General features: G+C 65.3%; 101 protein-coding genes and 1 pseudogene (2 of these 102 running past the window's edge). 41 read left to right on the top strand and 61 right to left on the bottom strand.

Annotated elements, in window-relative coordinates; translation table 11 throughout:
- Together ACW9UL_RS17080 and ACW9UL_RS17085 are read left to right on the top strand one after the other, a co-directional pair.
- Positions 1-212, top strand: the 3' portion of a protein-coding gene (locus ACW9UL_RS17080; protein WP_457787749.1) for a hybrid sensor histidine kinase/response regulator. It extends 3271 nt beyond the left edge of the window; 212 of the gene's 3483 nt are visible here — the last part of the coding sequence; the start codon falls outside the window, past its left edge; it ends in the stop codon at positions 210-212.
- Positions 213-387: 175 nt separating this feature from the next.
- Entirely contained in the window at positions 388-1641 is a 1254-nt protein-coding gene (locus ACW9UL_RS17085) for an MgtC/SapB family protein (RefSeq protein ID WP_122108765.1), read from the top strand.
- A gap of 14 nt (positions 1642-1655) precedes the next feature.
- On the opposite strand, the gene ACW9UL_RS17090 is transcribed toward ACW9UL_RS17085, so the two are convergent.
- The gene (locus tag ACW9UL_RS17090; RefSeq protein WP_457787750.1) at positions 1656-2468 is read right to left on the bottom strand and encodes a MerR family transcriptional regulator; all 813 of its coding nucleotides are present in this window, start codon (positions 2466-2468) and stop codon (positions 1656-1658) included.
- A 293-nt stretch (positions 2469-2761) separates the two neighbouring features.
- On the opposite strand from ACW9UL_RS17090, the gene ACW9UL_RS17095 reads away from it, so the two are divergent.
- Entirely contained in the window at positions 2762-3688 is a 927-nt protein-coding gene (locus ACW9UL_RS17095) for an alpha/beta fold hydrolase (protein ID WP_457787751.1), read from the top strand.
- A 78-nt stretch (positions 3689-3766) separates the two neighbouring features.
- Here ACW9UL_RS17095 and ACW9UL_RS17100 read toward each other — a convergent pair whose 3' ends face one another.
- From ACW9UL_RS17100 to ACW9UL_RS17115, 4 genes are all read right to left on the bottom strand, one after another.
- Positions 3767-5128, bottom strand: coding sequence for a DNA recombination protein RmuC (locus ACW9UL_RS17100; protein ID WP_457790981.1), 1362 nt, complete (start codon positions 5126-5128; stop codon positions 3767-3769).
- Between the two features lie 165 nt (positions 5129-5293).
- Positions 5294-5647 carry a tetratricopeptide repeat protein gene (locus ACW9UL_RS17105; protein WP_305955998.1) on the bottom strand — a complete coding sequence of 118 codons (354 nt, stop codon included), beginning with the start codon at positions 5645-5647 and terminating at the stop codon, positions 5294-5296.
- Positions 5648-6087: 440 nt separating this feature from the next.
- Positions 6088-6840: an RES family NAD+ phosphorylase gene (locus ACW9UL_RS17110; protein ID WP_457787752.1), complete on the bottom strand. Its 753-nt coding sequence runs from the start codon at positions 6838-6840 to the stop codon at positions 6088-6090.
- Positions 6841-7126: 286 nt separating this feature from the next.
- A complete protein-coding gene (locus tag ACW9UL_RS17115; protein ID WP_021445017.1) occupies positions 7127-7498 on the bottom strand; it encodes an XRE family transcriptional regulator in 372 nt (123 codons plus the stop codon).
- 131 nt (positions 7499-7629) lie between these two features.
- Here ACW9UL_RS17115 and ACW9UL_RS17120 point away from each other — a divergent pair, with 131 nt between their 5' ends.
- The 3 genes from ACW9UL_RS17120 to ACW9UL_RS17130 are packed head-to-tail and all read left to right on the top strand — an operon-like array spanning position 7630 to position 10740.
- Positions 7630-10194 carry an intermembrane phospholipid transport YdbH family protein gene (locus ACW9UL_RS17120; RefSeq protein ID WP_457787753.1) on the top strand — a complete coding sequence of 855 codons (2565 nt, stop codon included), beginning with the start codon at positions 7630-7632 and terminating at the stop codon, positions 10192-10194.
- Positions 10195-10198: 4 nt separating this feature from the next.
- Positions 10199-10390 (top strand): YnbE family lipoprotein, encoded by a 192-nt coding sequence (locus tag ACW9UL_RS17125; RefSeq protein ID WP_021445189.1) that lies wholly within the window; start codon positions 10199-10201, stop codon positions 10388-10390.
- A gap of 11 nt (positions 10391-10401) precedes the next feature.
- Positions 10402-10740 carry a YdbL family probable chaperone protein gene (locus ACW9UL_RS17130; RefSeq protein WP_021445190.1) on the top strand — a complete coding sequence of 113 codons (339 nt, stop codon included), beginning with the start codon at positions 10402-10404 and terminating at the stop codon, positions 10738-10740.
- Positions 10741-10810: 70 nt separating this feature from the next.
- Here ACW9UL_RS17130 and grxD read toward each other — a convergent pair whose 3' ends face one another.
- The 3 genes from grxD to ACW9UL_RS17145 all read right to left on the bottom strand — a co-directional run bounded on the left by grxD (position 10811) and on the right by ACW9UL_RS17145 (position 13923).
- Complete coding sequence (grxD, locus tag ACW9UL_RS17135; RefSeq protein WP_457787754.1) at positions 10811-11137, bottom strand: Grx4 family monothiol glutaredoxin; 327 nt, start codon at positions 11135-11137, stop codon at positions 10811-10813.
- Positions 11138-11237: 100 nt separating this feature from the next.
- Positions 11238-13346, bottom strand: coding sequence for a molybdopterin oxidoreductase family protein (locus ACW9UL_RS17140; protein WP_457787755.1), 2109 nt, complete (start codon positions 13344-13346; stop codon positions 11238-11240).
- Positions 13347-13491: 145 nt separating this feature from the next.
- Positions 13492-13923, bottom strand: coding sequence for a hypothetical protein (locus tag ACW9UL_RS17145; protein WP_021445192.1), 432 nt, complete (start codon positions 13921-13923; stop codon positions 13492-13494).
- Between the two features lie 336 nt (positions 13924-14259).
- Between ACW9UL_RS17145 and argF the strand changes: the two genes are divergently transcribed.
- Entirely contained in the window at positions 14260-15180 is a 921-nt protein-coding gene (gene argF, locus ACW9UL_RS17150; protein ID WP_397498348.1) for an ornithine carbamoyltransferase, read from the top strand.
- Positions 15177-16283: an ABC transporter ATP-binding protein gene (locus ACW9UL_RS17155; RefSeq protein ID WP_457787756.1), complete on the top strand. Its 1107-nt coding sequence runs from the start codon at positions 15177-15179 to the stop codon at positions 16281-16283. Before argF ends, ACW9UL_RS17155 begins: the two co-directional genes overlap by 4 nt.
- Positions 16284-16355: 72 nt before the next feature.
- Here ACW9UL_RS17155 and ACW9UL_RS17160 read toward each other — a convergent pair whose 3' ends face one another.
- From ACW9UL_RS17160 to ybaK, 3 genes are all read right to left on the bottom strand, one after another.
- Positions 16356-17162 carry a PhzF family protein gene (locus ACW9UL_RS17160; RefSeq protein ID WP_457787757.1) on the bottom strand — a complete coding sequence of 269 codons (807 nt, stop codon included), beginning with the start codon at positions 17160-17162 and terminating at the stop codon, positions 16356-16358.
- A 129-nt stretch (positions 17163-17291) separates the two neighbouring features.
- The gene (glpK, locus tag ACW9UL_RS17165; RefSeq protein ID WP_457787758.1) at positions 17292-18779 is read right to left on the bottom strand and encodes a glycerol kinase GlpK; all 1488 of its coding nucleotides are present in this window, start codon (positions 18777-18779) and stop codon (positions 17292-17294) included.
- Between the two features lie 51 nt (positions 18780-18830).
- The gene (gene ybaK, locus ACW9UL_RS17170) at positions 18831-19301 is read right to left on the bottom strand and encodes a Cys-tRNA(Pro) deacylase (RefSeq protein ID WP_031303518.1); all 471 of its coding nucleotides are present in this window, start codon (positions 19299-19301) and stop codon (positions 18831-18833) included.
- 97 nt (positions 19302-19398) lie between these two features.
- Here ybaK and ACW9UL_RS17175 point away from each other — a divergent pair, with 97 nt between their 5' ends.
- The 3 genes from ACW9UL_RS17175 (at position 19399) to bfr (ending at position 22524) form a co-directional block, all read left to right on the top strand.
- Entirely contained in the window at positions 19399-20157 is a 759-nt protein-coding gene (locus ACW9UL_RS17175) for a DeoR/GlpR family DNA-binding transcription regulator (protein WP_021445198.1), read from the top strand.
- Positions 20158-20279: 122 nt separating this feature from the next.
- Positions 20280-21800: a glycerol-3-phosphate dehydrogenase gene (gene glpD / locus ACW9UL_RS17180; RefSeq protein WP_457787759.1), complete on the top strand. Its 1521-nt coding sequence runs from the start codon at positions 20280-20282 to the stop codon at positions 21798-21800.
- A 253-nt stretch (positions 21801-22053) separates the two neighbouring features.
- Positions 22054-22524: a bacterioferritin gene (gene bfr / locus ACW9UL_RS17185; RefSeq protein WP_021445200.1), complete on the top strand. Its 471-nt coding sequence runs from the start codon at positions 22054-22056 to the stop codon at positions 22522-22524.
- A 267-nt stretch (positions 22525-22791) separates the two neighbouring features.
- On the opposite strand, the gene ACW9UL_RS17190 is transcribed toward bfr, so the two are convergent.
- Positions 22792-25866, bottom strand: coding sequence for an efflux RND transporter permease subunit (locus tag ACW9UL_RS17190; RefSeq protein ID WP_457787760.1), 3075 nt, complete (start codon positions 25864-25866; stop codon positions 22792-22794).
- Between the two features lie 6 nt (positions 25867-25872).
- Positions 25873-26976, bottom strand: a complete 1104-nt coding sequence (locus ACW9UL_RS17195; RefSeq protein ID WP_457787761.1) for an efflux RND transporter periplasmic adaptor subunit — start codon at positions 26974-26976, stop codon at positions 25873-25875.
- Positions 26977-27070: 94 nt separating this feature from the next.
- Here ACW9UL_RS17195 and ACW9UL_RS17200 point away from each other — a divergent pair, with 94 nt between their 5' ends.
- On the top strand, positions 27071-27706 hold the full coding sequence (locus tag ACW9UL_RS17200) for a TetR/AcrR family transcriptional regulator (protein ID WP_457787762.1): 636 nt from the start codon (positions 27071-27073) through the stop codon (positions 27704-27706).
- Between the two features lie 42 nt (positions 27707-27748).
- Here ACW9UL_RS17200 and ACW9UL_RS17205 read toward each other — a convergent pair whose 3' ends face one another.
- Positions 27749-28498 (bottom strand): class I SAM-dependent methyltransferase, encoded by a 750-nt coding sequence (locus ACW9UL_RS17205; protein WP_457790983.1) that lies wholly within the window; start codon positions 28496-28498, stop codon positions 27749-27751.
- Between the two features lie 139 nt (positions 28499-28637).
- Between ACW9UL_RS17205 and ACW9UL_RS17210 the strand changes: the two genes are divergently transcribed.
- Complete coding sequence (locus ACW9UL_RS17210) at positions 28638-29405, top strand: SPM autocatalytic domain-containing protein (RefSeq protein ID WP_457787763.1); 768 nt, start codon at positions 28638-28640, stop codon at positions 29403-29405.
- Between the two features lie 14 nt (positions 29406-29419).
- On the opposite strand, the gene ACW9UL_RS17215 is transcribed toward ACW9UL_RS17210, so the two are convergent.
- The 6 genes from ACW9UL_RS17215 to ppc form a co-directional block, all read right to left on the bottom strand.
- A complete protein-coding gene (locus ACW9UL_RS17215) occupies positions 29420-30283 on the bottom strand; it encodes a DUF72 domain-containing protein (RefSeq protein ID WP_457790985.1) in 864 nt (287 codons plus the stop codon).
- A 138-nt stretch (positions 30284-30421) separates the two neighbouring features.
- Positions 30422-30766, bottom strand: a complete 345-nt coding sequence (locus ACW9UL_RS17220; protein ID WP_021445036.1) for a hypothetical protein — start codon at positions 30764-30766, stop codon at positions 30422-30424.
- 113 nt (positions 30767-30879) lie between these two features.
- Positions 30880-31563: a tRNA (adenosine(37)-N6)-threonylcarbamoyltransferase complex dimerization subunit type 1 TsaB gene (gene tsaB / locus ACW9UL_RS17225; RefSeq protein ID WP_457787764.1), complete on the bottom strand. Its 684-nt coding sequence runs from the start codon at positions 31561-31563 to the stop codon at positions 30880-30882.
- Positions 31564-31813: 250 nt separating this feature from the next.
- Positions 31814-32599: a 5'-nucleotidase, lipoprotein e(P4) family gene (locus ACW9UL_RS17230; RefSeq protein ID WP_457787765.1), complete on the bottom strand. Its 786-nt coding sequence runs from the start codon at positions 32597-32599 to the stop codon at positions 31814-31816.
- Between the two features lie 197 nt (positions 32600-32796).
- Positions 32797-33444, bottom strand: a complete 648-nt coding sequence (gene adk / locus ACW9UL_RS17235) for an adenylate kinase (RefSeq protein ID WP_021444676.1) — start codon at positions 33442-33444, stop codon at positions 32797-32799.
- A gap of 222 nt (positions 33445-33666) precedes the next feature.
- Positions 33667-36303 (bottom strand): phosphoenolpyruvate carboxylase, encoded by a 2637-nt coding sequence (ppc, locus tag ACW9UL_RS17240; RefSeq protein ID WP_457787766.1) that lies wholly within the window; start codon positions 36301-36303, stop codon positions 33667-33669.
- A gap of 184 nt (positions 36304-36487) precedes the next feature.
- On the opposite strand from ppc, the gene ACW9UL_RS17245 reads away from it, so the two are divergent.
- Positions 36488-36832: a hypothetical protein gene (locus ACW9UL_RS17245; protein ID WP_021446420.1), complete on the top strand. Its 345-nt coding sequence runs from the start codon at positions 36488-36490 to the stop codon at positions 36830-36832.
- Between the two features lie 58 nt (positions 36833-36890).
- On the opposite strand, the gene ACW9UL_RS17250 is transcribed toward ACW9UL_RS17245, so the two are convergent.
- The 8 genes from ACW9UL_RS17250 to prfB form a co-directional block, all read right to left on the bottom strand.
- The gene (locus ACW9UL_RS17250) at positions 36891-37211 is read right to left on the bottom strand and encodes a PA3694 family proteiin (RefSeq protein ID WP_021446419.1); all 321 of its coding nucleotides are present in this window, start codon (positions 37209-37211) and stop codon (positions 36891-36893) included.
- Positions 37208-38101, bottom strand: coding sequence for an alpha/beta hydrolase (locus tag ACW9UL_RS17255; RefSeq protein WP_457787767.1), 894 nt, complete (start codon positions 38099-38101; stop codon positions 37208-37210). The genes ACW9UL_RS17250 and ACW9UL_RS17255 overlap by 4 nt, the downstream gene beginning before the upstream one ends.
- Positions 38091-38837, bottom strand: a complete 747-nt coding sequence (locus tag ACW9UL_RS17260) for a TIGR00266 family protein (protein ID WP_021446417.1) — start codon at positions 38835-38837, stop codon at positions 38091-38093. Before ACW9UL_RS17260 ends, ACW9UL_RS17255 begins: the two co-directional genes overlap by 11 nt.
- A 144-nt stretch (positions 38838-38981) precedes the next feature.
- Positions 38982-40271 (bottom strand): flavohemoglobin expression-modulating QEGLA motif protein, encoded by a 1290-nt coding sequence (locus ACW9UL_RS17265; protein WP_021446416.1) that lies wholly within the window; start codon positions 40269-40271, stop codon positions 38982-38984.
- A gap of 8 nt (positions 40272-40279) precedes the next feature.
- Positions 40280-40831 (bottom strand): hypothetical protein, encoded by a 552-nt coding sequence (locus ACW9UL_RS17270; protein ID WP_021446415.1) that lies wholly within the window; start codon positions 40829-40831, stop codon positions 40280-40282.
- 43 nt (positions 40832-40874) lie between these two features.
- Positions 40875-41588 carry a TetR/AcrR family transcriptional regulator gene (locus ACW9UL_RS17275; RefSeq protein ID WP_457787768.1) on the bottom strand — a complete coding sequence of 238 codons (714 nt, stop codon included), beginning with the start codon at positions 41586-41588 and terminating at the stop codon, positions 40875-40877.
- Between the two features lie 144 nt (positions 41589-41732).
- Positions 41733-43250, bottom strand: a complete 1518-nt coding sequence (gene lysS, locus ACW9UL_RS17280; protein WP_457787769.1) for a lysine--tRNA ligase — start codon at positions 43248-43250, stop codon at positions 41733-41735.
- Between the two features lie 46 nt (positions 43251-43296).
- Positions 43297-44392 (bottom strand): peptide chain release factor 2 gene (gene prfB / locus ACW9UL_RS17285; RefSeq protein ID WP_457787770.1). Its coding sequence is split into 2 segments (ribosomal slippage): positions 43297-44319 and positions 44321-44392, totalling 1095 coding nucleotides; the frame shifts between segments, so codons are not numbered across the junction.
- 169 nt (positions 44393-44561) lie between these two features.
- On the opposite strand from prfB, the gene ACW9UL_RS17290 reads away from it, so the two are divergent.
- On the top strand, positions 44562-46208 hold the full coding sequence (locus tag ACW9UL_RS17290) for a sensor domain-containing diguanylate cyclase (RefSeq protein WP_457787771.1): 1647 nt from the start codon (positions 44562-44564) through the stop codon (positions 46206-46208).
- On the opposite strand, the gene ACW9UL_RS17295 is transcribed toward ACW9UL_RS17290, so the two are convergent.
- From ACW9UL_RS17295 to recJ, 3 genes are all read right to left on the bottom strand, one after another.
- Positions 46198-47853, bottom strand: coding sequence for a GMC family oxidoreductase (locus ACW9UL_RS17295; RefSeq protein WP_457787772.1), 1656 nt, complete (start codon positions 47851-47853; stop codon positions 46198-46200). The two genes, ACW9UL_RS17290 and ACW9UL_RS17295, sit on opposite strands and share 11 nt — an antisense overlap.
- 104 nt (positions 47854-47957) lie before the next feature.
- Complete coding sequence (locus ACW9UL_RS17300; RefSeq protein WP_457787773.1) at positions 47958-48680, bottom strand: tellurite resistance TerB family protein; 723 nt, start codon at positions 48678-48680, stop codon at positions 47958-47960.
- A gap of 163 nt (positions 48681-48843) precedes the next feature.
- Positions 48844-50553, bottom strand: coding sequence for a single-stranded-DNA-specific exonuclease RecJ (recJ, locus tag ACW9UL_RS17305; protein WP_457787774.1), 1710 nt, complete (start codon positions 50551-50553; stop codon positions 48844-48846).
- 303 nt (positions 50554-50856) lie between these two features.
- Between recJ and pxpB the strand changes: the two genes are divergently transcribed.
- Both pxpB and ACW9UL_RS17315 read left to right on the top strand, forming a co-directional pair.
- A complete protein-coding gene (gene pxpB, locus ACW9UL_RS17310; RefSeq protein WP_457787775.1) occupies positions 50857-51561 on the top strand; it encodes a 5-oxoprolinase subunit PxpB in 705 nt (234 codons plus the stop codon).
- A complete protein-coding gene (locus ACW9UL_RS17315; RefSeq protein WP_457787776.1) occupies positions 51558-52475 on the top strand; it encodes a 5-oxoprolinase subunit C family protein in 918 nt (305 codons plus the stop codon). Before pxpB ends, ACW9UL_RS17315 begins: the two co-directional genes overlap by 4 nt.
- Before the next feature lie 22 nt (positions 52476-52497).
- Here the strand turns inward: ACW9UL_RS17315 and ACW9UL_RS17320 are convergent, their stop codons facing one another.
- Complete coding sequence (locus ACW9UL_RS17320; protein ID WP_021446137.1) at positions 52498-53040, bottom strand: YaeQ family protein; 543 nt, start codon at positions 53038-53040, stop codon at positions 52498-52500.
- A gap of 133 nt (positions 53041-53173) precedes the next feature.
- On the opposite strand from ACW9UL_RS17320, the gene ACW9UL_RS17325 reads away from it, so the two are divergent.
- Positions 53174-54373: a CaiB/BaiF CoA transferase family protein gene (locus ACW9UL_RS17325; RefSeq protein ID WP_457787777.1), complete on the top strand. Its 1200-nt coding sequence runs from the start codon at positions 53174-53176 to the stop codon at positions 54371-54373.
- Between the two features lie 4 nt (positions 54374-54377).
- Positions 54378-54629: a hypothetical protein gene (locus ACW9UL_RS17330; RefSeq protein WP_021446139.1), complete on the top strand. Its 252-nt coding sequence runs from the start codon at positions 54378-54380 to the stop codon at positions 54627-54629.
- Positions 54630-54733: 104 nt separating this feature from the next.
- On the opposite strand, the gene thrC is transcribed toward ACW9UL_RS17330, so the two are convergent.
- The 4 genes from thrC to xerD all read right to left on the bottom strand — a co-directional run bounded on the left by thrC (position 54734) and on the right by xerD (position 59323).
- Positions 54734-56143, bottom strand: coding sequence for a threonine synthase (gene thrC / locus ACW9UL_RS17335; protein WP_457787778.1), 1410 nt, complete (start codon positions 56141-56143; stop codon positions 54734-54736).
- Between the two features lie 57 nt (positions 56144-56200).
- Positions 56201-57505, bottom strand: a complete 1305-nt coding sequence (locus ACW9UL_RS17340; protein WP_397498375.1) for a homoserine dehydrogenase — start codon at positions 57503-57505, stop codon at positions 56201-56203.
- 103 nt (positions 57506-57608) lie between these two features.
- Entirely contained in the window at positions 57609-58334 is a 726-nt protein-coding gene (locus ACW9UL_RS17345; protein WP_397488024.1) for a thioredoxin fold domain-containing protein, read from the bottom strand.
- Positions 58335-58426: 92 nt separating this feature from the next.
- Positions 58427-59323, bottom strand: coding sequence for a site-specific tyrosine recombinase XerD (gene xerD / locus ACW9UL_RS17350; protein ID WP_021446143.1), 897 nt, complete (start codon positions 59321-59323; stop codon positions 58427-58429).
- Positions 59324-59531: 208 nt separating this feature from the next.
- On the opposite strand from xerD, the gene ACW9UL_RS17355 reads away from it, so the two are divergent.
- On the top strand, positions 59532-60212 hold the full coding sequence (locus ACW9UL_RS17355) for a cyclic di-GMP-binding domain-containing protein, MshE-related (protein WP_457790987.1): 681 nt from the start codon (positions 59532-59534) through the stop codon (positions 60210-60212).
- On the opposite strand, the gene ACW9UL_RS17360 is transcribed toward ACW9UL_RS17355, so the two are convergent.
- From ACW9UL_RS17360 to ffh, 6 genes are all read right to left on the bottom strand, one after another.
- Positions 60196-60633, bottom strand: a complete 438-nt coding sequence (locus ACW9UL_RS17360) for an acyl-CoA thioesterase (protein ID WP_021446145.1) — start codon at positions 60631-60633, stop codon at positions 60196-60198. The two genes, ACW9UL_RS17355 and ACW9UL_RS17360, sit on opposite strands and share 17 nt — an antisense overlap.
- Before the next feature lie 115 nt (positions 60634-60748).
- Positions 60749-61099 carry a 50S ribosomal protein L19 gene (rplS, locus tag ACW9UL_RS17365; RefSeq protein WP_106736850.1) on the bottom strand — a complete coding sequence of 117 codons (351 nt, stop codon included), beginning with the start codon at positions 61097-61099 and terminating at the stop codon, positions 60749-60751.
- 42 nt (positions 61100-61141) lie between these two features.
- Positions 61142-61885 carry a tRNA (guanosine(37)-N1)-methyltransferase TrmD gene (trmD, locus tag ACW9UL_RS17370; protein WP_021446147.1) on the bottom strand — a complete coding sequence of 248 codons (744 nt, stop codon included), beginning with the start codon at positions 61883-61885 and terminating at the stop codon, positions 61142-61144.
- 5 nt (positions 61886-61890) lie between these two features.
- The gene (gene rimM, locus ACW9UL_RS17375) at positions 61891-62427 is read right to left on the bottom strand and encodes a ribosome maturation factor RimM (RefSeq protein ID WP_457787779.1); all 537 of its coding nucleotides are present in this window, start codon (positions 62425-62427) and stop codon (positions 61891-61893) included.
- 8 nt (positions 62428-62435) lie between these two features.
- The gene (gene rpsP / locus ACW9UL_RS17380; RefSeq protein WP_003246162.1) at positions 62436-62687 is read right to left on the bottom strand and encodes a 30S ribosomal protein S16; all 252 of its coding nucleotides are present in this window, start codon (positions 62685-62687) and stop codon (positions 62436-62438) included.
- Positions 62688-62828: 141 nt separating this feature from the next.
- A complete protein-coding gene (gene ffh / locus ACW9UL_RS17385) occupies positions 62829-64205 on the bottom strand; it encodes a signal recognition particle protein (RefSeq protein WP_021446149.1) in 1377 nt (458 codons plus the stop codon).
- Positions 64206-64363: 158 nt separating this feature from the next.
- Between ffh and ACW9UL_RS17390 the strand changes: the two genes are divergently transcribed.
- Together ACW9UL_RS17390 and ACW9UL_RS17395 are read left to right on the top strand one after the other, a co-directional pair.
- Entirely contained in the window at positions 64364-65164 is an 801-nt protein-coding gene (locus tag ACW9UL_RS17390) for a cytochrome C assembly family protein (RefSeq protein ID WP_021446150.1), read from the top strand.
- Positions 65165-65174: 10 nt separating this feature from the next.
- Complete coding sequence (locus ACW9UL_RS17395; RefSeq protein ID WP_021446151.1) at positions 65175-66461, top strand: HlyC/CorC family transporter; 1287 nt, start codon at positions 65175-65177, stop codon at positions 66459-66461.
- Here ACW9UL_RS17395 and ACW9UL_RS17400 read toward each other — a convergent pair.
- Genes ACW9UL_RS17400 through ACW9UL_RS17420 form a run of 5 tightly spaced genes read right to left on the bottom strand, consistent with a single transcriptional unit; the run spans position 66433 to position 69715 of the window.
- Positions 66433-67167 (bottom strand): SGNH/GDSL hydrolase family protein, encoded by a 735-nt coding sequence (locus tag ACW9UL_RS17400; protein WP_122108807.1) that lies wholly within the window; start codon positions 67165-67167, stop codon positions 66433-66435. The genes ACW9UL_RS17395 and ACW9UL_RS17400 overlap by 29 nt on opposite strands.
- Positions 67164-68345, bottom strand: a complete 1182-nt coding sequence (purT, locus tag ACW9UL_RS17405; RefSeq protein WP_457787780.1) for a formate-dependent phosphoribosylglycinamide formyltransferase — start codon at positions 68343-68345, stop codon at positions 67164-67166. Before purT ends, ACW9UL_RS17400 begins: the two co-directional genes overlap by 4 nt.
- A 24-nt stretch (positions 68346-68369) precedes the next feature.
- The gene (locus ACW9UL_RS17410; RefSeq protein ID WP_122108809.1) at positions 68370-68570 is read right to left on the bottom strand and encodes a DUF1289 domain-containing protein; all 201 of its coding nucleotides are present in this window, start codon (positions 68568-68570) and stop codon (positions 68370-68372) included.
- Complete coding sequence (locus tag ACW9UL_RS17415) at positions 68563-69087, bottom strand: gamma carbonic anhydrase family protein (protein WP_457787781.1); 525 nt, start codon at positions 69085-69087, stop codon at positions 68563-68565. The genes ACW9UL_RS17410 and ACW9UL_RS17415 overlap by 8 nt, the downstream gene beginning before the upstream one ends.
- A 22-nt stretch (positions 69088-69109) precedes the next feature.
- Positions 69110-69715 (bottom strand): CoA pyrophosphatase, encoded by a 606-nt coding sequence (locus ACW9UL_RS17420; RefSeq protein WP_021444538.1) that lies wholly within the window; start codon positions 69713-69715, stop codon positions 69110-69112.
- A 150-nt stretch (positions 69716-69865) separates the two neighbouring features.
- On the opposite strand from ACW9UL_RS17420, the gene ACW9UL_RS17425 reads away from it, so the two are divergent.
- Together ACW9UL_RS17425 and ACW9UL_RS17430 are read left to right on the top strand one after the other, a co-directional pair.
- A complete protein-coding gene (locus ACW9UL_RS17425) occupies positions 69866-70420 on the top strand; it encodes an NUDIX hydrolase (protein WP_021444539.1) in 555 nt (184 codons plus the stop codon).
- A gap of 22 nt (positions 70421-70442) precedes the next feature.
- Positions 70443-70946, top strand: coding sequence for a L,D-transpeptidase family protein (locus ACW9UL_RS17430; protein WP_021444540.1), 504 nt, complete (start codon positions 70443-70445; stop codon positions 70944-70946).
- Positions 70947-71007: 61 nt separating this feature from the next.
- Here the strand turns inward: ACW9UL_RS17430 and ACW9UL_RS17435 are convergent, their stop codons facing one another.
- Positions 71008-71325: a YqfO family protein gene (locus tag ACW9UL_RS17435; protein ID WP_021444541.1), complete on the bottom strand. Its 318-nt coding sequence runs from the start codon at positions 71323-71325 to the stop codon at positions 71008-71010.
- A 110-nt stretch (positions 71326-71435) separates the two neighbouring features.
- On the opposite strand from ACW9UL_RS17435, the pseudogene ACW9UL_RS17440 reads away from it, so the two are divergent.
- The 4 genes and pseudogenes from ACW9UL_RS17440 to ACW9UL_RS17455 all read left to right on the top strand — a co-directional run.
- Positions 71436-71621: pseudogene (locus ACW9UL_RS17440) on the top strand (DUF6538 domain-containing protein); the annotation flags it as partial.
- Positions 71622-71786: 165 nt separating this feature from the next.
- Complete coding sequence (locus ACW9UL_RS17445) at positions 71787-72971, top strand: tyrosine-type recombinase/integrase (protein ID WP_457790989.1); 1185 nt, start codon at positions 71787-71789, stop codon at positions 72969-72971.
- Positions 72972-73299: 328 nt separating this feature from the next.
- Positions 73300-73791: a hypothetical protein gene (locus ACW9UL_RS17450; RefSeq protein WP_457787782.1), complete on the top strand. Its 492-nt coding sequence runs from the start codon at positions 73300-73302 to the stop codon at positions 73789-73791.
- Between the two features lie 103 nt (positions 73792-73894).
- Complete coding sequence (locus tag ACW9UL_RS17455; protein WP_457787783.1) at positions 73895-74434, top strand: recombinase family protein; 540 nt, start codon at positions 73895-73897, stop codon at positions 74432-74434.
- A gap of 261 nt (positions 74435-74695) precedes the next feature.
- Here the strand turns inward: ACW9UL_RS17455 and ACW9UL_RS17460 are convergent, their stop codons facing one another.
- From ACW9UL_RS17460 to purL, 4 genes are all read right to left on the bottom strand, one after another.
- Positions 74696-75580 (bottom strand): hypothetical protein, encoded by an 885-nt coding sequence (locus ACW9UL_RS17460; protein ID WP_457787784.1) that lies wholly within the window; start codon positions 75578-75580, stop codon positions 74696-74698.
- A gap of 53 nt (positions 75581-75633) precedes the next feature.
- Positions 75634-76422 (bottom strand): hypothetical protein, encoded by a 789-nt coding sequence (locus ACW9UL_RS17465; RefSeq protein WP_457787785.1) that lies wholly within the window; start codon positions 76420-76422, stop codon positions 75634-75636.
- 396 nt (positions 76423-76818) lie between these two features.
- The gene (locus tag ACW9UL_RS17470) at positions 76819-77088 is read right to left on the bottom strand and encodes a CDGSH iron-sulfur domain-containing protein (protein ID WP_457787786.1); all 270 of its coding nucleotides are present in this window, start codon (positions 77086-77088) and stop codon (positions 76819-76821) included.
- A gap of 138 nt (positions 77089-77226) precedes the next feature.
- Positions 77227-81123 (bottom strand): phosphoribosylformylglycinamidine synthase, encoded by a 3897-nt coding sequence (gene purL, locus ACW9UL_RS17475; protein WP_457787787.1) that lies wholly within the window; start codon positions 81121-81123, stop codon positions 77227-77229.
- 167 nt (positions 81124-81290) lie between these two features.
- Between purL and mltF the strand changes: the two genes are divergently transcribed.
- On the top strand, positions 81291-82757 hold the full coding sequence (gene mltF / locus ACW9UL_RS17480) for a membrane-bound lytic murein transglycosylase MltF (protein WP_031303260.1): 1467 nt from the start codon (positions 81291-81293) through the stop codon (positions 82755-82757).
- Between the two features lies 1 nt (position 82758).
- Here mltF and tadA read toward each other — a convergent pair whose 3' ends face one another.
- Positions 82759-83235 (bottom strand): tRNA adenosine(34) deaminase TadA, encoded by a 477-nt coding sequence (gene tadA, locus ACW9UL_RS17485; RefSeq protein ID WP_021444545.1) that lies wholly within the window; start codon positions 83233-83235, stop codon positions 82759-82761.
- A gap of 77 nt (positions 83236-83312) precedes the next feature.
- Positions 83313-84677: a multicopper oxidase family protein gene (locus ACW9UL_RS17490; protein WP_457787788.1), complete on the bottom strand. Its 1365-nt coding sequence runs from the start codon at positions 84675-84677 to the stop codon at positions 83313-83315.
- A gap of 808 nt (positions 84678-85485) precedes the next feature.
- Here ACW9UL_RS17490 and ACW9UL_RS17495 point away from each other — a divergent pair.
- Complete coding sequence (locus ACW9UL_RS17495; protein WP_457787789.1) at positions 85486-85755, top strand: hypothetical protein; 270 nt, start codon at positions 85486-85488, stop codon at positions 85753-85755.
- On the top strand, positions 85752-86048 hold the full coding sequence (locus ACW9UL_RS17500; protein ID WP_457787790.1) for a LasR-specific antiactivator QslA: 297 nt from the start codon (positions 85752-85754) through the stop codon (positions 86046-86048). Before ACW9UL_RS17495 ends, ACW9UL_RS17500 begins: the two co-directional genes overlap by 4 nt.
- Before the next feature lie 351 nt (positions 86049-86399).
- On the opposite strand, the gene ACW9UL_RS17505 is transcribed toward ACW9UL_RS17500, so the two are convergent.
- The 6 genes from ACW9UL_RS17505 to ACW9UL_RS17530 all read right to left on the bottom strand — a co-directional run bounded on the left by ACW9UL_RS17505 (position 86400) and on the right by ACW9UL_RS17530 (position 100115).
- Entirely contained in the window at positions 86400-87857 is a 1458-nt protein-coding gene (locus ACW9UL_RS17505) for an argonaute/piwi family protein (RefSeq protein ID WP_457787791.1), read from the bottom strand.
- A complete protein-coding gene (locus ACW9UL_RS17510) occupies positions 87854-89725 on the bottom strand; it encodes an SIR2 family protein (RefSeq protein WP_457787792.1) in 1872 nt (623 codons plus the stop codon). Before ACW9UL_RS17510 ends, ACW9UL_RS17505 begins: the two co-directional genes overlap by 4 nt.
- A gap of 77 nt (positions 89726-89802) precedes the next feature.
- Positions 89803-91803, bottom strand: coding sequence for an AAA family ATPase (locus ACW9UL_RS17515; protein WP_457787793.1), 2001 nt, complete (start codon positions 91801-91803; stop codon positions 89803-89805).
- Positions 91800-95750, bottom strand: a complete 3951-nt coding sequence (locus ACW9UL_RS17520; RefSeq protein WP_457787794.1) for an Eco57I restriction-modification methylase domain-containing protein — start codon at positions 95748-95750, stop codon at positions 91800-91802. The genes ACW9UL_RS17515 and ACW9UL_RS17520 overlap by 4 nt, the downstream gene beginning before the upstream one ends.
- Positions 95743-99057 carry a helicase-related protein gene (locus tag ACW9UL_RS17525; protein ID WP_457787795.1) on the bottom strand — a complete coding sequence of 1105 codons (3315 nt, stop codon included), beginning with the start codon at positions 99055-99057 and terminating at the stop codon, positions 95743-95745. The genes ACW9UL_RS17520 and ACW9UL_RS17525 overlap by 8 nt, the downstream gene beginning before the upstream one ends.
- A complete protein-coding gene (locus tag ACW9UL_RS17530; RefSeq protein ID WP_457787796.1) occupies positions 99054-100115 on the bottom strand; it encodes a Fic family protein in 1062 nt (353 codons plus the stop codon). Before ACW9UL_RS17530 ends, ACW9UL_RS17525 begins: the two co-directional genes overlap by 4 nt.
- 1423 nt (positions 100116-101538) lie before the next feature.
- Between ACW9UL_RS17530 and parA the strand changes: the two genes are divergently transcribed.
- From parA to ACW9UL_RS17545, 3 genes are read left to right on the top strand one after another with little or no spacing between them, the layout of a single operon-like run.
- Positions 101539-102177, top strand: coding sequence for a ParA family partition ATPase (parA, locus tag ACW9UL_RS17535; RefSeq protein WP_457787797.1), 639 nt, complete (start codon positions 101539-101541; stop codon positions 102175-102177).
- On the top strand, positions 102174-102416 hold the full coding sequence (locus tag ACW9UL_RS17540) for a hypothetical protein (RefSeq protein ID WP_457787798.1): 243 nt from the start codon (positions 102174-102176) through the stop codon (positions 102414-102416). Before parA ends, ACW9UL_RS17540 begins: the two co-directional genes overlap by 4 nt.
- Positions 102413-102757: a hypothetical protein gene (locus ACW9UL_RS17545; protein WP_457787799.1), complete on the top strand. Its 345-nt coding sequence runs from the start codon at positions 102413-102415 to the stop codon at positions 102755-102757. The genes ACW9UL_RS17540 and ACW9UL_RS17545 overlap by 4 nt, the downstream gene beginning before the upstream one ends.
- 952 nt (positions 102758-103709) lie before the next feature.
- Here the strand turns inward: ACW9UL_RS17545 and ACW9UL_RS17550 are convergent.
- On the bottom strand, positions 103710-105290 hold the full coding sequence (locus ACW9UL_RS17550) for a BCCT family transporter (RefSeq protein WP_457787800.1): 1581 nt from the start codon (positions 105288-105290) through the stop codon (positions 103710-103712).
- Between the two features lie 303 nt (positions 105291-105593).
- On the opposite strand from ACW9UL_RS17550, the gene ACW9UL_RS17555 reads away from it, so the two are divergent.
- From ACW9UL_RS17555 to ACW9UL_RS17585, 7 genes are all read left to right on the top strand, one after another.
- On the top strand, positions 105594-106184 hold the full coding sequence (locus ACW9UL_RS17555) for an amino acid synthesis family protein (protein ID WP_021445948.1): 591 nt from the start codon (positions 105594-105596) through the stop codon (positions 106182-106184).
- Between the two features lie 27 nt (positions 106185-106211).
- Positions 106212-107045 carry an alpha/beta fold hydrolase gene (locus ACW9UL_RS17560; RefSeq protein WP_021445949.1) on the top strand — a complete coding sequence of 278 codons (834 nt, stop codon included), beginning with the start codon at positions 106212-106214 and terminating at the stop codon, positions 107043-107045.
- Complete coding sequence (locus ACW9UL_RS17565) at positions 107042-108523, top strand: aldehyde dehydrogenase (protein WP_457787801.1); 1482 nt, start codon at positions 107042-107044, stop codon at positions 108521-108523. Before ACW9UL_RS17560 ends, ACW9UL_RS17565 begins: the two co-directional genes overlap by 4 nt.
- 12 nt (positions 108524-108535) lie before the next feature.
- Positions 108536-109021, top strand: a complete 486-nt coding sequence (locus tag ACW9UL_RS17570) for a flavin reductase family protein (RefSeq protein ID WP_350424482.1) — start codon at positions 108536-108538, stop codon at positions 109019-109021.
- 101 nt (positions 109022-109122) lie between these two features.
- On the top strand, positions 109123-110562 hold the full coding sequence (locus ACW9UL_RS17575) for an NAD-dependent succinate-semialdehyde dehydrogenase (RefSeq protein WP_457787802.1): 1440 nt from the start codon (positions 109123-109125) through the stop codon (positions 110560-110562).
- Between the two features lie 17 nt (positions 110563-110579).
- Positions 110580-110969 (top strand): carboxymuconolactone decarboxylase family protein, encoded by a 390-nt coding sequence (locus tag ACW9UL_RS17580; RefSeq protein ID WP_457787803.1) that lies wholly within the window; start codon positions 110580-110582, stop codon positions 110967-110969.
- A gap of 95 nt (positions 110970-111064) precedes the next feature.
- A protein-coding gene (locus ACW9UL_RS17585) for a GntR family transcriptional regulator (RefSeq protein ID WP_457787804.1) crosses the window boundary here: on the top strand, positions 111065-111249 show its start. It continues 568 nt past the right edge of the window; 185 of the gene's 753 nt are visible here — the first part of the coding sequence; it begins with the start codon at positions 111065-111067; the stop codon falls past the right edge of the window.

A 111249-nucleotide genomic window follows, 5' to 3' on the forward strand; every position in this document is an offset into this window, starting at 1 on the left:
ACCACCTCGACGAGGGCGAGACCGGCACCGAGCTGATGGCCTGGCTGCGTACGCGCCTGGGCGAGCCGGTGCCCGGCGTGGTGATCAGCGCCGACGGCCGCCCGGAGCTGGTGGCCGAGGTGCATGCCGCCGGCCTCGACTACTTGCCCAAGCCGGTCAAGCCGGCCGCCCTGCGCGCCCTGCTCAGCCGTCATCTGAGCCTGCGCGGCTAAGCGCGCGATTCGCCGCTGTGAAGCGACTTCCGCGCGCGGCGCGGATGCCATCCGGGGAGTGCCTGCCCCGGCGGCATCCGGGCTGCCTCGGGCTTGTCCGGGCCAACTGATCTGCCGCAATACCCGCCGGCGCCTGCCGACTAGACTGCCAGCATCCCCCGCCCAAGGACGCGCCATGCCCGACGAGCTGCAGACCCTGCTGAATTTCGCCAGCGCCCTGGCCGCCGGTCTGCTGATCGGCGCCGAGCGCGGCTGGCAGGAACGCCATGGCGACGACACCCGCCTGGCCGCGGGCATTCGCACCTACGGCCTGGTCGGCCTGCTCGGCGGCTTCGCCCTGCTGCTCGGCGAGCGCTTCGGCGTGCTCGCCTGGGCGGCGATCTTCCTCGGTTTCGCCGCCCTGGTGCTGACCGCCTATGCCGGCGACCTGCTGCAGCTGGGCGACCGCGGCCTGACCAGCGAGATGGCGCTGCTGATCACTTTCCTCCTCGGCAGCCTGGCCGTCGCCGACCAGGCGCCGCTGGCCGCCGCCGGCGCGGTGGCGGTGGCCTTGCTGCTGGGGCTGAAACAGGCGCTGCACGGCGCCCTGCGCCGCCTCAGCGAGGGCGAAGTGCTCGGCGCGCTGAAGCTGCTGTTCATCTCCCTGGTGCTGCTGCCGGCGCTGCCGAACCAGGGCTACGGTCCCTGGCAGGCGTTCAACCCCTACGTGATCTGGTGGATGGTGGTACTGATCGCCGCCATCGGCTTCGCCGCCTACGTGGCGATCCGCCTGGTCGGCACCCGCCACGGCCTGCTGATCACCGCCCTGCTCGGCGGCATCGTCTCGTCCACGGCGATGACCCTCACCCTCGCCCGCCTGCACGGCGAACGCCGCCTGCAGGCGCTGCTGGCCTGCGGCCTGCTGGCCACCTCGGCGCTGATGTTCCCGCGAGTGCTGCTGGAGGTCGGGCTGATCAATCCGGCGCTGCTGGCGCAGCTGTTCTGGCCGCTGACCGCCGCCGCGCTGGTCTACAGCGGCGGCGCCCTGGCGTTCTACCGCCTGGCCGGACGCGAGTCGGACGAAAGCGGCGAGCCGCCGCTGAAGAACCCCTTCGAGCTGGGCCCGGCGCTGCGCTTCGCCGCCCTGCTGCTGCTGATCCTGTTTCTGGTCGAAGGCGCGCGGCGCTGGCTGGGCGATGCCGGGGTGTATCTGGTGGCGCTGGTCTCGGGCCTGGCCGACGTCGACGCCATCACCCTGTCGCTGGCGCGCAGCGCGCAGCTGGACCTCGACCAACAGGTGGCGGTACGCGGCATCTTCCTCGCCGCGCTGAGCAACAGCCTGGTCAAGGCCGGCCTGATCGCCCTGATCGGCGGCCGCCAGCTGGCGCTGCGCACGGCGCCGGTGATGCTCGGCGGCTTGCTGGTCGGCGCGGCGCTGCTGCTGTTCTGAGCACCGGACGCCGCTCAGGGGCGCTGCAAGAACCCCTGCAACAGGCGATGCACCCGCTCGCTCAGCTCGCGGTTGGCGGCCACCGGCAGGCCGCGCGCCAGCTCCGCTTCCACCACCTGCTCGACCAGCGGGCGCAGCTGCAGCAGCTGGGCGCTGAGCGGCTCCAGCTGGTCGGCATGCGGCAGCGAGGTCTGCAGCAGCGGGTTGACCAGGTGGCCGACGATCATCTGCACGATGCCGGTGGCGACCTGCTCGACGTGGCCGCGAATCGACTCCAGCTCGCCCAGCAGCGCCGGCAGCGGGATGCCGGCGCGGTACAACTCGATCCCGGCGGCCAGCAGCCGCGGGCTGGGCACCGCCAGGTGATCGCCGGCGAACTGCAGCAGGCCGAGGGCCTGGGCGCGGTCGATCACCACGTCATCCAGATCCGCGCCGAAGATCGCCTGCAGCTCGGCGAACTCCAGGCGCCCGGGCTGCTCGGGCTCGCCCGGGCCGCGGATGGCCTGCTCCAGGCCCAGCACGTGGGCCAGGTCGCGGCCCTGAGCCCAGGCCTCGAACAGCTCGCGAATGCTGGCGATGCTGTAGCCGCGCTCGAGCAACTGGCCGATCAGTTGCAGCCGCGCCAGGTGCTCGCCGCTGTAGATGCCGACTCGCCCGCGCCGCTCGGGCGGCGGCAGCAGGCCGCGATCCTGATAGGCGCGCACGTTGCGCACGGTGGTCTGCGCCGCCTGGGCCAGCTCGTCGACCGTGTATTCGGCGACTGCCGCCGTGGCCATGGGGGCGGCGCTGCCGAGCAGGCGCTGGAAGAACAGGGAGGCTTGGGTCATGGCGCGATCATAGCCGCGCGCTTCGCCCGCCAACAACCGCGCCGGCGCCCCCAACCAAGGGCTGGACTTGCCCTGCCCGGCTCCCGCGGCAAAGTCGCGCCAGGCGCTATAACCCCTGATCTAGAGCGGCTGCAAGGCGCTCGGTAACGCCGTAACGCGGCCACCTGCCAGGCGCCGGATCGGCTAGGCAAGCGCGCAGCGGCGCTGAACAATGACGATGACATCGAGCAATGTAACCGTCACTTGCCGGAGCCTGCCATGCCCGCCTCTTCCATCCCCGCCGGATTCGCCCCATGAACGCGCCGCGGCCCCGTCACGAGCCGCCAGCGCAGCGCCTGGAGGTCCAGGGCGACGGCGTGCGCCTGCAAACCTATGCGTGGGGCCGGGCCGACGGCCCGACCCTGCTGCTGGTGCACGGCTACCCGGACAACCACGAGATCTGGCTGCCGCTGGTGCGCGAGCTGGCCGCCGAATACCGCATCGTCGCCTACGACGTGCGAGGCCATGGCGCCTCGCAGGTGCCGCGGCGCCTGCGCGACTACCGCCTGGACCGGCTGGCGAACGACCTGGAAGCGGTGATCCGCGCCGTCAGCCCGCAGCGCCCGGTGCATCTGGTGGCCCACGACTGGGGCTCGATCCAGAGCTGGGAGGCGGTCACTGAGCCGCGCATCCAGCCGCTGCTGGCCTCCTACACCAGCATCTCCGGGCCCTGCCTGGACCACGTCGGCCACTGGCTGCGCGAGCGCCTCAGCCTGCGCCGCCCGCAGGCGCTGGTGCAGGCGCTCAGGCAGCTGCTCAGCTCCTGGTATGTCGCCTTCTTCCATACCCCGTGGCTGCCGGAGCTGACTTGGCGCCTGGGCCTGGATCGCGCCTGGCCCTGGCTGCTGCGCCGCCTCGAAGGGGTGCGCGGTCTGCCGCCGAGCAGCAGCCAGCGCGGCGACGGCATGCGCGGCGTGCAGCTGTACCGCGCCAATTTCATCCGCAGCCTGCTGTGCCCGCGCGCACGCCGCACCCGGGTGCCGGTGCAACTGATAGTGCCGCTGGGCGACCGCTTCGTCCGCCCGCAGCTGTTCGACGACCTGGCGCACTGGGCGCCGCTGCTGACCCGCCGCGAGGTGCGCGGCGGCCACTGGCAGCTGCTGGCCGAGCCGAGCGCGCTGGCCAACTGGCTGCGCGAACATGTCGGCCGGCTGGAGAGCGCTCAGGGCGTCTCGAGATAGGCCGCTGGCGGCCGACGCAGCGCGAAGAAGCAAGGCCGCGGCGCGCCCTGCGGCCGTAACCTATCGCCTCGCCGCCGGCTACTCGCCCAGCTCGTCCAGCGCCGGCAGGTCGGCGGCGCGCTCCAGCAGCTCGGTAGGCAGACTCTTGCTGGCGCGGGCGCCGAGCAGCTTGAGGTTCTCCGCGCGACCGATCAGGTTGCCGCGCCCCTCCACCAGCTTGTTGCGCGCGCCGGCGTAGGCCTTGTCCAGCTGCTGCAGGCGGCTGCCCATCTCGTCCAGATCGGCGATAAAGGCGACGAACTTGTCGTACAGCTGGCCGGCGCGCTCGGCGATCTCGCGGGCGTTCTGGCCCTGGCGCTCCTGGCGCCAGAGGCTGTCGATGACGCGCAGGGTGGCCAGCAGGGTGGTCGGGCTGACGATCACCACCTGCTGCTCGAAGGCCTCCTGGAACAGATTCGGCTCGGCCTGCAACGCCGCGGCGAAGGCCGCCTCGATGGGCACGAAGAGCAGGACGAAATCCAGGCTGTGCAGGCCTTCCAGGCGCTGATAGTCCTTGCCGGACAGGCCCTTGAGGTGGCTGCGCAGCGACACCAGGTGCTGCTTGAGCGCCTGCTGACGGATCACCTCGTCGTCGGCGGCGACATATTGCTGATAGGCGCTAAGGCTGACCTTGGCGTCGACTATCACCTGCTTGTCGCCCGGCAGGCGAATCAGCACGTCGGGCTGGAAGCGCTCGCCGCCGGCGCCCTTGAGGCTGACCTGGGTCTGGTATTCGCGGCCCTTCTCCAGGCCGGCATGCTCCAGCACCCGCTCCAGCACCAGCTCGCCCCAGTTGCCCTGGGTCTTCTGGCCCTTGAGCGCGCGGGTCAGGTTGGTCGCCTCGTCGCCCAGGCGCTGGTTGAGCTGCTGCAGGCGCTCCAGCTCCTTGCCCAGGGAAAAACGCTCGCGCGCCTCCTGCTGGTAGCTCTCGTCGACGCGTTTCTCGAACGCCTGGATGCGCTCCTTGAGCGGGTCGAGCAACTGGCCGAGGCGCTGCTGGCTGCTCTCGGCGAAGCGCTGCTCGCGCTCGTCGAAGATCTTCGTCGCCAGCTCGGCGAACTGTGCGCGCAACTCGTCGCGCGCGCCCTGCAGGTCGTCCAGGCGCTGCTGCTGGTTGTCCCGCTGTTCCTGCAGCTCGGCGCTCAGCGCCGCGCACTCGGCGGTCAGCCGGCGCAGCTCGGCCTCGTTGCGCTCACGCTGCTGGTTCCAGCTCTGCGCCGCCTCGCGGGCGATCTGTCGCTCCTGCTGGAGCAATTCGTTCTCGCGGCGCAGGCCGGCCAGTTCGCTCTGCTGCTCGACCTTGATCTCGCTGACCTCGGCCAGCTCGGCGCGGCAGTCGTCGAGCTGAGCGGTCAGCCCGGCCTGGGTCAGCTGGGTATGCTCCAGACGCTCCTGCAGCAGCGCCTGCTCGCGCTCGGCGCGCGCCAGACGCCGCTGCCAGGCCCACAGCCCGGCCAGCAGGGGCAGCAGCGCAGCGGCGAACCCGAGCGCGAGGGATAACGGATCGAAAGACATAGACACTCCCTGTGGAACCGCCGGGCAGTATAACCAGCGGTGCAACCAGGGTCAGCGCGGCAGGCGTGCGAGCAGGCGCTTGGCCTCGTGGGAACCCTGGGCCGCGGCCTGCTCCAGCCAGTGACGGGCCTGCTGCGGCTCGCCGGCACCCGGCTGGCTGCACAGCCGCCCGAGCTCCAGCTGGGCGCGGCGGTCGCCGGCGCGGGCGGCCTGGCGCAGCAGTTCGAAGCCGATTCGGCGGTCGCGCGGGTTGCCGCAGTCGCGGCAGAGCAACTGGCCCAGGCGGCTTTGCGCCTGCACGCAACCCTTGCGCGCCGGCTGCTTGAGCAGGTTGCCGGCCAAACGCTTGACGCTGTGGGCATGGCCCAGGCGCGGACTGTCGAGTAGCCAGAGGGCGACGCGCATGGGCAGGCGCGAACTGACGGGAACCGTATCGAGGGACGTGGCGGATAAAGCGCGGGACATAAGACTGGGGGGGCTGGGGCAAGGGCGCGCCACTCTACTCCTTTTTTCGCCAAGGTAAAGCCTTGGCAAAAACGCCGAGCGGCGTTCTAGAGCAAGCGCTTGGGACAATCCACAGAAGCTGTGGATAACTCCGTGCACAACTTGGGCGAAAGGCGCCTCAGGCCCGATGCCATGGGCCTCGCAGACAAACTGTCGATTTTTTCACCAACGAAAAAATTGCATATTTTTCATTGACTTAAAAATCAAGCGCGGAAAATCAAGCGGTTACCGGCGATTCTGACAGTGACGTGACAGGCTGCTTCATCAATGTGCACAACTCGCTGCGGCATAACCGCGCAACGCTCTGTTTCGGGGCATCGCCAGGCGCTTGGCGCAGGGTTTCAGGCCGGTTGCGGCAGCCGTCCCTGCACCAAGAACTGCTCCCAGCGAAACAGTCGCGGCTGGTCCGGGGCCTGGGCATGCTTGAACGCCACGTACGCAGCGGTGGTTTCGCACAGCCAGGGCGTCAGGTTGCGCGGACGCGTCTCGGCGAAGGCCTGCGGCGCATAGAGCGCGACATTGCTGCCACCGTCCGGGCAACGCGCCGAACGGTACTCGAAGGCCTGTACCCCGGCCGCGCGCATCACCGCGCCCAGCTGCTGGGTCGCCCGGTAGTCGCTGGGATGAGCGAGCAGGCGCTGATGCTCGCTGAACGACGGGCGCTGCAGCTGGATGCCGCGCTCGACCCGGTAACGCGCCTCGAAGGTGGAATGCTCGGAGAGGATGCGCCCGCTGGGCGGCGGGCTGGCCATGCCGTGCCACAGCACGAAGCGGTAGTAGGCGGCCTCGGCCATGGCCGTCTCCAGACGCTGCGCGGCATAGAACAGACTCGGCTCGTGCACGCCGCCAAAACGCGAGCCCCAGCGCAGCGGCGGGTAGCGAAACGGCGTCTTCAGCAGGTAATGCAGCGGCTCGGCCGCACTCGGCAGCGGCGGCTTGCTGCTTTCCAGCAGTTCTTCGAGCAGCGCCTGCTCGGCCAGGTTGTCCACCAGCTGCAGGGTCGCCACCTGCACCTGGCTCTCCACCATGCGCAGCAGCTTGCCGCGCAACGGACGGATCTGCCGAGCGCCGTCGCAGCTGTGCCAGATATCCATGCCATCGCCCTCCCTGGTTTATGTCGTGCCTAGAACCTGTTTACGAGCTTGCGAGCTAGAGGTAAACGGTGGCGAAAACGGCCGAGAAACGTAGCGTAGCGGAGTAACAGCCGAAGGCTGACCCGCAGGGTGAGCGCAGCGAATCAAGCGGAGTTTACGCATGTAAATGAGCATTACTCGTTGCACTCGCCCTTCGGGCCGCGCTGAAGCGCGTTAGCCGCAAGCGGCTTGTCGAGACCGTTTTCAACACCGTTTAACCGACGCGCAGCAGGTCGTGAAAAGGTTCTCAGACCTTGCCGCGGATGGCGTCCAAGTACTCCACCACCCGCACCAGGCCCTGCACCTGGCTCATCTGCTGCAGCGGCACGCCGGCCAGGTGGCGGTTCTCGGTGCGCAGAAAGTGGCGCATGTCCTGCTGATTGCCGCCGAACAGGGCGAACAGCGCGCGGTAGACGCGGATCAACAGCAGCGCCAGCTCGCCGGTCTTGCTCTGCGGACGCAGGCCGCCCTGCTCGTTCCAGCGGCTGACCGCACTGCGGTGCACGCCGACGATATCGGCCAGCTCCTGCTGGGTCAGCCCCAGCTGTTCACGGGTATTGAGCAGGGCCTTGGCCAGCACCGCATCGGCGTCGGGCAGGCTGCGAGTCACTGCACTCATCGCGCATTCCTCCGTGTGTTTGTATCAATAGTAATAGTAAAAGCTGCAAATGCACAGCAACACCTACAACGGCTTGGCACTCGCCCGGGCATTGGGGTACCGTCCCGGCAGACACCGAGCAAGGAGAGAGCATGGGCCGCCGGCGCTTCTGGCTGGGCACCTGCGCCGGCGTACTGGGCGTGCTGCTGATTCTTGGCAGCTACGCCGGCTACCGCGTCCAGCGCCTGCTGAGCGAACAGGGCATCACCCTCGACTGGCAGGCACTGAGCCTGTCGCCGCGCGGCCTGCGCCTGGACGGCTTCAGCCTGCAGCAGGGCGGCGCCGCCGCCGGCCTGCAACTGCACGCCGGCCAGTTGCAGCTGGACTGGCTGGCCAGCGAGGCGCCGCGCTACCGCCTGCGCCTGCAGGATCTGCAACTGGAGTGGCAGCCGGGCCCGGCGGACGCAACCGCAGCGCCGACCGGCGACCTGCAGGCCCTGCTCGCGCGACTCGACGCCGCCCTGCCCTGGCTGCCGCGACGCCTCGAACTGCAGGCGGTGCAAGCGCAACTGCCCTGCGCCAGCGGCCGCTGCACGCTGCGCGGCGATGCCAGCGTGCAGGTACGCAGCGCCGGCCTGCAGCTGCATAGCCGGCTGCTGCACGACGCGCACCGCGCCGAACTGCAGGCCGAGCTGCAGATGCCGGCGCGCGACGTCCCGCTGCAGCTGCAGGCCGAGCTGCGGCTGGACGACCAGGCCCAGCTGCAACTGCACAGTCAGCTGCAGAGGCAGGCCGACGCCACGCGCTGGAGCGGCCGGCTGAGCATGCCGCAACTGGGCGAGGTGGCCTGGTTCGGCGACTGGCTGAGCCAGTGGCTGCTGAGCATGCCCACAGCGCTGCCGGCCACCCCGCAGCAGGCGCGCCTCGCCGCGCAGTGGCAGGTGCAACTGGCGCCCGGCCCCTGGCAACTGGACGACCTGCTCGCCGCGCCGGGCTGGCTGCGTCTCGATGCCCTGCTGCAACACCCCTGGCCGCTGCCTGCGCTGGGCCTGGTCAGCGGCGAGCTGGCGGTGGATCTGCATAACGCCGCCGGCCGCTGGCAGGCCCGCGAACTGCACGCCGACCTGCTGCTCGATCCCCAGGGAGCGCCCTGGCTGACGGCGCTGCCCGACGGACTGCGCCCGCAGCAGCTGCGCCTGCAGATCGCCCCGCGCGCGACGCCCACCAGCACGTCCGACGGCCTGGCCCTGCACGCGCAACTGCAGGGCCAGGGACCGCTGCGCCTGCAGGGCGAGGCCGATATCGAGCTGCAGCTGCAGAAGGACTGGGCGCTGACCCTGGCGCACCTGCGCCTCGATGCCGACGCCACCCAGGCCCGCCTGGCCGGCAACCGGCTCGACGACCTGCAGCTGCGGTTGCGGCTAAGCGGCCTGGCCGATGCCCAGCGCCTGGACTTCACCCTTGGCGAAGGCTCGCGAATCGCGCTCCGGCGCCTGCGCAGCGGCGAGCTCGAACTGCAGCAGCTGGGCGCCGAGCTGGGCACCCTGCGCCTGCACGGCACGCCCCAGACGCCGCAGCTCGAAGGCCCGCTGACGCTGCGCACGCAACGCCTGCAGCACCCCTGGTTGCAGGCGCAAGGCTGGCAATGGCAGGGCCAGCTGCAGGCCACGGGCGAGCGCCAGCACCTCGCCGGCAGCCTGCTGGGCGACGCCGGGTTGGGCCTGGCCCTGCAATTGGAGCGTGACGCCGCGGGCGAGCTGCGCACCGCGGCGACGCTCGAAGAACTGTTCCTGCGCGCCGGCAACCCGCTGCCGCAGCTCCTCGCCGACTGGCCGCCGCTGTTGTCGCTGGACAACGGCCGCCTGCAGGGTGAGGCGCAGCTGCGCCTGCCGCCGGGTCAGCCGCTGCAGGCGCAGCTGAGCCTCAACGCCCGGGGGCTGAGCGGCATCTACGACCGCAGCAGCTTCGCCGGCCTCGACGGCGAGCTGCGCCTGACGCTCGAGGGCGAGCACCTGGACCTGCACCTGCCGCAGTTGAGCGCGCGACAGATCGATCCCGGCATCGCCCTCGGTCCCCTGCAGCTGCAGGCCCGCTACCAGGCGACGCTGGCCCGACCGCTGGCCGGCGTGCTGAGCCAGCAGCGCGCCGAGCTCGGCATACTCGGCGGCAGCCTGAGCCTGGCGCCGCACCAATGGCGGCTGGACAGCCCCAGCCAGGTGCTGCCGCTGCGCCTGAGCGGCCTGGACCTGCAGCAGCTGTTTCGCGTCTACCCGGCCGAGGGCCTGGAAGGCAGCGGCCTGCTCGACGGCCTGATCCCCCTGCGCCTGGGCGACGGCGGCCCCAGCGTCGAGCAGGGTCTGATCGAGGCGCGCGCACCCGGCGGCCGCCTGCGCTTTCACTCACCGCGCATCCGCGCCATGGGCCAGGCCAACCCGGGGATGAAACTGGTCACCGACGCCCTGGAAGACTTCCACTACGACCTGCTAGGCAGTAGCCTCGACTATGATCAGTCCGGCACACTCAGGCTGGGCATGCGCCTGCAGGGACGCAACCCGGCCATCGAGCAGGGCCGGCCGATCCACTTCAACATCAACCTGGAAGAGGACATCCCCACCCTGCTGGCCAGCCTGCAACTGACCGCCAAGGTGAGCGAGATCATCCAGCAACGGATCCAGCAACGGATGCGCCAGCGTGTCCCCCAAGAAACCAAGGAGTAGCGCCATGCGCCTGTGCCGCTTCCTCGCAGTCCTGAGCCTGGGCCTGCTGTGCCTGGCCTGTACCCCGACGGTACAACTGGCCATGCCCAACGAGCCGATCAATATCAACCTCAACGTCAAGGTCGAACACGAGATCTACATCAAGGTGGACAAGGCCCTGGACAACGTTTTCAACGAAGACAGCGGCCTGTTCTAAGGAGAAGCCCGATGATTCGCCATATTTCGACCCTGCTGCTGGCGCTCTGCCTGAGCCTGCCGGCCTATGCGCTGAACCTCAACCAGGCCATGAGCGCCCTCGGCGCCGCCAAGGCCAGCGGCCAGCTGGGCGAGCAGCCCAACGGCTACCTCGGCGTGGTCAAGCCGGACGGCCAGGCCGAGGAGATCGCCCGCCTGATCAACCAGGCGCGCCGCGCCGAGTACCAGAAGGTGGCCAAAGACAACGGCATCGCCCTCTCCGATGTGGAAGCCATCGCCGGCAAGAAGGCCATCGACCGCACGCCCCAGGGGCAGTTCATCCAGTTGAACGGGCAGTGGCTGAAGAAGTAGCCACAGCCCAGCCGGAGCCCAAAAGCAAAGAACCCGCCGAGGCGGGTTCTTTCGTTTGCAAGCGCAGCGATCAGGCGCCGGCCTTGCTCACGGCATCCTTGATCAGGGTCTGCAGCTCGCCCTTCTCGTACATCTCGGTGAGGATGTCGCTGCCGCCGACCAGCTCGCCGGCCACCCACAGCTGCGGGAAGGTCGGCCAGTTGGCGTACTTCGGCAGGTTGGCGCGGATGTCCGGATTCTGCAGGATGTCGACGTAGGCGAACTTCTCGCCGCAGCCCATCACCACCTGCGCGGCGCGGGCGGAGAAGCCGCACTGCGGCGCGTTGGGCGAGCCTTTCATGTACAGCAGAACGGTGTTGTTGGCGATCTGCTCTTTGATGGTTTCGATGATATCCATGGGGCACCTCAGCGTAGACTTCCCGACCCCTCGGTCGGCACGGTGGCGCGATTGTAGCGAAAAGCCGAGCGCAATGCTCGGCCTTGCCACGGCATCCGGGCTACGCGGCCACCACCTCCACCGGCACGCCATTGAGCGCGGCGTTGCCGGACAGCGCATCGAGCTGGCGTTCGTCGGTCAGGTCGTTGGCGCTGGCGCCCGGCTGCTCACGGGCAATCGCCATCTGCACGCCGGGGCGGGCATGGCCCCAACCGTGCGGCAGGCTGACCACGCCGGCCATCATCTCGTCGCTGGCGGCCACCTCCACCTCGATGCTGCCGACCCGCGAGCGCACCCGCACGCGCTGGCCATCGGCCAAACCACGACTGGCCAGATCCGCCGGATTCATCAGCAACTGATGACGCGGCTTGCCCTTCACCAGGCGGTGGTAGTTGTGCATCCAGGAATTGTTGCTGCGCACGTGGCGGCGGCCGATCAGCAGCAGCTGGTCCGCCGCTGGCGGTAGCTGCGCGGCGAAGCGCGCGAGATCGCCCAGCAGCAGTTCGGGGGCGGCCTCGATGGCTTTCGATGCGGTCTTCAGCCGCTCTGCCAGGTTCGCCTGCAGCGGTCCCAGGTCGAGCCCGTGCGGATGATCGCGCAATGCGGCCAGACTGAGCTTGCGCTCGCTGCGATCGCCATAGGGGCCGAAGCGCAGGCCCATGTCGATCATCTGCTCGGGGGCCATGGTCGGTTTCAGTTCCAGAGCGTTGCGCGCAGCAAAGGCCTTGGCCAGGCCGACGAAGATTTCCCAGTCGTGCAGCGCGCCGTCCGGCTTGGCCAGGATCGCCTCGTTAAAGCGGGTGACATTGCGCACGGCGAAGACGTTGAAGGTGGTGTCGTAGTGGTCGTGCTCCAGCGGCGCGGTGGGCGGCAGGATCAGGTCGGCATGGCGGGTGGTTTCGTTGATGTAGAAGTCCACCGAGAGCATGAACTCCAGACCGTCCAGCGCCTGCTCCAGCTGGCGGCCGTTGGGCGTGGACAGCACCGGATTGCCGGCCACGGTGACCAGCGCGCGGATCTGCCCCTCGCCGGGGGTGAGCATCTCCTCGGCCAGAGCCGAGACCGGCAGCTCGCCGCCGTATTCCGGCAGGCCGGACACGCGGCTCTGCCAGCGGTTGAAATGCCCGCCAGAGGTGCTCGCCACCAGGTCCACCGCCGGCGTGGTGCAGAGCACGCCGCCGACCCGGTCGAGGTTACCGGTGACCAGGTTGATCAGTTGCACCAGCCACTGGCAGAGGGTACCGAAGGCCTGGGTGGAGACGCCCATGCGCCCGTAGCACACCGCCTTGTCGGCGGCGGCGAAATCCCGCGCCAGCTGGCGAATGGCTGCGGCCGGCACGCCGCAACGCTCGCTCATGGCCTCGGCGGTAAATTCGGCAATGGCCGCGCGCACGGACTCCAGCCCCTCCACCGGCAAGTGGCTGGCGCGGGTCAGGCCTTCCTCGAACAGGGTATTGAGCAACCCCAGCAGCAGCGCCGCGTCGCCACCGGGACGCACGAACAGGTGCTGGTCGGCGATGGCGGCGGTCTCGCTGCGCCGCGGGTCGACCACCACCAGCTTGCCGCCGCGGGCCTGGATGGCCTTCAGGCGCTTCTCCACGTCCGGCACGGTCATGATGCTGCCGTTGGAGGCCAGCGGGTTGCCGCCGAGGATCAGCATGAAGTCGGTGTGGTCGATGTCCGGAATCGGGATCAGCAGGCCGTGACCGTACATCAGGTGGCTGGTCAGGTGGTGCGGCAGCTGGTCGACCGAGGTGGCCGAATAACGGTTGCGCGTCTTCAGCAGGCCGAGGAAGTAATTGCTGTGGGTCATCAGCCCGTAGTTGTGCACGCTGGGGTTGCCCTGGTACACGGCCACGGCGTTCTGCCCGTGCTCCGCGCGGATCGCGCTGAGGCGTTCGGCGACCAGCTCGAACGCCTCGTCCCAGGCGATGGCCTGCCACTGCTCGCCGATGCGGCGCATGGGCTGGCGGATGCGGTCGGGGTCGTTCTGGATGTCCTGCAGCGCCACCGCCTTGGGGCAGATATGGCCGCGGCTGAAGCTGTCCTGGGCGTCGCCCTTGATCGAGCGGATCTGCGTGCTGCCGTCAGGCTGCGCTTCGGTTTCGATGGCGAGGCCGCAGATGGCTTCGCACAGGTGGCATGCACGGTAATGGAGGGACTTGGTCATGGCCTGGCCTCTTGTTCTGATGCGAGACGACCGGTCAGGTCGCAGACTTCGAACTATGGGCCGGGCAAGAGGACGACGCCAGCAGCGTTCGTCTCATGAATCGGCAGGCATCATGCCTGCCGATTCAGGGTCGCGACTATCCGGATCAACGGATGGCGGTCACGGTGCCCTTGTGGCCGGTCACGCTGACGTTGACGGTCTTGTACACGAAGTAATCCTCAACGTTCACTTCGTAACGCGGGGCGACGATCACGTCGGCACCCGAGGCCTTGACTGCCTTGTAGGCAGCTGCGGACTTGGCGGAAGCCACCGGGTCGAGACCCAGGGCGAAACCACCCTCGCCACCACCGTAGGTCACGCCGTCGGCGAACTGGGTATCGCCACCCAGCTTGAACACACCAAACAGGATGTTCACCGAAGATTGACCGGAGATGGGCTCGCCCACTTTCACGTCGGCCTGCAGGTTAGTCTTGACGGTACCGTTCAGCGGAACGGCCGGCTGGCTGACGTTCTGGCTGGCACAGCCAGTCAGCAGGGCGAGGGCGGAGAAAGCGGCGGCGTAGGCTACGTGTTTCATGCAAAACTCCTTTGCACATATATTCCATGGGTACCCCATTGCGGGGGCAATGCATTGCCTAGGAAAGGCGGCGGCATCCTAGGAGCGCGTCGCAGAGCGGCGCAAGCAGGGATGTCAGTTTTGTGACATCTCGCACGCAGCTTTGGGAAAAGGCTTACAAAACAGCCCTTTGTCATGGCCAGGCGGGCAATTTGCGCCTTCTCGTCATTTCCTTATAAGATCGCGCCTTCCCCCTGTTTCGTCGCACCCTGCGGCCTCCTGCCGCAAGCCTCGCTGTTTTCCCGGTTTTTGTCGCCGACGCGGGCTTGCGACCTGTAGTGAAAAAGGTAGTTAACGATGAGCGCCAGACACTTTCTCTCGATGATGGATTACACACCGGACGAACTGGTGGGGCTGATCCGCCGCGGCATCGAGCTGAAGGACCTGCGCAATCGCGGCGTGCTGTTCGAGCCGTTGAAGAACCGCGTGCTGGGCATGATCTTCGAGAAGGCCTCGACCCGCACCCGCCTGTCGTTCGAGGCCGGCATGATCCAGCTCGGCGGCCAGGCCATCTTCCTCTCGCCGCGTGATACCCAACTGGGCCGCGGCGAGCCGATCGGCGACGCCGCCATCGTCATGTCGAGCATGCTCGATGCGGTGATGATCCGCACCTTCGCCCACAGCAACCTCACCGAGTTCGCCGCCAAGTCCAGGGTGCCGGTGATCAACGGCCTGTCCGACGACCTGCACCCCTGTCAGCTGCTGGCCGACATGCAGACCTTCCTCGAGCACCGCGGCAGCATCGCCGGCAAGACCGTGGCCTGGATCGGCGATGGCAACAACATGTGCAACTCCTACATCGAGGCGGCCATGCAGTTCGACTTCCAGCTGAAAGTCGCCTGCCCCGAGGGCTACGAGCCGGACGCGCGCTTCCTCGCCCTGGCCGGCGAGCGCGTACAGGTGCTGCGCGACCCGCGCGAGGCGGTGGCCGGCGCCCATCTGGTGAGTACCGACGTGTGGGCCTCGATGGGCCAGGAGGACGAAGCGCAGCTGCGCCTGCAGCGTTTCAAGCCGTACCAGGTCAGCCGCGAGCTGCTCGACCTGGCGGCCAAGGACGTGCTGTTTATGCATTGCCTGCCGGCACACCGCGGCGAGGAGATCAGCGAGGATCTGCTCGACGACCCGCGCTCGGTGGCCTGGGATCAGGCGGAGAACCGCCTGCACGCGCAGAAGGCGCTGCTGGAACTGCTGGTCGAACCGGCGTACCACCACGCATGAGCGAGCCACTGCTGCAACTGCGCGGGCTGAACTGCGGCTACCACGCGCACAAGGTGGTGCAGGACCTGGACCTGCACCTGAACCCCGGCGACATCGGTTGCCTGCTCGGCCCCTCGGGTTGCGGCAAGACCACCACCCTGCGCGCCATCGCCGGTTTCGAGCCGGTGCTCGACGGCGAGATCGAACTGGCCGGCACGGTGATTTCCCGCGCCGGCTTCACCCTGGCGCCGGAGAAGCGCCGCATCGGCATGGTGTTCCAGGACTACGCGCTGTTCCCCCACCTGAGCGTGGCAGACAACGTCGCCTTTGGCATCCGCCAGCAGGAGGGCGCCGAACGCGTCACCGCCGAGCTGCTGGAGCTGGTCAAGCTCGGCCACCTGGCCAAGCGCTACCCCCATGAGCTGTCCGGCGGCCAGCAGCAGCGCGTGGCCCTGGCCCGCGCCCTGGCGCCGGAGCCGCAGCTGCTGCTGCTCGACGAGCCCTTCTCCAACCTCGACGGCGAGCTGCGCCGGCGCCTCAGCCATGAGGTGCGCGAGATTCTCAAGGCGCGCGGCACCAGCGCCATTCTGGTTACCCACGATCAGGAGGAAGCCTTCGCCGTCAGCGACCAGGTCGGCGTGTTCAACAAGGGCCGCCTGGAACAGTGGGACACCCCCTTCAACCTCTATCACGAGCCGTCGACGCCCTTCGTCGCCAGCTTTATCGGCCAGGGCTATTTCATCCGCGGCCAGCTGCTCGGCCCGGACACGGTGCAGACCGAACTCGGCGCCATACGCGGCAACCGCGCCTACACCTGGCCCAGCGGCAGCGCGGTGGACGTGCTGCTGCGTCCCGACGATATAGTGCCGGACCCGCAGAGTTCACTTACGGCACGTATCGTCGGCAAGACCTTCCTCGGCGCCGCCACCCTCTACCGCCTGCAACTGGCCACCGGCAGCCAGCTGGAGTCGATCTTCCCCAGCCACGCCGACCACCTGCCGGGCGACGAAGTGGGCATCCGCGTCGCCGCCGACCACCTGGTGGCCTTCCCGGCCCTGGGCAGCGTGGCGGCCCATGTGCCGCTGGGCGAGTCGGGCGGCGTGCGCCGGGTCAGCAGCAACTGATCCCGGCAACGTCCATAGGCTGTCGCGGGGCCGCCTGGGCCCTGCGCCCCAACGCCCTGCAGACGTGCCCATCTACAGAAACAGCCGGCCACTGGCGATATGCCGGGCATGGCCGGCGATCTTCACCCGCTCGCCCTCCAGCCTGCACAGCAGCTCGCCGCCACGCGCCGAGCACTGCCAGGCGCTCAGCGCGCCTCGCCCCAGACGCTCGGCCCAATAAGGCACCAGGATACAGTGGGTGGAGCCGGTGACCGGGTCCTCGTCGATGCCGATGCTCGGCGCGAAGTAGCGCGAGACGAAGTCGTGGCGCTCGCCGGGCGCGCTGATCAGCACGCCGAGGCCCGGCAGTTCGGCCAGCACCGGCAGGTTCGGGACGAAGCCGCGCACCTCGGCCTCCGAATCCAGCACCACCATCAGCTCCTGCACGCTGCCGTCGCCATTGCGCAGCGCCAGCACCTGCCGCGGCGCACGCCCCAGAGCCTGCTCCACCGCCGTCCACAACGCCTGCTCCACCGGCACGGCGCGACGCACCGGGAAATCCAGCTCCAGCAGCCGGCCCTGGCGGGTGACGCGCAGCGCCCCGGAGCGGCAGACGAACTCCAGCGCCTGGCCCGACTCCTGATACAGATCGAACAACACGCAGGCCGCCGCCAGGGTGGCATGGCCGCACAGCGGCACCTCGCTGGTCGGGGTGAACCAGCGGATATGCCAGCGCTCGCCCTCGCGCACCACGAAGGCGGTCTCGGCCAGGTTGTGCTCGGCGGCGATACGCTGCATCAGCACCTCGTCGAGCCAGGCCTCGAGGCGATAGACCATGGCCGGATTGCCGGCGAAGGGCTGTTCGGTAAAGGCGTCAACTTGATGGAATTCGAGAGGCATGCTGCATTCCTGGCCAGATGAGAGCCGCCAGCATGCCTGCGCAGGGTAAGCCGCAACAGATACAGTTCCTGTTTTCCAGATGCTCTGAGAGCATCGCGGCTGAAGCCGCTCCTACGTTCCTGGGGTGCTTCAGGGCTCGCTGCGCACCCGTTTCACCGCGTCCAGCCAGCCGGCGTAGAGGCGCTCGCGGTGCGCCTCGTTCATCCGCGGCTCGAAGCGCTGCTGGCGGTGCCAGTGGCTGGCGATGGCCTCGAGGTCGGCGTACAGCCCCAGCTGCAGGCCGGCCAGGTAGGCGACGCCGAGCGCGGTGGTCTCGGTGACCTCGGGGCGTTCGACGCCGACGCCGAGGATGTCGGCGAGAAACTGCATGACCCAGTTGTTCTCCACCATGCCGCCGTCCACGCGCAGCGCGCTGGGAGGCGCGGCGCCGTCCTGACGCATGGCCTCGAGCAGGTCGCGGGTCTGGTAGCACACCGACTGCAGGCCGGCGGTGACGATCTCCTTGATCCCGGTGTCGCGGGTCAGGCCGAAGATCGCGCCACGCGCCTTGGGGTCCCAGTAGGGCGCGCCGAGGCCGGTGAAGGCCGGCACCAGGTAGACCCCGCAGGCATCGCCGGTCTGCTCGGCCAGGGCCTCGGTATCGCGCGCGTGGCCGATCAGCTTGATGCCGTCGCGCAGCCACTGCACCGCCGCGCCGGCGACGAAGATGCTGCCCTCCACCGCGTAGGTGACCTCGCCGTTCAGGCGGTAGCCGACGGTGGTCAACAGGCGATTCTTCGACACCACCGGCGTGCTGCCGGTGTTCTGGATCATGAAGCAGCCGGTGCCGTAAGTACTCTTGACCATGCCCGGTTCGAAGCAGGCCTGGCCGATCAGCGCCGCCTGCTGGTCGCCGGCCATGCCCAGCACCGGGATGCTGGCGCCGAGCAGCTCGGCGTCGGTGTGACCGAACTCGGCGGCGCAGTCGAGCACCTCGGGCAACAGGCTGGCGGGAATGTCGAACAGGTCGAGCAGCTCCGCGTCCCACTGCTGGCTGTGGATATTGAACATCAGGGTGCGCGAGGCGTTGCTGGCGTCGGTGCGGTGCACCTTGCCGCCGCTCAGGCGCCACAGCAGGAAGCTGTCCACCGTGCCGAAACGCAGCTCGCCGCGCTCGGCCCGATCCCGCGCGCCGGGCACGTTGTCGAGCACCCAGCGCAGCTTGGTGGCGGAGAAATAGGGGTCGATCAGCAGGCCGGTCTTGGCCGCCACCATGGCCTCGTGGCCGGCGGCCTTGAGCCCGGCGCAGTAGTCGGCGGTGCGACGGTCCTGCCAGACGATGGCCGGGTGGATCGGCGTGCCGCTGACGGCGTCCCACACCAGGGTGGTCTCGCGCTGATTGGTGATGCCGATGGCGGCAATCGCATCGGGCTGCAGGCCGCTGCTGGCGATGGCCTCGCGGCAGACCTTGAGGGTGGACAGCCAGATTTCCTGGCCGTCGTGTTCGACCCAGCCGTCCTGCGGGAAATACTGCTTGAACTCCTGCTGGGCGCGCGCCACCGGCAGGCCCTGGGCGCTGAAGATGATGGCGCGGGAACTGGTGGTGCCCTGGTCGATGGCTAGCAGGTACTGGGACATGCGCGTTTCCTTGTTGTTATGCGGGTGTTGGCCGTAGGAGCCTTGTCGGTATCACTCGCGACCGATGGCGGCGAAGCTGCCCTGAGTGTGCTGCGCCAGCACCTCGGCCGCCAGCTCCACCTCCAGGCCGCGGCGGCCGGCGCTGACGAAGATGCTGGCATGCTCGCGCGCCGAACTGTCGATAAAGGTACGCAGGCGCTTCTTCTGCCCCAGCGGGCTGATACCGCCGAGCAGGTAGCCGGTCGCGCGCTGGGCCGCGGCCGGGTCGGCCATGTCGGCCTTCTTCACGCAGGCGGCCTGGGCCAGCGCCTTGAGGTCGAGGCTGCCGGCCACCGGCACCACCGCCACCAGCAGCTCACCCTTGTCGCTGGCGGCGAGCAGTGTCTTGAATACCCGGGCCGGTGGCAGATCGAGCTTCTCCGCGGCCTCCAGGCCATAGGACGGTGCCTTGGGGTCGTGCGCGTAGCTGTGCACCCGGTGTTCGGCCTTGGCCTTCTTCAACAGATCGATCGCTGGAGTCATGTTCGAATGTGAAAATAATCTGAAAAGATTGCCGTACCTTAGCCGAAATCCCTTTTCGCGGGCAGCCTATAATGGCAAGCCACCAAAGGAAGCCGCCATGAACCTGGCCCCTCGCCAACACGACATCCTCAACCTCGCCCGCGAACGCGGCTACGTCAGCATCGACGAACTGGCCCTGGCCTTCGCCGTGACCCCGCAGACCATCCGCCGCGACATCAACCAGCTGGCCGAACACGGCCTGCTGCGGCGCACCCATGGCGGCGCCGCCTGCGAGGCATCGAGCATCCACAACACCGCCTACGGCATGCGCGCCGGGCAGATGCGCGAGGAAAAGCAGCGCATCGCCGAGGCCGTGGCCGCGCACATCCCCGACCACGCCTCGCTGTTCATCAACATCGGCACCACCACCGAGGCCATCGCCCGCGAGCTGCTCGGTCACCAGGGCCTGAAGATCATCACCAACAACCTGCACGTCGCCGCCCAGCTCAGCGCCAAGGCCGACTTCGAGGTGCTGGTGGCCGGCGGCACGGTGCGCAGCGACGGCGGCATCGTCGGCCAGGCGGCGGTGGACTTCATCCAGCAGTTCAAGGTGGACTACGCCATAGTCGGCATCAGCGGCATCGACGAGGACGGTAGCCTGCTCGATTTCGACTACCAGGAAGTGCGCGTGTCCCAGGCCATCATCGACAACGCCCGCCAGGTGTTCCTCGCCGCCGATTCGAGCAAGTTCGGCCGCAACGCCGTGGTGCGCCTGGGCTCGATCGCCCTGGTCGACCGCGTGTTCACCGACTGCGCGCCGCCCGCCGCCGTGGCCCGCCTGCTGCACGAGCACAAGGTCCACCTCGACCTGGTCTGAATCCCCGCCAGCACCGTTCGGCGCGAAAGCGCGCGCCGGGCTGGCGCACCTGCGCGCATTCGACTAGCATATTTTCGAAAGTGAACATAACCACATTCGAATTCAATAGCGAGTGCCCTGCCATGCCCCACGACCCTCTCGCCAGCCCTGTCGCCGAAGTCTATGACCTCGCCGTGGTCGGCGGCGGCATCAATGGAGTGGGCATCGCCGCGGATGCGGCTGGCCGGGGCCTGGCGGTGTTCCTGTGCGAACAGGACGACCTGGCCAGCCACACCTCCTCGGCCAGCAGCAAGCTGATCCACGGCGGCCTGCGCTACCTGGAGCACCACGAATTCCGCCTGGTGCGCGAAGCCCTGGCCGAGCGCGAGGTGCTGCTGGCCAAGGCACCGCACATCGTCAAACCCATGCGCTTCGTGCTGCCGCACCGGCCGCACCTGCGCCCGGCCTGGATGATCCGCGCCGGTCTGTTCCTCTACGACCACCTGGGCAAGCGCGAGCGGCTGCCTGGCTCGCGCGGCGTGCGCTTCGGCGCCGGCAGCCCGCTCAAGGCCGAGATCGGCCGCGGCTTCGAGTACTCCGACTGCTGGGTCGACGACGCCCGCCTGGTGGTGCTCAACGCCATGGCGGCGCGCGAGCACGGCGCGCATATCCACACCCGCACCCGCTGCATCAGCGCGCGGCGCAGCAAGGGCCTGTGGCACATCCACCTGGAGCGCGCCGACGGCAGCCTGTTCTCCATCCGCAGCCGCGCCCTGGTCAACGCCGCCGGCCCCTGGGTCGCACGCTTCATCGGCGAGGACCTCAAGCAGCAGTCGCCCTACGGCATCCGCCTGATCCAGGGCAGCCATATCGTGGTGCCGCGTCTGCACGACGGCGAGCAGGCCTACATCCTGCAGAACGAGGACCGCCGCATCGTCTTCGCCATTCCCTACCTGGAGCGCTTCACCCTGATCGGCACCACCGACCGCGAATACCGGGGCGACCCGGCGCAGGTGAGCATCAGCGCCGAGGAAACCGACTACCTGCTCGCGGTGGTCAACGCCCACTTCAAGCAGCAACTGAGCCGCGCCGACGTGCTGCACAGCTTCTCCGGTGTGCGCCCGCTGTGCGACGACGAATCGGACGAGCCCTCGGCCATCACCCGCGACTACACCCTGGCGCTGGCCGGCGCGCCGGGCGAGGCACCGCTGCTGTCGGTGTTCGGCGGCAAGCTGACCACCTACCGCAAGCTGGCGGAAGCCGCGATGAACCAGCTGGCGCCGTTCTTCCCCAAGCTGGGCCCGAGCTGGACCGCCAGCGCGCCACTGCCCGGCGGCGAGCAGCTGGACAGCCAGAGCGCCCTGATCGAAGCGCTCTGCACGCGCCATGGCTGGCTGCCGACCAGTCTGGCCAGACGCTGGGCGGCCAGCTACGGCAGCCGCAGCTGGCGCCTGCTCGACGGCGTGCACAACCTCACCGACCTCGGCGAACACCTCGGCGCCGGGCTCTATGCCCGCGAGGTGGATTACCTGCGCCGCGAGGAATGGGCGCGCAGCAGCGCCGATATCCTCTGGCGGCGCAGCAAGCTCGGCCTGTTCATGACCCCGGCGCAGCAGGCCCGCCTGCAGCAGTACCTGCAACCCCATTCGGCCCACGCCGCCTGAACTTCTGCGTGCCCATGCCCCGCTCTGCGGGGCTTTTTTATGTTCCGGGGTACTCGCCCGCTTATTCGCCCAATGAGCCCGGGCCAAAGTTTTTATCGCGTCAATTCAACGACTTGGCACTTTGATGCGGAATTAAAACATTCGTATTCAGTTTTATTTTTACTTATGTTTCAAGCACTTAGGTTTGACAGGCGGCGAATTGGGGCAGAAGATTTGACGTTACCAATCTCACCGCAACACGGCAGGAGCGATCATGAAAGGCGACAAGAAGGTCATCCAACACCTGAACAAGATCCTCGGCAACGAGCTGGTGGCCATCAACCAGTACTTCCTGCACGCGCGCATGTACGAGGACTGGGGGCTGAAGAAGCTCGGCGAGCACGAGTATCACGAGTCGATCGACGAGATGAAGCACGCCGACAAGCTGATCAAGCGCATCCTGTTCCTCGAGGGCCTGCCCAACGTGCAGGACCTGGGCAAGCTGCTGATCGGCGAGAACACCAAGGAAATGCTCGAGTGCGACCTCAAGCTCGAGCACAAGGCCCACGCCGACCTCAAGGCCGGTATCGCCTACTGCGAGAGCATCGGCGACTACGCCAGCCGCGAACTGATGGAAGAAATCCTCTGCTCGGAAGAGGACCATATCGACTGGCTGGAAACCCAGCTGGGGCTGATCGAGGCGGTCGGCCTGCAGAACTACCTGCAGTCGCAAATGGACGAATAAACCCTATTGGCCAGATGAAGAACGGGAGCCAGTGGCTCCCGTTTTTTATTGCCGCTGTTCACTGGCTCAAGAAGGTCGTGGGAGGGACTTTCGGCTCGGGCATCCTGCCTTGTGATGAATGCCGCAGCCCGTAGGCGACCCCATGGATGGGGGAGGTAGGAAAAACGCCGGGAGCGTTTTCGAGAACGGGCGCGGCGCTACCCCCTGCATCCATGCAGTCGTGGCCGCGACGAGGATCGCCGCGAAAGCGCCGCCCACCCTGGAACTTCAGCGCGCCTCCTCCTCCTTGACCCGGAACCAGGCGGCGTAGAGCGCCGGCAAAAACAGCAGGGTGAGCGCCGTGGCCACCACCAGGCCGCCCATGATGGCCACCGCCATCGGCCCGAAGAACACGCTGCGCGACAGCGGGATCATCGCCAGCACCGAGGCCAGCGCGGTCAGCACTATGGGCCGGAAACGCCGCACCGTGGCCTCGATGATGGCGTGCCAGCGGTCCAGGCCGGCGGCGATGTCCTGCTCGATCTGGTCGACCAGGATCACCGAGTTGCGCATGATCATGCCGGCCAGGGCGATGGTGCCGAGCATGGCGACGAAGCCGAACGGCTGGCGGAAGATCAGCAGGAACAGGGTCACCCCGATCAGCCCCAGCGGCGCGGTGAGAAACACCATGGCCGAGCGCGAGAAGCTTTTCAGCTGCAGCATCAGCAGGGTCAGCACCACCACGATGAACAGCGGCACCCCGGCGTTCACAGATTTCTGCCCGCGCGCCGAATCCTCGACCGTGCCGCCCACGTCCAGCAGGTAGCCGTCCGGCAGCTCGGCGCGGATCGGCTCCAGGGTCGGTAGGATCTGCGCCACCAGGCTGGCCGGCTGCTCCTTGCCGTACACGTCGGCGCGCACGGTGACGTTGGGCAGGCGGTTGCGGTGCCAGATGATGCCTTCCTCGAAGCCGTACTCCAGGGTCGCCACTTGCGACAGGGCCACGCTGCGGCCGCTGTCGGTGGGCACCGCCAGGCTCGGCAGCAGGCTCAGCGACTGGCGCTCCTGCACGGTGCCGCGCAGGAGAATCTCGATCAGCTCGTTGCCTTCGCGGTACTGGCTGACGCTGGTACCCGACAGCGCGCTCTGCAGAAAGCGCGACAGCTCGGCGGTGTTGACCCCCAGGGCGCGTGCGCGCTCCTGGTCGACGTTGAGGTAGATGACCTTGCTCGGCTCCTCCCAATCCAGGTGCACGTTGACCACATGGGGGTTCTCGCGCACCTTGGCCGCCACCTGGCGCGCCAGCGCACGCACCTCGTCGATATGCTCGCCGCTGACCCGGAACTGCACCGGGTAACCCACCGGCGGGCCGTTTTCCAGGCGACTGACGCGGCTGCGCAAGCCGGGGAATTCGTCGTTCATGGTCTGGATCAGCCAGCTGCGCAGGCGCTCGCGCTCCTCGATGCTGCCCGCCAGCACCACGAACTGGGCGAAGCTGGCCGCCGGCAGTTGCTGGTCCAGCGGCAGGTAGAAGCGCGGCGAGCCGGTGCCGACGTAGGCCACGTAGTTGTCGATCCCTGGCTGCGTCTTGAGCAGCGCCTCCAGGCGCTTGACCTGGGCCTCGGTGGCGGCGAGCGAGGCGCCCTCCTCCAGCTTGATGTCGACCATCAGCTCCAGGCGTCCGGAGGCCGGGAAGAACTGCTGGGGGACGAAACGAAACAGCAGCACGGCGGCGACGAACAGGCCGAAGGTCAGCAGGATCACCGTCCTGCGCCGGCGCACGCACCATTCCACCGTGGCCCGCACGCGCCGGTAGAAGGGCGTCGCATAGGGATCGTGGCCGGCGTCGCTGCCGCCGTGCTTGGCCGCGTGCAGCTTGGCCAGGTCGGGCAGCAGCTTGTCGCCCAGGTAGGGCACGAACATCACCGCGGCGATCCACGAGGCGACCAGGGCGATCACCACCACCTGGAAGATCGAGCGGGTGTACTCGCCGGTGCCGGACTGCGCGGTGGCGATCGGCAGGAAGCCGGCGGCGGTGATCAGGGTGCCGGTGAGCATGGGGAAGGCAGTGCTGGTCCAGGCGTAGCTGGCCGCCTTGAAGCGGTCGTAGCCCTGCTCCATCTTGATCGCCATCATCTCCACCGCGATGATCGCGTCGTCCACCAGCAGGCCGAGGCCGAGCACCAGGGCGCCGAGGGAAATCTTGTGCAGGCCGATCCCCAGGTAGTACATGCTGGCGAAGGTCATCGCCAGCACCAGCGGGATCACCAGCGCCACCACCAAGCCAGTGCGCAGGCCGAGGGAGAAGAAGCTGACCAGCAGCACGATCACCAGCGCCTCGACCAGCACGCGGACGAACTCGCCGACCCCAGTCTTCACCGCCGCCGGCTGATCCGACACCTTGCGCAGCTCCATGCCCAGCGGCAGGGTCTGCTGCAGGCGGGCGAACTCGCCCTCCAAGGCCTTGCCCAGCACCAGGATGTCGCCGCCGGCCTTCATCGATACCGCCAGGCCGATGGCGTCCTCGCCCATGAAGCGCATGCGCGGCGCGGGCGGATCGTTGAAGCCGCGCTTGACCTCGGCCACGTCGCCGATGCGGAAGGTGCGGTCGCCGACGCGGATGGGGAAGTCGCGGATTTCCTCCACCGACTCGAAACGCCCGGTCACGCGCAGCTGGATGCGGTCGCTGACGGTCTCGAAGAAGCCGGCGGCGGCCACCGCGTTCTGCGCCTCCAGCGCCTGCTGCACCGCGGCCAGCGGCAGGCCGAGGGTGGCCAGCTTGGTGTTGGACAGCTCGATCCAGATCTTCTCGTCCTGCAGGCCGACCAGCTCCACCTTGCCGACGTCCTTGACCCGCTGCAGCTGCAGCTGGACGCGGTCGGCGTAGTCCTTGAGCACCGCGTAGTCGAAGCCGTTGCCGGTCAGCGCGTAGATGTTGCCGAAGGTGGTGCCGAACTCGTCGTTGAAGAACGGCCCCTGGATGCCGGCTGGCAGGGTGTGGCGGATGTCGCCGACCTTCTTGCGCACCTGGTACCACAGCTCGGGGATTTCCGAGCTGCGCATGGAATCGCGCGCCATGAAGGTCACCTGCGACTCGCCGGGGCGCGAGAAGCTGGTGATGCGGTCGTACTCGCCGGTCTCCATCAGCTTCTTCTCGATGCGCTCGGTGACCTGGCGCGACACCTCTTCGGCGCTGGCGCCCGGCCAGTTGGTGCGGATCACCATGGCCTTGAAGGTGAAGGGCGGGTCCTCGCTCTGCCCCAGCTTGGTGTAGGACAGCGCGCCGACCACGGCCAGCAGCAACATGATGTAGAGGACGATCTGGCGGTGGCGCAGCGCCCAGGCGGACAGGTTGAAGCTCATCCGGGCTTACTCCTTGGCGGCCAGTTCGACGTTGCGGTTGTCGCGATCGACCGGGCGCACCTGCTGGCCCTCGCGCAGCACCTGCACGCCGGCGGCCACCACCCAGTCGCTCGCGGCCAGGCCTTCGAGCACCGGCACGCGGTCGTCGCTATAAGCCCCGACGCGCACCAGGCGGCGCTGCACCTTGTGTTCCTTGGGCTCGACCACCCAGACGAAGGGCTGACCCTGCTCGGCGCTGAGCGCCGACAGCGGCACCGCCAGCGGCACCTCGCCGTTGCTGGCGATGAACACCCGCGCGCTCTGCCCCAGTTCGGCCGGCACCTTGCCCTCGGTGAAGGCGACGCGCGCGGCGAAGGTGCGCGACTGCGGATCGGCGGCCGGCGCCATCTCGCGGATGCGCCCGGGGAAACGCTGATCCGGCTGCGACCACAGCTCCACCTCGACCGCCTGGCCGATCCGGAAGCGCTCGAAGCCCTGCTCCGGCAGGCTGATCAGCACCTCGCGCTCGCCGTCGGCGGCCAGGGTGAACACGGTCTGCCCAGCGGCCACCACCTGCCCCACTTCCACCGCGCGACGGGCGATCACCCCGTCCTGGGAGGCGCGCAGCACGGCGTAGCCGGCCTGGTTGCGGGCCACGTCGTACTCGGCCTTGATCTGCTTGAGGCGCGCTTCGCCGGCGCGGTAGAGGTTCTCGGTGTTGTCGTACTGCGAGCGGCTGACCAGGTTGCGCGCCAGCAGGGTCTTGTAGCGATCGCGCTCGGCACGCACGGTCTGCAGGTTGGCCTCGGCGGCGGCCACCTGGGCGCGGATGGCCTCCAGCTGCAGGCGCACGTCCTGCGGGTCGAGCTCGGCCAGCGGCTGGTCCTTCTTCACCCGCGCACCGACGTCCACCAGACGCTTGGCCACCTTGCCACCGATGCGAAACGCCAGGTCCGGCTCGAAACGCGCGCGCACCTCGCCGGGGTAGCTGTCGACCAGGGCGCCGGCCGGTTGCGGCTGCACCACCATGGCCGGACGAATGGGTTGCTCGACCTGCTCGCCGTTGCCGCACGCGGACAGCAGCAGGGCAAGGGTGAGGGACGCTACAAGAGGCATGGCATGGCGGAACATGGCGAATGACCTGTGACGACGAAGGTTTGGAATATTTGTACTGGCGGGTATAGTAAAAATAGCAAACTCACCAGTCCAGTATTAAAATCCGCCGATGCCTAACAAGTTGTTACCGCCCGCCGGTCCCGGTCGCCCCAAGGACCCCGCCAAACGCCAGGCCATTCTCGAAGCGGCCAAGACTCTGTTCCTGCGCCATGGCTACGATGGCAGCAGCATGGACGCCATCGCCGCGGAAGCCGGGGTGTCCAAGCTCACGGTGTACAGCCATTTCACCGACAAGGAGAGGCTGTTCTCCGCCGCGGTGAAGGCCAAGTGCGAGGAGCAGCTGCCCGAGCTGCTGTTCGAGCTGCCGGCGGGCGTGCCGATCGAGACGGTGTTGCTGAGCATCGGCCGCGGCTTCCATGCCCTGGTCAGCAGCCGCGAATCGGTGGAGCTGCACCGCATGATGGTCAGCCTGGCCAGTCAGGATCCCAAGTTGGCGCTGATGTTCTACCAGGCCGGGCCGCAGCGCGTGCTGCAGGAGATGGCGGCGCTGCTGCGCAGGGCCAACGCCAACGGCCTGCTGCAGATCGCCGACCCGCTGGGCGCGGCCGACCAGTTCTTCAGCCTGGTCAAGGGCGGCGCGCATTTTCGCCTGCTGATCGGTTGCTGCGCCCCGCTCGAGGGCGAGGCCGCCGAGCGGCACGTGCGCGAGGCGGTGGAACTGTTCCTGCGCGCCTATCGGCGCTGAAGCCCGGGCTCCTGGGGGGCGCCGCCAGCAACCGGATGCGCCCTATGCCCCTTCCAGCTTCTTCTTCGGGTAGATGTCGTAGCGGCTGGACTTGCCCTCCAGCACGTAGCCGGGCTTCGTCCCGTCGATGGCCGGCGCCTTGCGCGGGCGCTTGACCACCACCCGGTGGCTGGCCAGCGCCAGGGCCGCCTCCAGCAGTGCCGGGGCATCCAGGTCGTCGCCCACCAGCGGGCGGAACAGGCGCATTTCCTTCTTCACCAGTGCGCTCTTGTCGCGATGGGGAAACATCGGATCGAGGTAGATCACCTGCGGCGGCTCGCCCTGCCACTGGCGCATCAGCTCGATGGCATTGCCCGTCAGCAGGTGCATGCGCGCGGCAATCGGCGCCACCTCCAGGCTCAACTCGGCACGCGCCAGGCCGTCCTCGAGCAGGGCGGCGATCAGCGGCTGACGCTCGATCAGGGTCATGCTGCAGCCCAGGCTGGCCAGGACGAAGGCATCGCGCCCCAGCCCGGCGGTGGCGTCCAGCACCCGCGGACGGATGCCAGGCTGCACGCCGACCGCCTTGGCGATCATCTGCCCGCTGCCGCCGCCGAACTGACGGCGATGGGCCGTGGCGCCCTCGACGAAGTCGACCCGCACCGGCCCCGGCGCCTTGTCGCCCAGCTCCGCCAGCTGCAGGCCGTCCGCGCCCAGTTGCAGGGCGAACTCGGCGTCGCCGCCCAGCGCCAGGCCGAGACGCGCCGCCCAGCGGGCCGCCGCCTCGGCGTAGAAAGGTTGCAGGGCATCCATGCGGATGCGGGCGCTATGCCGCTCGTCGCTCATCGGGAAAACTGCTCAAAAAACGTTCAACTGATCGACCGCGCGGCCGACAACCTCAACCAGCGGCATTCTGCCAGACCCAGCCCCCTGCGCCGCAAAGAGTTTGCCCATGTTCGACGCCCTCTCCGCCCCGCGCCCCGCCGCCAGCCCGACACGCACACCCGCCCGCGAGGACGAACTCGACGCCGGCATGCGCGAATCGCTCGACTACCAGATCCTCCGTCGCACCCTCGGCATCGCCGAACAGGACGCACTGGGCGAGGTCGCCCGCGAAATCCGCGCGGCCGCCGCCCCGCCGGCGGTCAGCGCGGCGGCGGCCACGGTCAGTCAGGCGCTGGTCGAGCAACGCAGCCTGGAGCTGAACGTCACGGCCGGCGGCCAGGCGCAGCAGACCGACCCGCTGGTGCTCGATCTGGCCGGCGACGGGTTCGCCACCAGCGGCCTGCAACGACCGCAGCGTTTCGACCTGGACGGCGACGGCCGCCAGGACTGGATCAGCGTACCCACCGGCGACGACGCCCTGCTGGCTCTGGATCGCAATGGCAACGGCCGTATCGACGACGGCCGCGAGCTGTTCGGCGACCAGCACGGCGCCGCCAACGGTTTCGCCGAACTGGCCAGGTTCGACGACAACGGCGACGACCGCATCGACACCGCCGATGCGGTGTTCGCCGACCTGCGCCTGCTGCGCTTCGACGCCGCCGGCCGCCAGCACAGCCAGAGCCTGGTCGACGCCGGGGTCGGCGCCATCAAGCTGAAGGCGCGCGACGTCAGCATCGCCCTCGGCGCCTACGACCAGATCGCCCAGCTCGGCCGCTTCGAATTCGCCGACGGCCGCAGCGGCCAGGCCGCCGATCTGCTGCTGGCCCAACGCTGAATCCGGGCTACGCGCTAGAGCAACCCCAGCTGCTCCAGCTCCGGCTCGACCTGCAAGGTCGGCAGCTCCGCCAGGCCGGGCAGGCGCAGGCGCAACTGCTCGTGGAAACGCCGTGCCAGCTGCGGCGCCAGGCGATTGTCGGCGGTGTGGACGAAGACATGGGGGCGTCGCCCCTCCTCGATCCAGGCGGCGACCTTGTCCAGCCAGGGCGTCATGAAGGGGTCGTTGGCGAGCAGCTCGGGATGGCCGATAAAACGCAGCTGCGGGCTCTGGCTGAAGGCCGTGGGGCGGGTCGGCAGGCGCGGTTTCTTGGCCTGGGCATGCAACACCGCGGGCGCCTGCGACGCGCAGCTGAACAGGGCGCGCGAGTCCAGGCAGATACGCTCGATGCCGCGCTCCAGCAGCAGGCGATTCAAGGCGCGCTCGGCCTCGCCCTTGGCGAAGAACTGTGCATGACGCACCTCGATGGCCAGCGGCCAAGCGCCCCACCACTCGACGAAGGCCGCCAGCTCGTCCAGCCGTGACGGACCGAAGCTGGCCGGCAACTGCAGCCAGTAGGGTGCGACGCGTTCGCCGAGCGGCGCCAGCAACCGACGAAAACGCTCGACCGCCTCCAGTTGCTGGCACAGGTCGTCGCCGTGGCTGATATCGCGCGGCAGCTTGGCGCAGAAACGAAAGTGCGCCGGCATCTGCTCGGCCCAGCGCGCCACGGTCTGCTCGCTGGGGCGGGCGTAGAAGGTGGTATTGCCCTCCACGGCGTTGAATACCTGGGCATAACGACTGAGGAAGTCGGCCGCTCGGGTGTCGCCGGGGTAGAGCGTGGACCGCCAGGCCGCCTCGCTCCAGGAGGGGCAGCCGAGGTAGTACGGCAACATCAGAACCTGTTTACGATCTGCTGCGCGTCGGCCCTGCTGCGTTGAAACCAGGCTCGGAATGCTCATTTACAACAGTAAACTCCGCTTCCTCGCCTGATTTCGCCTTGCATGGCTCTAGCTCGCGAGATCCTAAACACGTTCTCAGGCGTAGAGGTCGAGACCGAGCACTTGCTGCGCGTCAGCCTCGCTGGCGTAGCTGGCGGTGGCGCCGTAGCTGGCCAGCGCCTGGGCGGCGCGGTTGCTCAGCGCGGGTTGCGGGTAGCCGATATCCTGGGCGCGCGCCGGCAGGCTGTCGCCATTGCCGCTGCTGGCCTGCACCCGGCGGATCTGCGGGGTCTGTTCCAGGCCCTGGCTGCTGGCCGGGGCGGCCGGCTGCTCGCGTTGTACCTCGACCTCGCGCTGCGCCTCGCGATAGGGCGTGACCGCAGTCCCCGAACGGGGGCCGCGATCCGGCGAATAGGAAGGTAGGTAGGCGTCGATGCGCATCTACAACTGCTCGGTGGGCTCGGCTGGAAAGTAGACAATGCTGGCAATGTAGCGGCGCCCGGCGGGCTTGGCAAATACCGCAGGGCCGTCTGGCCCTGCCGGGCGACCGGGGGTCATGCCGGCGGCGCCTTGGGCGTGGCCACCTGATCGCGCAGGTAGACCGGCTGGGCCTGGTCGGCCGCCACGGCCTCGCCGCGCGCCCAGGCGAATTGCGCCAGACTCAGCAGATCCTCGGCGTGGGGCAGCAGGCTGCCGTCCATGGCCGCCGGTTTGAGCGCGATGCGCGCGGCATAGCTACCCCAGCCGGTGCCGGCGCCGAACCAGTCGCCGCTGGCGCCGCGCGGCGCCTCGGCCTGCTCCGGCGGCAGTACCGCCTCCTGGCCGAGCAGGCGCATCTCGCCGGCCTCGGCGCGGTAGCAGCCCCAGTACACCTCGTCCATGCGCGCATCGATGGCTGCCGCCACCTGGCGCGCGCCCTGCTCGCGCAGCGCGCGCTGGGCCAGCACCGCCAGGTTCGACACCGGCAGCACCGGACGCTCCAGGGCGAAGGCCAGGCCCTGGACCACGCCGATGGCGATGCGCACCCCGGTGAAGGCGCCCGGGCCGCGGCCGAAGGCGATGGCATCCAGCTGCGCGGCGGCGATGCCGGCCTCGCCCAGCAGCTGTTGGATCATCGGCAGCAGGCGCTGGGCGTGCAGGCGCGGCGCCACCTCGTAGTGGCTGAGCACGCGGCCATCGTGCAGCAGGGCAACGGAACAGGCTTCGGTGGCGGTATCCAGGGCCAGGATCGTGGTCATCGGGTTCGCATGGCTGAAGAAAAAAGAGCCGGCATTAGACCGGCTCGAGGCTTTTTTTTCCAGCACCAGGATGGTCACAGGCCGCTAGCGTGCGACCAAAGGACGCCCTTAGAGCCTGTTCAAAGGCTCGCGAGCTAGAGCAATGCAAGGCAAAAACAGGCGAGGAAGCGGAGTTTACTGGTGTAAATGAGCATTCCGAGCCTGTTTTTAACGCAGCAGGGCCGACGCACAGCAGACTTTGAACAGGTTCTTACCAGGGTTCGACCACCGGCTCGGCCTCCCAGGCCTGCAGCGGCGCCTTGGACCAGGTGCCGTAGGTTGCGTTGGGGAACACGATCCACTCGCTGCCCCATTTGCCCGCCTCGCTGGCCACGGTAGTGCGCTGCTGATCCAGCGGCGTCTTGCGAAAACGCGCGTCGAAATCGTGCAGGGTATCGCCGAGCAGCAGCACGATCTGGTGCTCGGCGCTGACGATGGCGCGCCGCTCGACCTTGGGCGGGCCGAGCAACAGCACGCTTTCTTCCGAGACCTGGGGCAGGCCGAGTTTGCTCAGGGTGGCCAGGGTGTGCTGCTTCTGCTCGTCGGCGCGGTCGGAGATATAGCGGATGGTCACGCCGAGCTGGTCGGCGTGCTGCAGGAACTGCTTGGCACCGGGGATCAGCGCGGGCGTGCCGTCGCGCTCCCAGGGCAGCCAGGTGTCCCAGGCGTCGTATTGGTGACAATTGGCCAGGTCGCGCGCCAGCAGCGCGCTGTTGTCGATCACGGTTTCGTCCAGGTCGGTGACGATGGCCAGCTTGGACGGGTCTTTCGCCGCCGCCACGGCCGCATCCAGCTTCTGCGTGGCGATATTGTAGGCCTGCAGCTGCAGCGCCTGGATTTCCGCCGACTGCTGCTGGAAACGCAGGCCCATGGCGAACTCGGCAACCGCGCACTCCTGCTTGGCTTGTGCCTTGCTGTCGGCGAACGCCACGCAACTGCCCAGCAGCGTTATGGCCAGGCCCAGCCAGATGACACCCTTTCCTGTTTTCTCGGTCATTGCACGCCCTCTCTTCCTTAGTGGTTCACGGATCGACATGCCCATGGCAAGCGCCGGGCAGCCGGAGACTAGCGTCGCCGATGGTAGAAAGGCTGACGAGCGCAGCCATGCCCGAGAGCGACCCGGACTTATCCATGCACCACAAACGACAAAGGCCCCTTGCGGGGCCTTTGTCCATGGGCAACTGGCGGGAAAAATCAGGCCAGCGCGGCCAGGGTCTTGGCGGTGATTTCCTCGACGCTGCCGACGCCCGGGATGTGGCTGTACTTCGGCGTACCGGTGGCGGCGGACAGCTGCTGGTAGAAGTCCACCAGCGGCTTGGTCTGCGAGTGGTACACGGACAGGCGATGACGCACGGTCTCTTCCTTGTCGTCTTCGCGCTGCACCAGGTCTTCGCCGCTGACGTCGTCCTTGCCGGCAACCTTCGGCGGGTTGTATTCGGTGTGGTAGACGCGGCCCGAGGCCGGGTGCACGCGGCGACCGGACAGACGCTTGACGATTTCCTCGTCGTCGACGGCGATCTCGACCACGTTGTCGATGGTCACACCGGCTTCCTTCATGGCCTCGGCCTGCGGGATGGTGCGCGGGAAGCCGTCGAACAGGAAGCCCTTGGCACAATCGGGCTGGGCGATGCGCTCCTTGACCAGGTTGATGATCAGGTCGTCGGAGACCAGGCCGCCCGCGTCCATCACGCTCTTGGCCTTCAGGCCGAGCTCGGTGCCCGCCTTGACCGCCGCGCGCAGCATGTCGCCGGTGGAGATTTGCGGAATACCGAATTTCTCGGTGATGTAGCGAGCCTGGGTACCTTTGCCGGCACCGGGCGCCCCCAGCAGAATCACGCGCATCGATGTGCTCCTCAAGATTTATGTAGAAATCGGTCGGACCGCCTCAAAGGGCCAGTCTCTTGGATGTTGTGCGGCAGCTGTGGCGGCCAAAAGGTTGATCAAGATACACAGCGCCCCCCAGGCACACAAGCCGCCGAAAGTCGGATAAAAACCCTCCTGCCGACGGCTCGGACGCCGCTGCGGACGCGCCTTGCCCGGGTGTCCGCGCAGCCGTGCGGCGGCTCAACCGGTATTGCGCAAACCGGCGGCGATACCCGCCACGCTGACCAGCAGCGCCTGCTCCAGAGGGCTCTCCGGCGCCTGTTCACGCAGCCGGCAGCGCGCCAGCAGCTCGGCCTGCAACAGGTGCAGGGGATCGAGGTAGGTGTTGCGCACGCTGATCGATTCCAGGGTCTCGGCGCTGTGCGCGAGCAGCCGCGACTGCCCGGTCAGCTCCAGCACTGCGGCGCAGGCCTGCGACAATAGGTCGCGCAACTGCGCCCCCAGCGGACGCAGCGCCGGCTCGACCAGACGCTCGTCGTACAGCGCGGCGATGCTGGCGTCGGCCTTGGCCAGCACCATCTCGAGCATGTCGATGCGGGTGCGGAAGAACGGCCAGTGCTCGCGCATGCCTTTCAGCAGCTCGCCGTCGCCGCCGGCCAGGGCCTGACCCAAGGCCTGCTCCCAGCCGAGCCAGGCCGGCAGCATCAGCCGCGTCTGGGTCCAGGCGAAGATCCACGGAATCGCCCGCAGGCTCTCCACCCCGCCCTCGCGGCGCTTGGCCGGACGGCTGCCCAGCGGCAGGCGCCCCAGCTCCTGCTCCGGGGTGGCCTGGCGGAAATACTCGACGAACTGCGGGTGCTCGCGCACCACGCCGCGGTAGGCACTCACGCCGGCGGCGGCCAGGCGATCCATCATCGCCCGCCAGCTCGGCTCGGGGGCCGGCGGCGGCAGCAGGGTGGCCTCCAGCACGGCGGCCAGGTAGAGGTTGAGGTTCTGTTCGGCGATATCCGGCAGGCCGAACTTGAAACGAATCATTTCGCCCTGCTCGGTGGTGCGGAAGCGTCCGGCCACCGAGCCCGGCGGCTGCGACAGGATCGCCGCGTGGGCCGGACCGCCGCCGCGACCGACGGTGCCGCCGCGGCCGTGGAACAGCAGCAACTCGACCTGGTGCTCGCGGCACAGGCGCACCAGCGCTTCCTGGGCGCGGTACTGGGCCCAGGCGGCGGCGGTGGTGCCGGCGTCCTTGGCCGAGTCGGAGTAGCCGATCATCACCTCCTGCGGCCCGTGCAGACGCGCGCGGTAGCCCGGCAGGCCGAGCAGGCGGTCGATCACCGGGCCGGCGTTATCCAGGTCGGCCAGGGTTTCGAACAGTGGCACCACGCGTATCGGCCGGCGCAACCCGGCCTCCTTGAGCAGCAGTTGCACCGCCAGCACGTCGGAGGCGGCGCCGGCCATCGAGATCACGTAGGAGCCCAGCGAGGCGGCCGGCGCGGCGGCCACTTCGCGGCAGGTGGCGAGCACCTCGGCGGTGTCGGCCGAGGGCCGGTAGTCGCTCGGCAGCAGCGGCCGACGGTTGTCCAGCTCGCGCTGCAAAAAGCTCAGCCGCGCCGCCTCGTCCCACTCGGCGTAGCGGCCCAGGCCCAGGTAGTCGGTGATTTCCGTGAGCGCCGCGGCATGCCGACTGGAGTCCTGGCGCACGTCCAGGCGCACCAGGAACAGGCCGAAGGTGGCCGCACGGCGCAGGCAGTCGAGCAGCGGGCCGTCGGCGATCACGCCCATGCCGCAGGCGTGCAGCGACTGGTAGCAGAGCTGCAGCGGCGCCAGCAGGTCGTGGTTGTCCTGCAGCACCGCGGCGCTCGGCGCCACTTGCGCGGCGAGCGCCTGCTGCGCCCAGCTGCGAGTCTCGCGCAGGCGTTCGCGCAGTTGCTTGAGCAGCGCCCGGTAGGGCTCGGCACTGTCGCCGACCTGGGCACGCAGCTCGGCGCTGGCCTGCTGCATGGACAGCTCGGCGGCCAGCTGGTCGACGTCGCGCAGGTACAGGTCGGCAGCCATCCAGCGCGCCAGCAACAGCACCTCGCGGGTGACCCGGGCGGTGACGTTGGGGTTGCCGTCGCGGTCGCCGCCCATCCAGGAGGCGAAGCGGATCGGCGCCGCCTCCAGCGGCAGGCGCAGGCCGGTGGCGGCCTGCAGGCTGCGGTCGGCGCGGCGCAAAAATTGCGGCACGGCCTGCCACAGCGAGTGCTCAATCACCGCGAAGCCCCACTTGGCCTCGTCCACCGGGGTCGGCCGGCTGCGGCGGATCTCCTCGGTATGCCAGGCCTCGGCGATCAGCCGCTGCAGGCGCTGGACGCTGCGCTCGCGCTCGTCCGCCAGCAGGTCGCTGTGATCCAGCGCCGCCAGCTGTGCGGCGATGGCGTCGTACTTCTGGATCAGGGTGCGCCGCGCCACCTCGGTGGGGTGGGCGGTGAGCACCAGCTCGATATCCAGGCGGCCGAGCTGACGGGCCAGCTCGTCGGGCTTCTGCCCGGCGGCGAGCAGGCGCGCCAGCAGCTCGTCGAGCACGCGCAGCTCGAACGGCTCGGGCTCGTCGCCGCGGCGCCGGCGCACGCGGTGCTGCTGCTCGGCGATATTGGCCAGGTTGAGGAACTGGTTGAAGGCCCGCGCCACCGGCAGCAGTTCGTCGTCGGCGAGGTCGCCGAGGGTGCTGGCCAACTGCTCGGCGCCGGCCGCCGAGCCGCGCCGGCCGGCCTTGGCGCCCTTGCGGATGCGCTCGATCTTGTCGAGAAACTCGGCGCCCAGCTGGGTGCTGATGGTTTGTCCGAGCAGTTCGCCGAGCAGGTGCACCTCTTCACGCAGGCGCGCATCGATTTCCGCCATATCGCCCTCTCGTTCCAAGCCGCGGCTTGCGCCACACAGGCCTCAAGAGTGCCCAGCGCGCCAACTTCTTACAAGGGCGCGACGCACGGCGCGGCGGCCGCGCGTAGTGGGTCTAGGCTTGAGATAGGCGCTTGCGGCGTCCGCCAGCCGGTCACCGCCGGCGCCGTCCATCAGGAGCCCTATCATGAAAATTCGAGAGCTGGTCAACCATTGGGAACAGAACGCCCGGGGCCGCCTGACCCCGAGTCAATACCACATCCACCTGGATATCGAAGCCGCCGCGCGCCTGGCGGCCCTGACCGAGATGTATCCCAAGCATCACGCCGAGGAACTGCTCGGCGAGCTGATCGGCGCGGCGCTGGAAGAGCTGGAGGCCAGCCTGCCCTACGTGCAGGGCAGTCAGGTGGTGGCGCAGGACGAACAGGGCGACCCGTTGTACGAGGACATCGGCCCCACCCCGCGCTTTCTCGCCCTGTCGCGCAAGTACCTGCGCGAGCTGAGCGCCCAGGCCAAGGGCGCGGCGCACTGAACGTCCGCTAGTCCGCCGGCGTGCCGCGGCAGCGGCGGTGCGCCGCCGGCGACGCGCCTTACTGCAGCGCCGGGGTGTCCTGGCCCATGCAGCGCACGGCCTGCTTCTTGTTGTCCACCAGCACGCCGGTGAGGCCCTTCTGCTGGGTGTCGAACAGCACCAGCACGCCGTCGATGCACTGCGCCACCTGGCTGGCCGGCTTCAGCGAGACCTTGTAGTCCTCGCCGGGCACGGTCTTGAGCATGGTGAAATCCGACAGCAGCAGGGCGTCCTCGGGCTTGGCCATGTGCAGGTAGCCGTAGTACCAGAGCACGCCGATGGTACCGACTATGCTGGCGATGCCGGTAAGGATCAGGGGAATGGGGTCACGTTCGGTCATTGCGGACTCTCGATTGCGGATTCGGTGGCCGGCGGCCGGCGTTCGGCGAAGGCCTGCGGGGCGCTGACGAACTCCAGCAGCAGCTGGCGCCAGACCGGCTCGGCGAAGGTTTGCACGTGTTGCCCGCGGGTCGCCTGGAAGGCGCGCGGCGGGCGCGCAGCTTGATACAACAGGCGACCATTGGCAAATGGCACCACCTCGTCGTCAGCGCTGTGCAGGATCAGCAGCGGCAGGCCTTCGAGGGCGGCGATGCCGTGGATGGCGCTGTCGCCGTCGGGGATCAGCCAGGACAGCGGCACCTGCAGCGGCCAGGTCAGCCAGGAGCGACTCAGCGCATGGCGGGCGACGCCGCGGTAGCTGGCCGGCACCCCGTCGAGCGCCAGGGCGTGCAGCGCCGCGCGGCGCTGCGGGCGTTCGCTCAGGTAGTGCACGGCCAGCGCGCCGCCCAGGCTCTGGCCGAGCAGGATCAGCGGCTTGCCCTGCACCTCGGGCGCCTGCTCCAGCCAGGCGAAGGCGGCGTCGATGTCCTGGTACACCGCCGGCAGGCTGGGCTTGCCCTCGGACAGGCCGTAACCGCGGTAATCGAGCATCAGAACCTGGTAGCCCTGGGCCGGCAGCCAGTAAGCACCGCCCAGGTGCCAGGCCAGGTTGCCGCCGTTGCCGTGCAGGTGCAGCACCGTACCCTTGACCGCCACTCCCGGCTTGGCCGGCAACCACCAGGCATGCAGGCGCGTGCCGTCGGCGGCGCTCAGGTGGATATCGCGGTACTCCAGCTCGGCCCGCGCGGGGGTGAACGGCAGCCCCGGTTCGGGATAGAACAGCAGGCCGCTGCAGCCGCTCAGCAGGCCGCTGAGCAGCCCGACCAGCAGCAGGCGCAGTTTACTTGCCACCGCCACGCACCTCTTCGCGGGCCTGGAAGGTGGCGGCGTAGACGCGCTCGGCCAGGCGCGAGAACGGCAGGCTCTGGATCCACACCGTGCCGCTGCCCTTGAGCGTGGCCAGGAGGATGCCCTCGCCGCCGAACAGCATGCTCTTCAGCCCGCCGGCCAGGGCGATGTCGTAGTCGATGCCGTCACTGAAGGCCACCAGGCAGCCGGTATCCAGGCGCAGGGTCTCGTCGTTCAGCTGCTTGCGGATCACCGTGCCGCCGGCGTGCACGAAGGCCAGGCCGTCGCCTTCGAGCTGCTGCAGGATGAAGCCCTCGCCGCCGAAGAAACCGGCGCCGATGCGCTTGTTGAAGCGGATGCCGATGCGCGTGCCGTGGGCGGCGCAGAGAAAGGCGTCCTTCTGGCAGATCAGCCGGCCGCCGACCTGGGCCAGGTCGATCGGCACCACGGTGCCCGGATAGGGCGCGGCGAAGGCGACCCGTGCCTGGGTTTTGCCGGCATTGCTGAAGTGGGTCATGAACAGCGACTCGCCGGTGAGCAGGCGCTTGCCGGCGCCCCACAGCTTGCCCAGCAGGCCGCTGGCCGAGCCGTCGCCCATGCGCGTCTCGAAGCGCACGCCCTCGGTCATGTAGTTCATCGCCCCGGCTTCGGCGATCACCGTCTCGCCGGGGTCGAGGACGATCTCCACCGACTGCGCCGAGCTGCCGAGGATTTCGTAGTCGAGTTGATGGCTGGGCATCAAGCAGCTCCTTGCAAGTAAGCCCGGCGGCAATCCGGGCGTCGGGCTGAGCGAGGTTGGGCTTCGCCGCTGCGCGCCTCAACCCAACCTGCGACCTGCCACAGCCCCGCAGGTCGGGTTGAGCGCAGCGAAACCCAACGCAAGTCAGAGGATGTTCGCGTAGTCGGCTTCGATGCGATCCAGGCTCAGGTGGTTGAGGAAGTTGGAGAAGCACATCCAGGCCGACAGCGCGTTCATGTCCTGGAACTGCGGCGGCAGGTACTTGGGTGGCCGCACCAGGCCCTCGTCCACCAGTTTGCGCAGGGTGCGCATGTCTTCCAGGGTGGTCTTGCCGCAGAACAGCAGCGGGATCTGCTCCAGCTTGCCCTTGCGCACCGCCAGCTGGATGTAGTTGTAGATCAGAATGAAACCCTTGAGGTAGGACAGGTCCTTGGTGAACGGCAGGCCGGTCGGCAAGGAGCCGCGGAACACCCGGCTGGCGTTGCTGTAGCCGCCTTCCAGGCCGTAGCCCTGCTCGCGGAAGAACTCGAACACCTCGAGAAAATCAGCGCCCTCCTCGGCCATGTGGATGGCGCGGGTGCGGTTGGTCAGCTTGCGCAGGCGCGTGGGGTAGGAGGCGAAGGCGATCACCTCCATCAGGATCGCCAGGCCCTCCTGGGTCACCGTCGACGAGGGCGGGCCCTTGGCCAGGAAGGTGCAGATCGGCTGGGCCAGGCCGTTGAGCGTGGTGCCGACGTGCACCAGGCCTTCGTGCACCTCCAGCGCCTTGACGTCGCGCTCGTTGAAGCGCGCGTCGCTGCGGATCTTGATGTAGTCGGCGCCGGCCGCGGCATCGGCGAGGATGCCGTCGGACTCGAAGACGCGGATGGTGTCGTCGCCGAACACCCCGGCCAGGCGCTGCTGCAGGATGCTCACCGCATCGGTGGCGCCGAGCAGCTTGGGCTCGTCCTCGAGGTCGCCGCGCGCGGCGATGTTGTTGAGGTAGTCCGAGAGCATCAGGCCGAGGTCGGCCAGGGTCGGGTCGCCGGCATGGAAGGCATCGGAGGCGGCGCCGTAGAGCTCCTGGCTGATCAGGCCGAAGTCCTCGGTACCACGCGCCTCGAGCATGCGGATGACCATGCGGTATTCCTTGCACATGCGCCGCATGATCTGCCCGACCGGGTTGAACTGGCCGAGCTGGCGGGTGATGTCGCGCTCGATGTTCTGAAATTCCAGCTTCTTCGCCGCGGCGTCGAAGGCCAGCGGGCGGCCCAGGTAGTAGTCGCGATCCACCGCCGGCAGGGCCTTGCCCTTGGCCTTGAGGAAGGCGTCGCGGACGCCGTCGTCCCACTTCACCGCATCGAGCACGCGAATCGGCGTCTGCGCCTCGACGATGCGGTCGCTCAGGGCACGGATGCCCAGTTGGTAGTCGTCCAGTTTCTGCTGGCTGTTCATCGCAATTCCTAGTCGCCGGCCCGCTGGTAGCGCGCCACCTCGACGAACAGATCGGCGTTGGCCGGGTCGTCGAGGTAAGCGAACACCTGGTCCAGCGAGCTGGTGATCAGCGCGCCGTCGCCTTCGGGCATGCTTACCGTCTCGCCCTCCAGCAGGCCCTTGCTCATGTCCTGGAGGATGCGCTCGGTATCCAGGTTGTATACCACCAGCTCGTTGCTGCGGGTCAGCTCGAAACCGGCGATGGCGAAGTTGGCGCCCAGGCTCTTCGGCAAGCCGGCGGACAGGTACCAGCGGCGGCCGTGGTGGGCGACGGTGAAACCGAATTCCTCGAGGCTGTCGAGGTTGTCCGGGCTGCCCTCGTAGATGCGGGCCTTGTACAGGTTGGAGCCGGCCCGACTGACCTCCAGATAGAGCTGCTCGCCCCACTCGTCCTGACGGGTCCACTCGCCCAGCAGCGGCATGGGCGCCGCCTCGTTGGCCGGAATCGGGTCCTTGAAGGTGACCAGGCAACCAGTCAACAGCAGGAAGGACAAGGCGACCACTGCGCGCCAGGCTTTCATTTCGCTCTCCTTGTGAAGACCGTTCGACCCCGTGGCCGACGGTTTACAACCCCAGAACCAGGTTCATATAGCGTTTAAGGATGGCCAGCATTCCCTCGCTGTCCAGATGCTCGACGCCGTCCAGCAGGCCCTGATACTCCATCCGCACGATGGTGGCCGTCAACAGCACGGCATCCTGCTCCGGCTGGCGCGAACCGAGCACCTCGAAGAAGTGGGTGACGCCCTGCTGGAGGATCTGCCGGTGGGCGCGCACCAGATCGCGCAGGCGCGGATTGAGCAGCGCCTCCTGCTGGAACGCCTGTTCGGCGATCAGGTGGTCGCGGCGTTCGCGCAGCTGGCGCTGCACGTACTGCACCGCCAGCGCGGCGATCTCGTCGGCCAGCTGCCGGCGCGCCGCCTCGCTGCCGTCCAGGCGCCCGACCAGATTCGCCAGCAGGCCCTGGGTACTGTCCCAGAAGGCCGCCATCTGCGCCGCGCTGCGCTCGACGAACTGGGCGAAGGTGTCGGTGATGAGGTCGTCGATGTCCTTGAAGTAGTAGGTGGTGGCCGACAGCGGCACCTGCGCCTCGGCCGCCACCGCGCGATGGCGCACGGCGCGCACGCCGTCGCGCACGATGATGCGCATGGCGGCGTCGAGAATTGCCTGGCGGCGCTGCTCGCTGCCCTGACGGCTGGCCTTGCGGCCCTGGTACTGGACGCTTTCGGCGACGGCATTGGCCGCCTGGGTGGCACTCGGTGGGACAGGCGCACGGCTCACGGCAGGTCGATCCTCTACGTTCCGGTTATGACATAGCAGAGTAATGGGTTCGGTAGACAAGCAAAAGATTGCACAGTTGCCGGCGCCAGGCAGGCGGCCCGGGCGCAACAAAAAGCCGCCCGAAGGCGGCTTGTGGCGAGAACCTCAGGCCTGCGGGCGCATGTGCGGGAAGAGGATCACGTCGCGGATCGACGGCGAGTTGGTCAGCAGCATCACCAGGCGGTCGATGCCGATGCCTTCGCCGGCGGTCGGCGGCATGCCGTACTCCAGGGCGCGGACGAAGTCGGCATCGTAGTGCATGGCCTCGTCGTCACCGGCGTCCTTGTCGGCCACCTGCTGCATAAAGCGCGCGGCCTGGTCTTCGGCGTCGTTGAGCTCGGAGTAGGCGTTGGCGATCTCGCGGCCACCGATGAACAGCTCGAAGCGGTCGGTGACGCTCGGATCGTCGTCGCTGCGACGGGCCAGCGGCGAAACCTCGAACGGATAGCGGGTGATGAAATGCGGCTGCTCCAGCTTGTGCTCGACCAGCTCCTCGAAAATCATCACCTGCAGCTTGCCCAGGCCTTCGAAGCCGAGCACCTTGGCGCCGGCCTGCTTGGCGATGGCGCGAGCCTTGTCGATGTCATTGAGGTCGGCGGCGGTGATGTCCGGGTTGTACTTGAGGATCGAGTCGAACACCGACAGGCGCACGAAGGGCTCGCCGAAGTGGAACACCTTGTCGCCGTAGGGCACGTCGGTGCTGCCGAGCACGGCCAGGGCCAGCTCGCGGAACAGCTCCTCGGTCAGGTCCATGTTGTCTTCGTAGTCGGCGTAGGCCTGGTAGAACTCGAGCATGGTGAACTCGGGGTTGTGCCGGGTGGAGACGCCTTCGTTACGGAAGTTGCGGTTGATCTCGAAGACTTTCTCAAAGCCGCCGACCACCAGCCGCTTGAGGTACAGCTCCGGGGCGATGCGCAGGAACATCTGCATGTCCAGGGCATTGTGGTGGGTCTCGAAGGGCTTGGCCGCGGCGCCGCCGGGGATGGTCTGCAGCATCGGGGTTTCCACTTCAAGGAAACCGCGCTCGCTGAGGAAGCGGCGGATATGGCCGATCACCTGCGAGCGCACGCGGAAGGTGTCGCGCACCTCCTCGTTGACGATCAGGTCGACGTAGCGCTGGCGGTAGCGCTGCTCGGTGTCGGTCAGGCCGTGGTGCTTGTCCGGCAGCGGGCGCAGCGACTTGGTCAGCAGGCGCACGTTCTGCATGTCGACGTACAGGTCGCCCTTGCCGGAACGGGCCAGGGTGCCCTCGGCGGCGATGATGTCGCCCAGGTCGAAGTGCTTGACCGCGTCCAGCTGCTCGGCCGGCAGGGTCTTGCGGTTGACGTAGACCTGCAGGCGCCCGGAGGTGTCCTGGATGACCATGAAGGCGCCGCGGTTGAGCATGATGCGCCCGGCGACCTTGACCGGAATGGCGGCCGCTTCCAGCTCTTCCTTGGTCTTCTCCGCGTACTCTTTCTGCAGCTCGGCGCACAGGCTGTCGCGGCGGAAATCGTTGGGGAAGGCATTGCCCTGCTCACGGACGGCAGCCAGCTTTTCCTTGCGCTGGGCAATCAGCTTGTTTTCTTCGTGCTGCCGTTCTTCGTGGGAGAGGCTTTGCGGGTCGAGTTGTTGGTCGCTCATGGTCGTTATCTGCCTGACGCGTAAATGCAAATGGGGTTTGGGAGGGTTACAGGCCCTGCTTGAGGCTGGCCTCGAGGTACTGGTCGAGGTCGCCATCGAGGACCTTCTGGCAGTCGCTGCGCTCGACGCCGGTCCGCAGATCCTTGATGCGCGAGTCATCGAGCACGTAGGAACGGATCTGGTGGCCCCAGCCGATGTCGGACTTGGAGTCTTCCAGGGCCTGGGACGCGGCGTTGCGCTTCATCATCTCCAGCTCGTACAACTTGGCCCGCAGCATTTTCATGGCGGTGTCCTTGTTGGCGTGCTGGGAACGCTCGTTCTGGCAGGCCACCACGGTGTTGGTCGGCACGTGGGTGATACGCACCGCCGAGTCGGTGGTGTTGACGTGCTGACCGCCGGCGCCGGAGGAGCGGTAGGTGTCGATGCGCAGGTCGGACGGGTTGATCTCGATCTCGACCTTGTCGTCGATCTCGGGCGACACGAACACCGCCGAGAACGAGGTGTGGCGACGGGCGCCGGAGTCGAACGGGCTCTTGCGCACCAGGCGGTGCACGCCGATCTCGGTACGCAGCCAGCCGAAGGCGTACTCGCCCTTGATGTGCACGGTGGCGCCCTTGATGCCGGCGACTTCGCCTTCGGACAGTTCGATGATGGTGGCGTCGAAGCCGCGCTTGTCGGCCCAGCGCAGGTACATACGCAGCAGGATATTGGCCCAGTCCTGCGCTTCCGTACCGCCGGAGCCGGCCTGGATATCCAGGTAGCAGTTGTTGGGGTCCATCTCGCCGCTGAACATGCGGCGGAATTCCAGCTTCTCGAGGATGTCGCGCAGGCGTTCGACTTCGGCGACGATATCGTTCACCGCGCCTTCGTCGTTCTCTTCGGCGGCCATTTCCAGCAGATCCTTGGAATCGGCCAGGCTGCCGGTGAGGTCGTCGATGGTCTCGACGATCTGCGCCAGCATGGCGCGCTCACGGCCCAGGTTCTGCGCGTACTCGGGGTTGTTCCAGACGCTGGCGTCTTCCAGCTCGCGGTTTACTTCGACCAGACGATCATGCTTGTGATCGTAGTCAAAGATACCCCCGAATGCTCTGGGTCCGCTCGGACAGGTCCTTGATGGCGTTGAGGATCGGATTGATTTCCATGGTAGTCGGCGCTCGCGGCAAATCGGACGGAAAAGCCGGCGATTATACCCGAGCGCATGCGCCCTGGCAGCCCATCATCGGCAACCGATCACAGCGTTCTGGATCAACGGCGCACTATACTTGGGCAACAGCCGACAGCAGTGGCCGCCCCCCCTGGAAATCCCCCGTCATGCCCGCATCGCACAGCCTGCGCAGCCGTATCGCCCTCCTTATCGCCCTCCTGGTCGGCGCCCTCAGCTGGCTGCTGGGCACCCTGATCGGCCAGTACAGCAGCGAACAACTACGCAACGAGGTCGGCCGCGACCTGGCGGAGCTGTCCTACGTCATGGTCGACCGCCTGGATCGCGACATGGCCGCCCGCGCCGCCGTGCTGCGGGTGCTGGGCAACCTGCAGGCGCTGCGCCAGCCGGACGATATCGGCGAGGTACGGCGCCTGCTCGACAGCCTGCAGCAGGAAATACCCAGCATCGCCTGGATCGGCTTCACCGACCCACAGGGCAACGTGCAGGCCTCCAGCAATGGCGTGCTGGAGGGCGCCAGCATCGCCCAGCGCCCGGTGTATCTGGAGGGTCGCCAGGGCCTGTTCATCGGTGACGTGCATGAGGCGCTGCTGCTGGCCAAGTTGCTGCCCAACCCCAGCGGCGAGGCGATGAAGTTCGTCGACATCAGCCTGCCGGTGCTGGCCGGCGACGGCGGCCTGAGCGGCGTGCTGGCCTGCCACCTGTCCTGGGGCTGGGCCGACGAGGTGCGCCAGTCGATCCTCGGGCCCATGCAGGATCGCCGCAGCGTCGAGTTCTTCGTCATCGGCCGGGACCGCGACATCCTCCTCGGCCCGCGCTCGATGATCGGCCAGCGCCTGCACCTGCCGACGCTGGACGAGCTGGCCCCGGGCAACAGCCAGTGGACGGTGCAGCAGTGGCCGGACGGCGTCGACTACCTCACCGGCCTGACCCTGAGCCAGGGCTATCACGACTACCCCGGCCTGGGCTGGACCGTGGTGGCGCGCCAGCCGCTGGAGCAGGCCTACGCCCCGGCGCGCCGCCTGTTGTTCAGTATCCTGCTGTGGGGCAGCGGCCTGGCCCTGCTGTTCGCCGTGCTCGGCTGGCTGCTCAGCGGCTATTTCATCCGTCCGCTGCGGCAGATCGCCGACGCCGCCGACCGCCTCAGTGCCGGCGAGATCACCGAGATCCCCGACCTGCGCGGCAGCCGCGAGATCGAGCAGCTGAGCCAGTCGATCCGCCACCTGGTGGAAAGCCTGACCCAGCAGCAGACCGCCCTCGGCGCCATGGAGACCCTGGCCCACCACGATGTCCTCACCGGCCTGCCCAACCGCATGGCGCTGGAGAAATTCCTGCCCCAGGCGCAGCAGCGCGCACGCCTGCAACAGGGCTGCCTGGCCCTGCTGTATCTCGACCTGGACGGTTTCAAGCCGGTCAACGACAGCTTCGGCCACGCCGCCGGCGACCACCTGCTGCGCGAAATCGCCCAGCGCCTGCGCCATTGCCTGCGCGACGGCGACATGGTGGCGCGCCTGGGCGGCGACGAGTTCCTTATGGTGCTGCAGGTGCCCGGCCAGGAGGCGCTGCAGCAGGCCAGCCTGGTCGCCGAGCGGGCCATCGCCGCGCTCGGCCAGCCGGTGCTGCTGGAAGTGGGGCGCGTCGCCATCGGCTGCAGCATCGGCGGCGCCATCTGGCCGCTGGATCACGCCGAGCTGGACGAGGCCCTGCAACTGGCCGACCAGGCGCTGTACCGGGCCAAGCAGGGCGGGCGCAATCGCGCCGAATTCCAGCGTCAGGCGGCTGCGCTCAGCCCGTAACCGCGACAACCCGAGGCGACGCGGCCAGTGCCGGCCGCCGCGCGTCCTCGGCGATCAGCGTTGCGGCCTTCTCGGCGATCATCAGCACCGGCGAGCAGGTGTTGCCGGAGACGATGCTCGGCATGATCGAGGCATCGGCGATGCGCAGCCCGGCGATGCCGTGCACGCGCAGGCGGGCGTCGACCACCGCGTCGCGGCCCTGGCCCATGGCGCAGGTGCCCACCGGATGGAAGATGGTGGTGCCGATCTCCCCCGCCGCCCGCCGCAGATCGTCCTCGCTGCGATAATCCGGCCCCGGTTTGTATTCCTGCGGACCGTAGGGCGCCAGCGCCGGGGCGGCGACGATGCGCCGGGTCAGGCGGATGGCGTCGGCCGCCACCTGCAGGTCGCGTTCGTCGCTCAGGTAGTTGGGCCGGATCGACGGCGCGACGCCGGCCTCCGCCGCGGCGATCTCGATGCGCCCGCGGCTGTGCGGACGCAGGTTGCACACCGAAGCGGTGAAGGCCGGGAAATCGTGCAACGGCTCGCCGAAACGCTCCAGCGACAGCGGCTGCACGTGGTACTGCAGGTTGGCGCGGGCCTGACCGGGATCGGATTTGGCGAAGGCGCCGAGCTGGCTGGGCGCCATCGACAATGGCCCGCTGCGCTTGAGCAGGTACTCCAGGCCCATGCCCAGCTTGCCCCAGGGGCTGGCGGCGATGCGGTTGAGGGTCTTTACGCCGTTGACCCGGTAGATCAGGCGCAGCTGCAGGTGATCCTGCAGGTTCGCGCCGACCCCGGGCAGCTCATGGCGCACGCCGATGCCCAAGCGTTCGAGCAGGGGCCTGGGGCCGATGCCCGAGCGCTGCAGCAGCGCCGGGGTGCCGACCGCGCCGGCACACAGGACGATCTCGCGACGCGCCGCCACGCCGAGCGTGCGCCCCTGCCAGCGCAGCTGCAGGGTGCGGGCCCGTCCCTCGGCCAGTTCCAGGCGCTCGACCTCGGCACCGGTCAGCACCTGCAGATTGGCGCGCTGGCGGATACCGCGCAGGAAGGCCTTGGACGCATTCCAGCGCACGCCGCGCCGCTGGTTGACCTGGAAGTAGCTGCAGCCCTCGTTGTCGCCGCCGTTGAAGTCCTCGACGCTGGCGATACCGCTCTGCGCCGCGGCTTCCCGGAAGGCCTCGAGGATCTCCCAGGACAGCCGCTGACGCTCGACCCGCCACTCGCCGGCACCGCCGTGCAGCGCGCTGGCGCCAGCGAAGTGGTTTTCCGTGCGCTTGAACAGCGGCAGCACGTCGCGCCAGGCCCAACCGGGATTGCCCGCCGCGGCCCAGGCGTCGTAGTCGGCGGCCTGGCCGCGCATGTAGATCATGCCGTTGATCGACGAGCTGCCGCCGAGCACCCGCCCGCGCGGGTACTTCAGCGCGCGACCGTGCAGGCCGGGCTCGGCCTCGGTGCTGTAGCACCAGTCGGTGCGCGGGTTGCCGATGCAGTAGAGATAGCCGACCGGAATATGGATCCAGGGGTGGTTGTCGCGCCCACCGGCCTCGATCAGCAGCACGCTGACGCCGGGGTCGGCGGACAGGCGGTTGGCCAGCAGGCAGCCGGCAGGACCGGCGCCGACGATCAGGTAGTCATAGGCATCCAGGGGCGCTGGCGACATGGGCATCCTCGCGTGTCGTTCTGGTCATTGGCCACCAGCCTAGAACAGGCCGGGGGCGAGGATGAATGATCTTTTGGTCTGATAGCCCCGCCCGGCGCCCCGACTCAGACCGCGCTCAGTTCGACCCGCACCTGGGCTTCCAGCTCGCGCTTGAGCGCCGGATCGAGCTTGAGCTGGCGGGACAATTCCTCGAGGTAGGCGCGTTCCATAAAGTGCTCCTCGTCCACCATCAGCACGCTGGCGATGTACATCTCCGCAGCCATCTCCGGTGTGGCGGCGGCGCGCGCCACCTCGGCCGGGTCGAGCGGCTTGTTCAGCTCGGTGTGCAGCCACTGCTGCAGCTCGGCGTCCTGTGCCAGCTTGCCCAGCTCCTCTTCGATCAATTGGCGCTCGCGCTGGTCGACATGACCGTCGGCCTTGGCGGCGGCCACCAGCGCCTTGAGGATGGCGCGGCTGTGCTGCTCGACCTGCGGCGCCGGCAGGCGATCCAGGGTCTGCGGCTCCACCGGCTGCGGGCCACCCTGAGCGGCCTGCTGCGCCTGCCAGTTACCGTAGGCCTTGTAGGCGATCACGCCGAGCGCGGCCAGGCCGCCATAGGTCAGCGCCTTGCCGCCCATCTTGCGCGCCTTCTTGTTACCCAGCAGCAGGCCTACCGCGCCGGCGGCCAGGGCGCCGCCACCGGCTCCGGAGAGCAGGCTGCCGAGACCGCTGCCGGAGAGCAGCCCGCCCAGGCCGCCGGCGCTGCCCTGGGTCTGACCGGAGGAGGGTTTCTGCATGGCCTGCTGGCCGGCCTTGAGCAGTTGGTCGAGCAGATTGCTGGTGTTCATCACGGGTTCTCCTGCAGGTGGGCGGCGTAGCATCCGACCCTGGCCGTGCAGGGAAATTCCGGATGTTCCAGGCGCCCGCACTGGGCGCTGGCGCCAGGAGTTTCTAGCAGAGTTCGGCGCCGCCGGCCGGCGCCTTTGGTTACAGCGGATTTCGCCCTGCCCCTCAGCGTGGGGCGATATGCGCCACCAGCAGCTGCACGCTCTCGTTGCCGCGGAACTCGTTGAGGTCGAGCTTGTAGGCCAGTTCGGCCCAGCGCAGCGTCGGGTTGGGCCAGACCTCGCGGTCGATATTGAAGGCGATGCCGTCGAGCTGCACGCTGCCGCATTCGGTCTTGAGCACCAGCTTGAGGTGACGTTCGCCGACGATGCGTTGCTGGACGATCTGGAACACGCCATGAAACAGCGGCTCGGGGAAATGCTGGCCCCAGGGCCCGGCATTGCGCAGGGCGCGGGCCAGCTCCAGGTGGAACTCGGTGGCGTCGAGCTGGCCGTCGGAGAGCAGGCGCCCGGTCAGGTCGTCCTCGCTGAGCTGGCGGCGCACCTCGGCGTCGAAGGCGGCGGCGAAGGCGCCGAAATTTTCCTGCGGCAGCGACAGGCCGGCGGCCATGGCGTGCCCGCCGAACTTGCTGATCAGCCCCGGGTGTTTGGCCGCCACGGCGTCCAGTGCATCGCGGATATGCAGCCCCGGCACCGAGCGCGCCGAGCCCTTGAGCAGGCCGTCGCCGGCATCGGCGAAGGCGATAGCCGGGCGGTGGTAACGCTCCTTCAGGCGCGAGGCGAGGATGCCGATCACCCCCTGGTGCCAGTCGGCCTCGAACAGGCACAGGCCGAACGGCATGTCCTGCAGCGGCAAGTCCTTGAGCTGGGCCAGGGCCTCGCGCTGCATGCCCTGCTCGATGGCCTTGCGGTCCTGGTTGAGCTGATCGAGCTGCACCGCCATGTCGCGGGCCAGCGCCTCGTCGTCGCACAGCAGGCATTCGATGCCCAGGCTCATGTCGTCCAGGCGCCCTGCCGCGTTCAGCCGCGGGCCGAGGATGAAGCCGAGGTCGGTGGAGGTGATGCGCCGATGGTCGCGCCCGGCGACTTCGAGGATCGCCCGCAACCCCGGCCGCGCACGCCCGGCACGAATGCGCGCCAAGCCCTGGTGCACCAGGATGCGGTTGTTGGCATCCAGCGGCACCACGTCGGCGACGCTGCCCAGGGCCACCAGGTCGAGCAGCTCGCCGAGGTTCAGCTCGGCGCGGCTGGCGAACCAGCCCAGCTCGCGCAGGCGCGCACGCAGCGCCAGCAGCACGTAGAACATCACCCCGACACCGGCCATGGCCTTGCTCGGGAACTCGCAGCCCGGCTGGTTGGGATTGACTATGGCATCGGCCGCCGGCAGCTCCGCCCCCGGCAGGTGGTGGTCGGTGACCAGCACCTTGAGCCCGGCGGCCTTGGCCGCGGCCACGCCGTCGACGCTGGAGATGCCGTTGTCCACCGTCAGCAGCAGGTCGGGCTGGCGCTGCAGCGCCACCGCGACGATTTCCGGGGTCAGGCCGTAGCCGTATTCGAAGCGGTTCGGCACCAGGTAATCGACATGCGCGGCGCCGAGCAGGCGCAGGCCGAGCACGCCGACCGAGCTGGCGGTGGCACCGTCGGCATCGAAGTCGCCGACGATGAGGATGCGCTGGCGCTGCTCCAGCGCCTCGACCAGCAACTGCACCGCCGCCTCGATGCCCTTGAGCTGCTGAAAGGGGATCAACCGCGCCAGGCCCTTGTCCAGCTCCTCGGCGGACTGCACGCCACGGGCGGCATAGAGGCGGGTCAGCAGCGGCGGCAGGTTGCCCAGGTCGGGCAGTTGCACGGGCAGCGGGCGAAGGTCGATGCGCATCAATCGGATTCCGGCATGGCGGCGCGCGCCATCGTGGGCGCAGGCAACGGGGTCAAGGCTAAGCGGCGGCGCTGGGCACGGCCCCTGCGTCCGGCCGCCCGGGCCGCGAGTCGGCAAGCATACAGCAAAGCAGCCCGGCCACGGCTTGCGAGCGGCCGCTGGCCTCTCTCAGAATGAAGGCGACCTTTCCATCCGCCGGCCCCAGGCCCAGGCAAGCCGCCAGAGGACACCGATGCACCGTCCCTTCCCCGTTGCCGAGCTCGCCGCCCACCGCCCCGTCCCGGGGATGCGGAGCCTGCGGCCATGACCCCGCGCATCGAGGTGGTCGGCATCGACTGCCTGATCCTGCGCCTGTTCGAGCGGATCGAGGAAAGCAACATGCCCTGGCTGCTGGCCGCCGGCGAACGGCTGCGCGCCGCCTTCGGCCCGGCGATGGTGGACCTGGTGCCCTCCTACACCACCCTGCTGCTGCACTACGACCTGCAGCAGCTGGACGACCGCCAGGCCCGTGCGCGGATCGCCCAGGCCTTCGAAAACCTCTCTCCGCAGGCCGATACCAACGGTCGCGAGCTGCAGATTCCGGTGTGGTACCACCCCAGCGTCGGCCCCGAGCTGGCGCTGCTCGGCCAGCGCAGCGGGCTGGGCATCGGCGGCGTGATCGAGCGCCACAGTGCACACAGCTACCAGGTGTTCGCCCTGGGTTTCGCCCCCGGCTTCGCCTTCATGGGGCTGGTCGACGAATGCCTGGCCAGCCCGCGCCTGAGCACCCCGCGCCAGCGCGTGGCGGCCGGCAGCCTGGGCATCGCCGACCGCCAGACCGCGATCTACCCGCTGGTCTCACCCGGCGGCTGGAACCTGATCGGACGCAGCCCGAGCCAACTGTTCGACCGCCGGCTGGACGGCTACAGCCTGCTGCGCCCAGGCGACCGGGTGCGTTTCGTGGCGATCGAGCGCGACGAGTTCGTGCGCCTGGGCGGCGACGACAGCCCCTTCGAGGAAACGCCATGAGCCTGTTGATCGAACGCAGCGGCGCCCTCGCCAGCCTGCAGGACGGCGGCCGCTTCGGCGTGCGCCACCTCGGCGTGACCCAGGGCGGCAGCGCCGACTGGTGCTCGCACCACTGGGCCAACTGGCTGCTGGGCAACCCGCTGGCGGCGCCGGTGGTGGAGATCGTCCTGGGTAATTTCGAGCTGCTCGCCGAGCGCGACAGCTGCCTGGCGCTGACCGGCGCCGACCTCGGCGCCAGCCTCGACGGCCAGGCGCTGGCGCCCGGGCGCAGCTTCCGCATCGGCCAGGGCCAGCGCCTGCGCTTTGCCCAGCCGCGCCAGGGCGTGCGCGCCTACCTGGCGGCGCCCGGCGGCTTTCGCGCCGAGGCGGTGCTGGGCAGTTGCGCCACGGTGCGCCGCGAAGCGCTCGGCGGCCTGCACGGCGACGGCCGCCCGCTGACGGCCAGCGACTGCCTGCAGTGGCGGGGCCCGGCGCCGGCGCCACGCGCCCTGGGTGCCGCGCAGATCGCCCGGTTCGACGGCGATGCCCTGCTGCCGGTGATCCTCGGCGCGCAGATCGGCGACTTCAGCGGGCAGAGCCTGTTCGATGCGTTCAACCTCGAATGGCGGGTCGACCAGCGCGCCGACCGCATGGGCATCCGCCTGCGCGGCCCGGTGCTGCAGTGCACGCGTCGGTCGATGGTGTCCGAGGGGGTGCCGCTGGGAGCGATCCAGGTGCCCAGCGACGGCCAGCCCATCGTCCTGCTCAACGACCGCCAGACCATCGGCGGCTACCCGCGCCTGGGCGCCCTCACCCCGCTGGCGGTGGCGCGTCTGGCGCAATGCCTGCCCGGCAGTCGGGTGCGCCTGCGGCCCATCGCCCTCGACGAGGCGCAGCGTCAGCAGCGTCGCATACTGGCGCAGTGGTGCGCCTGAGCCACCGCTCCCGCAAGCCGCCTCAGCCGCGCTCGCCGGCTAGCCACTCCAGGGGAATCTCATGCTGGCCGCGCTCGTCGGTGACGAACAGCTCGCCGTCGCTGATCATCAGGCTCCAGGACAGCGAGCGCGGCAGGTCCAGCGCCAGGTCGGCCAAGGCCTCCTGGCCGAGGGCGACCACGTTGATGTTCTTCAGGCTGCGCACTGGGTCCAGTTCCTTGCTCTGCCACACGCGCAGGTTGCCGTAGGCCACCAGGCTGAACTTCTCGGTACGCCGCGAGCACCAGGTGATGCGCTCGCTGTCCGGCTGGCCGACCTCGATCCAGTGCAGCACGCGGCCGTCCAGGCTCTTCTCCCACAGCGCCGGCTCGTCGACGTCCGACAGACCGCGGCCGAAGGCCAGTTGCTCGTGATAGAACAGCGCATAAGCGATCAGCCGCGCGGCCAGGCGCTCCTCGGTCTCCGAAGGGTGACGGGCGACGGTGAAACGCAGGCTCTCGTAGACGCTGCGGTCCATGTCAGTGAGGTTCAGGTCGATCTTATAGGTGGTCGATGGCAGGGCCATGGCGGGCTTCTTGGCTGGTCGTAAAGGCGGCAAGTCTACCCTGATCCGTCGGCCCGTGCCCTAGCGATGCGCCCGTGGCCAGGCCACCGCCAATGCAATAGGCTTGCAGGCATTCGCAGCCACAGGAGCCACCATGAGCGCGCCCAGCCAACCCCTCGCCGGCCTGAAAGTGATCGAACTCGGCAGCCTGATCGCCGGCCCCTTCGCCGCGCGCATCTGCGCCGAGTTCGGCGCCGAGGTGATCAAGGTGGAATCGCCCGACGGTGGCGACCCGCTGCGCAAGTGGCGCAAGCTCTACGAGGGCACCTCGCTGTGGTGGTTCGTGCAGGCGCGCAACAAGCGCTCGATCACCCTTAACCTCAAGCACGAAGCCGGCCGCGAGGTATTACGCAAGCTGCTGGCGGACGCCGATATCCTGATCGAGAACTTCCGCCCCGGCGTGCTGGAGAAGCTCGGCCTGGGCTGGGACGTGCTGCACGCGCTGAACCCCAAGCTGGTGATGGTGCGCCTGTCCGGCTTCGGCCAGAGCGGGCCGCTGAAGGATCAGCCGGGCTTTGGCGCAGTCGGCGAGTCCATGGGCGGGCTGCGCTATATCACCGGCTTCGAGGACCGCCCGCCGGTGCGCACCGGCATCAGCATCGGCGACTCCATCGCCGCGCTATGGGGCGTGATCGGCGCGCTGATGGCGCTGCGTCAGCGCGAGGTCAACGGCGGCAGCGGCCAGGTGGTGGACGTGGCGCTGTACGAGGCGGTGTTCGCCATGATGGAGTCGATGGTGCCGGAGTTCGACGTGTTCGGCTTCGTGCGCGAGCGCAGCGGCAATATCATGCCCGGCATCACCCCCTCCTCCATCCACACCTGCGCCGACGGCCGGCATATCCAGATCGGCGCCAACGGCGATGCGATCTTCCAGCGCTTTATGCGCGCCATCGACCGTGCCGATCTGGCCGAAGCCCCGGACCTGGCCGACAACGCCGGGCGCGATGCGCGGCGCGACGAGCTGTACGGGGTGATCGACCGCTGGGCGGCGAGCCTGCCGCTGAGCGAGGTGGAAGCGCTGCTCAAGCGCGCCGAGGTGCCGGCCAGCCGCATCTACTCGGCGGCGGACATGCTCGACGACCCGCAGTTTCTCGCCCGCGAGATGTTCCTTTCGGCCAAGCTCCCCGACGGCAAGGCGTTCAAGATGCCCGGCATAGTGCCCAAGCTGTCCGACACCCCCGGCTCGGTGGAATGGACCGGCCCGGCACTGGGCGAGCACAACGACCAGGTGCTCGCCAGCCTGGGCTACGACGCCGCGCAGATCGCCGCACTGCGCGATTCGGGCGCGATCTGAGGCCGTGGACGAGCTGCCGGAGGAGGTACGCCGCCTGCTGCGCCTGGAGCAGCGCGAGGCGGCCATCGAGCTGCTGCGCCTGCGTCAGCGCCTGAGCGAGGAAGAGGCGACCCGGCGCGTTGATCTGTATCTGGAAGAGAATCCGCCGATTCGCCCGCGCGGGCCGGCCATCCTCCTCGCCAGTAGGCTCAACGCCCTGATCTGGCTGGCGCTGATCGGCCTGAGCGCACTGCTGGCACTGATCTTCGGCGGCTGACTCGGCCATCGACCCCGGGGATCGCTGCGCTCGGGTCGAGGCGCCAGCCAGCGAAACGAAACCGGCGCCACGAGGGCGCCGGTTTGCATTGCCAGGGATAACGCTTACAGCGGCTTGCCGCGGTTGCCGTGAGCGGCGACGAACTGCTGCACGGTCTTCAGGTCGTTGGCCAGCACGGTGCAGCGCTCCTCGCGCTGGAACAGGTCGGCCAGGTGCGGCGGCAGCGCCGGCACCGCGTCGATGCCGGCCTTTTCCACCGCTTCGGGAAACTTGACCGGGTGCGCGGTGCCCAGCACCACCATGGGCGTGGCCAGACTGCGCCGGCATTCGCGGGCGGCGCGCACGCCGATGGCGGTGTGCGGGTCGAGCAGCTCGCCGCACTCGGCATAGACCTCGGCGATGGTCTCGCAGGTCTGCGCGTCATCCACCGCCAGCGAGTCGAACAGCTTGCGCGCCTCGGTCCAGCGATCGTCCTCGACACTGAAGCCGCCGCCCTGCTTGAAGGTTTCCATCAGCCCGGCGATGGCGGCGCCGTTGCGGCCATGCAGGTCGAACAGCAGGCGCTCGAAGTTGGACGACACCATGATGTCCATCGACGGCGACAGGGTCGGATGCAGCGTCTCTTTCACATACCGATTGCCGCTCATGAAGCGGTGCAGGATGTCATTGCGGTTGGTGGCGACGATCAGCTGGCTGACCGGCAGGCCCATATTGCGAGCCAAATACCCCGCAAAAATGTCGCCGAAGTTGCCGGTCGGCACCGAGAAAGCCACGGAACGCGCCGGCGCGCCGAGCTGCAGCGCAGCGTGGAAGTAGTAGACGATCTGGGCCATGATCCGCGCCCAGTTGATCGAGTTGACCGCCACCAGGCGGGTGCCCTTGAGGAAGCCCTGGTCGGCGAAGCTGGCCTTGACCATCTCCTGGCAGTCGTCGAAGTTACCTTCGATGGCGATGTTGTGGATGTTCTCACCGAGGATGGTGGTCATCTGCCGGCGCTGCACTTCGGACACACGGTTGTGCGGGTGCATGATGAAGATGTCGACGTTGTCGCAGGCCTTGCAGCCTTCGATGGCCGCCGAGCCGGTATCGCCGCTGGTGGCGCCCATGATCACCACGCGCTCACCGCGCTTGGCCAGCACATGGTCGAGCAGGCGGCCGAGCAGCTGCAGGGCGAAGTCCTTGAACGCCAGGGTCGGGCCGTGGAACAGCTCCAGCACCCACTCGTTGCCGTTGAGCTGGCGCAGAGGCGCCACGGCGTTGTGGGCGAACACGCCGTAGGTTTCCTCGAGAATCTTCTTGAAGTCGGCGTCAGCGATGCTGCCGGCAACGAACGGGCGCATCACCCGGAACGCCAGCTCGTGATAGGGCAGGCCGGCCCAGGAGGCGATTTCCTCGACGGTGAAACGCGGCAGATTTTCCGGCACGTAGAGGCCGCCGTCGCTGGCCAGGCCAGCCAGCAGCACGTCTTCGAAATTCAGGGCCGGCGCCTGGCCGCGGGTACTGATATAGCGCATGGGATAAACCTTCGTTCTGCTGCACCCGCAGGCCAAGACCTGCAGGCGGACACGGGATTAGTTGAGCTGCTCGACGCGGATACGGACGATGGGCGAGGCCACGCCGTCCAGCGCTTCCATGGCGGCGATGGCATCGAGGATACTCGCCTCCTCCACGCGATGGGTGACCAGGATCATCGGCACCAGGCCGTCCTGCTCCTCGGCTTCCTTCTGCATGATCGACTCGATGTTGATGCCGCGCTCGGAGAGGATGCTCGCCACCTGGGCCAGCACACCCGGATGGTCCTTGGCCTGGATGCGCAGGTAGTAGGCGCTCTCGCACTGCTCGATGGGCAGGATCGGGTGATCGGACAGCGAATCCGGCTGGAAGGCCAGGTGCGGCACGCGGTTGGTCGGGTCGGTGGTCAGCGCACGCACCACGTCGACCAGGTCGGCCACCACCGCCGAGGCGGTTGGCTCCATGCCGGCACCGGCGCCGTAGTACAGGGTGCTGCCCACGGCATCGCCATTGACCATCACCGCGTTCATCACGCCGTTGACGTTGGCGATCAGGCGATCAGCCGGGATCAGCGTCGGGTGCACGCGCAGCTCGAAACCGGCCTCGGTGCGGCGGGCCACGCCCAGGTGCTTGATGCGGTAGCCCAGCGCCTCGGCGTAGTTGACGTCCGCGGTGGTCAGGCGGGTGATGCCTTCGGTGTAGGCCTTGTCGAACTGCAGCGGGATGCCGAAGGCGATGGAGGCGAGAATGGTCAGCTTGTGCGCGGCGTCGATGCCCTCGACGTCGAAGGTCGGGTCGGCCTCGGCATAGCCCAGCGCCTGGGCTTCCTTGAGCACGTCGTCGAAGGCGCGGCCCTTCTCGCGCATTTCGGTCAGGATGAAGTTGCCGGTGCCGTTGATGATCCCGGCCAGCCAGTTGATGCGGTTGGCGGCGAGGCCCTCACGGATCGCCTTGATCACCGGGATGCCGCCGGCCACGGCGGCCTCGAAGGCGACGATCACGCCCTTCTCACGCGCCTTGGCGAAGATCTCGTTGCCGTGCACGGCGATCAGCGCCTTGTTGGCGGTGACCACGTGCTTGCCGTTGTCGATGGCCTTGAGCACCAGATCGCGGGCCAGGGTGTAGCCACCGATCAGCTCGATGACGATATCGATCTCGGGATTGCTCGCGACGGCGAACACGTCATCGGTGGTGGCGATGCCGGTAATGTCGTACTGCGGCTTGGGCGAGCGAATGGCGATCTGGGCAATCTCGATGCCGCGACCGGCGCGCCGGGTAATTTCCTCGGCGTTGCGCTTGAGTACATTCAAGGTACCGCCACCGACGGTACCCAACCCACAGATGCCCACTTTGACCGGCTTCACACTCAATTCCCCATCAGCACTGCACGAAACGGCCGGAGCATGCTCCGGCCGCGGATAAAGAGCCGCACCTTACGAAGCGGCTGTTTGTTAGTCAATCCACGGCTCAGTTGGACTCCAGGGCGATCTTGGCCAGCTGCGGCGCCGGCTGATAACCCGGGATCATCTTGCCGTTGGCCAGGACGATGGCCGGCGTGCCGTTGACCCCGATCATCTGGCCCAGCTCGTACTGCTTGGCTACCGGGTTGTCGCACTGCGCCTCGGCCACGCTCTGGCGGGTCTTGGCGCGGTTCATCGCTTCCTGCTGGTCCTTGGCGCACCAGACGTTGACCAGCTCCTGGGCCGCCGGGCTGCTCAGGCCCTGGCGCGGGAAGGCGACGTAACGCACCTCGACGCCCAGGCGGTTGAGCTCGGGCACTTCGCTGTGCAGCTTCTGGCAGTAGCCGCAATCGGTGTCGGTGAACACGGTGATATGGGTCTTCGGCGCCTTGGGCGCGAACACCACCATTTCCTTGGCCGGAATGGCGTTGATCTGCTTGGCCACCGCGCGGCTTTCCTCGATCTCGGTGAGGTTGACCGCCTTGCCGTCCTTGACCTGGAACAGGTAGCCCTGCATGAGGAACTGGCCGTCGGCGCTGGTGTAGAGCTGGCGCCCGCCCTTGAGCTGAACCTGATAGATGCCCGGCATCGGGCTCTCGGCGATGGCCTCGATCGGCAGGCTGGCATCCAGCGAGGTCAGGCTCTGGCGGATGGCCTGATCGGGATCGGCGGCCAGGCTGAAACTGCTGCCCAGCACCAGCGCCAGGGCAACGGAAATACGGGTCAGGGACATGAACACTCCTGTCGAACGAGGGACGGGCGAAGATCGGCACAGCCTACCACAGATGGCCGGCCAGGCAGCTCGCCGGCGACCGGACGGCAGGCCTAGCCGCGCGGATGGTGCAGCGCGTGCAACTCCTGCAGGCGCGCCCTGGCGATATGGGTGTAGATCTGCGTGGTGGACAGGTCGCTATGGCCCAGCAGCATCTGCACCACGCGCAGGTCGGCGCCATGGTTGAGCAGGTGGGTGGCGAAGGCATGGCGCAGGGTGTGCGGCGACAGCGGCTTGGCGATGCCAGCCACCCGGGCCTGATGCTTGATCCGGTGCCAGAAGGTCTGGCGGGTCATCTGCTCGCCACGCAGGCTGGGGAACAGCACGTCGCTGGGCTTGCCGCCGAGCAGCAGCGGGCGCGCCTCGCGGCTGTAGCGTTCGATCCAGGCGATGGCCTCCTCGCCCAGCGGCACCAGGCGTTCCTTGCTGCCCTTGCCGAACACCCGCAGCACGCCCTGGCGCAAATTGACCTGCTCCAGGCTCAACGACACCAGCTCGGTCACCCGCAGGCCACAGGCATACAGCACCTCGAGCATGGCGCGGTCGCGCAGGCCGATGGGGTCGTCCAGATCCGGCGCCTGCAGCAGCGCCTCGACGTCCGCCTCGGACAGCGACTTGGGCAGCGGCCGACCGATCTGCGGCAACTCGACCTGCAGGCTGGGGTCTTCACCGATCAGCCCCTCGCGCAGCAGAAAGCGGTAGAAGCCGCGCAGCCCGGAGAGAAAACGCGCGGTGGAGCGCGCCTGATAGCCCTGCTCCAGGCGCCAGGCCAGGTGATCGAGCAGCGCCTCGCGGCCGATCTGCGCAAGCGCCAGGCCGCGCGCGTCGAGCCAGGCGTTGAAGTGTTCCAGGTCGCTGCGGTAGGCGGCACGGGTATGGGCGGACAGCCCCTTCTCGAACCACTGGGCCTCAAGGAAACGCTCGATCAAGGGATGGGACAGGGTGGCCATGAGGACTCTTCGCAGGCAGAGGGCGCCTAGTGTTCCACAGCCGAGACCGACAGGACGAGTGCAACCAATGGAAACAGCCGGACAACCGTCGGTCGGTCGTCGCGCCGCGCCATACGACCAGCGGCCCGGCAAGCCTATCCTTGGTTGGGTGACAGCCGGAGTGGGCGGCGCCATGATTGCACCCTGCCATCACGCCACCGGTAGCGCCATGCCCAATCACGCCCACTCCCGTCTCGGCCAGATCCTGATCAACAAGGGCCTGATCACCCCCGCACAGCTGGACGCGGCGATCAAAGTGCAACTCGTCAGCCACAAGCGCCTGGGCGAAGTACTGATCGAGCAAGGGCTGCTGACCCAGAAGCAGCTGAGCAAGGCCCTGAAGAAGCAGAGCAACTTGCGCCTGGCCGCCACCCTGGTGGCCGCCCTGATGAGCCCCTTCCAGATGGCCAGCGCCGACATCCAGCGGCTGCAGCCGCCCAGCAGCATCAGCCGCCAGGAGACCACGCGGGGCATGCAGGCGCTGAGCGACACGGAAATGAGCGCGGTCAGCGCCCAGGGCCTGGACGACGCCCTGCAGGGTCTGCTGCTGCGCGCCGAAAGCGGCGACGGCCTGGGCACGGTCAAGCAGCTGGCCAAGCTGGTGATGCCGGTGCTGGACAACCTGGATGCCGAGACCGGCCTGCGCGACGTGCAGTACGACACCAGCAAGCTGCGTTCGACGCTGAACGACGACGGCTCGTTCAACGTCAACCTGCCCAGCTCCATCGGCGAACTGCGCTTCGACAATATCCGCGTCAAGGACGCCCCCGCCGGACAGAGCTTCGGCAGCCTCAGCCTGCACAACATCGACCTGTCGCAGGCCAGCCTGAAGATCAGCCTGCGTCCCTGACGCCCGCCTCCGGCGCAAAGCCCGGCAGCACCGGCACCGGCTTCTGCCGCTCGTCGACCGCGACGAAACTGAAACTGCCACTGATGGCGTGCTCGCGCCCTTCCTGATACAGCCCCTCGACGAACACCTCGACCGCAACCTTGAGGCTGGTGTTGCCCACCTTGCTCACCCGCCCGACCAGCTCGACGATGGAGCCGGCCGGAATCGCATGCTTGAAGTCGATGCGGTCGCTGGACACGGTGACCAGCGGCAAGCGGCAAAACCGCGTGGCGGCGATAAAGGACACCTCGTCCATCCAGGCCAGCGCCGTGCCACCGAACAGGGTGTTGTGGTGATTGGTACTCGGCGGGAACACCGCCTTGGTCACGCGGGTTTCCGACAGCGCGATGCGCCGCTGGATTTCTTGCTCTCTCGGACTCATGCCACTACTGCTCGCAATCGATGTGGTTCGGCCGGGCCGCGAAACCCGCCGGTCGACGGGCCCAGAAACGAAAAAAGCAGCCCGTAGGCTGCTTCTTTCAGAAAGGCGTCCGAACTTAGGACAGCTTTTCCTTGATGCGCGCGGCTTTGCCGGACAGGTCGCGCAGGTAGTACAGCTTGGCCTTGCGCACGTCGCCGCGACGCTTGACGCTCAGGCTGTCGACCAGCGGCGAGTAGGTCTGGAAGGTACGCTCGACGCCGACGCCGCTGGAGATCTTGCGCACGGTGAAGGCGCTGTTCAGGCCGCGGTTACGCTTGGCGATGACGACGCCTTCGAAGGCCTGCAGACGCTGACGGTCGCCTTCCTTCACCTTGACTTGAACGATCACGGTGTCGCCCGGGGCGAAGGTCGGGATCTCTTTGTTCATCTGCTCGGCTTCGAGCATCTGGATAATCTTGTTGGTCATGCTGCGCTCCTAAGACAAGCCTCCCGGCCTGCCATCGATACGTTAACTATCGTCCCGCTGGCGGATGTATTCCTCCAGCAGCTTTTTCTCTTCTCCAGAAAGCGAGCGGCTATCCAGAAGATCGGTGCGACGTTCCCAGGTCCGCCCAAGGGACTGCTGCAAACGCCAGCGCCGGATGTGTTCGTGGTTGCCACTAAGCAACACCTCGGGAACACGTTTATCCGCATACACCTCCGGACGGGTGTAGTGCGGGCAGTCGAGCAGGCCATCCGTAAAGGAGTCCTCCTCGGCCGAATCGGCATGACCCAATGCACCAGGCAAAAGGCGCGTCACCGCGTCGATCAGCACCATGGCCGGCAGCTCGCCGCCGGACAGGACGTAGTCGCCAATCGACCATTCCTCGTCGACATGCGTTTCGATGAAACGCTCGTCGATACCTTCGTAACGACCGGCGATCAGGATCAGTGCCTGCTCCTGCGCCAGCTCGCGGACCGCCGCCTGATTCAGACGACGCCCCTGCGGCGACAGGTAGATCACCTTCGCCGCCTCCCCCGCGGCCTGCCTGGCACTGGCCAGGGCGTCCTCGAGAGGCTTGATCTTCATCACCATCCCCGGGCCACCGCCGAAGGGGCGGTCGTCCACCGTATGGTGGCGATCCGTGGTGTAGTCCCGCGGATTCCAGCAGTGCAGCTTGAGCAGCTCCTGCCTGACCGCACGACTGGTGATGCCGTACTCGCCGATGGCGGCAAACATTTCCGGGAACAGGGTGATGACTTCGACGCGCATAGGCCTTAGAAGTCCGCATCCCAGTCGACCCGCATCTCGCCGACTGCCAGGTCCACCGCCAGCACGCACTGCCCGGTATAGGGCAACAGGCGCTCGCGCTCATCCAGGCTGCCCGCGCAGGGCTTGACCACCATCACATCGTTGGCACCGGTCTCGAACAGATGATCGACCACGCCGAGCAACTGCCCCGCCTGATCGACGACCTTCAGACCTTGCAACTGGTACCAGTAGAACTCGCCATCATCCAGGTCAGGCAGCTCGCCACGCGGCACGCAGATCTCGAAACCGGCGTAGGTACGCGCAATCTCGCGATCATCCAGACCTTTCAACTTGGCAACCAGCACCTTGCCTTGCAGGCGGCCGCTGGCCAGTTCCACTTGCTTTACCACGCCATCACGCCTGAGCGTCCAGCGCGGGTAATCGAGCACGTTATCGATGGGATCGGTAAAGGAATAGACCTTCACTTCGCCCCTGACGCCGTGCACCGAAACAATCTTGCCGAGAACCACCAGATCCTCGGCGACGGCCGGCGTCGTACTCATAAAAGTGCTTAGGCGGCAGCCTTGGCAGCTTCCTTGAGCAGCTGAGCAACACGCTCAGACGGCTGAGCGCCCTGGCCCAGCCAGTAGGTCGCGCGCTCCTGGTCGACGGACAGACGCACTTCGCCACCGGCAGCGATCGGGTTGAAGAAGCCGATGCGCTCAACGAAACGACCATCGCGCGCATTGCGGCTGTTGGTCACGGTCAGGTGGTAGAAGGGGCGCTTTTTGGAGCCGCCACGAGCAAGACGGATGGTTACCATGTGAACATCGTTCCTGTAGTCGGTGCTAACTTAAGGCACACACTTAAAATGGGCCTAGGCCCGAAAGGCCGCATATTTTAAGGATTATGCGGCGGTTTGCAAATCTCTTTTTCCGCCCGGCCATCGGCCGGGGCGCAGGCCCTAGAATTTCGGCATGCCGCCGCCGGGCAACATGCCGCCCATGCCGCGCATCATCTTGGCCATGCCGCCCTTGGCGGTGAATTTCTTCATCATCTTCTGCATCTGCTTGTGCTGCTTGATCAGCCGGCCGATGTCCTGCACCTGGGTGCCGGAACCCAGGGCGATACGGCGCTTGCGCGAGCCGCTGATGATGTCCGGGTCACGACGCTCGGCCGGGGTCATCGAGTTGATGATCGCCTCCATCTGCTTGAACTGCTTCTCCGCCGCGCCCTGGGCATTGCCCATCTGCGCCAGGTTGACCCCGCCGATGGACGGCAGCTTGTCCATCAGGCCGCCGAGGCCGCCCATGTTCTTCATCTGCTGCAGCTGGTCGCGGAAGTCTTCCAGGTCGAAGCCCTTGCCCTTCTTCAGCTTCTTGGTGAGCTTCTCGGCCTTCTCGCGATCGAGGGTCTGCTCGGCCTGTTCGATCAGGCTGAGCACGTCGCCCATGCCGAGGATGCGCGAGGCGATACGGTCCGGGTGGAAGGGCTCGAGCGCGTCGCTCTTCTCGCCCATGCCGATGAACTTGATCGGCTTGCCGGTGATATGCCGCACCGACAGCGCGGCACCGCCGCGGGCGTCGCCGTCGACCTTGGTCAGCACCACGCCGGTCAGTGGCAGCGCGTCGCTGAAGGCCTTGGCGGTATTGGCGGCGTCCTGGCCGGTCATGGCATCGACCACGAACAGGGTTTCCACCGGCTTGACCGCGGCGTGCAGGGCCTGGATCTCGGCCATCATCTCGGCGTCGATGGCCAGACGACCGGCGGTATCGAGAATGACCACGTCGATGAACTTCAGCTTGGCTTCGCGGATCGCCGCATTGGCGATGTCCACCGGCTTCTGGCTGGCATCGGAGGGGAAGAAGGTCACGCCCAGGTCGCCAGCCAGGGTTTCCAGCTGCTTGATCGCCGCCGGACGGTAGACGTCGGCCGAGACCAGCAACACCGACTTCTTCTTGCGCTCCTTGAGGAACTTGGCCAGCTTGCCGGCAGTGGTGGTCTTGCCCGCCCCCTGCAGGCCGGCCATCAGTACCACGGCCGGCGGCGCGGCATTCAGCGCCAGATCCTCGTTGGCCGCGCCCATCAGCTCTTCCAGCTCGGCGCGGACGATCTTCACGAAGGCCTGGCCCGGGGTCAGGCTCTTCGACACCTCGGTGCCGACCGCGCGGTCCTTGACCTTGGCGACGAAGTCCTTGACCACCGGCAGGGCCACGTCGGCCTCGAGCAGGGCCATGCGCACTTCGCGCAGGGTGTCCTTGATGTTGTCTTCGCTGAGCTTGGCCTTGCCCGTGACGTTACGCAGGGTCTGGGACAGGCGATCGGTAAGATTTTCGAACATGCGCGTTCCTTTGGAAGTGCGGCTCGACCGGAGTCGGGTGTACGACAGGCGGCGGATTATAGCCAAGTCGCCGCGCCACCGACACCGCCAGCGGTCTTTCGTGCGGGCGATCATCTGTGCCACACTCAGCGCCTTTCGGGCTCGCCTTACACGGATTTATGCACCCTCTGCTGCCCAGCCTCGCCGCCGCCTGCCTGTACGCCGGCGCCGCCACCTACCAGGGCCTGCGCCTGACTCAGCGCAGCACCCCCGACAAGCGCCTGCTGGCGTTGCTCGGCGTGCTCGCCCTGTGCTTCCACGGCGGCAGCCTGTTCCTCCAGCTGCACGACGTCCACGGCCTGACCCTGGACTTCTTCAACGCCGCCAGCCTGATCGCCTACGCGGTGATCGCCCTGACCCTGCTGGCCTGCCTGCGCATCCCGGTGGAGAACCTGCTGCTGCTGCTGTTCCCCCTGGGCGGGCTGACCGTGCTGGCCGCCGAGTTCCTGCCCTCGGGCACCATCCGCCCGATCGACGAACACCCCGGCATCCTGGCCCATATCCTGCTGTCGATCCTGGCCTACGGCATGCTCACCATCGCCGTGTTCCAGTCGATCCTGCTGCTGCTGCAGGACTATCAGCTCAAGCACAAGCACCCGTCCGGGCTGATCAAGAACTTCCCGCCACTGCAGACCATGGAGAGCCTGCTGTTCGGTTTCCTCTGGGCCGGCTGGCTGCTGCTGTCGTTGTCGCTGTTGTCCGGCGCGCTGTTTCTCGACGACCTGCTAGCCCAGCACCTGGCGCACAAGACCATCCTTTCCAGCTTCGCCTGGGTGGTGTTCGCCGTGCTGCTGTGGGGTCGCCACCGCCTGGGCTGGCGCGGGCACAAGGCCATTCGCTGGACCCTGGCCGGGTTCTGCCTGCTGATGCTGGCCTACTTCGGCAGCAAGCTGGTGCGCGAATTCATCCTGCACATCTGAGGCGCCTTCCTTGGACGACCTTCATGCGAGCTACCTGCTCGGCCTGCTGATCTTTCTCATCCTCTGCTCGGCGTTCTTCTCCAGCTCCGAGACCGGCATGCTCAGCCTCAACCGCTACCGGCTCAAGCACCTGGCCAAGGAAGGGCACAAGGGCGCCAAGCGGGTGACCCGCCTGCTCGACCGCCCGGACCGCCTGCTCGGCACCATCCTGGTCGGCAACAACGTGGTCAACATCCTCGCCGCCTCCATCGCCACGGTGCTGGCGGTGGACCTGTGGGGCGAGGCCGGCATCGCCATCGCCACCGCCGGCCTGACCATCGTCGTGCTGATCTTCGGCGAGATCACCCCCAAGACCCTGGCCGCGCTGCGCCCGGAACTGGTGGCCTTCCCCGCCAGCCGCCTGCTCAACCTGCTGCAGCGCCTGCTCTACCCGGTGGTCTGGCTGACCAGCGCGATCAGCAACGGCCTGCTGCGCCTGTTCGGCATCGACCCGGCGCAACGCGCCAGCGACAGCCTGTCCACCGAGGAACTGCGCAGCGTGGTGCGCGAATCCGGCGCAGAGCTGCCGAAGAACCGGCAGAACATGCTGCTGGGCATCCTCGACCTGGAACGGGTGACGGTGGACGACATCATGATCCCGCGCAACGAGGTGGCCGGCATCGACCTGGACGACGATCTGGAAAGCATCGTCGGCCAGCTCCGCACCACCCCGCACACCCGCCTGCCGGTGTTCCGCGGCGACATCAACCAGATCGAGGGCGTGGTGCACATGCGCCAGATCGCCCGCCTGCTCAGCCACAACCAGCTGACCAAGGAAGCCCTGCTGGCGGCCTGCCACGAACCCTACTTCGTGCCGGAGAACACCCCGCTGTCGACCCAGCTGATCAACTTCCAGAAGCACAAGCGGCGCATCGGCATAGTGGTCGACGAGTACGGCGAGGTGATCGGCATCGTCACCCTGGAAGACATCCTCGAGGAGATAGTTGGCGACTTCAGCAACCAGGACAGCCTGCGCAGCCCCGACATCCACCCGCAGGACGACGGCACCTACGTGATCGACGGCGCCGCCTACATTCGCGAACTGAACAAGACCCTCGGCTGGCACCTGCCCAGCGAGGGCCCCAAGACCCTCAACGGCCTAATCACCGAGGCGCTGGAGAGCATTCCCGACAGCGCCGTGTGCCTGAAGATCGGTCCCTACCGCCTGGAGATCCTGCAGGCGACGGAAAACCGGGTGAAAAGCGTGCGGGTCTGGCAGACGGAAAAGCTCAAAGCGGACGCCGCAGCAGCGGAGTGAGACGCTCGGCCAGGCCCTCGGCCCACAGCCGGTAACCCAGCGCCGAGGGGTGATAGCCGTCCTCGGCCAGGTAACGCGGTTCGAACGGCAACTCCAGCGCGCAATACTCTGCCCCCAGACACCCACTGAGCCTGCGCAGCTCGGCGTCGAGCAGGCGCGCGCGCCAGCCCATCAGCTGGCGCAGCAGCCAGGGCAAGGCGCTGAAGTGCTGCAACGGCGGCACCGCGCTGAACGCCACCCGCACCCCGCGCCCGCGCAAGCCGTCGGCCATACCGGCAAGCGCCTGCATCCAGCGCGCACTCGGCGTGAGATGGGTGGTGTCGTTGACGCCGAATACCAGCAAGGCCAACTCGGCCGGCTCGGCCAGTGCCTGCGGCAGCAGGCGCTCGTGAGCCTGGGCCGCGGTGATGCCGTTCTCGCCGCAGGCCCGCCAGCGCACCGGGCGCTGCAGACGCTCGGCCAGCGCCGCCGCCAGACAGGCGGCCAGGGCCTGCTCCAGGCTCGCCACACCCACGCCGGCCACGGTGGACTCGCCGATCAGCAGCAGGCGCAGCGGCTCGCCGGACCACTGCGCGCCGCACAGGCCGTGCGTCGCTCCCGACGCTGGCGGCAGACGTAACGCCGTGCGCCGGGTATGCAATGCCAGCGGCAGCGCCAATGGCAGCAGCGGCAGCGTCGCCAGCCACCACAGCGCGTGCCGGCTCACAGCTGCACGCGTACCGCGCGGGCGCTGCGCAGCGCCTTGGCCCGCGCCGCCTCGATCGACTCGTCGCGCGCCAGGGCCACGCCCATACGCCGCTGGCCCTTGACCTCGGGCTTGCCGAACAGACGCAGCGCGGTGTCCGCCTCGCTCAGCGCCGCGCCCAGATTGGCGAAACTGGCCTGCTGCGAGTCGCCTTCGACCAGAATCACCGCCGACGCCGACGGGCCCATCTGGCGGATCGCCGGAATCGGCAGGCCGAGAATGGCCCGCGCGTGCAGGGCGAACTCGGACAGTTCCTGGGATATCAGGGTGACCAGGCCGGTGTCGTGCGGCCGTGGAGAAACCTCGCTGAACCACACCTGGTCGCCCTTGACGAACAGTTCGACGCCGAACAGCCCGCGACCACCGAGCGCCTCGGTCACCGCCAGCGCCACGCGTTCGGACTCGGCCTGCGCCTGCGCGCTCATCGCTTGCGGCTGCCAGGACTCCTGATAGTCACCATTCTCCTGACGGTGGCCAATCGGCGCGCAGAAGCTGGTGCCGCCGGCGTGGCGCACGGTAAGCAGGGTGATCTCGTAGTCGAAGTCGATAAACCCTTCCACGATGACCCTGCCCTTGCCGGCGCGCCCGCCCTCCTGGGCATAGTCCCAGGCGCGCTGCAGGTCGGCGTCGCTCTTCAGCACGCTCTGGCCCTTGCCGGAAGAACTCATGATCGGCTTGACCACGCAGGGGTAACCGACGGATTTCACCGCCGCGGCGTAGTGCTCGAAGGTGTCGGCGAAATGGTAGGGCGAAGTGGGCAAGCCCAGCTCCTCGGCGGCCAGGCGACGGATGCCCTCGCGGTTCATGGTCAGCTGTGCGGCGCGTGCGGTGGGCACCACGTTGAAGCCCTCGGCCTCCAGCTCGACCAGGGTGGCGGTGGCGATGGCCTCGATCTCGGGCACGATGAAATGCGGCTGCTCGGCCTCGATCACCGCACGCAGGGCGGCGCCGTCGAGCATGTCGATCACGTGGCTGCGGTGCGCCACCTGCATGGCCGGGGCGTTGGCGTAACGGTCCACGCCTATCACCTCGCAGCCCAGGCGCTGCAACTCGATCACCACTTCCTTGCCGAGCTCGCCGCAGCCGCACAGCAGCACGCGGGTCGCGGAAGGCGACAGGGGGGTTCCAATACGGGGCATGAAGGGCTCTCCTCGAACAGAGAATCAGGAAGGCATCAGCAGATGACCGGAGGCGCGGGCACGCTGCAGACAGAGTTGCAACACCGCACGCCGCTCGGCGTTGTCCATGCGGCCCCAGCGGGTGATTTCGTCAGCCGTGCGCTGGCAACCGATGCAGACGTCCTGCTCGTCCAGCGCGCAGACCTGCACGCAGGGCGAGCGCACCGGCTTTTCCACATCACTCATCGTCAGGCACCAGTTCGCGGGCATAGCGCTGGGCGTTGTGTACGTAATGGGCGGCGCTGGCCTCGAGCATCTTCTTCTGCTGCTCGGTCAGTTCGCGCACCACCTTGCCGGGGCTGCCCATGACCAGGCTGCCGTCGGGAATCACCTTGCCTTCGGGAATCAGGCTGTTGGCGCCGATGATGCAGTACTTGCCGATCCTGGCGCCGTTGAGGATCACGGCGTTGATGCCGATCAGGCTGTAATCGTCCACCGTGCAGCCATGCATCATCACCTTGTGCCCCACGGTGACGCCCTTGCCCAGGGTCAGCGGAAAGCCCATGTCGGTGTGCAGCACGCTACCGTCCTGCACGTTGCTGTGCTCGCCGATATGGATCAGTTCGTTGTCGCCGCGCAGCACGGCGCCGAACCAGACGCTGGCGCCGGCCTCCAGGCGCACCTTGCCGATCAGGTCGGCGCTCGGCGCGACCCAGCTGTCGGGGTGGGCTTCGACACGGGAGCTTCCCAGGCGGTATTTCATGGCTCGGTTTTCCTCGACGGGTTCAACGCAGATGAATGAAGTGTTCGGGCGGCTGGTGCAGGGCGATCTGCGCGTCGTCGTACAGCAGATTGACCAGCTCCACCACCATGATCGCGGTCAGGCCCCAGATGCGGTACTCGCCATAGGTGTAGGACGGCACGTACCAGCTGTGCCCGAGGTAGTCGATACGGTGGGTCAATTCGCGCGGGTCATCGCGGAAGAACGCCAGCGGCACCGAGAACACCGAGGCGATCTCGGCATCGTTGGCCTTGTACTCCACGTAGTCTGGCACCAGGCCGACATAGGGCGTGACCTGGATGCCGTGGCGCGACACCAGGCTGCTGAGCGGTCCTATCACCTCGACCAGCCCCGGCGGCAGGCCGATTTCCTCCTCGGCTTCGCGCAGGGCGGTATGCACCAGGTCGCGATCCTCCGGGTCGCGCCGACCGCCGGGGAAGGCCACCTCGCCACTGTGGGTCGACAAACCGCTGGCGCGCAGGGTCAGCACCAGTTCGGGTTCGTCACTGCGGGTGATGGGGACCAGCACCGCCGCCTCGGGGAAGCTGCGCTCGGTCTCCAGGGGGCGCGGCCGATGACCGCGCACGCGATGGAGCAACTCGTCCAGCATGGGCACACTCGGGGATTGTTATGCCCGGCATCATGGCATGAAAGCGCCGCCGCGCCCAAGCCCGAAGACAGGGCAAGGCGGCCGAGTTGGCAGGCTTGCCGGCCATGCCGCCGGCGCGCCAAGATAGTCCCAACAGGCCGAGGACAAGCCATGAAATATTGCAGCCAATGTGGCCAGCCGCTGACCCGGGCGATCCCCGCCGGCGACAACCGCCTGCGCCACGTGTGCAACCACTGCCATACGGTGCACTACGAGAACCCGCGCATCGTTGCCGGCTGCCTGCCGGTGTGGGGCGAGCAGGTGCTGCTGTGCCGCCGCGCCATCGAACCGCGCCGCGGCTACTGGACCCTGCCGGCCGGCTTCATGGAAAACGGCGAAACCATCGAGCAGGCGGCGGCACGGGAAACCCTGGAGGAGGCTTGCGCGCGGGTGCGCGACCTCAATCTCTACACTCTGTTCGACCTGCCACATATCAGCCAGGTGTACATGCTGTTTCGCGCCGAGCTGGTCGACCTGGATTTCGCCGTGGGTGAGGAAAGCCTCGAAGTGCGCCTGTTCGCCGAAGCGGAAATCCCCTGGTCGGAGCTGGCTTTCCCGACCATAGGCCGTACCTTAGAATGTTTCTTCGCCGACCGCCGGCAGAACCTGTTTCCGGTGCGCAACGAGCCGCTGGAAGCCCTGCGCGCTCATTACCGACCCCGTTGACCCCTTGCCGAGAAGTATTCCGATGCGCTGGCTGTTGCCCCTGTTGTGCCTGACCCTCAGCCTGAACGTGCAGGCCAACGCCACCCCCATCGACGCCACGCGCCAGGTGGACAAGGTGCTGGTGCTCAAGTCCGAACGCCAGCTGCACCTGCAGCGACGCGGCGAGACCATCAAGTCCTACCGCATCTCCCTCGGCAAGCAGCCCAACGGCGCCAAGCAGCGCGAAGGCGACCTGCGCACGCCGGAAGGCTTCTACTGGATCGACTGGCGCAAGGCCAGCGACAAGTACCAGCTATCGCTGCACATCTCCTACCCCAACGCCCGCGACCTGGCCAACGCGAGCCAGGCCGGCGTGCCGCCGGGCGGCATGATCATGATCCACGGCACGCCGCTGGACGAGGAATACCCCGAGTGGTTCTTCCATACCCTGGACTGGACCGAAGGCTGCATCGCCATGAAGAACGACGACATGCGCGAGGTGTGGGAGCTGGTCAAGGACGGCACGCTGATCGAGATCCGCCCCTAGGGTGTCGCGGGGCCGCCCAGGCCGTGCGCACCGCATGAACGATATCTCCGCACCACACCACCTAGAACTGCAGATCCGACAGGCGCCAGACATCGAACGCCGGCGTCTCGTAGGGATGGGCCTGCTTGAGCGCCTTGACCGCGTCGTGGATCAGCTCGTCGGCCACCACCAGCTCGACCTTCCACTCCGCCACCTGCTCGACGCCGCCGATCTGGCCGAGAAACGGCTGGCTGCCCTCCAGCGCACGGAACTGGCCCTGGCCGAGCGCCTGCCAGCAGCAGCTGTCGTAGCGGCCTATGCGGCCGCCGCCGGCGGCGAACACCGCCTTCTTCACCGGCTCCAGATGGCTTTCCGGCACGTAAAAACACAGTTTGTACATATCTCACCTTGAAACCCAGCATTGATGCGGCTTACAGGGGGCTTCGCTTCATTTTGGGTAGAATTTTTGGGTAGAATCCATGGGTAGAAATCGCCGTCCATGAGGTCATTATGCCATCACGCCGCCAACATCTTGTGCAGCGCGCCACAACTTGGCATTGCCGAATCGATATACCCACTGACCTACGCCCAGCATTCGGAAACCGCCGCGTCCTCAGCACCAGTTTGAAGACCGGCGACAAGGTATTGGCCAAGGAGCTGGCAGCGGTTCAGGTAGGACAATGGAAAGCACATTTTCGATCCCTACGGGAAGCGAGAGCACGCGCCGGGGATAGGTGGCGGGATGAGCTGGCTGAGAAAGCCAAAGCACTTCAAACCCACTCAGAGACGGCCATCTTGTCCGCTGTGAAAGGCACCCTCTTACCAAAGGATCACCTAGGCACCACACCGACGCCAGAGGCTGTGCAGCAGCGTATCGAGCACGCCCTAGCCGACCTGACAAACCTCTTGAACGGCGTATCTGTGCTGGAGCAGAAGCTTGCCGTGCCAGACCTTCTTAACGAAGTGGGGGCCGTGCTCCTCGATCTATCAGCGCACCCCGCCCTGAGACTCCAGCGCCTTACCGAGCTTAGCCAGAAGGTGTTAGCCCATGGCGCCAAGGCAAGCAACTTGCTGCCCCAGGCAGAGCTAGCCGAAGCTCTCACCATCGCAGCAGCTCCAGAAACTTACAGACCAAAATCACCGATCAGCGCCAGCGCTCAAACTCAGTTCGCCACCCACCTAGCCGAACAGAACGACAACCAGCGCACCCGCGACATCTACTTGAGCCACATCAAACGGTTTTCCAGCTGGCTGACCACGAACGGGCGAGAACTCACATTCGACACAGTGGCCGACTACCTGAACACCGTTTCAAAGGTTCGCCAGACCCGCCAAGGCCACCTCGCAGCCCTGCGTAAATTCCACAAGTGGGCAGTCCGGTATGACACGTATTACCGCGACCTGCTGGCCGAAAAACGCAACCCCTTCGAAGGTCACGAGCACCCCAAGGTTGGGGCGAATGCTGGCAAATCTTGGGCCGCGTACAGTCGCCAGGAAGCCGAACAATTGCACGCCGCAGCTCTCGCCAAAGATGACACAGACCTGGCCGACCTGATCGCCTTTGCCTGCTACACAGGATGCCGAATCGAGGAGCTAGGCCGGATTCGCCGGGAGACGACCATCTTTGACGATGCAGGCCAGCCCACAGGTTTCCGCGTAGACGAGAGTAAAACCGAGTCGGGCATCCGGGAGATTCCTTTGCACCCTGCCCTGCTGCCGATCTATGAGCGACGGCTCCAGAATCCCCAAGGGGATACGCTGGCGCTGTTCCCCGGTAACGACAAGACTAAGCACGGCATACGGCTCAACGCCCTCTCACAGCGGTTTACCAAGCTCAAACGAGCCGAAGGCTTCGGGAATCAGCATGTATTCCACAGCCTGCGAAAATGTACGGCAACCATGCTCCACCAGGCCGGCGTCTCGGCGCTGACAATCCCCTTCATCCTCGGTCATGACGTCGGCAACGTCACTTTTGACGTATACAGCACCGGCCCTACCTTCGAGCAAAAACAGGAGGCGATTCGAGCGTTACTGTTCCAGTTCTAGAACCCTGCAAAAACAAGCCAATACAATGCAAAGCCTCGCACCTCAGAGCCGACCAAATCTCCAACCAACGAATGCACGCCCAAGCAGAACACCACCTTGCAAGCGATGGCTCAGCAAGGGCCTTCCCCGCTCCATTGTTATCAAACCCACCGCACTACTAATGCAAACCACCGGCGAGATACACTCACCCCGAGAAAGAGCAAGCGCCATGAACCACGGGCAATAGGGGCCGAACACCCACCCACAGCGGTGAGTTAAATCATGAAGCAGTATAGGAAAAGTGTTTGTATTCCCAGATAGTAATCAATGACTAGGAGTAACACCCCTAATGGCTGAACCCAGCGAAGACAAGACCATACGTAAATACATCCATGCTTTGACCAACTACATATGGTCGTACAGGCATAGCGTGTTCTACGACGATCACTCCAAAAGCACCCACCTCTTGGATGACATGATTGCCTTCAAACAAGCATTACGACGTAAGCACCCCGAGCAACCGTTCCTGGTTCGCATCCAACTGCTCAACAGGGACAAGAGATTTCAAGCCTACTTAATGATCATGACGACCGAGAAAGTCAAAGACCTCCAAGAGATCGCTGACAAATCGTTCTCAGCGCCAGTGAACACAATGGGAGAGAAGGTCAAGCCCGAGAAGCTAGAAACCATTGCAACCAAGATCAAAAGCCAGAAACCACATGATCTGCAGTGGTTCTTCAAGAAGCCACAGGTTAGACGCTGGACGATCCTCAACAAGGAAAAGCTGAACCCCTCCCAATCGCAATCTTTTGGGTACACCCACAAGACCACTCATCGCTGAACACACCAGCCCCGCCAGTACCGTATTCATTTGAGTTGATTTATATCATGAACACAGACACACTCTCATCATCTAGAGGCATATGAATACAGAGAGACTCGATATGGCACAGGTTGGTTACGTTCGCGTTAGCTCGGTTGATCAGAACACTGATCGTCAGCTTGATGGCATTGCCCTGGACAAGGTGTTCACTGATAAGGTGAGCGGCGCCACCACTGATCGCCCCCAGCTCCTGGCCATGCTCGACTATGTGCGGGAGGGGGACACAATCAACGTTCACAGCATTGACCGCTTGGCACGCTCTCTAGCTGACCTCCTGAGCATGGTTGAATCCCTCACAGCCAAAGGTGTTGCTGTACGCTTCCATAAAGAGCAACTGCACTTCACTGACGAACACAGCCCCATGCAGAAACTCATGCTCTCGATGATGGGTAGCTTCGCGGAGTTCGAACGCTCGATGATCAAGGAACGCCAAGCAGAAGGAATTGCCAAGGCCAAAGCAAAGGGCGTCTACAAAGGCCGTGTGAAAACGGTTGATGACGATGCTATTCGTACTGAGATTGCCGCTGGTTCGTCGTTCCGCAAGACCGCTGAGAAGCTGGGCGTATCGTTGTCCACTGTTCAGCGTGCAATGCGTGCGTAGAGCCACCAATGAGCCCCGTGACAGGGTTTCCCGCGCATCGCGCCACCCCGTGCATCACATCAACTCAAATACGCTGTAAACGCCCCTGAGAGGCTTCCAGAGGGCGTTAGATATTTCCAGAATCCTGCCGCTCAGGGTAGGCCCCTGGCATTCCCGCTTAACACCCCGGAGAAAGCGCCGGGAGCCCCTGATATTTCTCCTAGGTACACACCAAACAAGTCTTCATATGCTACCCAGCCCCGGCGGGGGAGACAGGGGCTGCTATTCAAACCCTTTCTTCAAGTGCTCGTATAGTTTATCCGCCCAAGCGGCATATTGATCATACTCATGATTTCCTGACCGCTGCTTCTTCATAACTCGCCTAATGTTGATGTTTGGGAGCCATTCCACATTAAGATTGCCAGTCGGGTGCCCCGCTTTAATGCTACCAGCCAAAGAAATGCTCAACTCTAAGAGCGTGAATGAATTTTCAATTTCCATTCCTTTCTCGCTCACCTTGATACGAGTGTCAGGCGGAAGCGTCAGCCCATCGACTATAGTGGGGAAATTTCTGAGGGTATAGTTTCGCGCTGGATTGCCTAAAATTTCATCGAGCCGCTCTGTCTCTATGAAAGTATTGTCCCCCGCCCCTTCCTTGCTGTAGTTAAAGTCAGACTGCCTCAACCCTCTGTGCGAAACTTCTATCATTCGCCAATCTGGAAAACTTGCGAGCATGGTTCCGATAATGCCATTAAAGTAAAAAAAGCGAGTAGCATTATTCAACTCTTCTAGATTTTCAGTAAATCTTGTTCCAAGCTGAATTGCAATATCCATGCACTGCAATTCAGCTCTCAAAGCATGCGATAGCTCTCTCCGCTGCTCAACAACAAATAACGATCCTTCGCCAGCAGTATCCAACCCCATAACAAGCTCTTTCGTCAGATAAGCTTGAGTCTGTATGACGTAATCTTTGACCTCATCTTTCATACCTAAACTGATATTCAAGTAGAACATAGCAAATGCAGCACACAAGGCCGAGTATGAGAATACAACATCCCTTGAGTTTAGATTTTTTAGAATAATCGCAACCATCGCCCATACAAGGCCAATTAGGATGATGACCAGAGGAACAGTAAAGCTTGCGGGCAATGCGAAGATGTTCTTCATCTAGATCAGTGTCCTTACAGTAAACATTTGACCCGACCAGGCGATGCGCTCAATCAGCTCGCGCAGTTATTGCGAACCCTCGTGTACATCTCTGCAAAGCCATCAAGATTGAAGTTCAAGACCCTCAAAGCTGTCAGCGTAGTGATTCGCAGCGTTCCCTCACGGCCCTGCAGGAGGTCTTGGATAAGTTCATCGGGCGGGGTGGAAATCAGAGCTGAATAAGTTGTCATTGTCGCAGGCACATCATATGCCTGATTCCGGTCTACATAGATACGGTACGAAACCTCGCTGTTAGGAGCAGCGATAATGTCCGACTGACTAACCGTCAGGAAAACCCTCCCCCCCGAACACATAGCCCCAAGCCCTTCTCTTCGGTACTCGCCGTGCGAAACCAAACCATCTAATCGAGTGTTTTCCACAGTAGAGGTGTAGCTGTAATCCTCTTCAAACAGCATATTGCCGTAGCCGTGATGCTGCTTCCCGAGCACCCCTGCACGGACTTTATCTGCATCAATGTTCTTTTGAACAGGGTCGCCAATCTCATCGACTAAACCGAGATCGCTGAAGGCATAGGGCGTGTCGAAGAGCACCTTCCCTGAGTGATCTACGACTTTCACCAACAATAGCCCACCAGGGGTTCGGTAAGTATTAACAACGGTAACCGTCTGCCCATCTGCCAAGCTATCTCGAATACCCATGAAAGCTTGATCTTTGGTAACCACATAGCTTTTACCGATGTAGTTTGCATCGGTGGAATAGTCTGCGCCCGATGGTGGCCCTGCCTTACAAGCTGCCAGCATGGAACCTAGAACTGAGAACGCTGCGAGGGTTCGTATCCACATCCGTGTTTTCTCCTGGGAATGACCGGACTATCTGAGCACCACCATAGCAAGCGCTCCAGTATTTAGCCTCACTCAGTGCAGGGCTGACCTAGCACCTCCTCGAACCCTGCAGGATCGGGACGACATAGCGATGCATTTGCGTAGAAATTTTGGGTAGAATCGATCCCGCAATTTAACACTATGTTATTGATTTATAAGTTTTTTTCAAAACAAACCTAGAAACACAGTTTGTACATCAAGTTCTCCGCAGATGGGGCAACCGAACAACAGACAAGCCATGATGCTGAAATGATGGCATTTTGCCTCAGCGCAATACTGAGAACCACCTCGGAAATTCCGCATCCGCCAGCTCGTTCGTTAGTTTCGACTCGCCGCCCGGGCAGGCGTTCCGCGACCTCAGGCCTTGCCGATAAAGCGCCGCCACTTGTCGCCCAGACCGGACGCCGGCGGACTGTGGCTGCCATCGCAATAGGGTAGATCGGCCGAACGGCCGCAGCGGCAGAGCAGCAGACGCTGTTCGCGCTCGGCGGTCAGCCGCAACGCCTCGGCGCAGGCGCGGTTGCAGTCGGGCAAGGCCGAGGAAGCTCCGCAACGGCAGAGGCGCAGGCAATCCCCCGGACGAACCAGGCGGACTTCGGGAAGGATGGGTGGAGCATCGTCGGCCATGGGGGGCCTGCCGGTGTAGCCCGGATGAAATCCGGGAGGGATTGCACGTGCTTCCCCGGATTGCATCCGGCGAGGGGATTTGCAAACCCTCTCCCGCATGCGGGAGAGGGTCAGCGGAAGGCCGCTGCGCGGCCGCTTTTAGTTCACCCAGACGCGGGCGTTGCGGAACATGCGCATCCAGCCGCCGTCTTCCTGCCACTCGTCCGGGCGCCAGGAGTTCTGCACAGCGCGGAACACCCGCTCCGGGTGCGGCATCATGATGGTCACACGGCCGTCGCGACTGGTCAGGCCGGTGATGCCACGCGGCGAACCGTTGGGGTTGGCCGGGTAGCTCTCGGTGACCTTGCCGTGGTTGTCGACATAGCGCAGGGCCACGGTGCCGGACAGATCGGCTTCCAGCAGCGCCTCCTCGCTCTCGAACTCGGCATGGCCTTCGCCGTGGGCGATGGCGATCGGCAGACGCGAGCCGGCCATGCCCTGCAGGAAGATCGACGCCGATTCCTGGATCTGCACCATGGCCACGCGCGCCTCGAACTGCTCGGAGCGGTTGCGCACGAAGTGCGGCCAGAACTCGGTGCCCGGGATCAGTTCGTGCAGGTTGCTCATCATCTGGCAGCCGTTGCACACGCCGAGGGCGAAGCTGTCGCGCCGCTCGAAGAAGCCCTGGAAGGCATCGCGCGCGCGGGCGTTGAACAGCACCGACTTGGCCCAGCCCTCGCCGGCGCCGAGCACGTCGCCGTAGGAGAAGCCACCGCAGGCCACCAGCCCCTTGAACTCTTCCAGGCTGACGCGCCCGGCGAGGATGTCGCTCATATGCACGTCGACGGCGGCGAAGCCGGCGCGGTCGAACGCCGCGGCCATCTCCACCTGACCGTTGACGCCCTGCTCACGGAGGATCGCCACCTGCGGCCGTACGCCCTTCTTGATATAGGGCGCGGCCACGTCCTGGTTGACGTCGAAGCCGAGCTTGACCGACAGACCGGGGTTGTCCTCTTCCAGCAGCAGGTCGAACTCCTGATCGGCGCCCTGGGCGTTGTCGCGCAGGCGCTGGATGCGGTAGCTGGTCTCGGCCCACTGACGCTGCAGCAGGCGACGCTCGCCGGTGAACACCGGCTCGCCGTTGAAGCTGATGCCGATTTCGCCGTTGTTCACCGCCTGGCCGATCACCGCCACGCAGTCGCCCAGACCGGCGGCGCTGAACTGCGCCAGCACTTCCGGAGTGGCGTCCTGGCGCACCTGGATCACCGCACCCAGCTCCTCGTTGAACAGCACGGCCGGCAGCTCGGCGCTGGCGTCGGCCAGCGCGTCAAGGTTCAGCGCCAGGCCGCAGTGACCGGCGAAGGCCATTTCCAAGACGGTGGTCAGCAGACCGCCGTCGGAGCGGTCATGGTAGGCCAGCAGATGGCCGTCGGCGTTCAGGCCCTGGATCACGGCGAAGAAGGCCTTGAGGTCCTCGGCGTCGTCAAGGTCCGGCGCCTGCTGGCCGATCTGCGCATAGACCTGCGCCAGGATCGAGCCGCCCATGCGGTTCTGCCCGCGGCCGAGGTCGATCAGGATCAGGTCGGTCTCGCCCTTGTCCATGCGCAGTTGCGGGGTCAGGGTCTGGCGGATGTCCTGCACCGGGGCGAAGCCGGAGATCACCAGCGACAGCGGCGCGGTGACGCTCTTGTCGACGCCCGCGTCCTGCCAGCGGGTCTTCATCGACATGGAGTCCTTGCCCACCGGAATGGTGATGCCGAGCTGCGGACACAGCTCCATACCGACCGCCTTGACGGTATCATAGAGACGGGCGTCTTCGCCGGGGTGGCCGGCGGCAGCCATCCAGTTGGCCGACAGCTTGATGTCGGACAGCTTGCCGATACGCGCCGCGGCCAGGTTGGTGATGGTCTCGCCCACCGCCATGCGGCCCGACGCCGGGGCGTCGAGCAGCGCCAGCGGGGTGCGCTCGCCCATGGCCATGGCTTCGCCGGTGTAGACGTCGAAGCTGGTGGCGGTCACGGCGCAGTCGGCCACCGGCACCTGCCAAGGGCCGACCATCTGGTCGCGGGCCACCAGGCCGGTGATGCTGCGGTCGCCGATGGTGATCAAAAAGCTCTTGCTGGCCACGGCCGGGTGACGCAGCACGCGCTCCAGCGCTTCGTCGATCGCCACGCCGGCGGCGTCGAAATCATCGCCCTGCTCGGCTTCGCGGGCGACGCTGCGGTGCATGCGCGGCGGCTTGCCGAGCAGCACTTCCAGCGGCATGTCCACCGGCGTGTTGCCGAAGTGGCTGTCGGTCACGGTCAGCTGCGGTTCGGCAATGGCCTCGCCGACCACGGCGAAGGGGCAGCGTTCGCGTTCGCAGATGGCCTTGAAGTGCTCGAAGTCGGCCGCATCAACCGACATCACGTAGCGTTCCTGGGATTCGTTGCACCAGATTTCCAGCGGGCTCATGCCCGGCTCGTCGTTGGGCACCTTGCGCAGCTCGAAGCGACCGCCGCGGCCACCGTCGTTGATCAGCTCCGGCAGGGCATTGGAGATACCGCCGGCGCCGACGTCGTGGATGAACTTGATCGGGTTGGCCTCGCCCAGCTGCCAGCAGCGGTCGATGACCTCCTGGCAGCGGCGTTCCATTTCCGGGTTCTCGCGCTGCACCGAGGCGAAGTCCAGGTCGGCCGAGCTGGCGCCGGTGGCCATCGACGAGGCGGCGCCGCCGCCCAGGCCGATCAGCATGGCCGGGCCGCCGAGCACGATCAGCTTGGCGCCGACGCTGATTTCACCTTTCTGCACATGGTCTTCGCGGATATTGCCGAGGCCGCCGGCGAGCATGATCGGCTTGTGGTAGCCGCGCACTTCCTCGCCGCGCGGGCTCTGCACGGCCTGCTCGAAGGTGCGGAAGTAGCCGTTGAGCGCCGGGCGACCGAACTCGTTGTTGAACGCGGCGCCGCCCAGCGGGCCCTCGATCATGATGTCCAGCGCGGTGACGATGCGCTCGGGCTTGCCGTAGGGCTTCTCCCAGGGCTGCTCGAAACCGGGGATGTTCAGGTTGGAGACCGAGAAACCGGTCAGGCCGGCCTTGGGCTTGGCGCCGCGGCCGGTGGCGCCCTCGTCGCGGATCTCGCCGCCGGAGCCGGTGGAGGCGCCCGGGAACGGTGCGATGGCGGTCGGGTGGTTGTGGGTTTCCACCTTCATCAGGATATGCACCGGCTCGACGCTGGCGCCGTACTCGCGAGTCTCCGGGTTGGGGAAGAAACGCCCGGCGGTGAAGCCTTCGATCACCGAGGCGTTGTCCTTGTAGGCGCTGAGTACGCCTGCGCGGTTCATCTCGTAGGTGTTCTTGATCATGCCAAACAGCGACTTGTCCTGAGCCTGACCGTCGATGTCCCAGCTGGCGTTGAAGATCTTGTGCCGGCAGTGCTCGGAGTTGGCCTGAGCGAACATCATCAGCTCGATGTCGTGAGGGTTGCGCCCCAGCTCGGTGAAGCTCTTGACCAGGTAGTCGATCTCGTCCTCGGCCAGGGCCAGGCCCAGATCCTGGTTGGCCTGCTCCAGCGCGGCGCGGCCGCCGCCGAGGATGTCCACCGCGGTCAGCGGCTTGGGCTGGGCATGGCTGAACAGCGCCGCGGCGTCTTCCAGGGCGTTCAACACCAACTGGGTCATGCGGTCGTGCAGCAAGGCGGCGACGGCGGCGCTGTCGGCCTCGCTCAGCTCGCCGGCCACGTAATAGGCGATGCCGCGCTCCAGGCGCTGGATCTTGGCCAGACCGCAATTACGGGCGATGTCGCTGGCCTTGCTCGACCAGGGCGAGATGGTGCCGAAGCGCGGGATGGTCAGGAACAGCTTGCCGTTGGGCTCCTGCACCGGCACGCTGGGGCCGTACTTGAGCAGACGGGCGAGCACCTGTTCCTCATCGGCGTTGAGCACGCCGGTGACGTCGGCGAAATGCGCGAACTCGGCGTACAGCCCGGTCACGGCCGGCACCTTGCTGGTCAGTTGCTCGAGCAATTTGCCATGGCGGAAAGCGGAAAGGGCGGGAGCGCCGCGCAGAATCAACATCGTCGGAACAGCCTCTGGGAAGGGGGAGTGCTAGAGGCCGTGCATTCTAGCCTAAAGCGCCGCCCGCGGCACCCGTGGCCTGGCGCTTTCAAGACGGATGCGCGCTAGCAGAGAAGCGCGCCGCTGTCGAGATATGGCGCCGCCAGCGCTTTGCGTATACTGCGCCGATGTTTGCACGACCTGCGATACGCATGCGTTGCGCCACAGGGCTGTTGGCGATTGGAATCCTCCTGATGCTCGGCGGCTGTGGCGAAGAACTCAAGCCCAGCGTACTCGAGCAGGTAAAGGCGGAGGGTGAGCTGCGCGTGATCACCCGCAACAGCCCGGCCACCTATTTCCAGGACCGCAACGGCGATACCGGCTTCGAATACGAGCTGGCCAAGCGCTTCGCCACCGATCTGGGCCTGGAGCTGAAGGTCGAAACCGCCGACAACCTCGGCAGCCTGTTCGCCAGCCTAGGCCGTCCCAACGGCCCGGTGCTGGCCGCCGCCGGGCTGGTGGAAACACCGGCGCGGCAGAGCCAGGCGCGCTTCTCCATTCCCTATCTGGAAGTCACCCCGCAGGTCGTCTACCGCCAGGGCCAGCCACGCCCGACCAAGGCCGCCGACCTGGTCGGCAAGCGCATCCTGGTGCTGGCCGGCAGCAGCCACGCCGAACAGCTGGCCGCCCTCAAGCTGGAAGTGCCGGAGCTGGCCTTCGAGGAATCCGACGCGGTGGAAGTGGTCGACCTGCTGCGCATGGTCGACGAGGGCCAGATCGACCTGACCCTGGTCGACTCCAACGAACTGGCGATGAACCAGGTGTACTTCCCCAACGTGCGCGTCGCCTTCGACCTCGGCGATGCCAACCATATGCGCTGGGCGGTGGCGCCCGGCGAGGACGACAGCCTGCTGCAGGAGGCCAACGCCTTCCTCGAGCGGGCCGAGGCCAACGGCACCCTGCAACGCCTGAAGGAGCGCTACTACGGCCATGTCGACGTGCTCGGCTACGTCGGCGCCTACACCTTCGCCCAGCACCTGCAAAAGCGCCTGCCGCGGTACGAACAGATGTTCCGCCAGGCCGCCCGCGCCAACCAGGTGGACTGGCGCCTGCTGGCCGCCATGGGCTATCAGGAATCGCTGTGGCAACCCAACGCCACCTCCAAGACCGGCGTACGCGGGCTGATGATGCTGACCCAGCGCACCGCGCAGTCGGTCGGCGTGTCCAATCGCCTCGATCCCAAGCAGAGCATCGATGGCGGCGCACGCTACTTCGTCCAGGTCTACGAGCAGTTGCCGGAAGGCATCGAGGAGCCGGATCGCACCTGGTTCGCCCTGGCCGCCTACAACGTCGGCGGCGGCCACCTGGAGGATGCGCGCAAGCTCACCGAGGCCGAGGGACTGAACCCCAACAAGTGGGCCGACGTGCAGAAGATCCTGCCGCGCCTGGCGCAGAAGCAGTGGTACAGCAAGACCCGTTACGGCTACGCCCGCGGCGGCGAGCCGGTGCATTTCGTGCGCAACATCCGCCGCTACTACGACATTCTCACCTGGGTGACCCAGCCGCAGCTGGAAGGCACCCAGGTGGCCGAACGCGGCGTGCACCTACCGGGCATAGACAAGCGCCAGCCCAGCGAAGAGACCCCGCCGCTCTGATTCAGCCGCGCCGAACCTTGAAAAACGCCTTCAGCAACGCCCCGCTCTCCTCCGCCAGCAACCCACCCTCCACCAGCACCCGGTGATTGAGAAAGCCCTGCTCGAAGAACTGGCCCTGGCTGATCGCCACCCCGGCCCGCGGCTCGCTGGCGGCGTAGACCACGCGGGCGATGCGCGCATGCACGATCAGCCCGGCGCACATGCTGCAGGGCTCCAGGGTCACGTACAGGGTGCTGCCGGGCAGGCGGTAGTTCTGCGCGGACTCGGCCGCTGCGCGGATCGCCACCATCTCGGCATGGGCGCTGGGGTCACTGCGCGAGATCGGACAGTTGAAGCCGCGACCGACGATCTCGCCAGCCTGCACCAGTACCGCGCCCACCGGCACCTCGCCCTGCTCCGCGCCCAGGCGTGCCTGGGCCAGCGCCTCACGCATGAAATGCTCGTCGCGCGAGCGGTCGATGATCTGCGGTCTTTTCATTGAATCAATCCGTAGGGCGGAAAACCGCGCGGCGGTTTCCACCCATCAAGCTTGCGACTGCCCAAACGGCGCCCACCCTACACCACTTCGATCGCCGCCATCAGCCCGGTTTCCATATGGTCGATGACGTGGCAGTGGAACATCCACACCCCGGGATTATCGGCCACCAGCGCCACCCTGGCGGTCTCGTTCCTGCCCAGCAGATAGGTATCGGTGAACCAGGGCTCCGCGATGCGTCGGCGGTTGGAGCCCAGCACCTTGAAGGTCATGCCGTGCAGATGAATGGGGTGCTGGTACTGGCTGAGGTTGCGCAACTCGAGGATATAGCTCCGGCCGCGCTGCAGGGTGGCAATGGGCCGCTCGTAGCAGTTCTTGTCGGCGATATCCCAAGCCTGGCCGTTGATCTGCCAGAAACTGTGCGCGGCGCCCTGCTCCAGGCCGACCGAGACGGCGCCGGCCCACTCGAAGTTGAAGCGCAGGGTCTCGGCACTGGTCAGGTCCGGCTCGGCCACCGGGTTGGCCGGCAGCGCCGCCGGCCAGTCACCGGCCGGCTCGCTGGACGCCACCGAACTCAGGGTGGCCAGACGCAGCGGGCCGTTGCGCAGCGACAACGCCTGGCCGGCCGGCGGCACCTTGAGGCCCAGCTCGATACGCATGCCCGGCCCCAGCCAGTACTCCTTGCCCAGCGGCCGCGGCGTCACCGGATTGCCGTCCAGCGCGTAGATGCGCGCCTCGCCGCCCGGCAGGTTGAGGCGATAGGTCAGGGTGTTGTCCAGGTTGAGCAGACGCAGGCGCACCACCTGGCCGGCCGGCAGTTCCACAGTCGGCGCATGCACGCCGTTGACCGTGCTCAGCACGCCGGGCGTGCCGCCGCGCGCCGCCTCGCGCGGCACGCTGAAGGCGGTGAAGGCGCCCTGCCCGTCCACGTGCCAGCTCTTCAGGCTCAGCGTGCGCTCGTGGCGAAAGCCGGTGGGCTGACGCTCCTCGACGATCAGCGGGCCGACCAAGCCGCGCCCCAGCTGCTCGCCGCTGGCGGTATGCGGGTGATACCAGAAGCTGCCGGCATCCGGCACGCGGAACACATAGTCGAAATACTCCCCCGGTAGCACCGGCAACTGCGAGAGATAGGGCACGCCGTCCATCTCCAGCGGCAGACGAATGCCGTGCCAGTGAATGGTGGTGGGCTCCGGCAACTGGTTGATGAAGCGCACCCGCAGCCAGTCGCCCTGGCGTGCGCGCAACTCCAGCCCCGGCGCCTGGCCGCCATAGGCCCAGGCCGGCGTCTGGTGCCCGGGCACCAGCTCGATATCCAGCGGCGCGGCGATTAGCTCGTAGTCGTGGCTGGCGCTCTGGCTGCGGCGCAACCAGTAACCGGCGCCGCCGAGGGCGAGCAGGCTGACGCCGCCGAGGCCGGCGAGAATTTGTCTGCGGGAAAAGGTCATGGTCGTATCCGTGGCCCGGCGGCAATCCGGGAAGGCCGCACCCGGCTGACATCCGGGCTATAAGTTGCGACATCTTCTCATTTCCAACGCCAGGCTGACGACCCCGGAAACGAGACAGGTTGCCGCAGCGGCCGACAAAAACGACAAGGGCAGCTTGCGCTGCCCCTGTCGGTCACTTCACTCCCACTCGATCATCAACAAGCCGCCCAAGCCCGCTTGGATAAAGGGATTCGTGTGATTGCACTGGAGCCCTACCGTCACTTCTACCGTCAATCGCGCAGAGCTTTTACTGACGCGGGAGACAGATCGATTTGCGGGGCGACGGCTCTACCACCATCGTCAATCAGCCCTCATATTATCCGTACCCTGCCACCGAGACGAGCCCGAACATGCCGTCGCCGAATCAGAGGCCGAGGCGTTACCCGTCTTCAATCTCAACTACGCCACAGTAGGTTGCCATCGTGAAACCCTCGGGCTAGAGTGCGCCCGTCGTGGTAAATCCCACGACCGGGCGTCAGAACCCGACCAATCGAGGGCGCGGTTGCGTCATGGCGAAGCGGCAAATACTCCAGTGTTTGCTATCGCTTTTCTATGGCAGGCCGTGCGGGGCAGGCTTTTGCCTGGCCGGTTCCCTCGGTTACCGGTTTCTGACCCCCGTACGGTCTGCCACCATACTGCGTCAGAACGGTGGGTGGCAGCTCCTTAATCAAACCGAGGAGCATAAGGAAAATGCGCTACCCCCTTTTTACCCGAGAGCTCCGCCTTGGGCTTCTAGTACTGCTGCACACCTCTGACCTGGAGGTGCGCCATGGCTGAGTTCGAATCCTGCGTTGTACCTTTTCCGCTGCAGCGAAGCCCGCTGCATGAATCCGAACGCTCTCCCCTAGCCTCCGAAGCTGCGGCTGAACTACGCGGCGTAATGCTCGGCAATCTGCTGGATCAACTGGCTGAACCTGACGGGCTGCAGCCCGCAGATCTGCGCGTACGGATCACTGCCTACTCAGCTCTGGATTTGCTCGATGAGATGGTCGTGCTCTATCGCCGCGCCCTCTCCGAGGTTCGAGGAGGTGCCAGATGAGCAATGGCGTCATGACTTGTCTGCCGCCTCATGATGGCCACCCAGGCGTGGAGATCACCTGGGCAGCCGACTGCAGTGAAGCCTTCAACCAAGGCGTGAGGCTGGCCCAGACCTGGCTCGACAACGCCCGCAGCGGTTGGCTCTGGGCAGTCATGATCGCCGAGCGCGATCTACTGCCATGTGCGATAGAACGGAGAGCGTTCGAAGTGGGCTTCCTCAGCCGCGTCCACCAGCACATACGCTCACCCAGGTGCTGCGGCCAGTCGGCTAAACCCCTTTCCTTGGAGCTGTAAAGCGGATGTTCGCGAGCCGACCTTGCCGGCTCGCGTTAACCGTAACATGCCGGCAAGCGTTGGGGACGCCCCCCAAAATGGGCCGAGAGCGACCATTTGCCTGGGGCCTGTGTCGGATACGAAATACGTCGCCAGCACCTTTAGCGCTGATCTTCTGCAAGCCTCATCACACGACAATCCTGACCAGTTATGAGGTTTTGACGGGGAAAGCCCCCTGCGTCAGGAGGACCGCAGTGTAATGCACTGACCATAACTCAGCCGCTTATCGACACCGCAGCTCGCGAGCGCATCAGCAAAGAACTCGGCCATAACTGAACCGGGATCGCGTCGGTCAATGCGTACGCTAGTGTTTCACATGAATAAGCGGTATGCGTAGGCGTTTCCCGGCAGGGCAGGGACATTTGCAATAGTTCTTGCGAGCCTTTGTGAATACCGAATAGTGACAGGAACTGGGTCGTACAGTGCATCGTTGTTCCAGTCCATCTTTGTCAGAGCAAGGGCTTCGAATGCAGTCAGTTCAATCGGCCCGACGCCCGCGTACCGCACGATGTTGATCGGGCGCGGAATGCTTTTACCGCCTTGGTAATAGTCGCCGCGGGACGCGGCGCGGGGGGCATTGCCGGCAACCCAGACCAACGCGGATTTGCCAGAACGTTGCAGCATGGCACCTCGCGGCACAGGGTAACCATCAGGCTCGCTTTTCCTCTCAGGCGTGGGATTACGGCTTTCCTGTAACCAAACGCCTCGCCATCCTGCATTGCTGGCCACCTCGACACACTCGACCTCCCGAATAGAGGAGAGCGCATCCAAGGCACCTTCCAGCTCCTCTGGCTTGAACGATGTTGTCTTATGGACGACCAAGCGGCGAGGGAGCAAACCTCCGTTACGGCTTTGATACAGAGTCAGGCTCCGTGCAAGCACCGCCCGCATGTCGCTTCGGCTAAGAAAGGGGTTGCGTCGCGCTTCTTCGACGTCCTTGACGGGGTCGCGTGCCTCGAAGGCAACGAACTGCATGCCACCACCATCGGCGTCAAATACCTGCGAGCAGCAGGTCACATAATGCGCTTCTTGCGGATTGCCCCTAAGCGCATAGGCCAACCCGATGTATGCCGTATTCTCAGGCACGCCTTTCAATGGGGCCAACTTCCAAGGAATGCCGCCGGCCTTTACATAGAGCGCAATGGAAAGACGCCATGCCAATGATGCCTTGTAGCCGAACGTGAAGACGCGGTCATTGATGACCTGGGTGGGAATGCCGTGACCCGCGCCAATTGCCTTGAGCGCATCGTGCGCATCAAAACCAGGGGCGCGGAATGCGATCTGCCATGCATCCGGTAAATGCACCAACACGACATCGAAGTGGTCGCGTACCAATGCCAGCCGTTGCATCCCCGTACGCAATGCATGTATTAGACGAGCATGCGGCGGGCCTTCCGGCCCCAAAGACCCTATATCATCCGGCAGCTTAATGTGCGCCTCTCCGGTCTTGGCAGCGACCAGAGGAACATTGAATGTGTGTTCAAAGCCACGAAATGCTGGCACATACTGCTTTCGATCCGAAGGCGCGTGGCTGGACCGCAGCGTATTGACCAATGTGCGAAGGTTGTTCCACCCACCGGCCGGGCCCATCGTCGCAATACGGAGTTCAGGGGTGTAGGTTGGAAAAACCGAGCTACTGTAGGCACCGTGCTGAACAATCCCCCGCAAAGGATTCACGTCCAGCAAAGTATCTTCCGTATTGAAGGTCAGCAGAGGCTCTTCCAGCAAAGAGAAGGGCGGCAGTTTCGACGTACCATAGGCCGTGTTCATCGCCCGCTCCGTTGAAAGTAATCATGGCCATGGCTGGGTCGGCTCCACGCAGTCACGGAAGACAGCTGAAACTCCGCATCCTGTCCTGGTCCGGAATCTTCTCTAAGGCCGATGGCTTTGACGACGCCATCATTACTGCCCGGCAAGAGCCTTGCCCATCCGGCAATGATCCGAGCCCATTCCTTGTTTCGTCGTCCTGCCCAGCGTTCACGCTGCCAGTCCATGACGGGATTTGCACGTTGTACGAATGATGCGACGTTGTCATTGGCCTCATCATGGTTCGCCCCATCACCGGTCTCCGCGTGAGGCAGCTCCACATAGGTGAAAGGCTCGAACGCACACCACCAGCGATCTGCCACACGATCCAGCCGAATCTGCACCCCTTCGCTGAAAGGGTAGTCGTGCCCCGCCACCTTTCCCGACAACGGTGTTGAATACGCTTGCCTGAGGCGCGACAACTTCTCATTGCGCGAAGCCACACGTTCCGGACTGTCCGTGGGCCGGCCACTTGCCACGATGATTGCGTGCCCTTTGCGCCGCAAGCGTGGTAGCAGGGGCTTGCCTCTGCTAATCGCCCAAGTCAAGGCGTCGTAAAGCAACCCCAGCGCCCAGCTGTCAGTATCGGGATGAAGGTCGATGGTGCCAGCGATCTTTCCTCCGACAGGCGCGAAGGCCCTAAGCAATTCCGCGTCGGAACCAAAGGCGGCAATTTCACGGCCAATACTGGCTACAACGACCCTCGCTCGCGCTTCGCGAACCAGTTCCCGAGCGCGAACCGTTGTGATGGCGACATTGATTTCAATACGACGGGCCTGTTGTGGCATAGACAGGACTGGGATCGCCGAACACTGCAATACCGGAAAGCTGCGCTGTTCCAGAGTAGGGAGTGGCAGCTCTGCCAGTATCTGGGTCGGACGAGAGTCCTGGACATGCTGCAACAGGACGGGCGGCAGGCTTATTCCGTCGATAATGTCTCCGGCCAATTCATCGAACGTGGGGGATTCGACAATCGCTGTTGTCACACCCGCCTGGATGGCCTTCTCAAGTAGGTTGCTGACGGCAGGCAGAACGGATCGGGCCGAACGCGTTACCCAATAGATCCCTCCTGGAAAGGCATTCGGTTGCGCCAATGCCTCTGTCAGCGCGGCCATGACCGACTCGTCACGGCCGCTGTAGCCAACTATCACCAGCCCGAAACGCGCGCAGGCAGCACCGAGAACATTCCGCATCCGGACGTCCTGCTCTCGCAGTTCGTCGGTCGTGTTCTTCAGTTCAACCGACTGGAAGTCTCCATGCAGTTTGGCCAGAAATGGCCAGCGCGACTCACGCAGACAACGTTCCGCGCGCTCTGCGTTGTCGATGGCGGCGGTCGTCATGCTTGCTCGCTCTGTGGCCGGCACCAACTGGTCAGTCAATGTGGCCGCTGTCTCGACCAACTGATCGAAATTGGTTGTGAAGACGCAGGGGATACGGCGGGTCGTCAGAAGCGCCGCAAGTACGCGGTGGGCAAAGGACGGCGTACCCATCGTGACCGCCTTCTCTATGTAGATACGGCGATCTTCTGCAGTCGGATATACCGCTTCAAAGGCCCTGGCGTACTCCGTCGGATCGTCTGGTGCTGGCAACTCCGAGCGCGTGCTGAAGAACAGATCGATGCGCTGCTGCCACAACGGATCATTGGCATCCACTTCACGGAGGCTGATCCTGGACAACTGGCAAAACAGGCGCTTCTTGAAGTCCAGGATCATCGAATAGCCGGTCGGAATGCCGGCTGCAGCGGAAGCCCCGGCACCGAGGAGCCAGGCAAACTGCTCAGGCCTCAAGCAGAAGGTGCTGGCAAATTGTGGTCCCGTCAGTGTCTTGATCATCCGAGCATCCTTGTTGACGCTACTTCACGATTTCCATCAGCCTGCCGAGGCTGGTTTGCTCATACTACGGTTACTTCTCAGAGCGTATCGAGAATCAGGCGATCCTCATTACCAGGAGCAAGCAACGCCACAAGCCGCACCAAATCCCCCTGAGTGACTGCCGCAAGAGCCGGTTCAGTGATCGGTGAAACAAGCCAGCTTCGCTCAGCATCGATTTGTGCGGGCAACGTGTTTTGTGGTGGCGGGAATAGCGTCGCTTGTCCTCCAAGTACCGCCTGCCACAAAGTCTGGGCATCAACCGTTTGCCCCCGAAACGCAATATCTACATGCTTACGTTCGCAAAACGAGCGCAGACTTTCTGAGAATGCCACTCGCAGATAGCCCAATGCAGCGTGCAGATCGCCTGAAGGGGGAGAGGCGTTGGCGATGAGTGATCTCGTTGCCTGAATCGGATTACCCTCCATCCCACCATTCTCGATTACAGCCAACAATTTATCGACTGACGCTATTGCGCCCTCCACTTCAGCGCGTGCGATATTTGGTGGCGCAGCATGAGAGTAAGGATTGAGCACCACCTTTCGGAACAATTTAACCCGCTCGATGACCCCGGCCATACAGACTTTTGCCGAATGAGCCTTAAACCATCCTTCGATAGCAGACAGCAGTTTTTCCGTATCCAGATGGCGGGGATCTGTCTTGAACGCAACAGGGACGCCGAATCGTTCACAGAACGATTTCACGGCGAGTTCGAAGGCAGCACGGGTGTAATTGGCAGCAGCGGGAATGTGATGATCTGCCAAAAAAGTACGTGCTTGGTCAAGCGATGCCTTTGCCGCCTTATTCCCAGGAGCACGAACGGTGGGTGCCGGAATACCCCGCGCGACATCTTCGCCTTCGAAGACTTCCAAACACTTCCAGCGGCCGGTGTTACCTAGATGGAAGCGGGCCATTTCGAACCACACTCGGTCGTGGGTGAGCAGCACGATTTGCCAGTCGGCAAACTTTGAGTTGAGCACATCCAACACTGGTAGGCGGTTCGAGTGGTCGAGGCCGATCAGCACATCGTCCAGCACCAGCAGCTTCAGCGCCGTTGTAGTGGCCGTCGGTGTGCATGCCAGCCGCCCCGCCAAATAGATCGCTAATGCCAGTGCGGAGAGGCGGGCCTCGTTCAGGAAATGCTGCGGTACCGAAAGCTGGTGGCTTCGATAACTGACGCTCAATGTGAGTGAACGGCCAGCAATTTCGCGATCGCGCTTGTAGTAGGCTGCTGTGTAAGTAATGCCGCCAAAAGCGAATGGCGCAACGGCCACGTCTGCACCAATCAGATCACCCAGTAAAGTGCCAACAAGAGGATGGAGTGTCGTCAGGGCTTGATTAAAGCCATTGTTGAAATCAGCGCAGGCCTGATTCACCCTAGCCAACGCTGCTTGGGTATGTTTGACGGGCCTTGCCCGTTCCACAGCCTGCCATAGCTCACCAATGGTGTGCGTCACTCCGCCTGCCACAGGCACAGGGAAGTCGGCCAGCAATCTCTCCAAGGCGATGTCAAACAGATTGATCGCACCATCACCCTGTCTATAGTTTGTGTCGAGCAGCGCTCGGTAATCCAAACAGGCACGGCGCAACGCGGCCTGGGTCACGCGTGCATCGCCACCTCTGGAAACTGCGGCAGGATGCCGCTCACGAGCCAGACCAGTACCTCCAAGAGCATGACTACCGGAGGAGGCAGTTCCTATTGCGCCGGAACTTGCTTGCAAGAACCACTTTGCACCTGGTACGCCATCGTTGAACTCAACGTCCACAGCGCAAGCGGTTTCCGGCTCTCCTGAAAATACATTCTTATACGCACGCAGGTTTCTACTGCGTTTGAGCGAGAAGAAGTCGGACAGTGCATAAAAGAGAGAGGACTTCCCCGCCCCGTTCTCGCCATACACAAGCAGGTTCTTAGCATCCAGATCGAAGTGTGTAGGTGCTGGTCCCGGAAAGGCGCGAAAGTCCGTGAGCGTCAGCCGCTTGATGCGCAAGGGGGTTGCCGGAGCTGCGGGCGCAGGTTGCGGCACGGGCTGCTGGATACTCATTCCTTGCCCTCGATGATGCGCACCACTTCTAGTGCTTGTAGATCGAAGAGCATGGCGTAAATGGGGTGGTCATTGGCGAAGATGATTCCTGCCGTTTCCTCTGCAGCCTTGGCCAAGGCATCGCCTTGCAGGGTCGCAAAATTGTCGATGCAAGTTGCCTGACAAGCGTCGAACAGACGAATATTCGCAGCATGCAGCTCCTCCGGGAAGAACAGTTCAAAAACGAGGCCATTAATGAGTTGTTCGTAACGTTGGTCGCGGATGCTCAGGACGGCATCTACGATCGAACCTATTATATTTTTTTGCGTATCCGTACTCGCAGGAATCGGTAATTGAGAAACGTACATCGGCTTGAACTCGAAAAAGCCGCCTTGCTTACCCGAAAAGGTCTGTCGGGTAATCCACCATGACAACGATGAATTCAGCACCCCAATAACATAGCGCCACTCATCGGTAACGATGATGCTGGTTTTGTCATTGCCATAGAAACCGTCGAGATCGGGAGCGTACTCGACACCATCTTCAATCGCGGGAACAAGAATCTTCGGCCGCTCAAACGCTTCTAGGTAAGACTCTTTGGGGTTGTTATCCAACTCCAACCAATGATGTTGGCCTTCGCCTTCGCCTTTGCCGTTGCGTGATGATGTGCATTGCCCACGCTTCCGCAGCGATTCCTCGAACTGTGTAAGGTGGCGATGAATGGCCGGGTATTCCGAAAGACGCTCGTGGAATCCGAACGGAAAAACGATCAAATACAAACCTGCCCAGTCGACTTTCCAGCGCTTGACATCACGTCCGCGAAGATAAGGTTTAATCAATTCTCCAGAATTCGGATCTTCCGAAATTAATCGATTACGGGTAGCCTCATCAATAACAAAAGCCTCATTAAAGCCAGTGATGATGCCGCGATAAAACTGTCCATTCACATATTCTCCCAATGGCTTGCCTGCTTTGCGAATGCGCGCTAACAAATTGCGTTTATCTGGCGGTTCAAGCTGCCAACCTTCCTTCTTTAGTTCAGCCTGTGGAACCGGGAAAGCTTCTGTCTGGAAAACAGCCGGAAACTCCTCGACGGGATGCTCTTGCGTCCAGTTCAAGGCACGCACCTGATCGGTCGCGGGCGGCGGATTCAGCGGCTTCTCGCGCCGCGTGGCAATCACTATGGTTGGGTAGGCAATCGCGGTGAACACCGCTTCGTCACCAAAATCAATAATGTTCTTCAGCCGTGTGTGCGTGGCCATGAACAGGCGCAGGCTCTCTCCATATTTGGCGCGGTACCACTTGTTGGATGTGATGAAAGAAATTACGCCATGCGGTTTGAGCAGTTTGACCGAACGTTCGTAGAAGAAGACGTATAGATCCGCGCGACTGGCAGCGCATTCGTACTGATATTCGCCTTTGAGGACAGGCGTGAGTTCCTTGATGTCCTCGTGCCGCACATAAGGAGGGTTGCCGATGACGATGTCGAACACCGCTTCTGAATTGTCCTGCGCACGCGGCATACCAAACATCCATTCCACGTCGAAGAAGTCGGCAAAGCGGTTCTGGTCGAAGGGGTCCCAGCGTGCCATGCGTTCGGCATCGCGTGCGGTCACAAAACCATCACGCTTGAGCAAGGCCACCAGTTCTTCGTGCAGCTTTTGCACCTTCTCCTTGCGGCGCTTCTTAGTGGCGCGAGTGCGCGAGGTGAAATAGGCGGCATTAGCGTCGCGCAGTTCGGCCTCTTTCTCGGCGATGGCCGGATCGTCCAGCAGGGAACCTTGTACACCGTGGCGCGGCACGCCAAACAGGGTATTGGCGGCGACGATCTTGGTTTCGAGGTTGGGCAGTGGGGTGATGTTCCAGTTAGGCTTGCTGCGGTCTATGGGCTGGCTGACGATGAGGGCGATGAAAAAGCGCAGTTTGGCAATCTGTACCGCTATGGGCTGGATGTCCGAGCCGAAGATACACTTCTCGATCAGATAGAGCTTGCGAGTGTAGTCAGCGTAGGCCGGGTCGGCAAAGTCCTTCTTGTGTTTTTCCAGCGCAGCTTCCGCGTCGTCGATTTCTACGTCGCGTTGAACAGGGTCTGGGGTTTTCTTTGCCAGTGCTAGGCGCTGTTGCAGCGGGGCCAGGTTCTGGTCGCGCCAGCGGCGGTTGTCAGGATCGAGTTTTTTCAAGGCCACGAACAGCTTGGCCAGCATACCCATCGGAAAAGCACCGGAGCCGCAGGCTGGGTCCAGCACCTTGAGCTGCTCAATGGCGACCACTAGTGCATCAGCCTCTGCTTCGCTGAAGGCATGGTCAGTGTCGGCGTGGGAGAGTAGCTGGCGGAAGTCCTGTTCGCGTTGTTCGCCATCGGGAAGATGGCGGGTGAAGTAGGCGATGAGTGCCTCATCCACCATGTAGTCCACCACTTCACGCGGGGTGTAAAAGGAACCGGACTGCTTGCGTGCGGTGCTGCGGGTGTCCGGGTTGTAGCTGGCCAGCAGGTTCTCGAACACCTTGCCCAGCAATTCGGGGTCCAGCGCCACTTCTTCATCCAGTGGTGTGTTCTCGTCCACCGTGAACCTGTAGCTGTCCAGCAGGTCGATCAGTCCTTTGATGGGATAGCGCTTGCCCTTGGTTTCAAACTCGGTGTTCAGAGCGGCATCTTCCGTGCCGCCGAAAAAGAGCTTGTTGGGTACTTTGGCCTGGGCATCGGTGCGACGTGAAAAACCGTCGATACGCAACACTGATCCGTTACCCTCCTGCACCGCCAGTTTCTTCAGTTCCGGGCGGCGGGCAAGGTCATCGTCACTCAGTTGCTCGTCCAGACACTCGAACAAGCCACCATTGAGGAAGGGCACATTGGCAAAGCAGTCTTGCAGCACTGTATCTGGGTGCTTGAAGGCTTCCTGATAGCGGTAAATCAGTGAGATCAGGTAGTCGTCCTTCATGCCGCCGCCGGTTGTTGCCCAGCGACGTTCGCCGCCCATTTCTTGATTGAGGGTGGCGAAGAAGAGGTTTTGCAGGATGGCGTGGTAGTAGTTGCTTTCGTCCGGTGCTGCGTCAGGAGCCTGTTTGAGCAGGGAACGGAGTGCATTGCGCTCGAACAAGGCTTCGGGCACCAGGCCCCGTTCCTTGATGAACCAGACAAAGATCAGGCGAGTGAGCAGACGGATGACACCGATGGTGTTGCGATCTTCCCGTTTTTCTCCGCCGCCCTTGGGGAACTCCACTTCCTTGGTGGCCCACAGGTACCACCATGCCAGTTGCTGATAGAACTCTTTATTGAGTTTCTGTGTTGATAGCGTTCCGATCCAGGCGTCGTACAGCTCGCGGAAATTGCTGGGGCGGCGTTTGACGCCCAGATTCGCCAAGGCGAGACTTGCGAGAATGTCAATGTGTGCCCGATGTGGCGAGGCAAGCCGGACATCCTTGATGACGGTAATGCGGCTGTCGATCACGTCACGGCTGGCGTCGCGCAGGTGCTGGCGGCGGTCGATTACCGCCAAAGAAAGCAGGGCCTCCTGCCGGAACAGGATAATGACCGGCATGGGGAACCGCTTGTTCAGTTCACGCGCGATGGTGGCCAGTTGAGTACGCGACCATTGCTCACCCTGCAAGTCGATGGCAAGGAAGACGAAGGATTCGATCTGGCTTTCAACCAGCTTGCCGTTGGCACCCAAGGGCGCTTGGCCCAAGGCCAATGAGGGTATTTCGTCGTTGGTGAGCTGGAACAGGAAAGCGCAGGATATCCAGCGATCAGCCTGTACCTTCGCTCGGCTGATTCCACCCAGCTCCGGTCGAAACTGTTCGATGTTCTCAAGCAATTCTTCCGCGCTGTAGCCAAGGTCGGCTGTCTTGTCGCTGCTGTAGCCCAGCACACTCAGCAGGGCGGCGGCACCCTCTGCCAACGATTGGCTGGCAAGGTTTTGCAGAGAGTCCTGAATGGACTGAAGAAGGGCAGCGTTTTTCTCAGACATTGTTCGCGTCCTTGATCACCAACCAGGTGATGAGATCGAAATCGTTGGAGTGTTTGATCTGCTTGGCGGCATCGGTGAGCTTGCCTCCCCGCCCTGTAAACAGATTCCCCGCGTTCTTGCGGCCAAACTGCGTGGCAATGGCGGCCACGGCTTTGTCGAGCAGGCCGCTGTAGTGGCTCATGTCCTGCCCATGCGCGGTCTCTTCATCGAATAATTTGCACAGCTTGGCGTGCGGTTCGGTCTGGCCCTGGCAGACGGCTCGGAATATTTCCAGCACCTGCTTGGGTGCGGTGAAGTTGTAGCGCACCTCGCCGTCGTCGCGGATGTAGACGAGGAAGTAAGGTTGCAGCGGGTTCACTGCTTCGTTGCCGGTGGCGTCGATGCGCTGTTTCAGGCAGTAGATGATGCCGGGCTTGATGGTGCAGTACTCCGCCTGTGGCGGCACCACGGTGTAAAGGCCGAAGGGTGCTTCTTCCAGCTTCTCGCGGTTGGCTTCGATGTAGGTGGCCAACTCGATGCGGAAGTCGTCCAGCGTGAACTCGCCTAGCGCGACGGATTCGTTGAAGTCTTCCAAGTCCAGCACTTCGTCCTTAAGCCGCAGCAGTTGCTTGTCGCGGTAGCGCAGGTCTTGCTTGATGAGGTCTTCCAGGTCTTCGGCTTGCAGGATGTTGTCTTCCGCCGTGGCGGCGATATCGACCAGCGCCATGCGCGCCTCGACGCGGTTCTTGAGGTTGATGTACTTGTTGAGGTCGGGCGTGGGCCAGAAGTTGACGAGTTGGATGGCCAGGTTTGGGCTGCCGATGCGGTCGATGCGGCCGAAGCGCTGGATGATGCGCACTGGGTTCCAGTGGATGTCGTAGTTGATGAGGTAGTCGCAGTCCTGCAGGTTCTGGCCTTCGGAGATGCAGTCGGTGGCGATGAGGAGGTCGATTTCACCATCCTGTGGCATGGACTTCATCTTGGCCCGCTGTTTGGCGCGGGGGGCAAAGTTGGTGAGGATGCGGGTGAACTCGGCCTGGCCGAAGGTGCTGCGGTTGGGGCGCGCGCCACCTGACACCAGGGCGATGTGAATGCCCAGCGTGTTGCGCGACCATTCTTCCAATTCTTCATACAGGTAGGCTGCGGTATCGGCAAAGGCGCAGAACACGATGACTTTGCGGTTTTCCTCGCCCAGTGCATTAGTGCTGGGGTGGCGAACCTTGTGCTCGATCAGGTGCTTGAGTTCGGCCAGCTTGGCGTCGCGTGCCGCATCGACGGCCTGGGCTGCGTCGGCCAGTAGCGAAAGCTGCTGCTTGTCGGTGGCCAGATCGGCGAGCCAGGCGGCCACGTCCATGTGCTCCATGCGGTACTTGAGCTTGGTGCCGGCCTGGAAGGCTTGGGCAAGTTCTTCGTCTTCTTCGGCTGGTTCCGCGAACAAATCTGGCTGGATATCTTCCGCCGTATTGGCCTGGTGTTGCAGGAATTGCTTGAGCCGTTCTTCCAGGTTTTCGATCTTGCTGACAGTGCGCTCCATGGTGATGGCGAAGGAGCGTACCGAGCTTTCCAGGCGCTTGAGGAAGTTCACCTTCATCATGCCGATCAGGAATTGCTCGCGGTTCTCTTGGCTGAAGTTCTTGACGCGGTGGTCTTCGTACTGCGTCTTGAACTTATCCAGCACGTACTTGGATGGCTTGAAGATGGAAAGCTGATAGTTGTCGATCTCGTCGTTCAGCTTGTCGTAGGAGAGAAAACGGCCTTTAAGGTCGATTTCTGAGAACACGGATTCCGGTTTCCTGCGCTTGGGAAACTGGCCGATCTGCGCCATCGAGGCTTTGTAATACTTCCGGATGTGCTTGCGCGAACGGGCGATGGTTAGTTCGTCCAGCAAGGTGAAGAACCCGGCGGAGAGCCGTTCCATTAGGTCACGGGCATCCCTTTCGCCGGAGCGCCTGGCCCATTCCATGAAGGTTTTCTGGGCTACGGTGAGTGTGTCCTTGATGCTGTTGATGCCGAAGCTCTGCGAAAAGGCGGTATCGCGCCCTTCGGTGACGAAGTAGATCTGGTTGCGCAGGTCCTTTAGGTCATTGTTGACCGGGGTTGCGGAAAGCAGCAGTACCTTGGTCTTGACGCCCGTCTTGATGATGTCGTCCATCAACCGCTCATAGCGGCTCTTGCGGATGAGGTTGCCGTCTTCGTCATGTTTGCCTTTGGTGTTGTTGCGGAAGTTGTGCGATTCGTCGATGACGATCAGGTCGAAGTTGCCCCAGTTGAGGGTTGCCAGGTCGATGCCATCCACTCGACCACTGTCACGGGACAGGTCGGTGTGCGAGAGCACGGTGTAGGCGAAGCGATCTTTGAGGAAGGGGTTGAGTTCGCTGTTGTTCTGGGCGAGATATACCGTCCAGTTGTCGCGCAGCTTCTTGGGGCATAGCACTAGCACACGGTGGTTGCGCAGTTCGTGGTACTTGATGACCGCCAGCGCCGAGTAGGTTTTGCCCAGGCCCACGCTGTCGGCCAGGATGCAACCGTTGTGTTGGTTGATCTTGTGGATGGCACCTTTGACGCCGTCTTTCTGGAAATCGAACAAGGCTTTCCAGATTTCGGTGTCGATGATGGCGGTCTGGTCGAATAGCGCGGCGTCGGCCTCCTGCCCGGACAGGAAGCGCTCGAAGACGTGGTAGAGCGTCTTGAAGTAGACGAACTCTGGCGCGTGATCGACGTAAAGCTGCTCCAGGTAGCGCAGGACATCAGCTTTGACGTCGGCGACCAGTTTATCGTCGCTCCAGATTTCATCGAACCATTGCTTGAGGTCCGCCCTGTCGCGGTCGCCATCGACGATGAGGTTCAGTTCGATGTTGGGCATGTCGGACAGGCCCAAACCGCGCCGGGTGAAGTTGGAACTGCCCAGCAGGGCGTGCTCACGTCGACCGTCGTTGATGTGGTAAAGCTTGCCGTGCAGGAGGTTGGCTTGGCGAACCGAGCGGATATCAACCTTGTCGCGCAGCCATGCGGCGCAACGGCGGGCGATTTCCTTTTGCTGCAAGCGATTAGCCAACTCCAGGCCTTCGTCTTCGATCTTGAAGGCCTTTTTGTCGGTCTTGTCCGGGTCGAGCGAAGCGATGAAGCGGGGTTCGCCGAACAGGAAGTTCAGATGGTCGATCTGGTCGAGTTGTTTGGACAGGGCGTCGTAGGCATAGATGGTGAAGTAGGCAGATACCACGGAGAGTTGGCTGCCTGCGGCCATTTTCTCGGCCAGGAAGTCGGACACCTTGCCGCGGGTGTGGTTGTCTCGGATGCCGTGACTAACGATGTTTCTTTGAGTACTCATTTCTCACCCAATTGATTGGTGCGAAGCCACTTTGCTCCACGCCCCTTCCCGGTCGATTCGATCAATCCCTCTGCTTTGATCGCCCGCAGCACCAGCCGCACCATGTCCCGGCTCACGCCTGGGCAGGCTTCCTCGATCTCCGAAATCGAAAACGGCAGAGTGCGCGCCAGGACTTCCGCGCGCACCCGGTCGCCTTTGCTACCGCGACCGCGCTCGATGGTGCCAACACGCTCCTCGAACTCGCGGTAGGCTCGCAGCAAGACGCCCCAGAAGTAGTCGAGCCAGGGTTTGACGTCATGCTGTCCCTGATGCCAGCCCTGCGAACTGGCTTCCAGCGTCTCGTAGTAGCCTTCCTTGGTTTCCTCGAAGATGCGTTCCAAGCTGATGAAGCGGCCCACGGCGTAGTCGAAGTGGTAGAGCATCAACAAGGTCAGCAAGCGGGACATGCGGCCGTTGCCGTCCGGGAAGGGGTGGATGGATAGGAAGTCGAGCATCGCCAGGGGTACCAGCACCAGTGGATCGGCCAAATGTTGGTCCAGTGCGGCGGCGTAGTTCCGGGTCAGATCGACCATGGCAATCGGAGTGAGATGCGCAGCGTCCGGTTGGAAGCGCAGCCGTGACGTGCCGCCCGGATGGATTTCGATGATGTCGTTGTTGGTGGCTTTCCAGCGTCCGTTTGCCTGCGGCATGTAGCGATACAGCATGGTGTGCAATTGCAGCACCACGCCTTGGTTGAAGGGCATGTGCGCGGCCGATTCGTGAATCAATGCCAGGGCGTCGCGATAGCCGGCGATCTCCTGTTCGGAGCGACTCTTCGGCGCTGCGTTGCGGATGACCAAGGATTTCAGCCGCGAGTGCACAACGACAACACCTTCCAATCGGTTGGATGATTCGGTGGATTCGACCAACGCGATCTGGAACAGGCCCTTGAGGGCTTCCGGAGACTCGGCAGCGTAGAGCTTTTGCTTGCCCTGATACTCGCCCAGTGCGCGCAGTGTGGCGACCTGGGTACCATCGAAGCGAAGCGCGGTCAGGTACTCGGGGGTAAGGGAGGGCATGGAAATTTAAGCTCAGGCCGTCTAAATGGGGCAATCATAGTCTTTAAATGGGGTAACGTCTTTTAAAGTACCTCATTAAAATCGTGTAGCCGCCCTGTTTTCACAACCGTGGACCTTGCTGAGAAGGTGGGGCGACCGCGTGAATCACGGTCCATATAGGGGCATTAGCGGCCTAAATTACCCCTTTTAATCATTGCACTGCCCTGTTTATTACCTCCAGTCCTCTGTAAAGGCGAACAGAGTTACTCGATGTCCTCCAAATTCAACGATTTGGAGCAGGCATGAAAGTCGGCTGAGCAAAGCACCTGCAGCACCTGACTATATACATCGACTACAGCGCCATGGCTCGCCATATGGAGTAAAGCGGCGGTGTGTACACTCTGGAGACCAGCTTCGAGCAAGTGCACGTTTTCTGGAGTCTACAGGCTGCATGGCTGATACCGGGGCGACTCGGTGCCTCGACATTATTGCGCCCCTGCCCTGCCGGCCACCCGCGAGCCCCACCAGCAAGGCTCATGCGCGGGTGCGAACACCCGGCGATAAGCATGGAGCAATCGCGCTGCTCCGCCTGCTGATTGAGACAGTTCCGGTCTTACGGTTTTGCCCAAATCCGTCGATCCGTATCCACGGATTTACGGATTTGTGGGTACGCGTATTTACGCTTTTACGGATTTACAGAAATCCGCCGATGCGGTTGTCCGGTTGTGCAGAAAGCCATAGAACCGCACCTTCGGAGACTACAGCCACACACGCCGCGTGCCACCCGCTGGGCGAGACTGCGAGACGCGAGCTCGCACACGAACAGGCCAGGATCTACCAATGAGGCCCACCCGTTCACCCTTGAGCCCGCTCAACGACAGCGGCCAGAAACATCTCCAGAGCCCCTTAGAAGGCTCCAGCCGCGCTACCCCACCTTTGCCCCTTCCCAAGTCATCTGAAGCGCTTTAACGCGCTCCTAGAGCGCTTCCGGCAAACGCGCACAGGCCCGGAGGGCAGCCATCGGCGCTAACTCCAGCACGAGGACGATGCGCCGCAGATCGTGACGCATCTCCCGAGCGCAGTTATCTCGAGCCTGCCTGCTCCCAGCTCCGGGATCGGCGCCAACCACCGGCTTAGGAAATCGCTAAAACATCGCAGCGCCTGCACCCCAGGCAACCGGGTCTCCGGCGCGTGCCGTCAACGGCACGGGGATATCTTCTGGAAAAGCTGTGAATGCAGTCGTGCTATCAGGCGCACGCCGGCACGTGCTATCAGGCGCATCACTCTCGTGCTATTAGGCGCACGAACTCCGCTGCAAGCCACGGCTGGCGGGGCTTCCAGCCTCCCTTAACTTAACTAACTTAAAAGCTCTAACTTGTTATTGGGGCAGCGCCTGTGTGTGGACAGGTGCTAATCGGGGCAGTCTGGCCGGGGAGATCCGGCCATGATCGTCGCCCTGCTCAACCAGAAAGGCGGGGTGGGCAAGACCACCCTGGCCACCCATATCGCCGGCGAACTGACCCTGCGCGGGCAGAACGTCATCCTGCTCGATGCCGACCCGCAGGGCTCGGCACTGGACTGGACGCAGCTGCGCAGCCAGCAGGGCTTGCCCAGGCTGTTCAGCGCCGTCGGCCTGGCGCGCGAGACGCTGCACCAGGAAGCCCCGGAGCTGGCTCGTCGTGCCGATCACGTGATCATCGACGGGCCACCGCGCATCGCCGCCCTCGCCCGCTCAGCGCTGCTGGCGGCGGATCGCGTGTTGATACCGGTGCAGCCCAGCCCCTACGACCTGTGGGCCAGCGCAGAGATGGTCAACCTGATCCGCGAAGCGCAGGTGTTCAGGCCGATGCTGCGCGCGGCATTTGCCATCAATCGCCGCGTCAGCACCACGGTGATCGGCCGCGAAGCGCGCGGCGCCTTGGCCGACCAACCACTACCGGCGCTGCAGGCAGAGGTTCGCCAGCGCATCGTCTTTGCCGAGAGCGTGGCGGCCGGTCGTCTGGCCCGCGAACTGGCACCGGAAAGCGCCGCCGCGCGCGAGGTCAGCAGCCTGGTCGACGAGCTGCTGAGGTGGTCGCCATGAGCGGCAAGCGCATCGGTATCGGTGCACGCCCACTGGCCGATCCGCAGGCCGAAGCCTGGATACGCCAGGGCGCCACCGTCGACAGCGGCAAGGCCGAGCGCTACAGCGCCCGGCTGACGCTGGACGTAACGCCGGCGCTGCGCACGCGCATCAAGCTGGCGGCCTTCGACCGCGGCGTGACGATGGCGGAGATACTGCGCGAGGTGCTGGAGCGGCAGTTCCCGGAGGCTACGTCATGACCTTGGGTGCTCGCGGCAAACGGTGGCCACTGGCGCTGCTCGCCGGCAGCCTGGCAGCACTGGGTTGGGCAACGATTGCGACGTCGCCACCCCAGCTGATCTACAACGCCTCCGACAGCGTGCCCGTCGGCTGGTATCGCACTTCGCCGGCCAATTCATTGGGGCCTGGCGATCTGATGCTGGGTCACCTAATGCAATGGCTGGCAGCACGGCTACCTGCTGGCGAAGGCGCCGTTGTTGAAGGCTGTGGCGACGATGGTGCCGCAGCACGTTTGCATACAAGGTCGTCAGAGACGATACGCATCAATGGCGTCCTAGTTGCCAGACGCTTGGGGTGGTAACGACAGCGGCGCGCGCTGCCAGTCTGGCAGGCCTGTCGGCGCCTGGTTGGCGATGAAATACTCCTGCTCAGGAGCACCAACCAGAAGGCATTCGACAGTCGCCACTTCGCTCAGCTGCCTGTCGATGGGGTGATCGCTCGGGCGCAGCTCTTGTGATCAGACTCATGTCGATGAGCTGTCCTTTATCGCGTCGATCTAAATGTCGATAGCGTGTGCTCAGCCTGCGCATTCAAGCACCGCGGACCTGCGGATACCTCTGCCCTCGGCTACCGCCCAGCGACTGCGAGATCCTTAGTATCCCCTGGCCTGATTACCCTGCTCAGGAGCACAAAGGCACGGATAAAGCGGAGGGCAAGATAAAAGGGGGCGGCACTTCGTTGGCCCGGAAAGCAGTCTGCACGGGGGTTGGAGACGGCACTCAATGAGTGCATCGGCGTGCTGCACACAGCGCAAACGCCCAGCAGCGCTGGCTTTGGCGCGTGCCTAGCTCTCCTCATTGCGATCAGCTTGGAACAGACATCAATACCGCAGCCCCCCCTATCAACATCAATGCGCTCAGGTAACGAGTGAATCACCCCTGCCTATCTAATCGAGCTGGACTGTCCGGAAGGAATCGATTTTAACCACCGCCACAGCCAGCTATTAACCGAGACTGAGCATCCGCTCCATACGCCGAAGCAGCCCTGCCTGACATCAGCGAGACGCTGTAGGCATTTCACGACCTATATAAGCTCCTGAAACCTCACATGGTCGAAACTGTAGACGTGCGCGTAGGAGCTCTCGATGCAGCACCTGGCAATGGGTAGCGCCCTACCATGGAACACGACATGGAATACAACTGCGACGTCACTGCCCAGGAGAGCGATTTTCGAGCAGGTGCACGTGTTCTGCAGTCGATAGACCAAGCAGAAGGCACCGGGGTTAACCCAGTGCCACGGCTCTGTGAGTACTTTCAGGAGGCACGGGCGCCCACCCTCGGCTCGGAAGTGCACTGCAGCGCGCTTTCTTCCTGGTGCAGCGCCTTGACCAAAGCGTAGCAAATCAACAGCAGCACCACCGAGAACGGCAGAGCGGCGGCAATGGTTGCTGCCTGCAGCCCCTGCAGGCCGCCGGCTAGCAGCAGCACGCCGGCCAACGCACCAAGGCCCAGGCCCCAGATTATGCGGTAACGCTGCGGCGGATTCTGGTCGCCCATCGAGAGGATGGTGCAGATAACCAGCGTCGCCGAATCGGCCGAGGTGACGAACCAACTGACGATCATCAGCGTCGCCAGGCCGGCCATGGGCAGGATGGCCCACTCTACGCCGAGGCCTTCGATGGTCTTGTACAGCACCATGGTCAGGTCGCTGTTGGCCACGCTGGCCAGGTCGACGCCGTTCAGCTGCAGGTACACGCCGGTGCCGCCCATGATCACGATCCACAGGAAGGCGCCAAGGGTGGAGGCCAGCATCCCGCCCACCACCACCTGGCGCACGGTGCGACCACGGGAGATGCGGGCGATGAACATGCCGACGAACGGGCCCCAGGACAGCCACCAGCCCCAGTAGAAGATGGTCCACCAGCCTTGCCACTGGCGCTCGGGGTTGGCGTCGGTCCACAGCCCCATGGGGATGAAGTGGGCCAGATAGTCGCCGATGCTGGTGGCGTACAGGCCCAGCAGGAACACGGTCGGCCCGGCCAGCAGCAGGAAGAGGAAGAGGATGCTGCTCAGGCGGATGTTCCACTCGCTGAGCCAAAGGATACCGCGGCGCACGCCGGAGACGGCGGAGAAGGTCGCCACCAGCGAGGTGCCGGCGATCAGCAGCAGCTGGTTGGTGGTGGAGATTTCCCAGCCGAACATGTAGCTCAGCCCAGCGTTCATCTGCGACACGCCCAGGCCCAGGGTGGTGGCGGTGCCGAACAGGGTGCTGAAGATCGCCAGCAGGTCCACCGCGTGGCCTATCGGGCCGTGGATACGCTCGCCCAGCAGCGGATACAGCGCCGAGCGGATGGTCAGCGGCAGATTATGCCGGTAGGTGAAGTAGGCCAGCACCAGGCCCACCACTATATAGATGCACCAGCCGTGCAGGCCCCAGTGGAACATGGTGATGCGCAGGGCGATCTGCGCGGCCTCGGCGCTGCCCGCGGCCACCCCGGCCATCTCCATGTAGGGGTTGCCCTGCATGTGCATCAGCGGCTCGGCGATGCTCCAGAACAGCAGGCCGGTGCCGACCGCGGCGCTGAACAGCATGGCGAACCAGGAGAAGTTGCTGAACTCGGGGCGTTCATCGTCCTGGCCCAGGCGCAGATTGCCGAAGCGGCTGAAGCCGACCCAAAAGGTGAAGAACAGCACCGCGCTGACCACCGCCACGTAGTACCAGCCCAATGAACCCTCGATCCAGGCCTTGGCGCCGGTGTAGATGCCGTTGGCCAGTTCGGCGTTGGTCACGGTGAACAAGACGAAGGCGAAGACCATGGTGATCGAGGCGATCGCCATGGTCGGGTTGACACCTGCGAACACGCGTTCGAGGTGGTTCTTGGGACGTTCGCTCACAGGCGTCTCCTTGTTTTTGTAATGAACCGATGGGACGTCGCAAGGGCCGGGCCGCGCCATGCAAGCGCGACGGACAGGCGGCATCGTCTTGCGATGTATTACGGTATACCATCAACCAAATCATCATTTCAATGCCTTGTTAAAACGCCGCCGATCAATGGTCTTCCCCCGCCAGTCACCGTCCGACGGGCATTGTGGGAAAGGCGCAAGGCTTGACTTGCGCATCTCGTATTATGGTATACCATGATACCAACTGAGCGGTGCCAGCCAGCACCCGAACCCACAACGCACAGGAGCACATCCATGAGTTTCGAGATCCGCAAGATCGTCAGCTACATCGAAGAAACCCTGATCGAAGGCGGCAAGGCCAGTGACAAGCCGGTGACCATGGTCGGCCTGGCCGTGGTGATCAAGAACCCCTGGCTCGGCCGCGGTTTCGTCGAGGACCTCAAGCCGGAGATCAAGGCCCACTGCTCCGAACTCGGCGCCATGATGGTCGAGCGCCTGACTGCCGCCATCGGCGGCGCGGCGAAGATCGAGGCCTACGGCAAGGCCGCGGTGGTCGGCGCAGACGGCGAGATCGAGCACGCCTCGGCGGTGATCCACACCCTGCGCTTCGGCAATCACTACCGCCAGGCGGTCAACGCCAAGAGCTACCTGAGCTTCACCAACAAGCGCGGCGGCCCCGGCACCTCGATCCAGATCCCGATGATGCACAAGGACGACGAGGGCCTGCGCTCGCACTACATCACCCTGGAAATGCAGATCGAGGACGCGCCGCGCGCCGACGAGATCGTGGTGGTGCTCGGGGCCGCCAACGGTGGCCGCCTGCATCCGCGCATCGGCAACCGCTACATCGACCTGGAAGAGCTGGCCGCCGAACAGGCGCAGTGATCCTCAAGGCCCGCGCAGGAGCTTTCCATGATTCGGCTCACCGCTAAATCCACCCCCGCCGGCACCAGCTACCTGGCCACCGGCCAAGGTCACCCCGTGGTGCTGATCCACGGCGTCGGCCTGAACAAGGAAATGTGGGGCGGCCAGATCGTCGGTCTGGCCCCGCATTTCCAGGTCATCGCCTACGACATGCTCGGCCACGGCGCCAGCCCGCGCCCGCAGCCGGGCACCGGCCTGCCCGGCTATGCCGAGCAGCTGCGCGAGCTGCTCGAGCACCTGCAGATCGAGCGCGCCAGCGTCATCGGCTTTTCCATGGGCGGTCTGGTGGCGCGGGCCTTCGCCCTGCACCAGCCGCAGCAACTCGCGGCCCTGGTGATCCTCAACAGCGTGTTCAACCGCAGCAGCGCGCAGCGTGCCGGGGTCATCGAGCGCACCCGCCAGGCCGCCGAACACGGCCCGGACGCCAACGCCGAGGAAGCCCTGTCGCGCTGGTTCAGCCGCGAATACCAGGCGGCCAACCCGGCGCAGATCGCGGCGATCCGCCAGACCCTGGCCGGCAACGACCCGCAGGGCTACCTGACCACCTACGAGCTGTTCGCCACCCAGGACATGTACCGCGTCGACGACCTGGGCAGCATCCAAGCGCCGACCCTGATCGCCACCGGCGAGCTGGACCCGGGCTCGACCCCGGAGATGGCCCGGCAACTGGCCGAGCGCATCCCCGGCGCCCAGGTGGCGGTGCTCGCCGAGCAGCGGCATATGATGCCGGTGGAATCGCCGCGCCTGGTCAACCAGGTGCTGCTGAACTTCCTGCAGCAGGCCCAGACCCTACGGAATCCAGCAGAGGGGATAGTCGCATGACACTCGCCCGTTTCCACATGTGCATCGACGGCCAGTGGCTCGATGCGCTGTCCGGCAAGACCTTCCACAGCCTCAACCCGGCCCTGGCCGAACCCTGGGCCGAACTGCCGGATGCCGACGAGCAGGACGTCGAGCGCGCCGTGCAGGCCGCCCAGCGCGCCTTCGAGAATCCGGCCTGGCGCAAGCTGAATGCCACCGCGCGCGGCAAGCTGCTGCGCCGCCTGGGCGATCTGATCGCCGAGCACAAGGAGCACCTGGCCCAGCTGGAAAGCCGCGACAACGGCAAGCTGATCCGCGAGACCCGCGGCCAGGTCAGCTACCTGCCGGAGTTCTTCCACTACACCGCAGGTCTCGCCGACAAGCTCGAAGGCGGCACCCTGCCGATCGACAAGCCGGAGATGTTCGCCTACACGGTACACGAGCCGATCGGCGTGGTGGCCGGGATCATCCCCTGGAACAGCCCGCTGTACCTGACCGCGATCAAGCTGGCGCCGGCTCTGGCGGCCGGCAACACCATCGTCCTGAAACCCTCCGAGCATGCCTCGGCGACCATCCTCGAGCTGGCCCGCCTGGCGCTGGAGGCCGGCTTCCCGCCCGGCGTGGTCAACGTGGTCACCGGTTTCGGCCCGAGCACCGGCGCGGCGCTGACCCGCCACCCGCTGGTGCGCAAGATCGCCTTCACCGGCGGCGCCGCCACCGCCCGTCACGTGGTGCGCAGCAGCGCGGAAAACTTCGCCAAGCTGTCGCTGGAGCTGGGCGGCAAGTCGCCCAACATCATCTTCGCCGACGCCGACCTGGACAGCGCCATCAACGGCGCCGTGGCCGGCATCTACGCCGCCTCCGGGCAGAGCTGCGTGGCCGGCTCGCGCCTGCTGGTGCAAGACGCCATCTACGATGAGTTCGTCGAGCGTCTGATCGAACGCGCCCGGCGCATCCGCATCGGCAACCCGCAGGACGACGCCAGCGAAATGGGCCCAATGGCCACCGCGCAGCAGCTCGCCGTAGTCGAGGGCCTGGTCGCCGACGCCCTGGCCGAGGGCGCGCGCCTGCGCCTGGGTGGCAAGCGCCCGCAGATCGATGCCAAGGGCTGGTACTACGAGCCGACGCTGTTCGAGTGCGACCGCCACTCGATGAAGATCATGCAGGAAGAGGTTTTCGGCCCGGTCGCCTCGGTGATCCGCTTCAAGGACGAGGCCGAGGCCCTGGAGCTGGCCAACGACTCGCAGTTCGGCCTCGCCGCCGGCATCTGGACCCGCGACCTAGGCCGTGCCCACCGCATGGCGCGCGACGTGCGCTCGGGGATCATCTGGGTCAACACCTACCGCGCGGTCTCGGCCATGGCGCCGATCGGCGGCTTTCACAACAGCGGCTACGGCCGCGAGAGCGGCATCGATTCGGTGCTGGCCTACACCGAGCTGAAAACGGTGTGGATCAACCTCTCGCAGGCGCCCATGCCCGACCCCTTCGTCATGCGCTAGGAGACCTGCGAAATGATCGAACCCGGCATCTACAAAGAAGTGATGGGCTCATTCCCATCCGGCGTCACCGTGGTCACCACCCTGGACGCCGGCGGCGACATAGTCGGCATCACCGCCAGCGCCTTCAGCGCCCTGTCCATCGACCCGGCGCTGGTGCTGTTCTGCCCCAACTACGCCTCCGACACCTACCCGGTGCTGCGCGACAGCAAGCAGTTCGCCATCCACCTGCTGTGCGCCGACCAGCAGGCCGAGGCCTACGCCTTCGCCGGCAAGGGCAAGGACAAGGCCAAGGGCATCGACTGGCACCTGAGCGAGTTGGGCAACCCGCTGCTGGCCAAGGCCACCGCCATCATCGAATGCGAGCTGTGGCGCGAGTACGACGGCGGCGACCACGCCATCATCGTCGGCGCGGTGAAGAACCTGATCCTGCCCGAACAGGAGGTGACGCCCATGGTCTATCACCGCGGCAAGCTCGGCGCCCTGCCCTCCATCGCCTGACCCTCGGTTACGACCGCGCCCACTCACCCTCGGTCGCGGTCCTTTTTATTCGTCGCAGCGAGCCGCCGCGCTCGTTGCCCGCACCTTTCAAGGGAGCCGCCATGAATGCTTTGCTGCGCCAACAGGCCTATATCGACGGGCACTGGCTCAATGCCCAGGACGGCTCGATCCAGGCCATCTTCAACCCGGCCAACGGCCAGCAGATCGGCACGGTGCCGAACATGGGCGCCAGCGAAACCCGCCAGGCCATCGCCGCCGCCAACCGTGCCTGGCCGGCCTGGCGGGCGCTGACTGCCAAGGAACGCAGCGGCCTGCTCAAGCGCTGGCACACGCTGATTCTGGACAACGCCGACGCGCTGGCCGAGCTGCTCACCCTGGAACAGGGCAAGCCGCTGGCCGAGGCGAAGGGCGAGATCCTCTACGCCGCCAGCTTTATCGAGTGGTTCGCCGAGGAGGCCAAGCGCATCTATGGCGACACCATTCCCAGCCACAAGGGCGATGCGCGCATCGTGGTGAGCAAGGAGCCGATCGGCGTGGTTGCCGCCATTACCCCGTGGAACTTCCCCGCCGCGATGATCACCCGCAAGGTCGGCCCGGCCCTGGCCGCCGGCTGCCCGTGCATCGTCAAGCCGGCGCCGGAAACCCCCTTCTCCGCCCTGGCCCTGGCGGCCCTGGCCGAGCAGGCGGGGATTCCCGCCGGCATCCTCAACGTGGTCACCGGCGACGCCGTGGCCATCGGCGGCGAACTGACCGCCAGCGCCGCGGTGCGCAAGCTGTCGTTCACCGGCTCCACGCCGATCGGCAAGCTGCTGATGGCGCAGTCGGCCGCCACCCTGAAGAAGGTCTCGCTGGAGCTGGGCGGCAACGCGCCCTTTATCGTCTTCGACGACGCCGACCTGGAGCGTGCGGTGGACGGCGCGCTGATCGCCAAGTACCGCAACGCCGGGCAGACCTGCGTGTGCGTCAACCGCTTCCTGGTGCAGGACGGCATCCACGATGCGTTCGTCGCCCGCCTGGCCGAGCGCGTCGCCGAACTGCCCGTCGGTGACGGCTTCGTCGAGGGCGTCAAGCTCGGCCCGCTGATCAACCAGCGCGCCGTGGAGAAGGTCGAAGATCATGTGCAGGACGCCCTGGGCAAGGGCGCGCGCCTGGTGCTCGGCGGCGAGCGCCATCCGCTGGGCCACGGCTTCTTCCTGCCCACCGTGCTGGCCGGGGTGCACGACGAGATGAAGGTGGCCCGCGAGGAGACCTTCGGCCCGCTGGCCGCGGTGTTCCGCTTCAGCGACGAGGCCGAGGCCGTGCGCCTGGCCAACGACACCGAGTACGGCCTGGCCGCCTACTGCTACACCCGAGACCTCGGCCGCGCCTGGCGCATGAGCGAGGCGCTGGAATACGGCATGGTCGGCATCAACGAAGGGCTGATCTCCACCGAGGTCGCGCCGTTCGGCGGCATCAAGTCCTCGGGCCTCGGCCGCGAAGGCTCGAAGTACGGCATCGAGGACTATCTGGAGATCAAGTACACATTGATGGGCGGCCTGTAACCGCGAAGGAGAATCCCATGAGCAACGCGAAATACGACAAGGGTCTGGCCATCCGCACCCAGGTGCTGGGCGAGGCCTATGTCAGCAAGTCGATCGAGAACGCCGACGACTTCAGCCGGCCGCTGCAGGAGCTGGTCACCGAGTACTGCTGGGGTCACGTCTGGGGCCGCGAGGGTTTGTCGCTGCAAGAACGCAGCATGATAAACTTGGCCATGATTTCGGCGCTGAATCGGCCCCACGAGCTGAAGTTGCATATTCGTGGCGCCCTGCGTAACGGCCTCAGCCGCGAGCAGATTCGCGAGATTCTGCTGCAGGTCGGCATCTACTGTGGCGTACCGGCGGCAGTGGATAGCTTCCGCATCGCCCGCGAAGCCTTCGCCGAGGCCGACGCCGAAGCCAAGGGCTGAGGATCGACGTCATGCGCTAGACCAAGAGCACCGGGTTCCTCGACCGGGTGCTCTTTTGCCATTTCCTACGGACAGCCATAACCAGAGCGGACCCTATGAAACGCTTGCCTCTCGACGACAGCTTCAAGGTCAATCGCAACCCCGTCACCCTGCGAGAAATCGTGCTGGACAAGTTGCGTGGCGCCATCATGAACTTTCAACTGCTGCCCGGCGACCGGCTGGTGGAACGCGACCTGTGCGAGCGCCTGGGCGTCAGCCGCACCTCGGTGCGCGAGGCGCT

It is taken from the genome of Pseudomonas sp. PL-6 (assembly GCF_054110165.1).

Excerpts from the sequence above, each read along its gene's own strand:
- ACW9UL_RS17085 (WP_122108765.1), top strand. The coding sequence starts at position 388 with ATGCCCGACGAGCTGCAGACCCTGCTGAATTTCGCCAGCGCCCTGGCC.
- ACW9UL_RS17090 (WP_457787750.1), bottom strand. The coding sequence starts at position 2,468 with ATGACCCAAGCCTCCCTGTTCTTCCAGCGCCTGCTCGGCAGCGCCGCC.
- ACW9UL_RS17095 (WP_457787751.1), top strand. The coding sequence starts at position 2,762 with ATGAACGCGCCGCGGCCCCGTCACGAGCCGCCAGCGCAGCGCCTGGAG.
- ACW9UL_RS17105 (WP_305955998.1), bottom strand. The coding sequence starts at position 5,647 with ATGCGCGTCGCCCTCTGGCTACTCGACAGTCCGCGCCTGGGCCATGCC.
- ACW9UL_RS17110 (WP_457787752.1), bottom strand. The coding sequence starts at position 6,840 with ATGGATATCTGGCACAGCTGCGACGGCGCTCGGCAGATCCGTCCGTTG.
- ACW9UL_RS17115 (WP_021445017.1), bottom strand. The coding sequence starts at position 7,498 with ATGAGTGCAGTGACTCGCAGCCTGCCCGACGCCGATGCGGTGCTGGCC.
- ACW9UL_RS17120 (WP_457787753.1), top strand. The coding sequence starts at position 7,630 with ATGGGCCGCCGGCGCTTCTGGCTGGGCACCTGCGCCGGCGTACTGGGC.
- ACW9UL_RS17125 (WP_021445189.1), top strand. The coding sequence starts at position 10,199 with ATGCGCCTGTGCCGCTTCCTCGCAGTCCTGAGCCTGGGCCTGCTGTGC.
- ACW9UL_RS17130 (WP_021445190.1), top strand. The coding sequence starts at position 10,402 with ATGATTCGCCATATTTCGACCCTGCTGCTGGCGCTCTGCCTGAGCCTG.
- grxD (WP_457787754.1), bottom strand. The coding sequence starts at position 11,137 with ATGGATATCATCGAAACCATCAAAGAGCAGATCGCCAACAACACCGTT.
- ACW9UL_RS17140 (WP_457787755.1), bottom strand. The coding sequence starts at position 13,346 with ATGACCAAGTCCCTCCATTACCGTGCATGCCACCTGTGCGAAGCCATC.
- ACW9UL_RS17145 (WP_021445192.1), bottom strand. The coding sequence starts at position 13,923 with ATGAAACACGTAGCCTACGCCGCCGCTTTCTCCGCCCTCGCCCTGCTG.
- argF (WP_397498348.1), top strand. The coding sequence starts at position 14,260 with ATGAGCGCCAGACACTTTCTCTCGATGATGGATTACACACCGGACGAA.
- ACW9UL_RS17155 (WP_457787756.1), top strand. The coding sequence starts at position 15,177 with ATGAGCGAGCCACTGCTGCAACTGCGCGGGCTGAACTGCGGCTACCAC.
- ACW9UL_RS17160 (WP_457787757.1), bottom strand. The coding sequence starts at position 17,162 with ATGCCTCTCGAATTCCATCAAGTTGACGCCTTTACCGAACAGCCCTTC.
- glpK (WP_457787758.1), bottom strand. The coding sequence starts at position 18,779 with ATGTCCCAGTACCTGCTAGCCATCGACCAGGGCACCACCAGTTCCCGC.
- ybaK (WP_031303518.1), bottom strand. The coding sequence starts at position 19,301 with ATGACTCCAGCGATCGATCTGTTGAAGAAGGCCAAGGCCGAACACCGG.
- ACW9UL_RS17175 (WP_021445198.1), top strand. The coding sequence starts at position 19,399 with ATGAACCTGGCCCCTCGCCAACACGACATCCTCAACCTCGCCCGCGAA.
- glpD (WP_457787759.1), top strand. The coding sequence starts at position 20,280 with ATGCCCCACGACCCTCTCGCCAGCCCTGTCGCCGAAGTCTATGACCTC.
- bfr (WP_021445200.1), top strand. The coding sequence starts at position 22,054 with ATGAAAGGCGACAAGAAGGTCATCCAACACCTGAACAAGATCCTCGGC.
- ACW9UL_RS17190 (WP_457787760.1), bottom strand. The coding sequence starts at position 25,866 with ATGAGCTTCAACCTGTCCGCCTGGGCGCTGCGCCACCGCCAGATCGTC.
- ACW9UL_RS17195 (WP_457787761.1), bottom strand. The coding sequence starts at position 26,976 with ATGTTCCGCCATGCCATGCCTCTTGTAGCGTCCCTCACCCTTGCCCTG.
- ACW9UL_RS17200 (WP_457787762.1), top strand. The coding sequence starts at position 27,071 with ATGCCTAACAAGTTGTTACCGCCCGCCGGTCCCGGTCGCCCCAAGGAC.
- ACW9UL_RS17205 (WP_457790983.1), bottom strand. The coding sequence starts at position 28,498 with ATGGATGCCCTGCAACCTTTCTACGCCGAGGCGGCGGCCCGCTGGGCG.
- ACW9UL_RS17210 (WP_457787763.1), top strand. The coding sequence starts at position 28,638 with ATGTTCGACGCCCTCTCCGCCCCGCGCCCCGCCGCCAGCCCGACACGC.
- ACW9UL_RS17220 (WP_021445036.1), bottom strand. The coding sequence starts at position 30,766 with ATGCGCATCGACGCCTACCTACCTTCCTATTCGCCGGATCGCGGCCCC.
- tsaB (WP_457787764.1), bottom strand. The coding sequence starts at position 31,563 with ATGACCACGATCCTGGCCCTGGATACCGCCACCGAAGCCTGTTCCGTT.
- ACW9UL_RS17230 (WP_457787765.1), bottom strand. The coding sequence starts at position 32,599 with ATGACCGAGAAAACAGGAAAGGGTGTCATCTGGCTGGGCCTGGCCATA.
- adk (WP_021444676.1), bottom strand. The coding sequence starts at position 33,444 with ATGCGCGTGATTCTGCTGGGGGCGCCCGGTGCCGGCAAAGGTACCCAG.
- ppc (WP_457787766.1), bottom strand. The coding sequence starts at position 36,303 with ATGGCGGAAATCGATGCGCGCCTGCGTGAAGAGGTGCACCTGCTCGGC.
- ACW9UL_RS17245 (WP_021446420.1), top strand. The coding sequence starts at position 36,488 with ATGAAAATTCGAGAGCTGGTCAACCATTGGGAACAGAACGCCCGGGGC.
- ACW9UL_RS17250 (WP_021446419.1), bottom strand. The coding sequence starts at position 37,211 with ATGACCGAACGTGACCCCATTCCCCTGATCCTTACCGGCATCGCCAGC.
- ACW9UL_RS17260 (WP_021446417.1), bottom strand. The coding sequence starts at position 38,837 with ATGCCCAGCCATCAACTCGACTACGAAATCCTCGGCAGCTCGGCGCAG.
- ACW9UL_RS17265 (WP_021446416.1), bottom strand. The coding sequence starts at position 40,271 with ATGAACAGCCAGCAGAAACTGGACGACTACCAACTGGGCATCCGTGCC.
- ACW9UL_RS17270 (WP_021446415.1), bottom strand. The coding sequence starts at position 40,831 with ATGAAAGCCTGGCGCGCAGTGGTCGCCTTGTCCTTCCTGCTGTTGACT.
- lysS (WP_457787769.1), bottom strand. The coding sequence starts at position 43,250 with ATGAGCGACCAACAACTCGACCCGCAAAGCCTCTCCCACGAAGAACGG.
- ACW9UL_RS17290 (WP_457787771.1), top strand. The coding sequence starts at position 44,562 with ATGCCCGCATCGCACAGCCTGCGCAGCCGTATCGCCCTCCTTATCGCC.
- ACW9UL_RS17295 (WP_457787772.1), bottom strand. The coding sequence starts at position 47,853 with ATGTCGCCAGCGCCCCTGGATGCCTATGACTACCTGATCGTCGGCGCC.
- ACW9UL_RS17300 (WP_457787773.1), bottom strand. The coding sequence starts at position 48,680 with ATGAACACCAGCAATCTGCTCGACCAACTGCTCAAGGCCGGCCAGCAG.
- recJ (WP_457787774.1), bottom strand. The coding sequence starts at position 50,553 with ATGCGCATCGACCTTCGCCCGCTGCCCGTGCAACTGCCCGACCTGGGC.
- pxpB (WP_457787775.1), top strand. The coding sequence starts at position 50,857 with ATGACCCCGCGCATCGAGGTGGTCGGCATCGACTGCCTGATCCTGCGC.
- ACW9UL_RS17315 (WP_457787776.1), top strand. The coding sequence starts at position 51,558 with ATGAGCCTGTTGATCGAACGCAGCGGCGCCCTCGCCAGCCTGCAGGAC.
- ACW9UL_RS17320 (WP_021446137.1), bottom strand. The coding sequence starts at position 53,040 with ATGGCCCTGCCATCGACCACCTATAAGATCGACCTGAACCTCACTGAC.
- ACW9UL_RS17325 (WP_457787777.1), top strand. The coding sequence starts at position 53,174 with ATGAGCGCGCCCAGCCAACCCCTCGCCGGCCTGAAAGTGATCGAACTC.
- thrC (WP_457787778.1), bottom strand. The coding sequence starts at position 56,143 with ATGCGCTATATCAGTACCCGCGGCCAGGCGCCGGCCCTGAATTTCGAA.
- ACW9UL_RS17345 (WP_397488024.1), bottom strand. The coding sequence starts at position 58,334 with ATGTCCCTGACCCGTATTTCCGTTGCCCTGGCGCTGGTGCTGGGCAGC.
- xerD (WP_021446143.1), bottom strand. The coding sequence starts at position 59,323 with ATGGCCACCCTGTCCCATCCCTTGATCGAGCGTTTCCTTGAGGCCCAG.
- ACW9UL_RS17355 (WP_457790987.1), top strand. The coding sequence starts at position 59,532 with ATGCCCAATCACGCCCACTCCCGTCTCGGCCAGATCCTGATCAACAAG.
- ACW9UL_RS17360 (WP_021446145.1), bottom strand. The coding sequence starts at position 60,633 with ATGAGTCCGAGAGAGCAAGAAATCCAGCGGCGCATCGCGCTGTCGGAA.
- rplS (WP_106736850.1), bottom strand. The coding sequence starts at position 61,099 with ATGACCAACAAGATTATCCAGATGCTCGAAGCCGAGCAGATGAACAAA.
- trmD (WP_021446147.1), bottom strand. The coding sequence starts at position 61,885 with ATGCGCGTCGAAGTCATCACCCTGTTCCCGGAAATGTTTGCCGCCATC.
- rimM (WP_457787779.1), bottom strand. The coding sequence starts at position 62,427 with ATGAGTACGACGCCGGCCGTCGCCGAGGATCTGGTGGTTCTCGGCAAG.
- rpsP (WP_003246162.1), bottom strand. The coding sequence starts at position 62,687 with ATGGTAACCATCCGTCTTGCTCGTGGCGGCTCCAAAAAGCGCCCCTTC.
- ffh (WP_021446149.1), bottom strand. The coding sequence starts at position 64,205 with ATGTTCGAAAATCTTACCGATCGCCTGTCCCAGACCCTGCGTAACGTC.
- ACW9UL_RS17390 (WP_021446150.1), top strand. The coding sequence starts at position 64,364 with ATGCACCCTCTGCTGCCCAGCCTCGCCGCCGCCTGCCTGTACGCCGGC.
- purT (WP_457787780.1), bottom strand. The coding sequence starts at position 68,345 with ATGCCCCGTATTGGAACCCCCCTGTCGCCTTCCGCGACCCGCGTGCTG.
- ACW9UL_RS17410 (WP_122108809.1), bottom strand. The coding sequence starts at position 68,570 with ATGAGTGATGTGGAAAAGCCGGTGCGCTCGCCCTGCGTGCAGGTCTGC.
- ACW9UL_RS17415 (WP_457787781.1), bottom strand. The coding sequence starts at position 69,087 with ATGAAATACCGCCTGGGAAGCTCCCGTGTCGAAGCCCACCCCGACAGC.
- ACW9UL_RS17420 (WP_021444538.1), bottom strand. The coding sequence starts at position 69,715 with ATGCTGGACGAGTTGCTCCATCGCGTGCGCGGTCATCGGCCGCGCCCC.
- ACW9UL_RS17425 (WP_021444539.1), top strand. The coding sequence starts at position 69,866 with ATGAAATATTGCAGCCAATGTGGCCAGCCGCTGACCCGGGCGATCCCC.
- ACW9UL_RS17430 (WP_021444540.1), top strand. The coding sequence starts at position 70,443 with ATGCGCTGGCTGTTGCCCCTGTTGTGCCTGACCCTCAGCCTGAACGTG.
- ACW9UL_RS17435 (WP_021444541.1), bottom strand. The coding sequence starts at position 71,325 with ATGTACAAACTGTGTTTTTACGTGCCGGAAAGCCATCTGGAGCCGGTG.
- ACW9UL_RS17450 (WP_457787782.1), top strand. The coding sequence starts at position 73,300 with ATGGCTGAACCCAGCGAAGACAAGACCATACGTAAATACATCCATGCT.
- ACW9UL_RS17455 (WP_457787783.1), top strand. The coding sequence starts at position 73,895 with ATGGCACAGGTTGGTTACGTTCGCGTTAGCTCGGTTGATCAGAACACT.
- ACW9UL_RS17460 (WP_457787784.1), bottom strand. The coding sequence starts at position 75,580 with ATGAAGAACATCTTCGCATTGCCCGCAAGCTTTACTGTTCCTCTGGTC.
- ACW9UL_RS17465 (WP_457787785.1), bottom strand. The coding sequence starts at position 76,422 with ATGTGGATACGAACCCTCGCAGCGTTCTCAGTTCTAGGTTCCATGCTG.
- ACW9UL_RS17470 (WP_457787786.1), bottom strand. The coding sequence starts at position 77,088 with ATGGCCGACGATGCTCCACCCATCCTTCCCGAAGTCCGCCTGGTTCGT.
- purL (WP_457787787.1), bottom strand. The coding sequence starts at position 81,123 with ATGTTGATTCTGCGCGGCGCTCCCGCCCTTTCCGCTTTCCGCCATGGC.
- mltF (WP_031303260.1), top strand. The coding sequence starts at position 81,291 with ATGTTTGCACGACCTGCGATACGCATGCGTTGCGCCACAGGGCTGTTG.
- tadA (WP_021444545.1), bottom strand. The coding sequence starts at position 83,235 with ATGAAAAGACCGCAGATCATCGACCGCTCGCGCGACGAGCATTTCATG.
- ACW9UL_RS17490 (WP_457787788.1), bottom strand. The coding sequence starts at position 84,677 with ATGACCTTTTCCCGCAGACAAATTCTCGCCGGCCTCGGCGGCGTCAGC.
- ACW9UL_RS17495 (WP_457787789.1), top strand. The coding sequence starts at position 85,486 with ATGGCTGAGTTCGAATCCTGCGTTGTACCTTTTCCGCTGCAGCGAAGC.
- ACW9UL_RS17500 (WP_457787790.1), top strand. The coding sequence starts at position 85,752 with ATGAGCAATGGCGTCATGACTTGTCTGCCGCCTCATGATGGCCACCCA.
- ACW9UL_RS17505 (WP_457787791.1), bottom strand. The coding sequence starts at position 87,857 with ATGAACACGGCCTATGGTACGTCGAAACTGCCGCCCTTCTCTTTGCTG.
- ACW9UL_RS17510 (WP_457787792.1), bottom strand. The coding sequence starts at position 89,725 with ATGATCAAGACACTGACGGGACCACAATTTGCCAGCACCTTCTGCTTG.
- ACW9UL_RS17515 (WP_457787793.1), bottom strand. The coding sequence starts at position 91,803 with ATGAGTATCCAGCAGCCCGTGCCGCAACCTGCGCCCGCAGCTCCGGCA.
- ACW9UL_RS17520 (WP_457787794.1), bottom strand. The coding sequence starts at position 95,750 with ATGTCTGAGAAAAACGCTGCCCTTCTTCAGTCCATTCAGGACTCTCTG.
- ACW9UL_RS17525 (WP_457787795.1), bottom strand. The coding sequence starts at position 99,057 with ATGAGTACTCAAAGAAACATCGTTAGTCACGGCATCCGAGACAACCAC.
- ACW9UL_RS17530 (WP_457787796.1), bottom strand. The coding sequence starts at position 100,115 with ATGCCCTCCCTTACCCCCGAGTACCTGACCGCGCTTCGCTTCGATGGT.
- parA (WP_457787797.1), top strand. The coding sequence starts at position 101,539 with ATGATCGTCGCCCTGCTCAACCAGAAAGGCGGGGTGGGCAAGACCACC.
- ACW9UL_RS17540 (WP_457787798.1), top strand. The coding sequence starts at position 102,174 with ATGAGCGGCAAGCGCATCGGTATCGGTGCACGCCCACTGGCCGATCCG.
- ACW9UL_RS17545 (WP_457787799.1), top strand. The coding sequence starts at position 102,413 with ATGACCTTGGGTGCTCGCGGCAAACGGTGGCCACTGGCGCTGCTCGCC.
- ACW9UL_RS17555 (WP_021445948.1), top strand. The coding sequence starts at position 105,594 with ATGAGTTTCGAGATCCGCAAGATCGTCAGCTACATCGAAGAAACCCTG.
- ACW9UL_RS17560 (WP_021445949.1), top strand. The coding sequence starts at position 106,212 with ATGATTCGGCTCACCGCTAAATCCACCCCCGCCGGCACCAGCTACCTG.
- ACW9UL_RS17565 (WP_457787801.1), top strand. The coding sequence starts at position 107,042 with ATGACACTCGCCCGTTTCCACATGTGCATCGACGGCCAGTGGCTCGAT.
- ACW9UL_RS17570 (WP_350424482.1), top strand. The coding sequence starts at position 108,536 with ATGATCGAACCCGGCATCTACAAAGAAGTGATGGGCTCATTCCCATCC.
- ACW9UL_RS17575 (WP_457787802.1), top strand. The coding sequence starts at position 109,123 with ATGAATGCTTTGCTGCGCCAACAGGCCTATATCGACGGGCACTGGCTC.
- ACW9UL_RS17580 (WP_457787803.1), top strand. The coding sequence starts at position 110,580 with ATGAGCAACGCGAAATACGACAAGGGTCTGGCCATCCGCACCCAGGTG.